Annotated in this window: 88 protein-coding genes and 1 other RNA gene (2 of these 89 cut by a window edge); 71 read left to right on the forward strand and 18 right to left on the reverse strand. The window is 66.4% G+C overall.

All coding sequences use genetic code 11. From position 1 onward, the window contains the following. The 4 genes from ABQY74_RS03685 to hslU form a co-directional block, all read left to right on the forward strand. A protein-coding gene (locus ABQY74_RS03685) for a DUF484 family protein (RefSeq protein WP_181143290.1) crosses the window boundary here: on the forward strand, positions 1-256 show its final stretch. It extends 416 nt beyond the left edge of the window; the window shows 256 of its 672 coding nt (coding positions 417-672); its start codon lies off the left edge, out of view; its stop codon occupies positions 254-256. A 78-nt stretch (positions 257-334) separates the two neighbouring features. After that, complete coding sequence (gene xerC / locus ABQY74_RS03690) at positions 335-1,222, forward strand: tyrosine recombinase XerC (RefSeq protein WP_181143291.1); 888 nt, start codon at positions 335-337, stop codon at positions 1,220-1,222. 446 nt (positions 1,223-1,668) lie between these two features. Then, positions 1,669-2,220: an ATP-dependent protease subunit HslV gene (gene hslV, locus ABQY74_RS03695; protein ID WP_005997221.1), complete on the forward strand. Its 552-nt coding sequence runs from the start codon at positions 1,669-1,671 to the stop codon at positions 2,218-2,220. 109 nt (positions 2,221-2,329) lie between these two features. Beyond that, positions 2,330-3,697, forward strand: a complete 1,368-nt coding sequence (hslU, locus tag ABQY74_RS03700; RefSeq protein ID WP_039523373.1) for an ATP-dependent protease ATPase subunit HslU — start codon at positions 2,330-2,332, stop codon at positions 3,695-3,697. A gap of 569 nt (positions 3,698-4,266) precedes the next feature. Here the strand turns inward: hslU and ABQY74_RS03705 are convergent. Genes ABQY74_RS03705 through ABQY74_RS03720 form a run of 4 tightly spaced genes read right to left on the reverse strand, consistent with a single transcriptional unit; the run spans position 4,267 to position 7,980 of the window. Next, on the reverse strand, positions 4,267-4,722 hold the full coding sequence (locus ABQY74_RS03705; protein WP_024940233.1) for a nucleoside deaminase: 456 nt from the start codon (positions 4,720-4,722) through the stop codon (positions 4,267-4,269). Beyond that, positions 4,719-5,219, reverse strand: a complete 501-nt coding sequence (locus ABQY74_RS03710) for a GNAT family N-acetyltransferase (protein WP_349793447.1) — start codon at positions 5,217-5,219, stop codon at positions 4,719-4,721. The genes ABQY74_RS03705 and ABQY74_RS03710 overlap by 4 nt, the downstream gene beginning before the upstream one ends. Positions 5,220-5,245: 26 nt before the next feature. Next, complete coding sequence (locus ABQY74_RS03715) at positions 5,246-6,334, reverse strand: HlyD family secretion protein (RefSeq protein ID WP_349793449.1); 1,089 nt, start codon at positions 6,332-6,334, stop codon at positions 5,246-5,248. Beyond that, a complete protein-coding gene (locus ABQY74_RS03720) occupies positions 6,331-7,980 on the reverse strand; it encodes an MFS transporter (RefSeq protein WP_104575254.1) in 1,650 nt (549 codons plus the stop codon). Before ABQY74_RS03720 ends, ABQY74_RS03715 begins: the two co-directional genes overlap by 4 nt. A gap of 87 nt (positions 7,981-8,067) precedes the next feature. Here ABQY74_RS03720 and ubiE point away from each other — a divergent pair, with 87 nt between their 5' ends. From ubiE to ABQY74_RS03775, 11 genes are all read left to right on the forward strand, one after another. Next, positions 8,068-8,829 carry a bifunctional demethylmenaquinone methyltransferase/2-methoxy-6-polyprenyl-1,4-benzoquinol methylase UbiE gene (gene ubiE / locus ABQY74_RS03725; protein WP_016903622.1) on the forward strand — a complete coding sequence of 254 codons (762 nt, stop codon included), beginning with the start codon at positions 8,068-8,070 and terminating at the stop codon, positions 8,827-8,829. Positions 8,830-9,045: 216 nt separating this feature from the next. Then, entirely contained in the window at positions 9,046-9,936 is an 891-nt protein-coding gene (locus tag ABQY74_RS03730) for a GGDEF domain-containing protein (protein ID WP_349793451.1), read from the forward strand. Positions 9,937-10,172: 236 nt separating this feature from the next. Beyond that, the gene (locus tag ABQY74_RS03735) at positions 10,173-12,128 is read left to right on the forward strand and encodes a M1 family metallopeptidase (RefSeq protein WP_181098466.1); all 1,956 of its coding nucleotides are present in this window, start codon (positions 10,173-10,175) and stop codon (positions 12,126-12,128) included. Between the two features lie 270 nt (positions 12,129-12,398). Continuing rightward, positions 12,399-13,118 carry a hypothetical protein gene (locus ABQY74_RS03740; RefSeq protein ID WP_102580431.1) on the forward strand — a complete coding sequence of 240 codons (720 nt, stop codon included), beginning with the start codon at positions 12,399-12,401 and terminating at the stop codon, positions 13,116-13,118. Positions 13,119-13,259: 141 nt separating this feature from the next. Beyond that, positions 13,260-13,883 carry an HAD family hydrolase gene (locus ABQY74_RS03745; RefSeq protein ID WP_349793453.1) on the forward strand — a complete coding sequence of 208 codons (624 nt, stop codon included), beginning with the start codon at positions 13,260-13,262 and terminating at the stop codon, positions 13,881-13,883. A 628-nt stretch (positions 13,884-14,511) separates the two neighbouring features. After that, positions 14,512-16,530, forward strand: a complete 2,019-nt coding sequence (locus ABQY74_RS03750; protein ID WP_349793455.1) for a methanol/ethanol family PQQ-dependent dehydrogenase — start codon at positions 14,512-14,514, stop codon at positions 16,528-16,530. After that, the gene (locus ABQY74_RS03755) at positions 16,527-18,287 is read left to right on the forward strand and encodes a quinoprotein dehydrogenase-associated putative ABC transporter substrate-binding protein (protein ID WP_349793457.1); all 1,761 of its coding nucleotides are present in this window, start codon (positions 16,527-16,529) and stop codon (positions 18,285-18,287) included. Before ABQY74_RS03750 ends, ABQY74_RS03755 begins: the two co-directional genes overlap by 4 nt. 25 nt (positions 18,288-18,312) lie before the next feature. Beyond that, entirely contained in the window at positions 18,313-18,969 is a 657-nt protein-coding gene (locus ABQY74_RS03760) for a c-type cytochrome (RefSeq protein WP_047128075.1), read from the forward strand. Further along, the gene (locus ABQY74_RS03765) at positions 18,966-20,027 is read left to right on the forward strand and encodes a beta-propeller fold lactonase family protein (RefSeq protein WP_349793459.1); all 1,062 of its coding nucleotides are present in this window, start codon (positions 18,966-18,968) and stop codon (positions 20,025-20,027) included. The genes ABQY74_RS03760 and ABQY74_RS03765 overlap by 4 nt, the downstream gene beginning before the upstream one ends. Positions 20,028-20,062: 35 nt before the next feature. Next, on the forward strand, positions 20,063-21,169 hold the full coding sequence (locus ABQY74_RS03770; RefSeq protein ID WP_047128077.1) for an S-(hydroxymethyl)glutathione dehydrogenase/class III alcohol dehydrogenase: 1,107 nt from the start codon (positions 20,063-20,065) through the stop codon (positions 21,167-21,169). Positions 21,170-21,180: 11 nt separating this feature from the next. After that, on the forward strand, positions 21,181-23,565 hold the full coding sequence (locus ABQY74_RS03775) for a TonB-dependent receptor domain-containing protein (RefSeq protein ID WP_349793461.1): 2,385 nt from the start codon (positions 21,181-21,183) through the stop codon (positions 23,563-23,565). 683 nt (positions 23,566-24,248) lie between these two features. Here ABQY74_RS03775 and ABQY74_RS03780 read toward each other — a convergent pair. Beyond that, positions 24,249-26,222, reverse strand: a complete 1,974-nt coding sequence (locus ABQY74_RS03780) for a sigma-54-dependent Fis family transcriptional regulator (RefSeq protein WP_047126072.1) — start codon at positions 26,220-26,222, stop codon at positions 24,249-24,251. Between the two features lie 249 nt (positions 26,223-26,471). Beyond that, positions 26,472-27,404, reverse strand: coding sequence for a carbohydrate kinase family protein (locus tag ABQY74_RS03785; protein WP_003482735.1), 933 nt, complete (start codon positions 27,402-27,404; stop codon positions 26,472-26,474). 276 nt (positions 27,405-27,680) lie between these two features. Here ABQY74_RS03785 and ABQY74_RS03790 point away from each other — a divergent pair, with 276 nt between their 5' ends. The 10 genes from ABQY74_RS03790 (at position 27,681) to ABQY74_RS03835 (ending at position 40,038) form a co-directional block, all read left to right on the forward strand. Beyond that, entirely contained in the window at positions 27,681-28,727 is a 1,047-nt protein-coding gene (locus tag ABQY74_RS03790; protein WP_006452025.1) for a rod shape-determining protein, read from the forward strand. 160 nt (positions 28,728-28,887) lie between these two features. Continuing rightward, a non-coding RNA gene (locus tag ABQY74_RS03795) (sX9 sRNA) lies at positions 28,888-28,963 on the forward strand. 80 nt (positions 28,964-29,043) lie between these two features. Then, on the forward strand, positions 29,044-30,321 hold the full coding sequence (mreC, locus tag ABQY74_RS03800) for a rod shape-determining protein MreC (RefSeq protein ID WP_349794128.1): 1,278 nt from the start codon (positions 29,044-29,046) through the stop codon (positions 30,319-30,321). Next, positions 30,318-30,803, forward strand: a complete 486-nt coding sequence (gene mreD, locus ABQY74_RS03805; protein ID WP_039514914.1) for a rod shape-determining protein MreD — start codon at positions 30,318-30,320, stop codon at positions 30,801-30,803. The genes mreC and mreD overlap by 4 nt, the downstream gene beginning before the upstream one ends. A 3-nt stretch (positions 30,804-30,806) precedes the next feature. Then, a complete protein-coding gene (gene mrdA / locus ABQY74_RS03810; protein WP_167763126.1) occupies positions 30,807-32,867 on the forward strand; it encodes a penicillin-binding protein 2 in 2,061 nt (686 codons plus the stop codon). After that, positions 32,864-33,982 carry a rod shape-determining protein RodA gene (gene rodA, locus ABQY74_RS03815; protein WP_349794131.1) on the forward strand — a complete coding sequence of 373 codons (1,119 nt, stop codon included), beginning with the start codon at positions 32,864-32,866 and terminating at the stop codon, positions 33,980-33,982. Before mrdA ends, rodA begins: the two co-directional genes overlap by 4 nt. Positions 33,983-34,303: 321 nt before the next feature. Next, a complete protein-coding gene (locus ABQY74_RS03820; RefSeq protein WP_349794133.1) occupies positions 34,304-35,704 on the forward strand; it encodes a glycosyl hydrolase family 28 protein in 1,401 nt (466 codons plus the stop codon). Between the two features lie 317 nt (positions 35,705-36,021). After that, the gene (gene mltB, locus ABQY74_RS03825) at positions 36,022-37,161 is read left to right on the forward strand and encodes a lytic murein transglycosylase B (RefSeq protein WP_024940725.1); all 1,140 of its coding nucleotides are present in this window, start codon (positions 36,022-36,024) and stop codon (positions 37,159-37,161) included. Beyond that, entirely contained in the window at positions 37,158-38,573 is a 1,416-nt protein-coding gene (locus ABQY74_RS03830; protein WP_349794135.1) for a septal ring lytic transglycosylase RlpA family protein, read from the forward strand. Before mltB ends, ABQY74_RS03830 begins: the two co-directional genes overlap by 4 nt. A 259-nt stretch (positions 38,574-38,832) precedes the next feature. Beyond that, a complete protein-coding gene (locus ABQY74_RS03835) occupies positions 38,833-40,038 on the forward strand; it encodes a D-alanyl-D-alanine carboxypeptidase family protein (protein ID WP_016900824.1) in 1,206 nt (401 codons plus the stop codon). Between the two features lie 145 nt (positions 40,039-40,183). Here the strand turns inward: ABQY74_RS03835 and ABQY74_RS03840 are convergent, their stop codons facing one another. After that, entirely contained in the window at positions 40,184-41,245 is a 1,062-nt protein-coding gene (locus ABQY74_RS03840) for a lipid A deacylase LpxR family protein (RefSeq protein ID WP_115510652.1), read from the reverse strand. Positions 41,246-41,535: 290 nt separating this feature from the next. Here ABQY74_RS03840 and ABQY74_RS03845 point away from each other — a divergent pair, with 290 nt between their 5' ends. From ABQY74_RS03845 to ABQY74_RS03865, 5 genes are all read left to right on the forward strand, one after another. Beyond that, entirely contained in the window at positions 41,536-42,519 is a 984-nt protein-coding gene (locus ABQY74_RS03845) for a CsgG/HfaB family protein (protein ID WP_024939685.1), read from the forward strand. Positions 42,520-42,646: 127 nt separating this feature from the next. Next, positions 42,647-42,925 (forward strand): YbeD family protein, encoded by a 279-nt coding sequence (locus ABQY74_RS03850; protein WP_349794138.1) that lies wholly within the window; start codon positions 42,647-42,649, stop codon positions 42,923-42,925. Continuing rightward, positions 42,913-43,611: a lipoyl(octanoyl) transferase LipB gene (gene lipB, locus ABQY74_RS03855; protein WP_349794140.1), complete on the forward strand. Its 699-nt coding sequence runs from the start codon at positions 42,913-42,915 to the stop codon at positions 43,609-43,611. The genes ABQY74_RS03850 and lipB overlap by 13 nt, the downstream gene beginning before the upstream one ends. 15 nt (positions 43,612-43,626) lie before the next feature. Next, on the forward strand, positions 43,627-44,640 hold the full coding sequence (gene lipA, locus ABQY74_RS03860; protein ID WP_039530906.1) for a lipoyl synthase: 1,014 nt from the start codon (positions 43,627-43,629) through the stop codon (positions 44,638-44,640). Positions 44,641-45,023: 383 nt separating this feature from the next. Beyond that, positions 45,024-47,183: a carboxy terminal-processing peptidase gene (locus ABQY74_RS03865; RefSeq protein WP_180971171.1), complete on the forward strand. Its 2,160-nt coding sequence runs from the start codon at positions 45,024-45,026 to the stop codon at positions 47,181-47,183. Positions 47,184-47,366: 183 nt separating this feature from the next. Here the strand turns inward: ABQY74_RS03865 and ABQY74_RS03870 are convergent, their stop codons facing one another. Beyond that, positions 47,367-48,110, reverse strand: coding sequence for a sulfite exporter TauE/SafE family protein (locus tag ABQY74_RS03870; RefSeq protein WP_104543548.1), 744 nt, complete (start codon positions 48,108-48,110; stop codon positions 47,367-47,369). A gap of 178 nt (positions 48,111-48,288) precedes the next feature. On the opposite strand from ABQY74_RS03870, the gene ABQY74_RS03875 reads away from it, so the two are divergent. Then, a complete protein-coding gene (locus ABQY74_RS03875) occupies positions 48,289-49,173 on the forward strand; it encodes a LysR substrate-binding domain-containing protein (protein WP_349794143.1) in 885 nt (294 codons plus the stop codon). Positions 49,174-49,227: 54 nt separating this feature from the next. Here the strand turns inward: ABQY74_RS03875 and ABQY74_RS03880 are convergent, their stop codons facing one another. Beyond that, positions 49,228-50,094 carry an endonuclease/exonuclease/phosphatase family protein gene (locus ABQY74_RS03880; protein ID WP_102583454.1) on the reverse strand — a complete coding sequence of 289 codons (867 nt, stop codon included), beginning with the start codon at positions 50,092-50,094 and terminating at the stop codon, positions 49,228-49,230. A gap of 163 nt (positions 50,095-50,257) precedes the next feature. Here ABQY74_RS03880 and ABQY74_RS03885 point away from each other — a divergent pair, with 163 nt between their 5' ends. From ABQY74_RS03885 to gnd, 8 genes are all read left to right on the forward strand, one after another. Next, a complete protein-coding gene (locus ABQY74_RS03885; protein ID WP_016900843.1) occupies positions 50,258-51,313 on the forward strand; it encodes a bifunctional nicotinamide-nucleotide adenylyltransferase/Nudix hydroxylase in 1,056 nt (351 codons plus the stop codon). 122 nt (positions 51,314-51,435) lie between these two features. Further along, positions 51,436-52,839 (forward strand): nicotinate phosphoribosyltransferase, encoded by a 1,404-nt coding sequence (locus ABQY74_RS03890; protein ID WP_349794145.1) that lies wholly within the window; start codon positions 51,436-51,438, stop codon positions 52,837-52,839. 22 nt (positions 52,840-52,861) lie between these two features. Further along, positions 52,862-53,962 carry a hypothetical protein gene (locus ABQY74_RS03895; protein WP_349794147.1) on the forward strand — a complete coding sequence of 367 codons (1,101 nt, stop codon included), beginning with the start codon at positions 52,862-52,864 and terminating at the stop codon, positions 53,960-53,962. After that, a complete protein-coding gene (locus ABQY74_RS03900; RefSeq protein ID WP_349794149.1) occupies positions 53,955-55,019 on the forward strand; it encodes a DNA methyltransferase in 1,065 nt (354 codons plus the stop codon). The genes ABQY74_RS03895 and ABQY74_RS03900 overlap by 8 nt, the downstream gene beginning before the upstream one ends. 73 nt (positions 55,020-55,092) lie before the next feature. Continuing rightward, positions 55,093-55,884, forward strand: coding sequence for a DUF2242 domain-containing protein (locus tag ABQY74_RS03905; protein WP_181105647.1), 792 nt, complete (start codon positions 55,093-55,095; stop codon positions 55,882-55,884). Positions 55,885-56,004: 120 nt separating this feature from the next. Then, positions 56,005-56,385, forward strand: a complete 381-nt coding sequence (locus ABQY74_RS03910; protein WP_026063982.1) for a glycine zipper 2TM domain-containing protein — start codon at positions 56,005-56,007, stop codon at positions 56,383-56,385. A 198-nt stretch (positions 56,386-56,583) separates the two neighbouring features. After that, positions 56,584-57,891: a hypothetical protein gene (locus ABQY74_RS03915; protein WP_349794152.1), complete on the forward strand. Its 1,308-nt coding sequence runs from the start codon at positions 56,584-56,586 to the stop codon at positions 57,889-57,891. Between the two features lie 20 nt (positions 57,892-57,911). Continuing rightward, a complete protein-coding gene (gnd, locus tag ABQY74_RS03920) occupies positions 57,912-58,853 on the forward strand; it encodes a phosphogluconate dehydrogenase (NAD(+)-dependent, decarboxylating) (RefSeq protein WP_102583447.1) in 942 nt (313 codons plus the stop codon). Positions 58,854-59,057: 204 nt separating this feature from the next. On the opposite strand, the gene ABQY74_RS03925 is transcribed toward gnd, so the two are convergent. Next, entirely contained in the window at positions 59,058-60,125 is a 1,068-nt protein-coding gene (locus ABQY74_RS03925) for an oxidoreductase (RefSeq protein ID WP_102583446.1), read from the reverse strand. Positions 60,126-60,275: 150 nt separating this feature from the next. Here ABQY74_RS03925 and ABQY74_RS03930 point away from each other — a divergent pair, with 150 nt between their 5' ends. From ABQY74_RS03930 to folK, 5 genes are all read left to right on the forward strand, one after another. Beyond that, positions 60,276-60,650, forward strand: a complete 375-nt coding sequence (locus tag ABQY74_RS03930; protein ID WP_349794155.1) for a BON domain-containing protein — start codon at positions 60,276-60,278, stop codon at positions 60,648-60,650. A gap of 286 nt (positions 60,651-60,936) precedes the next feature. Continuing rightward, a complete protein-coding gene (locus ABQY74_RS03935) occupies positions 60,937-62,748 on the forward strand; it encodes an ATP-binding protein (RefSeq protein WP_039523446.1) in 1,812 nt (603 codons plus the stop codon). Then, positions 62,745-63,185 (forward strand): response regulator, encoded by a 441-nt coding sequence (locus tag ABQY74_RS03940; protein ID WP_016900854.1) that lies wholly within the window; start codon positions 62,745-62,747, stop codon positions 63,183-63,185. Before ABQY74_RS03935 ends, ABQY74_RS03940 begins: the two co-directional genes overlap by 4 nt. Positions 63,186-63,188: 3 nt before the next feature. Then, the gene (locus ABQY74_RS03945; RefSeq protein ID WP_039523449.1) at positions 63,189-64,691 is read left to right on the forward strand and encodes a hybrid sensor histidine kinase/response regulator; all 1,503 of its coding nucleotides are present in this window, start codon (positions 63,189-63,191) and stop codon (positions 64,689-64,691) included. Between the two features lie 92 nt (positions 64,692-64,783). After that, positions 64,784-65,296, forward strand: a complete 513-nt coding sequence (gene folK / locus ABQY74_RS03950) for a 2-amino-4-hydroxy-6-hydroxymethyldihydropteridine diphosphokinase (RefSeq protein WP_016900856.1) — start codon at positions 64,784-64,786, stop codon at positions 65,294-65,296. A gap of 12 nt (positions 65,297-65,308) precedes the next feature. Here folK and ABQY74_RS03955 read toward each other — a convergent pair whose 3' ends face one another. Then, positions 65,309-66,046: a pteridine reductase gene (locus tag ABQY74_RS03955; RefSeq protein WP_039523452.1), complete on the reverse strand. Its 738-nt coding sequence runs from the start codon at positions 66,044-66,046 to the stop codon at positions 65,309-65,311. Here ABQY74_RS03955 and ABQY74_RS03960 point away from each other — a divergent pair. Both ABQY74_RS03960 and ABQY74_RS03965 read left to right on the forward strand, forming a co-directional pair. Next, complete coding sequence (locus tag ABQY74_RS03960; protein ID WP_349794158.1) at positions 66,045-67,298, forward strand: SAM-dependent methyltransferase; 1,254 nt, start codon at positions 66,045-66,047, stop codon at positions 67,296-67,298. The two genes, ABQY74_RS03955 and ABQY74_RS03960, sit on opposite strands and share 2 nt — an antisense overlap. Beyond that, on the forward strand, positions 67,286-67,702 hold the full coding sequence (locus ABQY74_RS03965; protein ID WP_102583443.1) for a VanZ family protein: 417 nt from the start codon (positions 67,286-67,288) through the stop codon (positions 67,700-67,702). The genes ABQY74_RS03960 and ABQY74_RS03965 overlap by 13 nt, the downstream gene beginning before the upstream one ends. Before the next feature lie 322 nt (positions 67,703-68,024). Here the strand turns inward: ABQY74_RS03965 and ABQY74_RS03970 are convergent, their stop codons facing one another. Next, entirely contained in the window at positions 68,025-68,885 is an 861-nt protein-coding gene (locus ABQY74_RS03970; protein WP_047126051.1) for a 2OG-Fe(II) oxygenase, read from the reverse strand. A gap of 189 nt (positions 68,886-69,074) precedes the next feature. Between ABQY74_RS03970 and ABQY74_RS03975 the strand changes: the two genes are divergently transcribed. From ABQY74_RS03975 to nagA, 23 genes are all read left to right on the forward strand, one after another. Then, complete coding sequence (locus ABQY74_RS03975) at positions 69,075-70,553, forward strand: hypothetical protein (RefSeq protein ID WP_024939662.1); 1,479 nt, start codon at positions 69,075-69,077, stop codon at positions 70,551-70,553. A gap of 78 nt (positions 70,554-70,631) precedes the next feature. Beyond that, on the forward strand, positions 70,632-73,286 hold the full coding sequence (locus tag ABQY74_RS03980; protein ID WP_349794161.1) for a TonB-dependent receptor domain-containing protein: 2,655 nt from the start codon (positions 70,632-70,634) through the stop codon (positions 73,284-73,286). A gap of 158 nt (positions 73,287-73,444) precedes the next feature. Beyond that, positions 73,445-74,257, forward strand: coding sequence for a type II secretion system protein N (locus ABQY74_RS03985; RefSeq protein WP_349794163.1), 813 nt, complete (start codon positions 73,445-73,447; stop codon positions 74,255-74,257). After that, on the forward strand, positions 74,254-76,335 hold the full coding sequence (gspD, locus tag ABQY74_RS03990; RefSeq protein WP_349794165.1) for a type II secretion system secretin GspD: 2,082 nt from the start codon (positions 74,254-74,256) through the stop codon (positions 76,333-76,335). The genes ABQY74_RS03985 and gspD overlap by 4 nt, the downstream gene beginning before the upstream one ends. Then, the gene (gspE, locus tag ABQY74_RS03995; protein ID WP_349794239.1) at positions 76,286-77,827 is read left to right on the forward strand and encodes a type II secretion system ATPase GspE; all 1,542 of its coding nucleotides are present in this window, start codon (positions 76,286-76,288) and stop codon (positions 77,825-77,827) included. Before gspD ends, gspE begins: the two co-directional genes overlap by 50 nt. Next, positions 77,814-79,010, forward strand: a complete 1,197-nt coding sequence (gene gspF / locus ABQY74_RS04000) for a type II secretion system inner membrane protein GspF (RefSeq protein ID WP_349794167.1) — start codon at positions 77,814-77,816, stop codon at positions 79,008-79,010. The genes gspE and gspF overlap by 14 nt, the downstream gene beginning before the upstream one ends. Positions 79,011-79,038: 28 nt before the next feature. Continuing rightward, positions 79,039-79,503 carry a type II secretion system major pseudopilin GspG gene (gspG, locus tag ABQY74_RS04005; RefSeq protein WP_065050019.1) on the forward strand — a complete coding sequence of 155 codons (465 nt, stop codon included), beginning with the start codon at positions 79,039-79,041 and terminating at the stop codon, positions 79,501-79,503. A 27-nt stretch (positions 79,504-79,530) separates the two neighbouring features. Beyond that, on the forward strand, positions 79,531-80,013 hold the full coding sequence (locus ABQY74_RS04010) for a GspH/FimT family pseudopilin (RefSeq protein ID WP_102583469.1): 483 nt from the start codon (positions 79,531-79,533) through the stop codon (positions 80,011-80,013). Further along, the gene (gene gspI, locus ABQY74_RS04015) at positions 79,997-80,377 is read left to right on the forward strand and encodes a type II secretion system minor pseudopilin GspI (RefSeq protein WP_349794169.1); all 381 of its coding nucleotides are present in this window, start codon (positions 79,997-79,999) and stop codon (positions 80,375-80,377) included. The genes ABQY74_RS04010 and gspI overlap by 17 nt, the downstream gene beginning before the upstream one ends. Then, positions 80,374-80,997: a type II secretion system minor pseudopilin GspJ gene (gene gspJ, locus ABQY74_RS04020; RefSeq protein WP_349794171.1), complete on the forward strand. Its 624-nt coding sequence runs from the start codon at positions 80,374-80,376 to the stop codon at positions 80,995-80,997. Before gspI ends, gspJ begins: the two co-directional genes overlap by 4 nt. Next, positions 80,994-81,986 carry a type II secretion system minor pseudopilin GspK gene (gene gspK / locus ABQY74_RS04025; protein WP_349794173.1) on the forward strand — a complete coding sequence of 331 codons (993 nt, stop codon included), beginning with the start codon at positions 80,994-80,996 and terminating at the stop codon, positions 81,984-81,986. The genes gspJ and gspK overlap by 4 nt, the downstream gene beginning before the upstream one ends. Next, entirely contained in the window at positions 81,983-83,071 is a 1,089-nt protein-coding gene (gene gspL / locus ABQY74_RS04030; protein ID WP_349794175.1) for a type II secretion system protein GspL, read from the forward strand. The genes gspK and gspL overlap by 4 nt, the downstream gene beginning before the upstream one ends. Next, positions 83,068-83,544 carry a type II secretion system protein GspM gene (gspM, locus tag ABQY74_RS04035; protein ID WP_349794177.1) on the forward strand — a complete coding sequence of 159 codons (477 nt, stop codon included), beginning with the start codon at positions 83,068-83,070 and terminating at the stop codon, positions 83,542-83,544. Before gspL ends, gspM begins: the two co-directional genes overlap by 4 nt. 32 nt (positions 83,545-83,576) lie before the next feature. Further along, positions 83,577-84,260: a type II secretion system protein N gene (gene gspN, locus ABQY74_RS04040; protein ID WP_372470088.1), complete on the forward strand. Its 684-nt coding sequence runs from the start codon at positions 83,577-83,579 to the stop codon at positions 84,258-84,260. Positions 84,261-84,985: 725 nt separating this feature from the next. Further along, positions 84,986-87,694, forward strand: coding sequence for a TonB-dependent receptor (locus ABQY74_RS04045; protein WP_349794179.1), 2,709 nt, complete (start codon positions 84,986-84,988; stop codon positions 87,692-87,694). 165 nt (positions 87,695-87,859) lie between these two features. Then, a complete protein-coding gene (gene galA / locus ABQY74_RS04050) occupies positions 87,860-90,754 on the forward strand; it encodes a beta-galactosidase GalA (RefSeq protein ID WP_349794181.1) in 2,895 nt (964 codons plus the stop codon). Next, entirely contained in the window at positions 90,751-93,186 is a 2,436-nt protein-coding gene (locus ABQY74_RS04055; RefSeq protein ID WP_349794183.1) for an alpha-N-acetylglucosaminidase, read from the forward strand. Before galA ends, ABQY74_RS04055 begins: the two co-directional genes overlap by 4 nt. A 121-nt stretch (positions 93,187-93,307) precedes the next feature. Beyond that, positions 93,308-94,474: a heparan-alpha-glucosaminide N-acetyltransferase domain-containing protein gene (locus ABQY74_RS04060; protein WP_349794185.1), complete on the forward strand. Its 1,167-nt coding sequence runs from the start codon at positions 93,308-93,310 to the stop codon at positions 94,472-94,474. Positions 94,475-94,719: 245 nt separating this feature from the next. Beyond that, positions 94,720-95,442, forward strand: a complete 723-nt coding sequence (locus tag ABQY74_RS04065) for a GntR family transcriptional regulator (protein WP_161961201.1) — start codon at positions 94,720-94,722, stop codon at positions 95,440-95,442. 46 nt (positions 95,443-95,488) lie between these two features. After that, positions 95,489-96,766 (forward strand): sugar MFS transporter, encoded by a 1,278-nt coding sequence (locus tag ABQY74_RS04070; RefSeq protein ID WP_039523493.1) that lies wholly within the window; start codon positions 95,489-95,491, stop codon positions 96,764-96,766. A 40-nt stretch (positions 96,767-96,806) separates the two neighbouring features. Beyond that, on the forward strand, positions 96,807-97,874 hold the full coding sequence (locus ABQY74_RS04075) for a LacI family DNA-binding transcriptional regulator (protein ID WP_024940298.1): 1,068 nt from the start codon (positions 96,807-96,809) through the stop codon (positions 97,872-97,874). A gap of 5 nt (positions 97,875-97,879) precedes the next feature. Beyond that, a complete protein-coding gene (locus ABQY74_RS04080; RefSeq protein WP_016900885.1) occupies positions 97,880-98,908 on the forward strand; it encodes an SIS domain-containing protein in 1,029 nt (342 codons plus the stop codon). 2 nt (positions 98,909-98,910) lie between these two features. Further along, positions 98,911-100,065, forward strand: coding sequence for an N-acetylglucosamine-6-phosphate deacetylase (gene nagA, locus ABQY74_RS04085; protein ID WP_349794187.1), 1,155 nt, complete (start codon positions 98,911-98,913; stop codon positions 100,063-100,065). A gap of 156 nt (positions 100,066-100,221) precedes the next feature. On the opposite strand, the gene ABQY74_RS04090 is transcribed toward nagA, so the two are convergent. Then, the gene (locus ABQY74_RS04090) at positions 100,222-100,521 is read right to left on the reverse strand and encodes a hypothetical protein (RefSeq protein ID WP_184230167.1); all 300 of its coding nucleotides are present in this window, start codon (positions 100,519-100,521) and stop codon (positions 100,222-100,224) included. 316 nt (positions 100,522-100,837) lie between these two features. Here ABQY74_RS04090 and ABQY74_RS04095 point away from each other — a divergent pair, with 316 nt between their 5' ends. After that, the gene (locus tag ABQY74_RS04095; protein WP_349794188.1) at positions 100,838-103,501 is read left to right on the forward strand and encodes a TonB-dependent receptor; all 2,664 of its coding nucleotides are present in this window, start codon (positions 100,838-100,840) and stop codon (positions 103,499-103,501) included. A gap of 180 nt (positions 103,502-103,681) precedes the next feature. On the opposite strand, the gene ABQY74_RS04100 is transcribed toward ABQY74_RS04095, so the two are convergent. Next, positions 103,682-104,914, reverse strand: a complete 1,233-nt coding sequence (locus ABQY74_RS04100) for a multifunctional CCA addition/repair protein (RefSeq protein ID WP_349794189.1) — start codon at positions 104,912-104,914, stop codon at positions 103,682-103,684. Between the two features lie 919 nt (positions 104,915-105,833). Beyond that, the gene (locus ABQY74_RS04105) at positions 105,834-107,807 is read right to left on the reverse strand and encodes a transglycosylase SLT domain-containing protein (RefSeq protein ID WP_104624448.1); all 1,974 of its coding nucleotides are present in this window, start codon (positions 107,805-107,807) and stop codon (positions 105,834-105,836) included. Positions 107,808-108,079: 272 nt separating this feature from the next. On the opposite strand from ABQY74_RS04105, the gene ABQY74_RS04110 reads away from it, so the two are divergent. Continuing rightward, the gene (locus ABQY74_RS04110) at positions 108,080-110,959 is read left to right on the forward strand and encodes a TonB-dependent receptor (protein WP_349794190.1); all 2,880 of its coding nucleotides are present in this window, start codon (positions 108,080-108,082) and stop codon (positions 110,957-110,959) included. Positions 110,960-111,873: 914 nt separating this feature from the next. On the opposite strand, the gene betA is transcribed toward ABQY74_RS04110, so the two are convergent. The 3 genes from betA to betT all read right to left on the reverse strand — a co-directional run. Further along, on the reverse strand, positions 111,874-113,544 hold the full coding sequence (gene betA, locus ABQY74_RS04115; protein ID WP_039528720.1) for a choline dehydrogenase: 1,671 nt from the start codon (positions 113,542-113,544) through the stop codon (positions 111,874-111,876). Positions 113,545-113,716: 172 nt separating this feature from the next. Then, entirely contained in the window at positions 113,717-115,189 is a 1,473-nt protein-coding gene (gene betB / locus ABQY74_RS04120) for a betaine-aldehyde dehydrogenase (protein ID WP_024940791.1), read from the reverse strand. Between the two features lie 40 nt (positions 115,190-115,229). Beyond that, a protein-coding gene (gene betT, locus ABQY74_RS04125; RefSeq protein WP_349794191.1) for a choline BCCT transporter BetT crosses the window boundary here: on the reverse strand, positions 115,230-115,343 show its end. Its footprint extends 1,866 nt past the window's final position; only the last 114 of its 1,980 coding nucleotides appear in the window; its start codon lies beyond the right edge, outside the window — the gene reads right to left on this strand; its stop codon occupies positions 115,230-115,232.

A 115,343-nucleotide genomic window follows, 5' to 3' on the forward strand; every position in this document is an offset into this window, starting at 1 on the left:
GCGCTTGGCACCGTTCCGTGATTGCCTGAGCGACGGCGAGCCGATTTGCGGCCGCCTGCAGACGGAAAAACACGCGCTGCTGTACGCCGACAAGGCTGCCAGCGTGCAATCCACCGCGCTGCTGCCGTTGCCCGGCATCGGCCTGATTGCGGTCGGCAGCAGCGACGCCAACCGCTTCTATCCCGGCATGGGCACCTTGTTCCTGCGCATGATGGGCGAGTCCCTGGGCGTGGCCTTGCAGCGCTTCGACACATGATGCGCCGTGCAGGGTGCGCCGATGCGTGCAGCCTGCGCTGGATGGCCGCACCGATGGTGCGGCAGCGGGGAGTCTGAGGTGGCGTCGGTCGACGATTTCCTGGCGTACCTGCAGGTCGAGCGGCAGGTGTCTGCGCATACGCTGGATGCCTACCAGCGCGATCTTGCCGCATTGCTGAACTGGGCCGGCGAACAGGCCATCGACGATGTGGCGCAGCTCGATAGCGCACAGTTGCGGCAGTTCGTCGCGGCCGAGCACCGGCGCGGGTTGTCGCCCAAGAGCCTGCAGCGTCGTCTGTCGGCATGCCGCAGTTACTACGCCTGGTTGCTCAAGCATGGCCGCATTGCCGCAAGTCCGGCGGCGGCGCTGCGTGCACCCAAGGCGCCACGTAAACTGCCGCAGGTACTGGATGCCGATGAAGCGGTACGTCTGGTCGAGGTGCCAACCGACGCGCCGCTGGGCCTGCGCGATCGCGCCTTGCTGGAGCTGTTCTATTCGTCCGGGCTGCGCCTGAGCGAGCTCTGCGCGCTGCGCTGGCGCGACCTGGATCTGGACAGCGGCTTGGTGATGGTGCTCGGCAAGGGCGGCAAGCAGCGCCTGGTGCCGGTGGGTTCGCATGCGATCAGCGCGCTGCGCGAATGGCTGCGCGACAGCGGCGGGCGTGCCGACACGCATGTATTTCCCGGCCGCGCCGGCGGTGCGATTTCGCAGCGCGCAGTGCAGATCCGCATCAAGCAACTGGCGGTGCGCCAGGGCATGTTCAAGGACGTGCATCCGCATATGCTGCGGCACAGCTTTGCCAGCCACATCCTCGAATCCTCCGGCGACCTGCGCGGCGTGCAGGAATTGCTCGGCCATTCGGACATCGCCACCACGCAGATCTATACGCATCTGGATTTCCAGCATCTGGCCAAGGTCTACGACGCCGCACATCCGCGCGCCAAGCGCAAGAAAGCTGCTGAGTGAGTGGCGCGGCGTGTGTTGCGCTTGGCGGTTAAACACTTCTCTGAAGTACCGCCGCTTGCGAATCGCCGCTCTTGAGCCCCTCTGCCATTGGGAGAGGGGCTAGAGCGCAGGCATCGGCGCCTGTACGCGCATCTATGCGCGGGCCTGTGTGGTTATTCGGGCCGGAGCGTTTCTTGCAATGATCCGCATATGACGGCCGCGTACGGCAGTGACAGGTTTGCGTGGCAGCTTCCCCGCGCCGGCGACGATCACCCAGTTCATCCCGAAGCGCACACCACGCTCCCAATCGTTCTTGTGTGCGGCTGCTCGATGCCTGCGTGCCAGTAGCGCAGACGCATGCTGTCTGCCGTCTGAGCGCGCTGCATCAGCCGCCCGCGCCACATGCGCGCAGCATGCTTGAACCCGGCAGGGGCGTCCCCACCTCATTGGAAACCCTCGGAGGACCCATGGACCCCAGCCAGAACCCCAACATCGTTCACGCCACCACCATCATCTCGGTTCGGCGTGGTGGGCATGTCGCCGTTGCCGGCGATGGCCAGGTCACCCTCGGCCACACCGTCATGAAGGGCAATGCGCGCAAGGTGCGCCGGCTCGGCCGCGAGGGTCAGGTGCTGGCCGGTTTTGCCGGCGCCGCCGCCGATGCGTTCACCCTGTTCGAGCTGTTCGAAGCCAAGCTCGACAAGCATGGGCAACTGACCCGTGCCGCCGTGGAGCTGGCCAAGGATTGGCGCACCGAGCGCCGCCTGGGCAAGCTTGAAGCGCTGCTCGCGGTTGCCGACAAGGAAACCTCGTTGATCATCAGCGGGACCGGCGATGTGATCGAACCGGAAGACGGCATCATCGCCATCGGCTCGGGCGGTTCGTACGCCCTGTCGGCTGCCCGCGCGCTGCTGGCGCACACCGAACTCGATGCCAAGACCATCGCCACCGAAGCGATCAACATCGCCGGCGATATCTGCATTTATACCAATCGCAATGTGGTGGTCGAAGAGCTGTGAATCGGGAGTGGGGAATCGGGAATCGCAACAGCGGTTTCGGTTCCACCCCGACGACATAGGCTTTTGATTTCGCGCTTGCGAGTCCCCTTTCCCCATTCTCGATTCCCCAATGCCAAATTCCGACACTTCAACCATGACTCCGCGCGAAATCGTGCAGGAGCTCGACCGTCATATCGTTGGCCAGCACGATGCCAAGCGTGCGGTTGCCATCGCGCTGCGTAACCGCTGGCGCCGCATGCAGCTGCCTGAAGAGCTGCGCAACGAGGTGATGCCCAAGAACATCCTGATGATCGGCCCGACCGGCGTCGGCAAGACCGAGATCGCGCGGCGCCTGGCCACCTTGGCCAATGCGCCGTTCGTCAAGGTCGAAGCCACGCGCTTTACCGAAGTCGGCTATGTCGGCAAGGATGTGGAACAGATCATTCGCGACCTGGCCGACACCTCGGTCAAGCTGTATCGCGAACAGGCCAAGGTGCGCGTGCGCAACCAGGCCGAAGAACGCGCCGAAGACCGTCTCCTGGATGCGCTGCTGCCACGCCGTGCGGCCGGGATCGGGTTCGATCCGGAAGCAGCGCGCAACGAGCCCTCGGCACAGGACAACGACACCCGCATCAAGTTCCGCCGCATGCTGCGCAATGGCGAGCTGGACGAGCGCGAGATCGAGCTGGAAGTGGCGGTCAACGCCAGCATGGACATCATGACCCCGCCGGGTATGGAGGAAATGGGCCAGCAGCTGCGGCAGATGTTCTCCAACCTGGGCAGCGGCAAGTCGCAGAAGCGCAAGCTCACCATCAAGGCCGCGCGCCCGCTGCTGATCGAAGAAGAAGCCGGCAAGCTGGTCAACGAAGACGACGTACGTGCCGCGGCGATCGAAGCCTGCGAGCAGCACGGCATCGTGTTCATCGATGAAATCGACAAGGTCGCCAAGCGTGGCGAAGCCGGCTCCAATGGCGGCGATGTCAGTCGCGAAGGCGTGCAGCGCGATCTGTTGCCGCTGGTGGAAGGCTCCAACGTGTCGACCAAGTACGGCACGGTCAAGACCGACCATATCCTGTTCATCGCCTCCGGCGCGTTCCATCTGGCCAAGCCCAGCGATCTGATTCCCGAATTGCAGGGCCGTTTCCCGATCCGTGTCGAATTGACCGCGCTGACCAAGGCCGATTTCGTGCGCATCCTCACCGAGCCAAAGGCGGCGTTGATCAAGCAGTACGAAGCCCTGCTGCAGACCGAGGGCGTGCGCCTGACCTTCGGCGCGGATGCGGTGGAGCGCCTGGCCGAGATCGCTGCGCAGGTCAACGAGCGGCAGGAAAATATTGGCGCGCGCCGCCTGCATACGGTGCTGGAGCGCCTGCTCGATGTGTTGAGTTATGAGGCGCCGGATCGCGACGGCCAGAGCGTCACGGTCGATGCGGCCTATGTCGATGCGCAGCTCGGCGAACTGGTGCAGGACCCGGACCTGAGCCGCTACATCCTCTGATTGCAGCGCACCTGCGTGCAGGTGCCAACGGTCATCAGGCCGGTGTGGACGCAACCGGAACCGGCGTGTACGCGTTGGACATGCCGATTCCGACCGCGCTGGCCTGGCGGCGTTGCTAGCCGCGTCCTCCCGGATGCAGTCAAACGCTGGGTCGGTCGAGGGCGCGGTGCCCTCACCGCTCGCGGGACACGCCGTGAATCCGTCCGTGCAGGCTCCGTGGCGGCATCCATGCCGCCAAGGGTCCCGCAAGCGGCTAGGACACCGCGCTAGAGAGTTGGTCGGTGGCCGCGTGAAAAGCTGTTTGCCGAACGTGTGTCGGACTTCGAGCCGGCGCATCAGGGTCAACGGCGTGCATCACGCACTGCCCTTGCTGCTCTTAAGCAAGCACACCGACCATCTCGACTTGGTCCTTGCCCGCCCACCGTCGCGGGACCTTACGCGGCATGGATGCCGCGTAAGAGCCTACATGGACGTACTTGCGGCGTGTCCTGCGATGGTGGGCGGGCAAGGGCCTCGCAGCCAAGCCGCAGATCAACCGCTCTGCAGCCAAACCGCTGCACCCAAACCGCTCAGTCCTCGCCGATATCCTCGTTCCACACGTCCGGGTTGGCCGAGATATAGCCGCCCAGCAGATCGATGCATTCCTGGCTCTGCAGGTCGATGACAGTGACGCCGTGCTCGCGCAGCCAGGCCACGCCGCCCTGGAAGGTGACCGACTCGCCGACCACTACGGTGCCGATATTGAACTGGCGCACCAGCCCGCTGCAGTACCAGCACGGCGCGAGCGTGGTGACCATGATGGTGTCCTTGTAGCGACGCTGCCGGCCGGCCTTGCGGAAGGCATCGGTTTCGCCGTGCACGGAGGGATCGTTTTCCTGCACGCGCCGGTTGTGGCCGCAACCGAGCAGGCGTCCGTCGTTGTGGTACAGCGCCGCGCCGATCGGAATGCCGCCTTCGGCCAGGCCCTGGCGGGCTTCGGCAATGGCGGTGTCGAGCAGTGCGCGGTAGTCGGGGGTGGTGATCATGCAGGCTCCTGGGTGGCGGCGTCGGCGCGACGCAGCATGTCGATGTGGGGAATGCCGTCTTCCAGATACGGTGCGGACGAGGGCGTAAAACCATGTGCGGCGTAGAACGCCTGCAGGTGCGCCTGCGCGCCGAGTTGCACGGCGCTGGCGGGCCACTGCCGGTGCACCAGCCGCAAGCCTTCCTGCAGTAATGCGTGTGCGAAGCCGTGGCCGCGCTGCGTGGCGGCAATCACTACCCGGCCGATGCTCGGCTCGGGGTAACTCACACCGGGCGGTAGCACGCGCAGATAGGCGGCCAACGCACCGTCGTCGGTGCTACCGAGCAGATGCAGCACACCCGGCAGGCTGTCCTTGCCATCCAGCTCCGGATACGCGCACTGCTGCTCCACCACGAACACATCCGAGCGCAGCCGCAGCAGCGTGTACAACTGCGTGGTGCTCAGTTGGTCGAAGCGCAGGCATTGCCAGTGCAGCGAGGATGGGGGCAGGGACGACATCACCGCATGATAGCGGCTGCGTCGCGTCAGTCGACCGCGCTGTCGGTGTCGATCGCCACCACCACCGACATGCCCGGGCGCAGCCGCGGTGCCAGCGCCTGGTCCGGATCGACGCTGATGCGCAGCGGAATGCGCTGGGCGATCTTGACGAAGTTGCCGGTGGCGTTGTCGGCCGGCAACACGCTGAATTCCGAGCCGGCGGCCGGGGAGATTTCCTGCACACGGCCGTGCAGGCGCGCATTGTCCAGCGCATCCACGGTGAAGCTGGCGCGCTGCCCGATGCGGATCTTGGCCATCTGGGTTTCCTTGAAATTGGCCACGATCCATAGCGTGTCCGGCACCAGCGACATCAGCTGCGTGCCATTGGTGACGTAGGCGCCCTGGCGTACGCCGAGCTGACCAAGCTGGCCATCGCGCGGGGCCAGGATGCGGGTGTTGTCCAGATTGATCTGCGCCAGTTGCACGGCCGCCTGCGCATTGGCCACCGCCGCTTCCAGCGCGGCGCGATTGACGGTGACACTGCGTGCGTTCTCTTCGGCGGCCTGCACGGCGGCACGCGCCTGCGCCACGCCGGCATCGGCCTGCGCACGTGCGGCGAAGGCGGTGTCGCGATCCTGTTCGGACACCAGTTTCTGCTCGGCCAACTGCTGCGCGCGCGCATACGCCGAGCGGGTGCGGTCGCGCTGGGCTTGATTGCTGCTCAGTGCGGCGCGTTGTTCGGCGATGGTGGCATCGGCGCTATGCCGCTGCTGGTCCCAGTTGGACAGGTTGGCCTGGGCGGTCTGCAGCTGCGCCCTGGCCTGTTCGAGCTGCTGGGCATAGATGCGGTCATCGATCCTGGCCAGCAACTGACCGTGTTTGACGTGGGCGAAGTCCTGCACCGGCGCCTCGGTGACATAGCCGCTGACCTGCGGCGCGATCACCGTGATCTGGCCATGCACCATCGCGTTTTCGGTGCGCTCGACGGCGCTGACGAACGGCGGCAACCGCCATGCATACAGCACCAGTGCGACGCCGAGCAGGGCCAGCCCGCCGAAGCCGATCACGCCACCGATGCGGCGCCGCCTGCGACGTTGCAGATCGGCAGGAGAGATTGAAGCTGCAGGTGTATTCATGGGCGCGCGGTGGAAGCAGGAGAGGGGGACGAAGCGGGTGGGCGCAGATAACGCCGCCACACCAGCACGGACAGGATCCATAGCCCGGTGGCGATGGCGATGCAGCCGATCAACAGGAACACGTCGTTATAGGCGAGCACATTGGCTTCGCGCGTGGCCACGCTGCCCAGGGCGCGCACGCCCTGGGCCTGGCGCAGGGCCGGGTCGCCGATGCTGCGGCCGTACAGCGCGGCATAGGCCTGCACGCGCGCGGCCACTTGCGGGTCGGTCAATGCCAGATGTTCGACCAGCTGGCTGGAATGGTATTTCTCGCGCACGACTTGCACGGTGCCGAGCAGCGCGCTGCCGAGCAGGCCGCCCATGTTCTGTGCCATGCCGAACAGCACGATGAAGCTGATCAGGTTGCCCGGCTGCGCGATGACCCGGCCCAGCCCGGCCACCATCGCCGGGCCGATGAAAAAGGTGCTGCCAAAGGCGAGCAGGAACTGGCTGACGTACATCTGCTCCGGGCGGGTGAGGCTGGTGGCATCGGCATCCATGAAACAGCCGATGCAGATCGCCGCCACCGCAATGATCAGATGCTCGGCCACCCGCGCCGGATTGATCAGCCACGCGCTGGCGGCCACGCCGACCACTGCGCCCAGCAACATCAGCGCGAACAGGGTCTGCAGCTGCGTGTTGGCCAGCCCCAGGGTCTGGAAGAAGCCGATCGCGCCGGTGCTCTGCTCGGACAGCACCAGCCGGATCAGCAGGATCGCCAGGCCCAGCCGCAGCATGTCGCCGCTGGCCAGCCAGCGCGTATTGATCATCGGGTTGCGGCGGTTGTGTTCGATCCACGCCGCCGTGCACAGCAGCACGATGGAGGCCGCCAGCACCACGCCCAGCCATGGCGTGCTGGTCCACCACAGCAGCCGCCCCAGCGACAGCACCGCCGCCAGCCCGGCCGAACCGGCCGCAAACAGGCTGAAGGTGAGGAAATCCAATGGCTCGAACACCCGATAGCGGTCGCTGGGCGGCAGCTTGAGCGCCAGCACGCAGGCCAGCGCGAACACCGCCAGGCCCAGTTCGAACAGGTACAGGCCCTGCCACTGCGCAAACTCCAGCAGATCGGTGGAGAACACCCGCGCCAATGGCAGCGCCAGCTGGGTCACCCCCAGCCCGGTCACCACCGCCTTGAGCCGGTATTTGGCCGGGAACGCCTGGATCACGTAATACAGCCCCAGCGAGCTGAGTGCGGCGCCCACCAGTCCGTGCGCGGCACGCACGGTGATCGCCGAGCTCAGGCTGTGCACGAACAGATGCGCGAAGGCGATGACCGCATACAGCGCCAGGAAGATCTCGGTGAAGCGCCGTAGCCCGAACTGCTGGCGGAACTTCACCAGCAGCAGGTTGGCCGACATGTTGGTCATCACGTAGGCGGCCGGCAGCCAGGCCATTTCGGTGGCGTAGGCGCCCAGCGTGCCCTGCAGATAGGTCAGGTTGGCGGTGACCAGCGCATTGCTCAGCCCGCCGGTCAGCGCCACCACCACGCCCACCAGCCCGTACTGGATACGGCGCCGGGTGGAGTGCAGGGGGGTGGAGGCCGACCCGGGCAGGGTGGGCTTCTCGTGGGGCTGCCAGTCGCGCTGGACGTACTTGTCGTGCACGCAGGGCTCGCAGGGCCGGTCGCAGGGAAGGCAGCGATTGTGGTCCGGTTGCGGTCATGGCGGCGTCAGCAGTGCGATAATCCGCCCATGAGCGAATCCCCCTATACCTCCGGTACCACCCATTTCGGCTTCCGCGACGTCGCTGCCAAGGACAAGCAGAAGCTGGTCGGCGAAGTGTTCACCTCGGTCGCGCGCAACTACGACCTGATGAACGATCTGATGAGTCTGGGCGTGCACCGCGCATGGAAACGCTACTTCGTGGCGACCGCGCAGGTGAAGCCGGGCGACCGTGTGCTGGACCTGGCCGGCGGTACCGGCGACATCGCCGTGCTGCTCAAGGAGCGCGTCGGCAACGAAGGCGCGGTGGTGCTGGGCGACATCAATGCCGGCATGCTGTCGGTGGGCCGCGACCGGCTGACCAACCGCGGCCTGGTGGCCGGCTTCGATTACGTGCAATGCAACGCCGAGGCGCTGCCGTTCCCGGATCAGAGCTTCGATCTGGTGACCATTTCCTTCGGCCTGCGCAATGTCACCGACAAGGACGCCGCGCTGCGCGAGATGTATCGCGTTTTGAAGGTGGGCGGGCAGGCGCGTGTGCTGGAATTTTCCGAAGTCACCGCCGACTGGTTCAAGCCGATCTACGACTTCCACTCGTTCAAGATCCTGCCCAGGCTGGGCCAGCTGTTCGCGCGCGACGCCGACAGCTACCAGTACCTGGCAGAAAGCATCCGCAAGCACCCGCCGCAGGAATCGCTCAAGGGCATGATGGGCGAGGCCGGATTTGCGCGTTGCCACTACAAGAACCTGACCGGCGGCATCGTGGCGATCCACTCCGGCTACAAGATCTGACCCGGATCCGACGCAGCGTGATCTGAGCGTCCGGTCCGGCGCGCAGCATGCGCCGGACATCACGCGTCGGCATCGCACGAGCAGGCCATGCTCGTGTTCGCTTGCCGCACGATTGCACTGTGCGCAGGTGCGTTTGCCGACAAACTTTTGAGACTCCCGTCGCGTTGGCTCCTCCGACGGTCGGCGACACTAGGCGCTCTTTTGCCGGAGACGTGGATGCGCTTGTACGCAGGATTGTCGCGCGTGTTTCCCCGCTCCTTCAGCGCCAAGCTGCTGGCGGTGACCTTTGTCGGCATCCACCTGCCGTTGCTGTTGTTGATCGCCTGGCTGGCCGCGCAAAGCGAGTTGAGCGGGCGCCCGCTGTGGTCGGTGGTGATCGTGGCGCTGCTGGCCACGCTGGCTGGCACCGCGGCGACCCTGTCGGCCCTGTATCGCCTGCTCGCACCGCTGCGCATCGCCGCCGACGCACTGGATGCGTATTACGCCGATCAACGTCTGCCCAGCCTGCCCGAACATGGCGACGACGAACTGGGGCGGTTGCTGCGTGGCATTAATCGCAGCCTGCGCGGCATCGATGCCGGCATGCGCAATCTCAAGAAGCACGCCTTGTTCGACCCGCTGACCGAGGCCTTGAACCGGCGCGGCTGCGAACAGGCGATGCGCGATTCGGTCACCGCCGCGCAGCGCGAAGGCTGGCCGTTCGTGCTGTTCGTGCTGGACATGGACAACCTCAAGCCGATCAACGACCGCTTCGGCCATCTGGCCGGCGATCGCGTGCTGGTGCGGCTGGTGGAATCGGCCTACGGCTGGCTGGGCGCGCAGGACTGGATCGGGCGCTGGGGCGGCGACGAATTTCTGATCGGCGTGCACGCCAGCGAGGACGACGCCACGCTCAAGCTCAATCAATGGCTGTCGATGCTCGAACGCGAGGATGCCGACGAGGCGCCGCTGCATGTGAGCGCCGGCAGCGCGGTGTGCGAGCGTGGCCTGGATGCCACCGAGCTGTATCGCCGCGCCGATGCGGCGATGTATCGCGCCAAGTTCTCCGGTGGCCGGCGTCTGGTGCGCGACGGGCATGACAGCCCGCGCAGCCATCCGGTGGTCTAGGCGATCCGGCAATCACCTGGCGGCCGGGCCGCAGGCGGGTGCACGCCGCGCACGGGCGGCATGCGTGATCCCATCACTGCGGTTGCTGCTCCAGGTTCGTGCCGATGCGCCAGCGACATCCACGGTGTCCCCAGCCGGCGCGGGTTTAGCGTCCGGCACGTGCTCGCCATCGGCCGCACGGGCAGGCAACGGCCCGGGGCGTTAAAATGCCCAATTCCCTCGCTGCGGTGCCGTCGATGCGCTTCCCGTTCCTGTCGCTGTCCCTGGCCGTGTCCATTGCGCTGGCCGGCTGTTCCAACGAGTCCACGCCGCCGGCCGCCAGCACCGCTGCGCCGGCCACCACTGCCAAGGCCCCCGTGAAAGCAGACGCCCGCAACCACGACGAAAGCTCCTACGCCCAGCCGCAGCTGGTGGTGATCAAGGATCTGGCGCTGGACCTGAAGCTGGATTTCGACGCCAAGCAGATCGGCGGCACCGCCACCTACACGCTGGAATGGAAGGACAAGGCCGCCAAGCAGCTGGTGCTGGACACGCGCGAGCTGAGCATTGCGCAGGTGCAGGCCGACGACGGGAAGGGCACGCTGGCGCCGCTGCAGTTCGCGCTGGCGCCGGCCGACAAGACCTTCGGCAGCAAGCTCACCATCGAGGCGCCGAATCAGCCGGCCAAGGTCGTGATCACCTATCACACTGCACCGACCGCCTCCGGCCTGCAGTGGCTGGAGCCGTCGATGACCGAAGGCAAGCAGTTGCCTTTCATGTTCAGCCAGTCGCAGGCGATCCACGCGCGCAGCTGGGTGCCGTTGCAGGACACCCCGAGCGTGCGCTTCACCTACAGCGCGCATGTGACCTCGCGCCCGGACGTGATGGTGCTGATGAGCGCCGACAACGACCCCAAGGCCGCGCGCGACGGCGACTACAGCTTCAAGATGCCCGAGCCGATTCCGTCCTATCTGCTGGCGATCGCCGCAGGCGACGTGGTGTTCAAGCCGATTTCCGCGCGCTCGGGCGTGTGGGCCGAGCCGGCCATGGCCGACAAGGCCGCCAAGGAATTCGAAGACACCGAAAAGATGATCGGTGCGGCCGAAAAACTGTATGGCCCGTATCGCTGGGGCCGTTACGACATGCTGGTGCTGCCGCCTTCGTTCCCGTTCGGCGGCATGGAGAATCCGCGCCTGACCTTCGCCACGCCCACCGTGATCGTCGGCGACAAGTCGCTGGTCTCGCTGGTCGCGCACGAACTGGCGCATAGCTGGTCGGGCAATCTGGTGACCAATGCCAGCTGGAAGGACATCTGGCTCAACGAAGGCTTCACCACCTACGTGCAGGCCCGCATCACCGAGGCGCTGTATGGCGCGGAGATGGCCGAGATGGAGCGCGAGATCGACCAGGGCGACCTGCTGGCCGAAGTGAAGGGCATGGCGCCGGCCGACCAGGCGCTGGCGCTGCCGCCGCTGGCCGAGCGCGACCCCGACGAAGCCCTGAGCCAGGTGGCCTACGTCAAGGGCGCGTGGTTCCTGCAGTTCCTGGAGCAGCGCTTCGGCCGCGAGGTGTTCGACCCGTTCCTGCGCGGCTGGTTCGACGATCATGCGTTCCAGAGCGCCACCACCGACCAGTTCGTCGATTACCTCAACAAGAACCTGCTGGACAAGCATCCCAACACGGTCAGCGCGGCCGAGGTGGATGCGTGGCTGAAGCAGCCGGGCATCCCGGCCTTCGCCGCCAAGGCACGCTCGCGCAGCTTCTCGATCGTGGACACCGCGCGCATTGCCTGGAGCGGCAGCGGCACGCTGCCGAGCAAGCAGGTCACCGGCGAATGGGGCACGCAGGAATGGGTGCACTTCCTCAGTGGCATGGGCGCCACGCTCAAGCCCGAGCAGCTCAAGCAGCTGGATGAGGCCTACCACTTCACCGGCACCCCGAACGGCGAAATCGCCATGCGCTGGTATCCGCTGGCGATCCGCAGCGGTTACACCGATGCGCGCCCCGCTGCAGGCGAGTTCATCGAACGCGTCGGCCGCCGCAAGCTGGTGCTGCCGATCTATGCCGAGTTGTTGAAGACCCCGGACGGCATCGCCTTCGCCGAGCAGGCCTTCGAAAAGGCCAAGCCCAGCTACCACCCGATCACCACCGCATCGGTGGCCGAGATGATCGCCAAGGCCAAGGCGGCACCGCCGGCGCAGCCGCAGCCGTAATGGCTGGGGAGGGCGCCGAGACGCCCTCCCGCCGCTTCCATTGCTGCATCGTGCAGGCAGCATCGCGCCCTGCAATCGCCGTCGTAGGAGCGCACCCGGGCGCGACGTGGCTTTACCGGGAATGCTCCATCGCGCCCGGGTGCGCTCCTACGGCGTGCCGCAGGTTGATCGCGCCCGGGTGCGCTCCTACGCTGTGTGGCCGTTTGATCGCGGCTGTCGCGGGCAGGCTGGTATCGTTGCCGCTGCCTTTCATGCCTTCCGGAGTCGACGATGAAGTATCTGCTGAGCGCGGCCTTGTGCGTCGCTGCAGTGAGTGGCTGTACCGACCGCGAGGCGCAGCGTCAGGCGCAGGCAAGCGCGCAGGCGCAAGCCAAGCAACAGCAGGCCGACGCACTCGCCAAGCAATACGACGAGGCGGTGAAGGCCGGTAACTGGGACATGGCACGCGCGCATGGCGCCGCACTGCTGGAAGGCTACGCTGGCACCGCGGCGGCCACACGCATCGAACCCGGCTATGCCGACATCAAGGCCAAGGGCGACCAGGCGCGCGAACTGCGCCGCATGCAGGCGTTGTGGCAGTACTCGCAGGTGCCCGCGAAGGGCGGCACGCAGCGCTCGGCGATGATCGATGCCAAGAGCCGCGTGGATGTCGACGGCAGCGGCCCCAAGCCGGTGAGCCTGGTGTTCCGTGATCACCCGCAATGGAAACGCCACAGCTATCTCGTGCTCAAGGCCGGCGACTTCAATTGCTATGGCGGCTGCAAGGTGCAGGTCTCGGCCGATGGTGGCGCAGCACGTCCGATGGCCGCGCACCGCCCCGACACCGATGAAGCGATCGCGATGTTCATCGACGACGACAAGGCGCTGTGGAAGCTGGTGCGCAATGCCAAGCGCATCAGCATCGCGTTCCCGGTGAAAGCCGGCGGCACGCGCACGGCAGAGTTCGACGTGGGTGGCCTGGATACCACCCAGATGCCGGGCTGGAAGTAGGCGCACCGCCCTTGCACGGCACTAGCTGCGCAGCCGGTGCACGGCATCGGCATAGGAGCTGGTGCATTCGGGTGCGTGCGCGATGTGCGTTCCCTGACGGCTTGCGGCGTTGCCTCAACCATCTCTGGAGTCTCCTCACGTATGGACGCCATGGCCATCACACAGATCTCTCCCGCGTTGTCCGGTTACCGCCATTGGGTGTTCGACATGGACGGCACGCTGACTGAAGCGGTGCACGATTTCGCGTTGATCCGACGCGCGTTGGAGATCCCGCCCGAGGCGGACATCCTGCACCACCTGGCATCGCTGCCGGCCGAGCAGGCCGCAGCCAAACACGCCTGGTTGCTTGAGCACGAGCGTGAACTCGCACAGGCCGCACAGCCCGCACCCGGTGCAGTGGCGCTAGTGCGTGCGTTGCAGGCAGCCGGATGCCGGCTCGGCATGCTCACCCGCAACGCGCGCGCATTGGCGCAGGTGACATTGCAGGCGATCGGCCTGCACGATGCATTCGCCTGGGACGACATCGTCGGCCGCGATGAAGCTGCCCCCAAACCCGCACCCGATGGCCTGCAGTATTTTGCGCAACGCTGGGCGGTGGATGGCGCAGCACTGGTCATGGTCGGCGATCACCACAACGACCTGGCCTGCGGTCGTGCAGCCGGTGCCTGCACCGTGCTGGTCAACACACCCGGCGATCCATGGCCCGGCCTTGCCGACTGGCGGTTGCAGGATTGCACGCAGTTGCTGGCGCAGTGGAGCCGCTAGCGCGAGGTTTGGCGAGTAGGCCAGGCGCGCGAAGCACGGAGTGCGATGTGTGGCTGGCCGCGTGTGGCTGGATGACGATGACGATCAGGATACCGTCATCGCATTGGAAGTGACATGCGCTCGAAGGGGCGTGGACGCCGCTGAATCTTGCAATGCGTCATCAGCAAGCCAGACATCACACACCTGGCCTACGCCGTACCCTCATCCGCCCTTCGGGCACCTTCTCCCGATGGGAGGAGGGAAACGCGGCAGCACCCCGTTCGACAACGTAGCTGGCCTTCGGTGAGGTGAGGTGTTGCCTTGCGCGAGCCACAGCAAGCTATGTCGCCTCAAGCCTGCAGGGTGCGCAGCACTGACCGACAGGCAGTTCCACCCTCGCTGCACCATCCATGTCACAGCACGCCCGGCGCAAACTGTGCCAGAACCGTGACAGTGAGCCTTGCGCAAGCGACTGCCATCACATCAAACCCTGCTGCTCCAACATGGTGCGTCGCACCAGTGCGCTGGCATGGCGTTTGCTCTTTCCCTCTCGACGTTTCCGACGTCCGCGGTGCAACTGGCGGGTGCAACGCCTGCGCTGCGGAATGTTTCAACCGACTGGTTGTTCAATCGAGAGGGGTAGACGCATATGCACCAATCTTCCTGTCGCAGCCTGCGCAGCAGTGTGCTGCTCATGCTTGCGCTGAGCGCCGCGTTGGCCGGCTGCAAGAAAGACGCCGCCACGGAAACGACGACAACGCCCGCACCGGCCGCCAAACCCGCCGCGCCGGCCGCCGCCGCCGTGGTCAATACCGACAGCGAGTTCACTACCAATGCCAGCAACCCGGATAACTGGGGTGGCATCGGGCGCGACTTCGCGCTCACCCGGCACAGTCCGCTGGCCGAGATCAATCGCGACAACGTCAAGAACCTGAAAATGTCGTGGGAAATGAAGACCGATGCCACGCGCGGCCACGAGGGCCAGCCGCTGGTGATCGGCAGCGTCATGTACATGGTCAGCGCGTATCCGAACAACGTGTTCGCCATCGACCTGGCAGCGCAGGACGACGGCGGCAAGGTGTTGTGGAAGTACACACCGCAGCAGGACGAACGCTCGGTGGCGGTGGCGTGCTGCGATACGGTCAACCGCGGCGCCTCCTATGCCGATGGCAAGCTGGTATTCGGCAGCCTGAGCGGCGATGTGATCGCACTCGATGCCAAGACCGGCAAGGAAGTGTGGAAGCAGAAACTCGCGCACCCGGACAAGGGCGAAACCATCACCATGGCGCCGATCATCGCCGATGGCAAGGTGGTGGCCGGCATCAGCGGCAACGAGTTCGGCGTGCTTGGGCGTGTCGCTGCCTACAACCTGGCCGATGGCAAGCAGGCGTGGTCCTGCGATGCGGCCGGTACCGACAAATCGATCTGCCTGGGTGCGGATTTCAACAAGGCCAACCCGCAGCACGGCCAGCTCGGCGATCTGGGCGTCAAGACCTTTCCCAATGACGAATGGAAGCGTGGTGGCGGTGCGGCCTGGGGCTGGTACAGCTACGACCCGAAGTTGAAGCTGCTCTACTACGGCACCGGCAATCCCGGCCTGTGGAGCCCGTCGTATCGCTGCGGCAAGACCTCGCAGGAGGAATGCAACAACGGCGAGCATGACAACAAGTGGTCGATGACCCTGTTCGCGCGCAAGATCGATACCGGCGAAGCGGTGTGGGGCTACCAGAAGACGCCGTTCGACCAGTGGGACTACGACGGCATCAACGAGCCGATCCTGGTGGACCTGACCATCGACGGCAAGGAAGTTCCGTCCGTGGTGCAGTTCGATCGTAACGGCTTTGCGTATGTGCTCGATCGCCGCGACGGCACCCTGCTACGCGCACATAAGTTCGTGCCGGCCAACTGGGCCGAACGCATCGACATGAAGACCGGCCGCCCGGTCAAGGTGGCCGCGCATTCGCCGCTGGAGCGCGGCAAGAAAGTGCAGGCATTTCCCTCGGCGATGGGCGGCAAGGATCAGCAGCCGTGCTCGGTGGATCCGGCCAATTCGGCGGTGTTCTTTTGCGGCACCAACAACTGGCATATGGAGCTGGAACCGCAGGAACGCGGCAACACCATGATGGGCCTGCCCTACGTGTTCGCCAACGTGATGATGAAGCCCAACGAGCCGGGTGCACTGGGCATCGTCAAGGCCTTCGACGTGGTGGAAGGCAAGTCCAAGTGGGAGATCAAGGAGAAGTTCCCGGTGTGGAGCGGCACCCTGGTCACCGACGGCGGGCTGGTGTTCTACGGCACGCTGGATGGCTGGTTCCGTGCGGTGGACAAGGACACCGGCAAGAAGCTGTGGGAGATGAAACTGCCCTCCGGCATCATCGGCAACCCGATCGCCTACAAGGCCAATGGGCACCAGTACGTGGCGGTGTTCTCCGGCATCGGTGGCTGGATCGGTCTGCCGGTGGCCGCAGGTCTGGATCCGTCCGATCCGTATGGCGCGCTGGGGGCTGCGGGGCTGGCGTTCGGTGCCGGCTTCGACAAGATCCCGCTCGGCGGCATGGTGCATAGCTTCCGGATCGATGGTGCCGGCAAGACCGTGACCGCCAGTGCCACCGCCACGGCGGCTGCAGGCGGCGGCACCGCCAACACCGCAGCGAAGACCGCACGATGAGTTCCACGCAAGGCGTTGGACGCGCGCACCGGCAGTTCGCTGCCGGTGCGCGTGGCATGCACCGGCAGCTGTGTCGGCTGCTGGTGCTTTGCAGCCTCGGACTCGTCGCCGCGGGCTGCACCCGCGAGCCGTCCTCACCGACGGCTCGCGCTTCTGCTTCCGCTGCAGCGCCCGCTGCGGCGGCCTCCACTGCGGCACCGGCCACGGCCAGTGCTCCACCGCCAACGCCCGATCCACGTGTGCTGCGGGTCTGCGCCGACCCCGGCAACATGCCGCTGTCCAACAAGGCTGGCGAGGGCTTCCAGAACAAGATTGCGCAGGTCGTGGCCGATGCCATGGGCCGGCGCCTGGAATACGAGTGGCGCACCTATTACCAGCGCGGGCTGGCACGCAGCACGATCACTGCCGGCCGCTGCGATGTGTTGATGGACCTCAACAGCGATTTCGAGCAGGGCCTGACCACGCGACCGCTGTACCGCTCGGCCTATGTGCTGGTGACGCGCAAGGGCCTGGATCTGGTGCCGACATCGCTGGACGATCCGGCGCTGAAAAAACTGCGGCTGGGCGTGTTCCAGAGCTCGCCCGCACGCCAGGCCCTGTACGAGCACGGCATCAGCGGCCAGGTGCAATACCTGTTCTACGACTCGGCCACCGCGCCGGAGGAACATCCCGGCAAGCTGGTCGAGAGGGTCGCTGCCAATGAACTGGATGCGGCCGAATCCTGGGGCCCGGTGGCCGGTTACTACGCGCAACGCAGCGGCCTGGGCATGGTGCCGCTCAACACCATCGACGATGCGGTGCTGGAATATTCTATGGCGTGGGCGGTGTCGCGCAAGAACGCGGACCTGCGCGATGCCTTGAACACCGCAATGCAACGGAGTTCAGCGAGGATCGCCGAGATCCTGCGCAGCTATCACGTGCCGCTGGTGCGCTGTGGCGACTGCGTGGTGGCCGGTGATCTGGCCGCGCACGGGCCGTATGCGACGCCGACGCCAGTATCCAAGGCGCCAAGCCCGGCCGCGTCCTCGCAGGAGCTGGCGCAGCTGCAACTGCGCATCGCCGACGGCGCCGACCCGAACCAGGAACTGGCGCATGCACTGGATGCCGGCGACGCGGTGCGTGCGGCATGGCTGTTGCGGCATGGCGCCGATGCCAATCGTCCCAACCTGCTCGGCGAGCCGCCGTTGCATCAGGCGATCCGCAATCAGGAACCGGATCTGGTCGGCCTGTTGCTCGATGCCGGCGCACACCTGGATGCACGCGATGGCAGCGGCTGGACCGCCTTGATGAAGGCGGCCTGGGCCAACGATGCCGACAGCGTGGCCAGGTTGCTCGGCAAGCGCGCGCCGGTGGACACCGTCTCCAGCGATGGCTGGAGCGCGCTGGACCTGGCGGTGTCCTACGCCGATGTCGGCGTGGTGCAGGCCTTGCTCAAGGCGGGCGCGGATGTGCGGCGTGCCAATGCCACTGGCTTCACGCCGGTGATGTTTGCGGTGGCGCGCGACGACCCGGCGATGCTCGATGCGGTACTGGCCGGCGGTGCCGACGTCGGCCACGCCAACCAGGCCGGCGTCACCGCATTGATGCTGGCCGCCGCGGCCGGGCGCGACGCGGCGGCCAAGCGCCTGCTGGCGGCCGGCGCCGACCCTGCCGCACGCAATCGCGATGGCAAGACCGCCGCTGCATTAGCGCAGGCACGCGGCGATAACGCGCTGGCCACGCTGCTTACCGAGGCCAGGCGCCCCTCCCGGCAATGACTGTGTCACCCGCCGCGCGCACGGGGTGCGCGGTGCTCCCTCCGATCAGAAAGGTTCGTTCATGCGCAAGTCCACCGTGGGTTGTTTCGATCGTTCCATGCGCGCACCGCTGTGCGCGGTGATGCTCAGCGTCGTGCTGGCCGCCTGCGGCAAGGACGCACCGCCGCCCGCGCCCGCGCCTGAGGCGGCCACCGCACCGGCTGCCAGCCCGCCGGCGCCGGCCACCGGCACCGCCGCGCCTGCGCCTGCAGCGGCGAGCGCCGCGGTGCCCAATCCGGCCGCTGGGCCTGCGCCGGATCCGGCCACGCCGCCCGCAGCGCCGGCCACCGTGGTGCCGATCCCGAAGGGGCCGGAGGTCAAGGTCACGCCCGAACTGATCGCCGAGGGCAAGAAGATCTATTTCTCTGCCGGCTGCAATGCCTGCCATGGCGGCACCGGTGGCGGCGGCATGTGCCCGCCGTTGACCAACGACATCTGGGTGTATGGCAGCGACGACGACACCTTGCGTACGCTGATCAGCGAGGGCACTGCCGCGATGATCACCCACGGCAAGACGCGGGTCGGGCATGAAAAGGTGGTCGGGCAGATGCCGCCGTTCGCGCCGGTGCTCAAGCCGGGCGACACCGAAAAACTGCTCGCCTTCATCCATTCGATCAACAAGACCGCGGGCAAGGCGCAATGAGGCCAGCGCCAACCGGTTGGCAGTGCATCCTTGCAGCAACTGCGCTGGTCGCGCTGCTGGCCTTGGCCGGTTGCCGGCGCGATGCCGAGCCGCCGGCGTCCAGCGCGGCGCCGGCGACAGCGACGCCTGCAACGCCCGCCGCAGCACCGGTACCCGCAACGCCGCCGGTATTTGCCTATGTGCCCAACCAGCGCAGCGGCACGGTGTCGGTGATCGATACGCACACCGACACGGTGGTGCGTACGCTCAGTGCGCAGGGGCAACTGGGCAAGCGCCTGCAGCAGGTAGTGCCGGGCCCGCAGGGGCATCTGTACCTGATCGATGCCGAGCATCACCGCCTGATCGAACTCGACACCGACAAGGACACGGTGCTGCGCAGCGTGGCGATCGGCGAGAACGCCGAGGGCATTGCGCTGTCGCCGGACGGCAAGCAGTTTGCGGTGTGCGTGGAAGGCCAGAACCAGGTGATGTTGATTGATGCGGCGCAGTTCAGCGTGCAACAGGTGATCGCCACGCGCGGGCAGGCGCCCGAGCACTGCGCCTACACGCCGGACGGGCAGTGGCTGCTCACCAGCAACGAGGGCTCCAACGACATGGACATGATCGAGCTGGCCACCGGTCGCTCGCGTGGCGTGGTCGCCACCAGCGGCCATCCGCGCGGCATGGCGTTCGCGCCTGACGGGCACAGCGTCTACATCGCGCAGGAAACCGCCAACGTGGTCGACGTGATCGACCTGCAGACGCGTCGACGCCGCGCCAGCCTGCCAGCCGGCGTGCGCACGGCCGGCGTGGCGTTGTCGGCCGACGGCACGCGGCTGTATGCGTCCAACGGTGGTGCCGGCACGCTCAGCGTGATCGATACCAACACTGCGCGCAGTCTCGCCGAGATTGCGGTGGGGCTGCGGCCGTGGAATCCGGCACTGACCCCGGCCGGCGACAAGCTGTATGTCGCCAACGGGCGCTCGAACACGGTGAGCGTGATCGACACCGTCGCGTTGCGCGAGATCAAACAGATCCCCGTCGGCGAACTGCCGTGGGGCGTGGTCATCGCGCGCTGAGCGGCGGGCATGCCGCAGCGCGCCAGGGAGGCCGCATGAAGACACGCGCTGCGGTGGCATGGGGTCCGCACCAGCCGTTGACCATCGAAGAGGTGGACCTGCAGCCGCCGCGGCCCGGCGAGGTGCTGGTGCGCCTGGTCGCCACCGGGATCTGCCATGGCGATGCGCATGCATTGGCGCACGGGCAAGCAAGCAGCTTCCCGGTGATCCTGGGGCAGGAAGGGGCCGGCATCGTCGAGGCGGTCGGTATCGGCGTCACCAGTGTGCAGCCCGGCGATCACGTCATCCCGCTGTACATGCCCGAATGCGGCGTGTGCAAGTTCTGTCGCTCCGGCCGCACCAACCTGTGCCAGGCGATCCGCAGCAGCCAGGAGCGCGGGCTGATGCCCGATGGCAGCAGCCGGTTCTCGTTGCACGGCCGGCCGATCCTGCACCACATGGGCACCAGCACGTTCTCCGAATACACCGTGGTGCCGGAGATCGCGGTCGCGCGGATCCAGCCGGAGGCAGCGCTGGATCAGGTCTGCCTGCTCGGTTGCACGGTCACCACCGGCGTCGGTGCGGTGCTCAACAGCACGCATGTGCGGCCCGGCGATTGCGTGGCGGTGTTCGGCCTGGGCGGCATCGGCTTGTCGGTGGTGCAGGGCGCGGTGCTGGCGCAGGCCGGGCGCATCATCGCGGTGGATATCGACCCGGCCAAGTTCGCGCTGGCGCGCGCCTTGGGCGCCACCGATTGCCTGGATCCGCGCGACTACGGCGCACCAATCCAGCAGGTGATCGTGGACCTCACCGATGGCGGCGCCGACCATAGCTTCGAATGCGTGGGTGATGTCGGCGCGATGCGCGCGGCGCTGGAGTGCTGCCACAAGGGCTGGGGCGAGAGCGTCATCCTCGGCGTGGCCGACGACGCGCAGGAAATCAGCACGCGCCCGTTTCAACTGGTGACCGGACGGGTATGGCGCGGCAGCGCGTTCGGCGGAGTGAAAGGGCGCAGCGAATTGCCCGGCTATGTCGCGCGCTATCTGCAAGGCGACATCCGGCTGGCGCCGTTGATCACCCGCACGCTGGCGCTGGACGACATCAATCAGGCGCTGGCGGACTTGCGTGCGGCGCGCGGCATCAAATCGATCGTGCTCTATTGAGGGAGACGCAGATGGCAGCAGGCACACGCAGCACAGCGACGTTGCACCATCACGCACTGGCAGGCGCCTGCGCCAGCGCCTTGCTCGCAAGCAGCGCGCTGGCAGTGGCGGCCGATGCGCCGCAGGTGACCTGGCTGGACCGCATCGAGGTCACCGCCACGCCGATCCCCGGCACCACCATCGATGCGGCGCAACTGCCGTACATGGTGCAATCGGCCACCAACAGCGAGCTGTCGCGCGCGCGCAGCAACAACCTCGGCGATCTGTTGCAGCGGCGCTTCGTCGGCGTGGATGGCAACGATGTGCAGGGCAGTGCGTTCCAGAACGACCTCACCTTCCACGGGTTTCGCGCCTCCGCCTTGCCCGGCGCCTCGCAAGGCGTGTCGGTGTATCTGGACGGCGTGCGTTTCAACGAACCATTCGCCGACATCGTCAGCTGGGACATGCTGCCCGAGTCGGCAATCAATGCAGTGACCCTGATGCCCGGCTCCAATCCCTTGTTCGGGCCGAACACGCTCGGTGGCGCGGTGGTGTTGTCTACCGCATCAGGCCTCACCTCACCAGGAGTGCAGGGCGAGCTGAGCATCGGCAGCGGTGCGCGCAAGCGCCTGGATGCCAGTTACGGGCTCGCCAGCCAGGACGGCTGGCATGGCTTTGTCGCGGTCACCGGCTTCGACGAAAATGGTTGGCGCGATGCCTCCGAGGGCCGCCTGGGAACCGTGTTCGGCAAGGTCGGCAAGCAGGGCGAGCAGACCGACTGGAGCCTGTCGGTGCTGCACGGACGCAGCCGTTTGATCGGCAATGGCCTGCTGCCGGATACGCGCTACACCGACGATGGCCCCGAGCCCGGCCTGTATCGCGCCGACCGCCGCGCGGTGTACACCTCGCCCGATCTCACCCGCAATCGCAATACGCTGTTCACCGCGCAACTGGACCATCGTTTCGATGCGGACACCGCATTGCATGCACTGGCCTACGCGCGCGTGGGCCGCCGCGACACCGTCAATGGCGATATCGGCGAGGACTACGAAGAATTTGTCGAAGAATGTGCCTCCGGTTATGCCGCCGATGGCAGCGCGCTGGATGCCGATTGCGATGTCGCACGCGCCGATGCCGATGCATTGCCCACCGGCGCGCTCAACACCACCCAGATGCGCCAGGAGGCGCAAGGCCTGGCAGTCAACCTGAGCAGGCAGTGGGGTGCGCATGCGCTCAGCACCGGCGTCACCTTTGATCGTGGCCATGTGCGCTATCAGCAATTCGCCCGCGATGGCTGGGTGCAACCGGACCGCTCGGTCGCTGCCGATCCGGATGCCGAGCGCGCGTTCTTTTCCGGCGTGCGCGGCAGCACTAAGACGCTGGGCGTGTTCGTCGCCGACACCTGGGCGCTGGACGCTGCCACCCATCTCAGTGCCGCAGTGCGCTGGAATCGCGTGGTGGTGGACAACATCCTTTCCACCGCCGAGGACGGCGACCGCCCACGCGAGCGCTTCGTCTATGCCAAGGCCAATCCATCGTTAGGGTTGACCCATCGGCTCGGCTCGGGGCTGACGGTGTACGGCTCGGTCGCGCAAAACAGCCGCGCACCGACCGCGATCGAACTGGGCTGCGCCGATCCCACCCAGCCGTGTCGGTTGCCGACCGGCCTGCAGGCCGACCCGCGCCTGGAGCAGATCGTCTCGCGCACGTACGAGCTCGGCGCGCGCTGGGCACCGTCGGCCAACAGCAACGCCAGCCTGTCGGTGTACCGCGCCGACAATCGCGACGACATTTTGTTCCTGCGTGCACCGGACACCCAGCTGGGTTACTTCGACAATGTCGGCCGCACCCGCTACCAGGGCGCGGATCTGGCGCTGCGCCTGCGCAGCGGCGACTGGCAATGGTCGGCCGGCTACAGCTTCCTGGATGCGACCTACCGCAGCGATGGCGAGCTGCTGTCCGGCGAGCGCGTGATCGCCTTGCGTCCAGGCCTGCGCATCGCCGCATTGCCGCGCCACAACCTCAAGCTCGGCGTGGAATGGCAGCGCGATGCGCTGACCCTGGGCGCCGGGGTGCGTGCGGTGGCCGGCCGCGTTGCCAGCGGCAACGAGGATGGCCAGGTCGACAATGCCGAAGACGGCGAGCCCGCACCGGAGCGTATCGACATCGGCACCGCCGGCTATGCGCTGGTAGACCTGCAGGCGCGTTGGCAACTGGGCGCGCGGTTGTCGCTGTTCGCCCGCATCGACAACGTCTTCAACCGCCGCTACGCGACCTACGCGGCTGTGGCCGAAGACGTGTTTCCGGACGGAGCACTCGCGCGCCCGCAGGACGCGCCAGTGGAAACCGGCCCGGCGCGGTTTCTCGCACCAGGTGTGCCGCGGCAGTATCTGATCGGCATACGCTGGGCGTTATGAGGCTGGGGATTCGGGATTGGAGATTAGGGATTCGCAAGGCGCAAGGTGCAATCGCCAGTCGCCCGCAGCGTTATCTGGATGGTGCCGAGCTGCGCTAGTCGAGGGCGCGGTGCCCTCACCGCACCAGAGAGTTGGCTGGTGACGTCATTGAAGAACGAAGACACTGCAGCAGACAGTTGATGGTTACTCGGAAGCTTAGATCAAGAGCCGAGTCGGTCGAGCGCGCGGCGCCCTCACCGCTCGCGGGACACGCCGTAAACCCGTCCCTGGGGGCTCGGTGGCGGCATCCATGCCGCCACACGGTCCCGCAATCGGTGAGGACACCGCACCAGACAGTTGATTGGTTGCCTTGTTTAAAGCCATGCACACCGACCATCTCGACTGGCCCTTGCCCGCCCACCGTCGCGGGACCTTACGCGGCATGGATGCCGCGTAAGAGCCTACATGGACGTACTTGCGGCGTGTCCCGCGATGGTGGGCGGGCAAGGGCCCTGCAGCCAAGCCCCAAATCATCCCCTCCACAATCGCGGCATCAACACGGGGTGCATGCCACCTCAAGCAACAGCGGCACCCGCCTGGTGGTCAAGAAGTGCTATTGATAAATCGCTTTAAATACCAGCGCCAAGACCCCGCCTTGGCTCTGACGAATCCCCAATTCCGAATCCCAAATCCCCGCCCCTCAATCACCCGGTATCCAGGCCATGCTTGCGCAGCTTGCGATACAGCGTATTGCGACTGATGCCCAGGGCATCGGCGGTGCGGCTGACATTCCAGCGGTGGCGTTCAAGTTGTTGCTGCAGCACCAGGCGTTCGGCCTGGTCGAGTGCGACGCGGCCGGGCATGTCGTCGGCGGCCACTGCGCGGCCATCGACCAGGCACGGTGCGCTGCCGGCATCGACGATTTCCTGCGGCAGGTTGGGCAGGCGGATCACCCCGTCGCTGCACAGTACCGCCGCCGTGCGCAGCACATTACGCAACTGGCGCAGATTGCCCGGCCATGCGTAGCTCAGCAGTTTGTGCATCGCTTCTTCGCTGATGCGCACGCTGTGCTCGCTGTTTTCTTCGCGAAGCAGCGTGCGGATCAGCTCGGCCTTGTCGCTGCGCTCGCGCAGCGGTGGCAGGTGCAGCACCACGCCATTGAGCCGGTAATACAAATCCTCGCGAAACTCGCCGGCCGCCACCCGCTGCGCCAGATCGCGATGGCTGGCGCTGATCACGTGCAGCTCCAGCGGTACCGCGCGTTCGCTGCCCAGCGGGGTGACGCATTGTTCTTCCAGCACGCGTAGCAGGCGGCTCTGCAAGGGCAGCGGCATGTCGCCGATTTCATCCAGGAACAGCGTGCCGCCGCTGGCCTGCAACAATTTGCCATGGCGGCCTTCGCGCGCAGCATCGGTGAAGGCACCGCGTGCATACCCGAACAATTCGCTCTCGATCAATGCCTCGGGAATCGCCGCGCAGTTGATCGCCACGAAGGCGCCGCCGGCCCACGGCGAGCCGCGGTGCACCGCCTTGGCAAATTCCTCCTTGCCGGTGCCGGTATCGCCGCGTAGCAGAATCGATACGCGATGCGCAGCCAATTTCAAGGCATTGGCTAGGTTGTGGCGCATGCGCGAATCCGAGCCGACATGCTCACCGGGTTGCAGCTCGGTATCCGGTGCCAGCTGTGCCGGCCCGCCCACCGCCGGCAGCGCAGCGCGCGCGCGCGGCGGGCGCACCAGTGCGTAGAACCGCCGCCCGTGGCAGGCGCAGCGGATCGACCACAAGGTGCCGGCATCGCTGCCGGCGCGATGCTCGAGGGTGTCGAAATCCAGCTGCATCACCTGCGCGATGTTGCGGCCCACCAGCTGGCTGCGATCGATCTTGCCCAGTTGCTCCAGCACCGCCTCGTTGACTGCCAGCACGCGGCCATCGGTATCGATCGCGATCAGTGCCTCGTGCAGCAGGCCGGCGAACTCGGGCCGGCTATGGAAGCGCAGGATGAAGGCATGGCCGAACTGGTTGAGGAAATGCGAGCGCGAGATCTGCGCCGCCGACATGCTCACCAGGGCCACGGTGTGGCGCTGGATCTGCTTGCCGTCCTGCGCATTGGGAGTGGACGCATCCAGCACCGCCAGCAGCCCGCCATGCGGGTCCAGGATCGGCGCGCCGCTGCACGACAGCGGCAGATGGCGGGTCAGGTAATGTTCGCCGCGGTGCACGCTGACTGCGGTGCGCTCGGCCGCGCAGGTGCCCAGGCCGTTGGTGCCCTGGTGACACTCGGCCCAGCTGGCGCCGCAGAACAGACCGGCCTGGCGGAATTCGCGCAGCAGGGTGGGGTCGTGCACGCTGTGCAGCACGGTCGCCTCGGCATCGGCAAAGATCACGGCGTAGCCGCTGCCGGCGATCTGCTCGTAGAGGTTTTCCATCTCCACCTTGGCAATGCGCAGCACATCGCCCAGACGTTGCTGGCGCTCGCGCACGTGCAGCGCATCGTGCACCAGCGGCTCGGGGGCTGCCTCGGGCAACAACGCGTAATCGTCCAGGCAGCGCCGCCACGAGCGCGACAGTGGTGCGGCAAGCGGCGCAATGTCGCGCAGCCGGCGGATCTGCCGGAGCGCATCCGGCTCGATCTCCGGCAAGGCGATGGACGTGGCGGCGACAACGCTTGGCTCGGACATGGGCCAGCGTTCCTCAGTGGGCGCGAAACGTCAGTAGAGGCACAGATCGGGCTGATGCTCAAACTGCATTGCAGCAATTGCGGTGCCGACGCGCCCCCTCTCCTGCGGGAGCGGGTTGCGGTGAGGGGACGGTGCGAAGCCCGAAGCTGTTCAACCTGCACGGAGCTTCGCCCGTCCCCTCATCCGCCCCTGCGGGGCACCTTCTCCCGAGGGGGGAAGGGCACAGCGCTGATCAGCGGTGGTGCCGCGTCAGAGCGCGTAGCCGAACTGCTGCTTGAACTGGTCGTTGAACTCGGCAAAGTCGAACCGCTGGTTCTGCGTGCCGGGGTGCTCCACCTTCAGCGCGCCCATCAGGTTGCCCATCCGCCCGATCGTCAGCCAGTCGTAACCGCCCTGGATGCCGTAGATCAGGCCGGCGCGGAAGGCGTCGCCGCAGCCGGTCGGGTCGACCACGCGGCGTTCGTGTGCCGGCGGGATGTCGTAGGTCTTTTCCGGCGTATGCACCAGCGCGCCCTTGGGGCCCTGCGTGGTGATGTAGGCCTGCACGCGCGAGACGATGTCCTTCTCGTCCCAGCCGGTGCGTTCCTGCAGCAGGTTGGATTCGTAGTCGTTGACCACCACGTACTGGGCCTGCTCGATGAACTGGCGCAGTTCCGGGCCGTTGAACAAGGGCATCGCCTGGCCGGGATCGAAGATGAAGGGAATGCCGGCGGCAGCGAACTCTTCCGCATTCTGGATCATGCCCTCGCGCCCATCCGGGCCGACCAGGCCCAGGGTCACGCCCGGCACATCCTTCACGTGGTTCTCGTAGCTGCGCATCATCGCGCCCGGATGGAACGCGGTGATCTGGTTGTTGTCGTGGTCGGTAGTGATGAAGGCCTGCGGGGTGAACAGGTCGTCGATGATCTTCACCCGCGACAGGTCGATCCCCAGCGTTTCGAAGTGTTCGCGGTACGGGCCGAAGTCCTGGCCCACGGTGCCCATCGGGATCGGCGCGCCGCCGAGCAGATGCAGGTTGTAGGCGATGTTGCCGGCGCAACCGCCGAACTCGCGGCGCATGCGCGGGACCAGGAACGACACATTCAGGATGTGCACCTTGTCCGGCAGGATGTGGTTCTTGAACTGGTCCGGAAACACCATGATGGTGTCGTAGGCGAGGGAACCACAGATCAGTGCGGACATCGAGTCAGGCCTTTGCGTTAGGAAATACCCGCCAGTTGCCGGGCATGGCAGCGGGACGGCGCGCGCGCCGCGGCGCAAAGGGTAACGGCTGCGACCGATCAGGGCCACAACCGCATGCCATGCCCGGCGTGACCGGCACATGAAAACGACGCCGCAACGGCCGATTTTTCCTTGCCCGCACCGGGGGGGATTGCTAGGCTAGTGGACTTCGTTTTCTGCCCAAAATTTCGCCAGTCTGGCGGCGGGCACGCGACTTACCCAGGAACAACTCCCTCGATGTTCAAGAAACTCCGCGGCATGTTCTCCAACGACCTGTCCATCGACCTGGGCACGGCCAATACGCTGATCTACGTACGCGGGCAGGGCATCGTACTGAACGAACCTTCGGTGGTGGCGGTGCGTCAGGACCGCGCAATCGGCGGCACGCGCTCGGTGGCCGCCGTCGGCGCCGAGGCCAAGCAGATGCTCGGCCGCACCCCGGGCCACATCACTACGATCCGCCCGATGAAGGACGGCGTCATCGCCGACTTCACCTACACCGAGGCAATGCTGAAGCACTTCATCAAGAAGGTGCACAAGTCGCGCTTCCTGCGCCCGAGCCCGCGCGTGCTGGTGTGCGTGCCGGCCGGTTCCACCCAGGTCGAGCGCCGCGCCATCAAGGAATCGGCGGAAGAGGCCGGTGCGCGCGATGTGTATCTGATCGAGGAACCCATGGCCGCCGCGATCGGTGCCGGCATGCCGGTGACCGAGGCGCGCGGTTCGATGGTCATCGACATCGGCGGCGGCACCACCGAAGTGGCGGTCATCTCGCTCAACGGCATCGTCTACTCGCAGTCGGTGCGCGTGGGCGGCGACCGCTTCGACGAGTCGATCACCAACTACGTGCGCCGCAACCACGGCATGCTGATCGGCGAAGCCACCGCTGAGCGCATCAAGCTGCAGATCGGCTGCGCCTACCCGCAGGACGAGGTGCAGGAGATGGAAATCTCCGGCCGTAATCTTGCCGAAGGCGTGCCGAAGATGATCAAGATCAACTCCAACGAAGTGCTCGAGGCATTGCACGAGCCGCTGTCGGGCATCATCTCGGCGGTCAAGCTGGCGCTGGAACAGACCCCGCCGGAACTGTGTGCCGACGTGGCCGAGCGCGGCATCGTGCTCACCGGCGGCGGCGCACTGCTGCGCGACCTGGACCGCCTGATCTCCGAAGAAACCGGCCTGCACGTGCAGGTGGCCGACGACCCGCTGACCTGCGTGGCCCGCGGCGGCGGTCGCGCGCTGGAGCTGGTGGACATGCACGGCAACGAGTTCTTCGCGCCGGAGTGATGGGGACGGGAATCGGGAATCGGGATTGGGGAATCGTAAAAACATTCCCTGCCTGCGGCCCTTTGCGGTTACGACGCGGTCCCGCCGATTTGAGTTCCAGAGCAGCCATCAAAACTACTGCGCAGCCGTCAGGCGGGCGTGGCAGGTGCTCGGAATCCTCATGCACCCGCCGTACACTCCGGTTCCTGCGTGCTGCCCGCACCCACCTGACGATTGCTCGCTACGTTTTATTAGCCGCTCCTAGCCTGAGCCGCACCAAGGGCAGCACAGCGCTCTCCGATTCCCCATTCCCGATTCCCTATTCCCGGCCCTGACAGTGCCCTCCTACGCCGGTCCTCCCGTCGCCTCCCGTCCGGGCGAAGTCACCTCCACGCTGCGGCTGCTGGTCTATCTGGTGCTGGCGATCGTGTTGATCGCGCTCGATAGCCGGGGGGGCTGGCTGAGCCAGGTGCGTCTGCAGGCCAACCTGCTGATCCAGCCGATCTGGGCGGTGGCCGGGTTGCCGGGGCGGATCGGCTCGCAGGTGCGCGACAACGCCGCCACCCATGCGCAGCTGGTGGAAGAAACCCGTACCCTGCGCAATCAGTTGCTGGTAGCCAATGCGCGCCTGACCCGGCTGCAGACCGCCGCGCTGGACAACGCGCAGCTGCGCGAGCTGCTCAACGTCGCCGAGCGCCGCGGGCTGGACGTGCAGCTGGCGCCGATCCTGGATATCGACCTGGACCCGACCCGGCAGCGCCTGCTGCTGGACGCCGGCAGCCGCGATGGCGTCCTGCTGGGCCAGGCGGTGATCGACGCTGGCGGGCTGATGGGCCAGGTGATCGAAGTGACCCCGCTGCATTCGACCGTGCTGCTGTTGACCGACCCCGACCACGCGGTGCCGGTCAGCGTGGCGCGCAACGGCGTGCGCCTGATCGTCTACGGCCGCGGCGACCGGCTGGAACTGCGCGATATCCCGCTCAGCGCCGGCGTGCAGGTGGGCGACGAAATCGTCACCTCCGGCCTCGGTGGCCGCTTCCCGGCCGGTTTCCCGGTCGGCAAGGTCTCCGAACTGCATCCAGACGACACCCACGCCTTCCTGGTCGGCGAACTGACCCCGGCCGCCAAGCTCGATCGCGGCCGCGATGTGCTGCTGCTGCGCGCGGGCAAGCCACTACGCGTGGTGCCGGGGGCCGGGATTGGGGAGTCGGGAGTTGGGATTGGTAACGGCAACAGCAACAGCAACAGCAACAGCAACAGCAACGGCGTCGCGGCGGCGGCCGGCGCGCCGGTGACTGCGACACCGCGCACGCCTGCGGGCGGTGTTTCCAGCGCAGCGACTGATACCGCGCGCCCGACGGCCGCCGCGGCATCGGGCACCGGTACCTCGGCGCCTGCACGGTCCGCAGCGACACCTGCCGCGCCCGGCGCGCTGCCGTCCAGTGCGCCAGCGTCCGGCCGCCCGGCCAGCACGTCCGCTCGGCGTCCCGCATCGACCGCATCCAACGGCCCGAATCCCGCTTCACGTCCGGCTCCGCCACAGGGCGCTGCTTCCAGCCAATCCCCAATCTCCACTCCCCAATCCCGTCCGGCTCCAACGGAGACGGACCAATGACCCGCATGCGCAACACCTGGATCCTGCCGGCGAGCATCGTCATTGCGCTGGTGCTGGGCCTGCTGCCGCTGCCGATCGTGGTGCAGCCGCTGCGTCCGTACTGGCTGGCGCTGGTGCTGGCGTACTGGGTGATCGAGGAGCCGGACCGGGTCGGGCTGGGCATCGCCTTCGTGGCCGGCGTGCTGGCCGACCTGCTGTATGGCGGGCTGCTCGGCGAGCAGGCGCTGCGGCTGGTGATCATGACCTTCATCCTGCAGCGCTTCCGCGCGCGGATGCGCTTCTTCCCGGTCTCGCAGCAGGCGTTGGCGATCGGTGGGCTGCTGCTCAACGACCGCATCGTCTCCTCGGCCGTGCATCTGGCGGTGGGCGAGCCGACCCTGCCGTGGAGCTACTGGTGGGCGCCGCTGCTGGGCATGGCGCTGTGGCCGCCGCTGTTCGTGTTGCTGGATGCGGTGCGGCTGGGCAAGCGGAGCAAGAAGTAAGCCATGCACGGGCGTCGTCATCCCAAGAACCCGCATGCGGAGGCCGAGCAGTTCCGCCGACGCGCGGTGCTGGGCTTTGTGATGGTGGTGATCTGCCTGGTTGGCCTGGGCGGCTGGTATTTCAAACTGCAGGTGCTCGACCACGAGGTCTATGCCACGCGCTCGGAAGCCAACCGCATCAAGCCCAAGCCGGTGGTGCCCGGGCGCGGCATGATCTACGACCGCACCGGCCGGCTGCTGGCCGAGAACGTGCCGGCCTTCCGCCTGGACGTGACCCCGGACAAGGTCACCGACATGGACGCCATGCTGGCCGCGCTGGGCAAGGTGATCCCGATCGCGCCGGAGGATCTGGAGCGCTTCAACCGCGAGCGGCGCGCGCGCCGCAGCTTCCTGCCGGTGACGCTCAAGCTGCGCATGAGCGATGAGGAAATGGCGCGCTTTGCGGTGGAGCGCTGGCGCTTCCCCGGGGTGGAGCTGGAGCCGTACCTGACCCGGCGCTATCCGTACGGGCCGCTGTTCGCGCACATCATCGGCTACGTCGGCCGCATCGACGAGAAGGACCTGGCGGTGCTGGGCGAGGGCAATGCCGCGCTCACCCACATGGGCAAGTCAGGGCTGGAGCGGTATTACGAGCAGGACCTGCGCGGTCAGGTCGGTTACGAGCAGGTGGAAACCAACGTGCAGGGGCGGGCGATCCGCACCGTCGGCCGGGTCGCGCCGCAGTCGGGCGCGGACCTGCGCCTGTCGGTGGATGCCGACCTGCAGCGCGCGATGGTGGCCGCGTTTGGCGAGCACGAGGGTGCGGCGATCGCGATGGACCCGCGCACCGGCGAGATCCTGGGCATGGTCAGCCTGCCCAGCTACGACCCCAACCTGTTCGTCAACGGCATCTCGCATACCGACTTCAAGATGCTCAACGACAACCCGTCGCGGCCGCAGTTCAACCGGCTGGTGCTGGGCGGCGTGGCGCCGGGCTCCACGCTCAAGCCGCTGATCGCGCTGGCCGGCCTGGACAGCGGCCTGCGCCGGCCGGAAGACCGGGTGCTGTCCACCGGCATGTTCTACCTGCCCGGGGTCAGCCGCGGCTGGGGCGACTCGCACCGTGGCGGCCATGGCTGGACCGATCTGCGCAAATCCATCGCCCAGTCGGTCAATACCTATTACTACCGGCTGGCGGTGGACATGGGCATTGAGCGCTTCGACCACTACCTGGGCGACTACGGCTTCGGCCAGCCGACCGGGGTGGACCTGCTCGGCGAGATCGGCGGCATCCTGCCGTCGCCGGCCTACAAGTACAAGACTCGCAAGGAGCGCTGGTATCCCGGCGACACCGTCAACATCGCCATCGGCCAGGGCGACTGGAAGGTGACCCCGCTGCAACTGGTGCGCGGGGTGTCGGCGATCGCCAGCGGGCTGCTGCTGCGCCCGCACCTGGTGCTGGAGCAGCGCACTGGCTTCGATCACCCCTGGCAGCCGATGATCCAGCCGCCGGGCAAGCCGATCAGCCCGAGCGCGGCGCATCTGCAGGTGGTGCGCGAGGGCATGATGGACACCATGCGGCCTGGCGGCACCGGCTATGCGATCACGCCGGGCGCGCCGTATCAGATGGCCGGCAAGACCGGCACCGCGCAGGTGGTCAGCCGCAAGGGCGTGGCCGCGGTGGATCCGCGCAGCCTGCCGCTGCACCTGCGCCACCGTGGCCTGTTCGTTGGCTTCGCGCCGGCCGACAACCCGGTCATCGCAGTGGCGGTGGCGGTGGAGGGCGGCGGTTTCGGTACCAGCTCGGCAGCGCCGATCGCACGCAAGATCTTCGACGCCTGGCTGCTCGGCAAGCTGCCCGCCGGCCTGGAGCCGCTGGACAGCGAGCTCGGCATGACCGCGGTGGGCGTCAACCAGTTCGAAGCCGGCGCCACCGATGCGCGCCAGGCCGGCGATGCGGCCGCGGCCACGCTGGAGGAGCTGCCGGTGGTGATCGGCCAGACCGCGGTGGCGTTGGACCCCAACACGCCGGCGCAGCCGGTGGTGCCGGATGTGCCCGATGCGGTCCAGGAGACCGACCATTGAGTGACATCCTGCGCTGGCTGGTGGACATGGTTGCGCGCTTCACGCGCAGCCTGGACTGGGTGCTGTGCCTGGCGCTGAGTGCGCTGATGGTGATCGGCCTGTCGGTGCTCAAGAGCGCGGGCGGCGCTGCCAACGGCGATCACCTGGTGATGGCGCAAGCCGTGCGCTTCATCATCGGCCTGGCCGCGATGTGGGGGATTTCGCGCATGTCGGTGCTGCGCCTGCGCGCCTGGACGCCGTGGGTGTACGGCCTGTCGATGCTGCCGCTGCTGGCGGTGTTCGCGCTGGGCACCGGCAAGTACGGTCGCCAGTGGCTGGACCTGAAACTGTTCTACCTGCAGCCGGCCGAACTGCTCAAGATCAGCCTGCCGATGATGGCGGCCTGGTATCTGCACCGCATGCCATTGCCGCCGCGCATCTCCACCGTGCTGGTGACCGGCGTGATCATCGGCGTGCCAACCGCGCTGATCATGTTGCAGCCGGACTTCGGCACCGGCGTGCTGATCGCCGCCAGCGGCGTGTTCGTGCTGCTGCTGGCCGGCCTGCCGTGGTGGTGGGTGGCGGTGGGCGTGGGCGGCGTCTCGGCGGCCGCGCCGGTGGCCTGGTTCTGGCTGCTGCGGCCGTACCAGAAGGACCGCATCATGATGTTCCTCAACCCGGAAAACGATGCGCTGGGCGCCGGCTGGAACATCATCCAGTCCAAGATCGCGATTGGCTCGGGCGGTTTCGACGGCAAAGGGTGGGGACTGGGCTCGCAGTCGCATCTGAACTTCATTCCCGAACAGACCACCGACTTTGCATTCTCGGTGCTCAGCGAGGAGTTCGGCTGGATCGGCGTGGCGACCGTGCTCAGCCTGTACCTGATCGTGATCGCGCGCTGCCTGTGGATCGCCGCGCAGGCGCGCGACACCTATTCGCGCCTGGTCGCCGGTGCCACCGGCCTGGCCTTCTTCGTCTACGTGCTGGTCAACGGCGGCATGATTTCCGGGCTGCTGCCGGTGGTGGGCGTGCCGATGCCGCTGATGAGTTACGGCGGTACCTCGGCGGTGTCGCTGCTGGCCGGGCTGGGCCTGGTGATGGCGGTCAAGGCGCACCGCCCGGTGCATGGCTACTGAGCCGGCGCGATCTGCAGCCGACGCTGACAGGCACTCACTCGTGTCGAAAGAGCCAATCACACCTGGCCAGGCGCACTACGCCGCTGGCGACAGGCGCATGACACGCAGCTGACGCTGCGCAAGGCGCGCGCGGTTCTGCGCGCTGCGTTGCAATGACGACATCCCGGCGCAGGGCCGCTTCGCGCATGCGGTATCGGGTTCGCTCGTCTTCTGTGAATGGGCGCGTCGCTCCGTAGAGTCCGATGCGCCGCCGTCCTGCGCGCGGCCGGGTCGCGTTGCAGTTACAGGCACGCGCCATTCCTCTTCCAGGTGACTTCTTCCATGAAACTGCTAACCGCCGCGATCGGCGGTGTCTGTCTTACGTTCGCCGCACACGCCGGCGCCATCAACCTTGCCACCGGCGATACGCGCGCGGTCTCCGAGCCGGCGATTCCCGCCACCTGCCAGCCGGTGAGCGCCAGCCACACGCCAAGCGGGCGGCTGTTCGACGCCGCGCTGGAAAGCGCGCCGCCCGATACCAAAGCCATCCAGGCCGCGCTGACTGCCTGCACCGGCAAGAACGGCAGCGTGCTGCTCAAGGCCGGTACCGGCAACGCGTTTCTCAGCGGCCCGCTGACCATTCCCACCGGCGTCACCCTGGTCGTCGATCAGGGCGTGACTGTGTACGGCTCGCGCAATCCGGCCGACTACGGCAGCGGTTGCGGTGTCGCAGGCGCCAAGAGCGGCGGCTGCCTGCCGCTGATCAGCGTCAAGGGCACCAGGTCGGGCGTGATGGGCGTACGCACCGGCGGGCGCCAGGGCACGATCGACGGGCGCGGCGACCTGCCCATGCTCGGCAAGAGCACCACCTGGTGGGAGTTCGGCGAAAACGCCAAGGCTGCCGGCCAGGTGCAGAACAGCCCGGACCTGGTCAAGGTGCAGAACTCAAACACGTTCACCCTCTACAACGTCAATCTGATCAATGCGGCGTACTTCCATTTCTTCGCGCATATCGTCGATGGCCTGACCGTCTGGGGCGTGCGGGTGAAGTCGCCGGCGACCAGCCCCAACACCGATGGCCTGGACCTGGACAGCGTGGTCAACGCCAGCCTGGTCGACAACGATGTAATGGGCGGCGACGACTGTGTGGCGATCAAGACCATTGCGTCCAAGTCCGGCAACATCAGCGTGCGCGACAACCGCTGCTACGGCACCCACGGCATCTCGATCGGGAGCGAGGTGATGTCCGGGGTCAACAACGTGCTGGTCGACGACAACGCCATCACCGCCACCGACGATGCCGGCAACCGCAGTACCGACAACACCGGCTTGCGCATCAAGACCAGCCTTGCCAAGGGCGGCCCGGTCAGCCTGGTCACCTATCGCAATACCTGCCTGTACGGGGTGACCAGCCCGCTGGTGATCAACCCGTTCTATTCGGTGGGCGGTAGCGGCACCAAGCCCAGCTTCGCCGGGATCGTCGTCAACGGCCTGCGTACCACCGGCGATGTCGGCCTCAAGGGCAAGGGCTGGATCCTGAAAGGCTTCGATGCGCAGACGCCGCTGGACCTGACGCTGGCCAATGTCGCCACCGGCAATACCGCGGTCTCCGCCAGCGATGCGCAGATCGGGCTGAGCAACAGCGCGCTCACCCCGACCGGCAGCAACGTCACCACGTCCAGCGTGCAACTCAGCGGCAGCGTGCCCACCTGCTCGACTGCGCCACGCTTCCCGGCCCTCTAATCAACCAGGTGCGGCCACCCGGCCGCGCCTGACGGGCCGGATCGACATCAAAGGACCCAAGCCGGCCGCTAATGCCTTAGAGGAAGAAACCAGAAGCAGGCCCACGGCATGCCGCAAAAACGCAACGCCTCGCCACGGTCCACCAGACAACCCCGGTCGGCACACGAGCACCCCGCACCCCCACAAATCCCGAATCCCCATTCCCCATTCCCCATTCCCCCTCCCAAATCCCCTGCCGCCCAAAGCGGCAAACTAAAGCTCTTTCCTTTCATGGTCTTATTGCCAGAAGTTCATCTGTTCTCTGTTACCCTCGGCCGATGATTCGACGCACTCTGACCTGCCTGCTTACCCTCGGCCTTGTCGCCTGCGCGACTCAGCCCAGCCCTCCGACCCCGCCGCCGGCCGCCAGCGCGCCCCCGGCCAAGCCGCCGAGCGCCCCGGTCGCGCCCGTCAGTGCCGCTGCCGAAGCGCCCGCGCTGCCGCCGGTGGACCTGACCCCGGTGCCGTTCGAGATCGCCCGCGCCAACTTCGTGCGCGACACCGCCGCCAAGTACGGCATCGACGCCGCACAGATCGAAGCAGTGCTGGCGCAGGCGCAATTCAAGGACGCCATCGTCACCGCGATGTCGCGCCCGGCCGAGCGGGTCAAACCGTGGAACGAATACCGCCCGATGTTCATCACCCAGGCGCGGATCGATGGCGGCCGCAAGTTCCTGGCCGAGCATCGCGCCGAACTGAGCAAGGTCGAAGCGGCCACCGGCGTGCCGGCGCAGGTGATCGTGGCCATCATCGGGGTGGAAACCAGTTACGGCAGCAATGCCGGCAAGTACCGCGTGCTGGACGCGCTGTACACGCTGGCGTTCCGCTATCCGCGCAGCGGCGACCCGGCCAAGCTCGAGCGCGAAGTGCGTCGCGAGCTGTTCTTCCGCGATGAACTCGGCCAGCTGTTCGCACTCGGCAAGGAAGAGCAGCTCGATGTCACCACGCTGATCGGCAGCTATGCCGGCGCGATGGGCATGGGCCAGTTCATGCCGTCCAGCTACCGCCAGTTCGCCGTCGACGGTGATGCCGACGGCAAGCGCAACCTGTTCACCGACCACAACGACGTGTTTGCCTCGGTCGCCAACTACTTCGTCAAGAAGGGCGGTTGGGTGCGCGGTGGCCAGGTCGCGGTGCCGGCCACGCTGGCCGCCGGCCACGAGGAATTCAATCCCACCGACTGGTCGCCGGTGTACACGCTGGCCGACCTGTCCGCGCGCGGCTATCACCCGAATGCCCCGGTGGTGGCCGGCAGCACCGCCACTCCGATCACCCTGGACGATGCCAACGGCAAGCAGTACTGGCTGGGCTTCCAGAATTTCTACGCGATCACCCGTTACAACATTTCCAAGATGTACGCGATGGCCGTGTTCCAGCTGTCCGAGGCCATCGCCGGCAAGGAGTTACCCCCGGCATGAACAGCACGACAGGCCCCAAGTGGCTGATCCCGATGGCGCTGATGCTCGGCCTGGCGGCCTGTAGCAGTGCACCGAAGAAAAGCGCCGGCACCGGCGGCAGCGGCGCGATCAAGGGCGTCAAGGTCGACGGCAAGGGGCCGGCGTATGTGGCCACCGGTTGCCCCTCGACCTCGCCCTACGCACCCGCCAAGGAAGACCCGTCCACGCGCGGCGACTACACCGCCGGCGGCCTGTACAAGCCCGGCGTCAAGGACACCACGCCGGACCACGTGCCCAACGTGGCCTGCATCCCCGAACCGCTGGTCACCAACGAGCCGCGCTCGGCGGTGGGCAACCGCTCGCCGTATGAGGTGCTGGGCAAGCGCTACGTGGTGATGGACAACCCCGGCGACTATGTCGAACGCGGGACCGCCTCGTATTACGGCAGCAAATTCCACGGCCGGCTGACCTCCAACAAGGAGGTCTACGACATGTACGCCTTCACCGCTGCCCACAAGACCTTGCCGTTGCCCAGCTTCGCCCTGGTGACCAACACCGACACCGGCGACTCGGTGGTGGTGCGCGTCAACGACCGCGGCCCGTTCCACGATGGCCGCGTGATCGATCTGAGCTACGCCGCTGCGGTCAAGCTGGGCATCACCGGCAAGGGTACCGGCAACGTCGAGGTACGCGGCCTGACCGAAGCCGACAACGGCAATCTGCTGGCCAAGCGCCGCAGCGGTAGCGCGCCGGTCCGCACCGCGGTGGCCGCCGCACGGCCGGCTACCAGCGCCAGCCAGATCGATGGGTTGGTACAGCGCCTGCCCACCCGCACCGTACCGGCCGCCGCCCCGCGCGCAGTGGCCGCCAGCGCCGCCGCTCCGGTGGCCGCCGCAGTGGCAGGCAGTGCAGGGGCCGCTGCGATTCCCGCGGGCGAGCGTTGGCGCTACCGCGTGGCCGATTCGCGCCAGCCCGGCAACGCCGACAACTTCGATGCCTGGATGAAGTCGCAGGGCGTGCGCGTGGCCACCGGCAAGCCGGCTGCCGCCGCGCCGCGGCCTGCCTCGGCTGTCCCGGTGGCGGTCGCGCCAGCCGCCCCGGTCGCGGTGGCGGCGATCAAGCCTGCCGACAGCGCGCCGGCACGTCCGCTCAGGAGCGAACCGGTACCGGCCAAGGCGCCGAGCGTGGCCGAGGCGGCACTGGGCGACATCCTGTTGCAGGTGGCCAGTTTCGCCAGCCGCGAAAACGCCAACCGCGCGCTGTCGCAGCTTGCCTCAGCCGGGATCGCCGGTGCCAGCGTCAGCGACATCGTCAGCGGCGGTCGCACCTTGTGGCGGCTGCGCGTCAATGCGCGCGATCACGCCAATGCCTCGGAAATCGCGCAGCGCATCGCCGGCCTGGGCTTCGGGCGCCCGCAGATCGTCGCCAACTAGCTACGATCGATCCGGCAGCCAGGGCGTCGGTGGGTAGGCCGGCGCCCGCTATCGACAGGTAGCGTTGGGCAGCCGCGATCACGACGCGCCCGATGCAGCTTGCTCGATCGCCCAGTGCGTCAGCCACGTTCGGCGCGTCGTCTGCCGCCATCGCTGAACTGCGCAGGCGCGCGCAGCATCGCGCGCGTCGCCCTGATCGCCGTGGCGCCTTACAATTTCGCATTACCCAGCCTTCGGGCCCGTCAGGAGTCGTTCTTCAATGAAATTCCGCTTCGCCGCCGCTGCGGTGGCCACGTTCGCCTTTGGCCTGGTCTGCGCGCAGACCCCTGCGCCGCAGCCGACGCCTGCCGTTGCCGCTGCGCCGGCCGCCGTCCCGGTTCCGCCCGCACCCGCGCCGGCGGTGTCCAAGTCCTGGATCCTGATGGACTACGCCACCGGGCAGGTGCTGGCCGGTGAAAACATCCACCAGCAGCTGGCCCCGGCCAGCATCACCAAGGTGATGACCTCCTACGTGGTCGCTGCCGAAATCAAGAATGGCAAGGTCAAGCGCGACGACCAGGTCATGATGAGCGAGCGCGCCTGGCGCGAGGGCGGTGCCGGCACCGACGGCAGCTACAGCGGCTTCCCGGTCAACCAGACCGCGCGTCTGGAAGACATGGAAAAGGGCATGGCGATCCAGTCCGGCAACGATGCCGCGATCGCACTGGCCGAGCATGTGGCCGGCAGCGAAGAAGCCTTCGCCTCGCTGATGAACAGCTACGCCGCCAAGATCGGCATGAAGGACTCCTACTTCGTCAATGCGCACGGCCTCAGCGCCGAGGGTCACCATTCCACCGCCTACGATCTGGCGATGCTGGGCCGCGCGATGGTGCGCGATTACCCGGAGACCTATGCCTACAACAAGATCAAGGAATTCCAGGTCGGCAGCATCAAGCAGAACAACCGCAACCTGCTGTTGTGGCGCGACCCGGCGGTGGACGGCATCAAGACCGGCCACACCTCCGAGGCCGGCTACTGCCTGCTGAGCTCGGCCAAGCGCGGCGACCAGCGCCTGGTGGCGGTGGTGATGGGCGATTCGTCCGAGCGCCAGCGCGCCGACGACAGCCTGGCCCTGCTCAACTGGGGCTTCCGCTTCTTCGAAACCCACAGCCTGTACGCGCCCGGCAAGGTCGTGACCAAGCAGAAGGTCTGGAAGGGCCAGCAGGACGAAGTGCAGCTCGGCGTGGCCCAGCCACTGCTGGTCAGCCTGCAGCGCGGCCGCTACAACGACCTCAAGCCCAGCATGGAAGTGGCCAAGAACCTGCAGGCCCCGATCAAGCAGGGCCAGCAGATCGGCACCGTCAAGGTCAGCCTGGACGGCAAGATCATCGCCCAGGCCCCGCTGGTCGCCATCAACGCAGTCGAAGAGGGCGGCTTCTTCAAGCGCCTCTGGGATGCGTTCTGGATGTGGTGGGAATCAGAGTGATCCAAAGAAAAAGCCGGCGAAAGCCGGCTTTTTCTTTGCGGGGATTGGGAATTGGAGATTCGGAATTGGCAAAGGCGAGAGCGGCAGCGAAGCACCAGCAGCCCGCTCTTGCGAATCCCCAATCCCGACTCCCCAATCCCAGCCCTCAAAGCATCCGACTGATCGTGAAACTGCCATACACCGGCGTTTCGCGCTGGGTGTCGAATTCGCGGGTGCGGTGATAGCGGGCGATGGCGAACTTCCAGCGGCCGTACATCACCGCCAGGCCGTAGCCGACATCGCCCACGAACGGGCGCTTGTCCACGCTGTGGCTGTTGCGGAAGGTGTTGCCGTCCAGGGTGATGTCGCGCAGCACCCAGCGCGCATCGGTGGTCAGAAACAGATGGCCCGACCAGCCGCTGGCGCGTCCGAGCCGGCTGGGGGCGGTGTTCTCGCCGGCCGGGCGGGTCGGGGTGCTGCCGAAGTCGTCCGGCAGCTTCCAGCCAAAGCGCACCTCGCCACCGGCATTCAGATGCGTGGCCATGTTGCCGACCGCGCCACCCCAATGCGAGATGAAGTCCCAGCCGAAGCCGTCCGCATTGACTGCCGCATCGCCCGGCCAGCGGCGCATGCGCTCGTGCACCAGGTTGATCAGCGGCTCGTTGTGCAGCTGGTTGTCCCAGCCCTGGAATTTTTCGTCGCCCAGCACATCGTGGATCGCATCCTGCGCTTCCTGCGCAAATGCCCACGGGCCGACCACGCCGATCTGCAGCTGGGTGGTGCGCAGATGCGCATCGTTGCGCGCGTTGTAGCCGAAGCTCGCAAGCAGGATGCCCGCATACGGGCGATCATCTGGGATCACATCGCGGCGGGTGGGATCGGTGGGAGTGAAAATCGCCTGGCCGATCGAGAACACCATGTTCTGCTGGTCGAACTCACCCGGATGCAGACGCTCCAGATAGCCGTTGACCCAGCGCGCGGTGCGCGGCAGGCAGGGGTCGTCGGTGTAGTCGACCAGGTTGGGCGACACCAGCGTCAGCACCGCGCCGTTGGAATAGCCCTGGTCCTGATCCTCACCGCCGAACAGGTCGTTGTCGACCCGGAAGTTCACCGCCGGCGGCGTCCGGCTCATTCTGCTGGAGTCGCACTGGTCGGCAGCCAGGGCCGGCATCGACAGCCCGGAAAGAGAGAGCAGCAGGGCAGCGGACAACGCGCGCGGTCGAAGCATGGAGGGCCTGGAAAGGTAGGAAAGGACGATGTTCAGCAAAGGTGCCTGCGGCCGCTGCTGCGCCGCGTGAATGTGCTCCGGGATCATGCCCGAGCCGCCCGGATGCAGCGGCAGGGCCTGGAACACCAGTCCGTTCCATTTGCGGTACGGCGGCCATGAAAAGCCCGCGCGAATCGCATATGATCCGCCTCCGGGGGAACCAGCCCCAAGGAACGGCGGCCTTTCTCAGGCCGTTTCATCACCAACGGATCGCGTTTGCCGACGGCAGCGCAGGTGTCAGGGGAACAAATATGAGCAAGACGATTTCTGTGAGCGCAGCGCTGTTGTCCAGCGTGTTGGGTGTTGCACTGGTCAGTGTCAGCGCGCCGGCCTCGGCCGGGCTGAAGGATGCCTTCAAGGGGTCTGCACAGGATCAGCGCAAGGAGGCCGTCGCGCAGATCCCGGTGTGCGCCAAACCGCTGGGCAGCCTGTCGGTGCTCGAGCCGGAGGATGCAGTCAACTGGTGGTCGGGTCAGCAGTTGCCGGCGCCGTCCAAGCTGATCAAGGTCTTCGTCAACCGTTCGCGCTGCTTCACTCTGGTAGACCGTGGCGCGGGCATGGCGGCATCGCAGCGCGAGCGCGACATGGCGGCAAACGGCGACCTGCGCGCCCGCTCCAACGTCGGCAAGGGCCAGATCCGCGCAGCCGACTACGTGATGACGCCGGACCTCATTTCGCAGAACCACAATGCCGGCGGCAGCGCCATTGCCGGCATGCTGGGCGGCCTGATGGGCGGCAATGCCGGCAACCTGGTCGGTGGCCTGAACCTCAACAAGAAGACCGCCGACGTGGTGTTGACCATCACCGATGTGCGTTCCTCCGAACAGGTCGCCATGGCCGAAGGCAACGCCAAGAAGACCGACCTGGGCTGGGGCGCGCGTGGCAACGTCTTCAGTGGCGGCGACTACGGCGCGGCTGGTGCCGGCGGTTATGCCAATACCGAGATCGGACAGGTGATCACCCTGGCCTATCTGCAGGCTTATACCGACGTCGTCACCCAGCTCGGCGGTCTGTCCGGCAACGCGGCTGCATCCAATGTGCAGCAGGCTGTGACCGTAACCCGCGCGGGGCGTCTGTTGGGCAATGCCAAGGGCACTGGCGCGGCCGTGCGTACGCTGGAGCCGGGCATGATGCTGTACCCGACCGGCACCAAGGAAGGCGTCATGTGGGAAGTCGAAGACGAAATGGGCAACCGCGGCTGGGTGTCGTCGGCCATGCTGGAACTGTCCAAGTAAGCAGTTGGCCAGACCCACGCTGGGCGTGACGCGTACGGCGTGAAACAACGGGGCCCTTGCGGCCCCGTTGTTCTGTCCCGCGCACGGCGGGCTTGGGTTTGTCTGCCATCGTCCCGATAATGGGCGGATGGAAATCAGCACCGACAACCCCGATCACGGCTTCCAGTTTCCCGGTACCTTCGAGCTCAGCGCCATGGGCGCGGCCGAACGCGGGCTGGAAAGCGAACTTCCGCGCCTGCTCGCCGCCGCCGGTGTGGAACTGCTGGAGGAAAGCATCAGCTGGAAGCATTCGTCCAGTGGCAAATATGTCTCGGTCAAGATCGGCTTCCGCGCCGAGAGCCGCGAGCAGTTCGACGCTGCGCACCAGGCGCTGCGCGACCACCCGGAAGTGAAGTGGACGCTGTAGCGGCCCAGGCTGCGGAAAGCCCTGTTCCCGTCCTGCCGGCGCAGTTGCGCGACCTCGGCCGACAGGCCTACGCGCCAGTGTGGCGTGCGATGCAGCGTTTCACCGATGCGCGTGATGAGGCCACGGCCGACGAAGTGTGGGTGGTCGAGCATGCGCCGGTGTTTACGCTGGGCCAGGCCGGCAAGCCCGAGCATGTGCTGGCACCGGGCGAGATTCCGGTGCTGCAGGTCGATCGCGGCGGCCAGGTCACCTATCACGGCCCCGGCCAGCTGGTGGTCTATCCGCTGCTGGACCTGCGCCGGCTCAAGATCGGCGTGCGCGATTACGTGTGCAAGATCGAGCAGGCGCTGATCGACACGCTGGACGAGTGGAATATCGTCGCCGAGCGCCGCGAGGGCGCGCCGGGCGTGTACGTGGGCGGGGCCAAGATCGCCGCGCTCGGGATCCGGGTGCGGCGTGGCTGCACCTTCCACGGCCTGTCGTTCAATGTGGCGATGGACCTGGAGCCGTTCCACCGCATCAACCCCTGTGGCTACCAGGGCCTGCAGGTGACCTCGGTGCTAGACTTGGGCGGCCCCTCCGGGATGGACGCCGTCAAGGCGGTGCTGCTCGATCAGCTGGCGCGCCAGTTCGGTCTCGTCCTGCAGCCTGTCTCCGCGTTGCCCGACCTTTCGCTTCCGGCCTGAGCGCCCGTTATTGCCATGACCCAGCCTATCGCCCGTTCCATCCCCTTGCAGGTCGTCTCCGGCGACACCGCCGCACCTGCGCCGCTGCAGACCGGCGTCAAGCAGATCGGTGGCGACAAGATCAACCGCTCGCCGGTGCAGTTCGTCGATGCGCCGGTGTTGCGCAAGCCGTCGTGGATCCGGGTGCGGATTCCGTCCGGCAATGCAGTGCAGAACCTCAAGGCCAAGCTGCGCGAAAACCGCCTGGTCACGGTCTGCGAGGAAGCCAGCTGCCCGAACATCCACGAGTGCTTCAGCCACGGCACCGCGACCTTCATGATCCTGGGTGAGGTCTGCACGCGGCGCTGCTCGTTCTGTGATGTGGCGCATGGCCGGCCCAAGCCGCCGGATGCAAACGAACCGGCCAGCCTGGCCACTACCGTGGCCGACATGGGCCTGAAGTATGTGGTGGTGACCAGCGTGGACCGCGACGATCTGCGCGACGGCGGTGCCCAGCATTTCGTCGACTGCATTTCGGCCATCCGGGTCAGCTCACCCAAGACCCGTATCGAGATCCTGACCCCGGATTTCCGCGGCAAGGGCCGCATGGACCGCGCACTGGAGATCCTGGCGCTCAGCCCGCCGGACGTGTTTAACCACAACATCGAAACCGTGCCGGACCTATACCCGAACGTGCGTCCGGGTGCTGACTACCAGTGGTCGCTGACCCTGCTGCAGCGCTTCAAGGCGCAGCATCCGTCCATCGCCACCAAGTCCGGCATCATGCTCGGCCTGGGCGAGACGATGGAGCAGGTGCAGGCCACCTTGCGCGACCTGCGCGCGCACGAGGTGGACATGATCACCATCGGCCAGTATCTGCAGCCGACGCCGCACCATCATCCGGTGATGCGCTACTGGACGCCGGAGGAATACAAGGCGCTGGAGGATTACGGCAATGCGCTGGGCTTCAGCCACGTCGCCTCCGGGCCGATGGTGCGCTCCTCGTATCACGCCGATCGCCAGGCCGCCGGCGCGGGCGTCGCTGCTTAAGCCAGTCGGCAGCGCCTGCGCCCATGCTCAGGCGGGCGCGGCCGCCGGTGCTGGCGTCATCTGATGCCGCAGCCGGCCGTATGCCGAATGCATGTCGTCGGGAACTGCTCGCGACCGCCCTCGAGTAGCTCCGTTGATTTCGAGCTAAAACGACCCACACGACCCCGCACACCGCGGGGTCGTGTCGTCTCCGGCCGCTGCTCCTAGTGGCAGGGTACGCCCGCGTTCACAATCCGCTACAGGCCCGGCGCTAGGCTGATTCAGCCAGTGGATGACAACGCCAGCAACTTTCGGCACTGTCATGCTGTCTGATCCGTTCACCGCCTTTCTTTCGTCGGCCCTGTGCCGAGAGCCATTCGATGACCTACAACGTTTCTACGTCCATGAAGGCCGGCCTGCTGGCGCTGGTGTTGACTACTCCGATGGCCTTGCTCGCACGCGCCGACACGGCGTTGCCGGCGGCAGCCACGCCCGACCAGGCCACCGCGACCAAGCTTGTCTACGGTCTGCTCTCCGACAGCCGCTATGCCTACCGTCCGCGCACGCTGGACGAGGCGATGTCCAAGGACGTCTTCAAGCGCTATCTGGAAACCCTGGACGGCAGCAAACAGTTCTTTACCCAGGCCGACATCGATAGCTTTGCGCCGTTGCAGACGGGCGTTGGCGATGCGCTGCGTGGCGGCAATCTGGAGCCGGCGTTCCAGGTGTTTTCGGTCTACAAGAAGCGCGTCGATCAGCGCGTCAAGTACGCGCGCGACCTGCTCAAGCAGGACTTCGATTTTTCCGGCACCGACAAGTTCGAGTACGACCGCAAGGACGTGCCGTGGGCGGCAGACGACAAGCAGCTGGACGTGCTGTGGCGGCAGTCGGTGATGAACGATTGGCTGCGCCTGAAGCTGGCCGGCAAGAAGCCTGACGACATTCGTAAGACACTGGATAAGCGTTATGTCTCGCTGGCCGATTCGGTCAAGCAGTTGAAGGGCGAGGACGTGTTCCAGTTCTTCGTCAACGCCTACACCAATGCGGTCGATCCGCACACCGATTACTTCACCCCTCGCACCGCAGAAACCTTCAATCAGCAGATGTCGTTGTCGCTGGAAGGCATCGGTGCGCAGCTGCAGAAGCAGGACGACATGGTGGTGATCCGTGAGGTCATCCCGGGCGGTCCGGCGGCGGTGGATGGCACGCTCAAGCCGGGCGATCGTATCGTCGGCGTGGGCCAGGCCAAGAATGGCGCGATCGAAGATGTGATCGGCTGGCGCATCGACGATGTGGTCGCCAAGATCCGCGGTAGCAAGGACACCCAGGTGCGCCTGGAGTACATCCCGGCCGAGTCGGGCATCGACGGCAAGCACCGCACCGTGACGCTGACCCGGCAGAAGGTGCGTCTGGCCGAGCAGGCCGCCAAGGGCGAGACCATCACGCTGCCGGCCAAGGGCAGCGAGCCGGAGCGGCGTATCGGCATCATCAAGCTGCCGGGCTTCTATCAGGATTTCGAAGGCCGTCGTCGCAACGCGACCGACTATGCATCGGCAACGCGTGACGTCGCCAAACTGCTGGCCGGCTTCAAGACCGACAAGGTTGACGGCGTGGTGCTGGACCTGCGCAACAACGGCGGCGGTTCGCTGGACGAGGCGATCGAGCTCACCGGCCTGTTCATCGAGCAGGGCCCGGTGGTGCAGGTGCGCGAATCCGGCGGCCGGGTCACCGTCAATGGCGACAGCAATCCCAAGGTGGCCTGGGATGGTCCGCTGGGCGTGCTGATCAACCGCGGCTCGGCATCCGCCTCGGAGATCTTTGCCGGTGCCATCCAGGACTACGGTCGCGGCCTGGTGATCGGTGAAACCAGCTTCGGCAAGGGCACGGTGCAGAACATCGTCGACCTGGACCGCTGGCCGGCCGCAGAAGGTCAGCGCTACGGCCAGGTCAAATTGACGATCGCGCAGTTCTTCCGCGTCAGTGGTTCCAGTACCCAGCACAAGGGCGTGGTGCCGGACATCGCATTCCCGGCCAGCGTGGATGCCACCGAGTTCGGCGAGAGCACCTACGACAACGCGCTGCCGTGGACGCGCATCGCCGCCGCACCGCACACCCAGTACGGCAACTTCGCGCCGCTGCTGCCCAAATTGCAGGGCCTGCATACCGCACGCATCGCCACCGACAAGGAATTCCAGTGGTGGGAAGAGGACGTCAAGCAGTTCCGCGATGAGAAGGCCAAGAAGTACATCTCGTTGAATGAAGCCGAGCGCGTTGCCGAGCGTCAGAAGCAGGATCAGCAGCGCAAGGACCGCCAGCAGGTGCGCAAGCAACTGGGCCTGCCGCTGGACCCGCTCGCCGAAGACAGCGACGACGGCCTGACCGGCAACGAGCGCGATATCGTCAAGGACACCGCACGCGAGAAGGCCGCAGAAAAGCGCCCGGATCCGTTGCTGCACGAATCGGCCGCCATCCTCGCCGATGCGCTGGGCCTGCTGTCGCAGGACCAGCCGCTGTCGGCGCAGGTGCTGCCGCAGTCGACCGCGCCGGGGCGTTGGGCCGACTGATCGTCTGCCGAACAGCTGGCGACAAGATCAGCTTGCAATGCAAAACGCCACCGCATCGCGGTGGCGTTTTTATTGGCCGACCCTTTCATGTTCGGCACGACGTCGCGCGCGGGTTTGACTGACGAGCGATTGCCAGCTGCCGTGCCTGTGAGCCGTGCGACGCTCCATTGCGCCTGACGCGGCTTACGCCAAGGCCTGCCAGATGCCTTGCAGGCCGAGCACCAGCAAGGTGGTGAAAAAGAAGCGCCGAAACGTCTCGGCGGAAATCCGGTTGCGCACCCAGGCGCCCAGCCACATGCCGATGGCGGTGGGTAGCAGTGCCCACAACGACGGAGCGATCGCCGCGCGGGGTAGTGCGCCGTGCCAGGCCAGTGCACTGGCCAGCGCCAGCGTCGCCACGCCGAAACACCAGCCCAGAGAGCGAATCAACAGCTCGCGCGGTAGTTGCAGGGCGGTGAGGTAGGGCAGTGATGGCAGCACGAACACGCCGGTGGCGCCACTCAGCAGACCGGTGGCCAGCCCGGCCAGTGGCCCTGCCCACGGTTCGTGACGCGCCTGCATCGTCCAGTGTCGACGGGCCAGCCCAAGCAAGGCGTACAGCGCCAGCAGCGCGCCCAACCCGGCGCGGACCAGGCTGGGGTCGGCGCCTGTCAGCACCCCAGCACTTAGCCAGGTGCCCAGCGTCACGGCGGCCAGCAATGGCCACAGACGTCGCAACAGGGTCGCGGTGTCCGGTCCCCAGGCTTGCTGCACATTCGTCACAAGCGAAGGCAGAGCCAGTAAGGTCGCTGCCTCGGCAGGCGTCAGCCACAGACCCAGCAGCCCCATCGCAACGGTCGGCAAGCCCATCCCGGCCACGCCCTTGACCCAGCCTGCCAGCAAAAACACGCCTGCGATCAGATACCAGTGGGTGTGCAATGTCTCCATGCAGCCAAGGATCCGGGCTTGTTCCGTGGCAGACAATGCGTGATTGTTTGATGCAGGCTTCGGCGGAGCCGAAGGCTGAGGCAAAGGATGCCGAGCATGGAGAGATACCTGGCCTGGCTAGCCTGTCCTGTCGGCGGCGAGCGCATGTCGATGGCATGCACGTGCTTGTGGAGCGCTCATGCATCTGGAATTTGTCGATTTACGGTTGTTCATCGCGGTGGTCGAGACCGGCAGCATTACTGCCGGTGCGCAACGCGCGGCGTTGTCGCTGGCTGCTGCCAGTGCGCGGATTCGTGCGCTGGAGCTGCAGGTGGGCGCCGTACTGCTGGAACGCGGGCGCCGCGGCGTCAGTCTGACTCCGGCCGGCGGCGTGTTGCTGCGGCACGCACGGCAATTGCAGCGGCAGGCCGAGGCGCTGCAGCTGGAGCTGGGCGGCTACGGTGGCGGTGGCCAGGTGACGCTGCGGCTGGCGGCCAATACCGCGGCGCTGTCGGCATGGTTGCCCGAACGGTTGGCGGATTTTCTCATCGCACATCCGCAGCTGGATCTGGCATTGACCGAGCAGGGCAGCGACGAAGCTGCCGATGCGGTGCGCGAGGAACGCGCCGACATCGCCGTGGTCGCAGGCCATGCCGATCTCAGTGGGCTGCAGGTGCTGCCGTTCCGTGAGGATCGGCTGGTGCTGGTGATGGCTGCAGCGCATCCACTGGCCGGCGCCGCGACGCTGCAATTGAGCGAGCTCGCGGGAATGGACATGCTGGGGCTGGCCGGCGACAGCGCCTTGCAACGGCATCTGCGCGTGCAGATGAACCGCGCCGGCGTGCAGGTGCGCATGCGTGCAAAGGTACAAGGCATCGACGTGTTGTGCCGCATGCTCGCACAAGGCATGGGCGTGGCGATTCTTCCGCACGCCGCAGTGCAACGCTCATGCGTGCGCGATCAGCTGGCCACGGTGCCCCTGGATGCAGCCTGGGCACCGCGGCAACTTTCGATCGTGCTGCGTTGCGAGCCTGCGCCGTCGACCATGCTGCAAGCGCTAGTGGATTGGCTGCAACACGACTGAGCTGCGTCGCGTCAGAGCGGCCGGCATCGTGACAGCGTCACGTCGCCGGCGCGATCAACGCGGCCAGGCGAATTCAGCCAGCACCGGATAATGATCGGACGGGACTACACCGCCGGGACGCTGATCCAACGTGGAAAAGCGTGTCGGTGTCAGGCCGCGGAACAGGATCCAGTCGATGCGACGGGTCGGTTGCGTGGTGAAGTCCTGGAAGGTTTTTTCCGGGCCTTGCGGTTCGGGGGCGCGGGCGCGCGCATCGCCAAGCGAGGCGGTGAGGACGCGGTAGGTGCCCTGGTCAGGATCGCTGTTGAAGTCGCCGGTCAGCACCACCGGAATGTTTGCCGGCAGCGCCGCGATGCGCGACAGGATCAGGCGCGCGCTGTGCTCGCGTGCGGCCTCGTCCTGGTCGCGGTGGGCGAAGTGCGTGTTGAGCAGATAGAAGCGGCGCTTGTCGCTGCGGCGCTCGAACAGAGCCCAGGTCACCATGCGCGGCAGGTCGGTGTTCCAACTGCTGCTGCCGGGAACCTGTGGCGTTTCCGACAGCCAGAAGTCGCCCGATTCCACCACCGACAATGCGCGGCTGTCGTAGAACACGCCCATGTGCTCGTCGCTGTCGTCGCCGCGGCGGCCCTTGCCGAACCAGCGGTAATCAGGCAGCTGCGCAGCCAGATACTGCGCCTGTTCCTGCACCAATTCCTGCGTGCCGAACACGTCCGGGTGCGCTTGTTCGATCAAGGCCACCATCGCCGTGCGGCGCACGCTCCAGCGCTTGTCGCCATCGGTATCCACCGGCACGCGCACATTGAACGACATCACCCGCAAGGGCGCGGGCGCAGGTGCAGCCAACGCAGGCAAGGCGATGCACAGCAGCGCGAGTGCCGCAAACAGGGAACGTGAGATGGCGCGAACGGACAGGCGTGACATGCAGGCGGATTCCTCAAGGACCAATCGGCGAGTCTAATCGGCATGCATGACCGAAATGTCATCGACATACCGCGCCTGCTTGACGTCGTCGCACATCGGCGTAGCATTTGCACCAAGCCATCGGATAGACCGCTGGCTGCCTACCCAACCGTGAGGGATTCTCATGGCACCGCAGTACGATTATCTCGTGTTTATCGGGCGTTTCGAGCCCTTTCATAACGGCCACGCCGCCGTCGCCCGCCACGCGCTGGGCAAGGCGAACAAGCTCATCGTGTTGATCGGCTCCGCCGACACGCCCCGCACCATTCGTAATCCGTGGACCGTCGCCGAACGTGCGGTGATGATCGAGTCCGCGTTGCCGGGCGAGAGCCAGCGGCTGATCCTGCGCCCGCTGCGCGACCATCTGTACAACGAAAGCCTGTGGATTGCCGAGGTGCAGCGCCAGGTCGCCGAGGCCGTGCAGGCCGATGGCGGCACGCTCGATGCACGCATCGGCCTGATCGGCATGGACAAGGATGCCAGCAGCTACTACCTGCGCGAGTTTCCGCAGTGGCCGCTGGAAGATGTGCAACATACCGCCACGCTGTCCGCCACCGAGTTGCGCCGCTATCTGTTCGAGGCCGGCGAGATTGGTTTCCACGGTGGATTGCTGATGCTGCGCGGCAATGTGCCGGCGCCGGTGTACGACATGCTGGAAGCGTTCCGGCGCAACTCGCCGAGCTACGCGCAGCTGGTGGCCGAATATCGTTTCATCGAGCAATATCGCGCCGCCTGGAAGGATGCGCCGTATCCGCCGACCTTCGTCACCACCGATGCGGTGGTGGTGCACTCAGGCCACGTGCTGCTGGTGCGTCGTCGCGCCGAGCCGGGTAAGGGCTTGTGGGCATTGCCTGGCGGTTTCGTCGGCCAGGACGAAGGGCTGCTGGACGGCTGCCTGCGCGAGCTGCGCGAGGAAACACGGCTGAAGGTGCCGGTGCCGGTGCTCAAGGGCTCGTTGCGCGGGCGCCAGGTGTTCGACCACCCCGAGCGCAGCCTGCGTGGGCGCACCATCACCCATGCATTCCATTTCGAATTTCCGGCCGGTGAGTTGCCCGCGGTGCGCGGTGGCGACGATGCAGACAAGGCGCGCTGGATTCCGCTCGCCGAAGTCATGGCGATGGGCCCGCGCCTGTACGAAGATCATCTGCATATCCTCGAATTCTTCCTGGGTCGCGGCTGAGGCCGACAAGGATTGCGTGCCGTCATCCAAAGGCGTCCGCGCGCAATCCAGGATCGGCTTGAACCGTAGCCTCCCGCCGGCGGACAGACCGCTGGTTCACTCGACGCGAAGGAGCTTCCGTCATGCATTACCTCGATAACCTGCTGCTCAACACCGACAGCTACAAGGCCAGCCATTGGCTGCAGTATCCACCCGGCACCGATGCGGCGTTTTTCTATGTCGAATCACGCGGTGGCGTCTACGACCAGACCGTGTTCTTCGGCCTGCAGTCGATCCTGAAAGAGGCCATCAACCGGCCGGTGACGCATGCCGACATCGACGATGCGAAGGCCTTGCTGGCCGCGCATGGCGAGCCGTTCAACGAAGCCGGCTGGCGCGACATCGTCGATCGTCTCGGCGGGCAACTGCCGGTCCGCATCCGTGCCGTGCCCGAAGGCACGGTCGTGCCCACGCACAATGTGTTGATGACGATCGAATCCACCGATCCCAAGGCGTTCTGGGTGCCGTCGTACCTGGAAACGCTGCTGTTGCGCGTGTGGTACCCGGTGACGGTGGCAACGGTGAGCTGGCAGGTGAAGCAGGTGGTACGCGATTACCTGCAGCGCACCAGCGACGATCCGGAAGGGCAGTTGCCGTTCAAGCTGCATGACTTCGGCGCGCGTGGGGTGTCCAGCCTTGGCTCGGCTGCGCTGGGCGGTGCCGCGCATCTGGTGAACTTCCTCGGCACCGATACCTTGTCGGCGTTGCTGCTGGCGCGTGCGCATTACCACACGCCGGTAGCCGGCTATTCGATTCCCGCTGCCGAGCACAGCACCATCACCAGCTGGGGCCGCGAGCGCGAGGCCGATGCGTACCGCAACATGCTGGCGCAGTTCGCGCGCCCCGGTTCGCTGGTGGCGGTGGTATCGGACAGCTACGACATCTACCGCGCGATCCGCGAGCATTGGGGCACCACCCTGCGCGAGGAGGTGATCGCCTCCGGTGCGACGGTGGTGATCCGTCCGGATTCGGGCGACCCGGTGGATGTGGTCGAGCAATGCCTGCTGCTGCTGGACGAGGCGTTCGGCCATCAGGTCAACGGCAAGGGCTACAAGGTGCTCAACCATGTGCGGGTGATCCAGGGCGATGGCATCAATCCGCAGTCGCTGCGCGCGATTCTCGAACGCATCACCGCAGCCGGCTATGCCGCCGACAACGTCGCCTTCGGCATGGGCGGTGCGTTGTTGCAGAAGGTGGATCGCGACACCCAGAAGTTCGCGTTGAAGTGCTCGGCCGTGCGCGTGGACGGGCAATGGATCGATGTCTACAAGGACCCGATCACCGACAAGGGCAAGCAGAGCAAGCGCGGTCGATTGACGCTGCTGCGTGACCGTGCCGATGGCAGCTATCGCAGTGCGTTGCTGGATGAAGTCGACGCGCATGCCGACAGCGAAGATGCACTGGTGACGGTGTGGGAGAACGGCGTCATGCAGCAGGAGTGGACGCTGGAACAGGTGCGCGCACGTGCCGACGCCGCGCGCCGCTGACGTTCGCCGCGTGGCTAGCCGCATGGATGCCTCCCTCGACGACGACTCGTTGCTGTCTGCATCGCCGCTGTTGGCCGGGTTGCGCGCCGCCGCGCCCAGCCTGCGGCGGCGCGTGCCGCAGCAGGGCGAAAGCAGCCGATGGCATGCACTGCGCATCGGCGAGCGCGCGTATCGGGCAGCGTTGCCGATCACCTTGACCCCGTATGCCTCGGTACGGCCATGTTCGGCGCGCTGCGGCTTCTGTTCGGAAAACCTGCGTCAACACCGTGGTGGCCCGGCGGCAGCGATGTTGCGGCCAGGGCCGAACTACTTTGCGCAATTGCGCGCTGCGTTGCAGCTGCTGCACGGGGTGCCGTTGTCGTATTCCTTGTCCGGCCTGGAGATGACCGACGACCCGGACTGGCTGCAGGCCTTGCTGCAGACCCTGGCGACGACGCCCGACGGCCCGTGCGTAGAGCAGCGTGTGCTGTACAGCAATGGCGCCGGCCTGGCGCGCGCGCAGGGGGCGCAGTTGCTCGATGCCCTGGTCGACTTCGGCCTGTCGTGGATCGAGCTGTCGCGTCACCACCCGCTGCAGGCCGGCAACGACGCGATCATGCGCTTTCGACCCGACGAGCCCATTGCCGATGCGGCCATTTTCGCGCGGGCGGCGCAACGCATCGCAGCGCGCCTGCCGGTGCGGCTGGTCTGCATCGTGCAACGGGGCGGCGTGGACTGTGCCGATGGCGTGGTGCAGTACATCGCGTGGGCGCGTCGCTGTGGGGCCACGCAGGTGATCTTTCGCGAGTTGTCGCGTCTGGATGATGCGTACCGCAGCAATGGCACCTGGCGCTACATCGCGCAGCATCGCATCGGCATGGAAAGCCTGTTGGCGGACTGCATGCAGCAGCCGTGGTGGTCGCATTGGCAAGCCGACGGCATGACCGAGGGTTATTACTTCTGGAATCTGCGCATGCGCAGCGAAGACGGCCTGGAAGTGGTGTTCGAAAGCGCCGACTACGCGGCCATGCACGCACGCCACGCCACCGGCGACCTCTACAAGTTGGTGTTCTTCGCCAACGGCCGCCTGTGTGCGGGCTGGGACCCGGATGCCGATGTGCTGTGGGAGGCGGCCGATGGATGAGCTCGACCAGCGCAGCTGGTGGACGCCGGCGCCGGATGAGCCGTCCTGGGCATTGCCCGAGGATCTGCGTGCAGCCGATCCGCTTGGCGGGCGCGACTGCGGCTGGGTGAATCAAATGCGTCCGTTCGTGCGGCACTTCAGCGTGCCGGGCGCGCAGGTGTTCGACCCGTTCTGTGGATTCGGCAGCACGCTGCTGGCGGCGGCGCTGGAAGGGCGTCGCGCGCATGGCATGGAGATCGATGCCGCACGTGCGCAACTGGCACGCACGCGCCTGCAGCGGCACGGCGTGCAGGCGCCGGTCGTGGTCGGCACGCTGGTCGACACCGCGCCTGCGGCGGAGATCGATCTGTGCCTGACCAACGTGCCGTATTTCGGTTGCCACTGGCGCGGTGCGGCGTTGCCGGGGCAGTTGTATGCCAGTGCCGATTACGCAGGCTACCTGTCCGGGATGCGGGCGGTATTGCATGCCCTGCGCAAGCGGATGCGAGCGGATGGCTTCGGCGTGGCGATGGTGGAAAACGTCGTCGTCGGCGGGCGGGTGATTCCGCAGGCGTGGGATCTGGGGCGGATCCTTGCCAGCCTGTTCACCCTGCGCGAGGAGCGGGTGCTGTGCTACCGGCGGCCGGGCGCAGCGCTGGCGCCTGCAGGCACGCACAGCAATCGCAGCCATGAGTACGCGCTGATCTTCCAGCACTGCCGTGCGCGGCTGGACCTGCAGCAGGCAGCGCTGCTGCTGCAGGCGCTACGCGCAGACGGCCTGCCGGTGCAGGTGCACGGCAGCTACGCACGCTGGCTGCAGGCGCCGGAGTCGGTGCCGGAGGGGCCGGCGGATCTGGACCTGATCCTGCAGGCCGAGCAGCCGCTCTGGGACCGCCTCACCGCCTGGCTGCAGGCGCAGGGTTTTGCCTTGAGCCTGTGGGGCGAGCCATGCCGGGCGCCGGTCGCGCTGGCGGCGGTGCGTGCGCACCACTATCTGCGCGCCGAGCGCATCGGCGCAGACGGCAGCCGCCTGCAACTGGACCTGCAGCTGACAGCGGATGAACCGCCGTTGCCCTGATCGGCCACGCGACGCCGCGCGCACACCGGTTGCGGCTATGCTCTGTGCCGGTTTTGGATGCCGGAATGTCTCCATGTCTTGTTCTTCCCTGATTGCGCGCGGTGCCCTGCTTGGCGCGCTGGCAACCCTGGCTGGTTGCGGTGGCAGCAAGGGCGACACCATGCTGATGCGTGAGTCGTTCAATTCCGACGACACCTACTCGCGCAGTGTGGCCTCCACCTCGCCACAGGCCTGCGAGGCCGCGCGCCGGGTGTTGTTGAGCCAGGGCTATGCGGTGACGCGTGCCGATGCCGCTGCGGTGGAAGGCAGCAAGAACTTCCAGCTCAAGGAAGCCGACCAGAGCGAACAACTCAATCTGCGCATTTCCTGCGCCACGCAGGACGGCGGCAAGGCGCAGGTGTTCGTCAGCGCATTGCAGGACCGTTACGCGCTGAAGAAGAGTTCGACCTCGGCCAGCGTCGGTGTCGGTGTGCTTGGTTCGTTGTCGTTGCCGGTCGGCAGCAGCGGCGATTCGCTGGTGCGCGTGTCCAGCACCACGGTGCAGGACGCGGCCTTCTACAAACGCTTCTTCGACCGTCTGAATTCGTATCTGCCCAAGGTCACCGAAGCGGTGCCTGCACCTGCAACTGCTGCTCCGCCATCGCCGCCTCCGGCGCATGCGATGTCACAAGCACCGGCTCCGGTGCCTGCGGCCGCTCAGGCCAGCGAGGCGGCCACTGCTCCCGCCACGCCAGCAATAGCTGCGCCGCAACCTGCTGCAACACCTATCGAACAGCCACCAGTGGCGCCATTGCCGGTAGAGGCGCAGGACCCGCCGCCGACACCAGCCCAGGTGCCGCAAACCGAGCCAGCAACCCAGCCGTGATGGAGCGATTCAGGCTCTGCTCCAAAGCCTGAATAGCCGGTTGTACGCTTCACGTTGCGTTCTCGACCAAGTGGCGAAAGTGGAACCATGACTCGCCAAGGGGCGAGATGGAGACAGACGATGAAGATGCGCAATTCCCTTGTGGGTATGTCCCTGATCGCGTTGATGGCGACGAGCACCCTGGCGCAGGCGCAAACGCGTTCGCATCAGCAGCGCTATACCGAAGCAGATGAAGGCCGCAAGTTCGGCGATGGCACGCGCGTGCGCTGCCGCAATGTCGAAGTGCAGAAGAACTCGACCGATCCCAATCGCATCGGTGGCACAGTTGCCGGCGCGGCCATCGGCGGCCTGCTCGGCAACCAGGTTGGCGGCGGCAATGGCAAGAAGCTGGCAACCGTGGCCGGCGCAGTGGCCGGCGGTGCGGCGGGCCGCACCATCCAGGGCAACCGCCAGCAAGCCAACGGTAACCGTCAGGTCGAGCGCGTCTGCGAACGCCGCTGAATCTGATGCAGTGAATCCTGCGAGCCCCGGTCCTGCCGGGGCTTTCTACGTCTGAGGATGCAGCACCTTGCTGCCGATCTACATCACCTTGTACCGATGAGTGCGTTCCAGAAGCCCCGCCTGCGGCTGTGGACGGGATTGAGGCAGCGTGCATCTGCATCTGCATCTGCGCGGCCCAAACCGCGCTCCCGCGTTGCCGTGCGTCTATGCGCGGCCGCATTGCTCGGTGTGCAGCTGTTGCAGGCTGCCACGGCCGCGCCGAGCGAGACCGCGCGCAAGGCGTCTGTGGACTGCGTCGATGCCTTGCTGCGGCGACTGGGCTGGGATATTCGCAGCGCCGCGGTAAGTGCGCCGGTGATCCAGCGCGGCGAGCCGTGTACGCGCGGCTCGCTTGCGCAGGCACGCGCGGCCGGCGATCTGCAGCTGACGCTGCCGGCCAGCTGGAACGGGCAGCAACGCGGCGCCGCGCTCAAGGCCTTGCTGGACGATAGCGCCACCCAATGCGCGTACGCGTTCGAGCTCGGTGCGGCGACGCGGCGTGCCACCACGCAGCTGCAGGACAACCCGGGCTACCGGTTTTCGGCGCTGCAGCTGGGCTGGATCGGATTCGGCTGGCGTGGCGCGGCCTCGCAGGGCTGGAGCGGCTTTCGCAGTTTCGGGCGCGGCTATCAACCGCGCGGCAGCAATGCACAGGCGCTGGATGCGTTCTATCGCGGCCAGGTGCGCTCCGAATGCGGGGTGGGGCGGCAGGTGGCCCAGCTGGCTACCCAGCGCGAATTGTATGGCGATGCCGGATTCGATCAGGTGTTCACCTCGGGCGAGTTGTCGATCGGTACGTTTCTGACCCTGCACGACACCGACAGCATCCTGCTGGGCGCGCATGCCGGCGAGTTCTTCGCCGACGGCAAGGCGGCCAGGACCGCGCAGCTGGGGCGGCAGGCATTTGTCGGCGCGCCGGGGTTTATCGCGCATGTGTTCGACAAGTCGTTTCTGGACGACATCCACAACCAGGCCGAAAACTTCGTGGTGGTGGACGTCAGCGATGCGGCGGCGCGGGCGCTGGCGCAGCACGGCGGCTTTGTGCACTACGACGCGCGCAACCGGCAGATCTGGGAGCTGGCCAGGGAGCTGCGCGGGCCGGGCAAACGTCGCTTCGAGCGGCTGCTGTACGAGCGCGATGCCGCGCTGCGCGCCACGCTCGATCCGCAGCAGCAGGCACGCCTGCAAACGTTGCAAGGCCTGTTGGATGACCCGTTCTACCAGGGCTTTCTGGTGTACGTGCATCCCAAGGGCATCAAGCCGATCGGGTACCACGTGGCGCGCCTGCTCGATCGCAATCCGCGCACGCCGTATGCCATCGACCTGACCCTGCACAATCTGCGCAGCACCTTGTACTGGCGTTGGATCGACTGGCAGCTGCAACAGTGCGGCGCCGGCACCGCGGCGGAACAATCCATTGAGAATTCCGCCACGCCAGCGTACGCCGGGCGTGGCACCCTGCACTGATCAGATCATGAGGAGCGATTATGGAACTGGGTATGGTGGGTTTGGGCCGCATGGGCGCCAACATGGCCGAGCGCCTGGTGCACGGCGGACACCGCGTGCATGGCTACGATCCGGGCGAAGGTGCGCGTAGCAGTGCGCAGGCCAAGGGCATTGTCACTGCCGATGCGCTGGCCGCGCTGGTGTCCGCGCTGCCGAGCCCGCGCGTGGTGTGGTTGATGGTGCCGGCGGGCAAGATCGTCGACGACACCCTGGGGCAGCTGCTGCCGCTGTTGCAGGCCGGCGACATCGTCATCGACGGCGGCAATTCGTACTACAAGGATTCGCAACGCCGCGCCGCGCTGCTGCATGCCAGTGGGATCGCCTTTGTCGATTGCGGCACCAGCGGCGGCGTCTGGGGCCTGCAGGAAGGCTACAGCCTGATGGTCGGCGGCGACGAAGCGGCGGTGACCACGCTGCATCCGGTCCTGGCCACGTTGGCGCCGGCAGCGGACAAGGGCTGGGGCCGCGTCGGCCCGAGCGGCGCCGGCCACTTCACCAAGATGGTCCACAACGGCATCGAGTACGGAATGATGCAGGCTTATGCCGAGGGCTTCGCGCTGATGCAGCACAAGACCGACTTTGCGCTGGATCTGCACCAGGTCGCCGAGATCTGGCGCGATGGCAGCGTGGTGCGTTCGTGGCTGCTGGACCTCACCGCCGATGCGCTGGCGCACAATCCGACCATGGCTGGTATCGCTCCATTCGTGGCCGATTCGGGCGAAGGGCGCTGGACGGTGGCAGAGGCGATCGACCTGGAAGTGTCGGCGCCGATTATCACCTTGTCACTGATGGAGCGGCTGCGCTCGCGCGACAAGGATTCGTTCACCGACAAGCTGCTGGCTGCAATGCGCAACCAGTTCGGTGGTCATGCGGTCAAGACCACCACGGAAGCTGCGCCGACGATCGGCAGCAAGGACGTCTGAGCGATCTCCGACGCCTGCGCGCCTGCATGGCGGGCGCGCAGGGCAGTCTGTTCCATTGCGTCTATGTCGGGCGACTGCCGGCGTGCGCGCTGACTGAGTGCAGTGCGCATTGACGCGGTGCCCGCACGTGGCAGCGCAGGACGCGAGCGCGCCATGCCGATGCCCAATATCGGCTGGGCGCCTGCACCGGCGCCCTGCCGTGCATCAATCGCGCGAAGCCGCGCTTGCGCCTTCCAGCCATTGCACCTGGCCCGAGGCGGCGCTGCGTTGCGCCAGTTCCAGCAGTTCCATCACTTGCACCGCGTCGGCACCGCTGACCGGTGCCGGGCCGGCGCCTGCCAGGGCATCGCGAAATGCGGCGTAGCACTGGCGGTAGTCGCCCGGCGCGGTATCGGGTTGGTGGGTGTGCACGCGGCCTTCGTCGTCGACGCGGGTCAGCGTGCCCGGAAGCGGGTCCACGCCCCAACCTGCGGTACCGGGGCGGCGTCCGGCGCGCAGCTGGTCTTCCTGGGTATCCAGCCCGTGCTTGAGGTAGCTGCCACGGGTGCCGTGCACGGCAAAGCGCAGGCCGCTGTCGGCCACCAGCGAGCCGGCATGCAGGATCACGCGCAGCCGCGGGTAACGCAGGGTGACATGGAAATAGTCGTCGCTGCGCGCCTGGCTGCGCTGGCGCTGCAGGTCCGCGCCGATCGCCTGCGGCGTGCCGAACAACTGCAGCGCCTGATCGAGCAGATGTGGCCCCAGGTCGTACCAGAGACCGGCGCCGGGGATGTCACTTTCGCGCCAGCGGTCGCGCACCTGCGGCCGGAAGCGGTCGAAGTGCGAATGGAATTCCACCACCTCGCCCAACTGGCCTTCGTCGATCAGCCGGCGCACGGTGAGGAAGTCCGCATCCCAGCGCCGGTTCTGGAACACGCTGACGATGCGCCCGGCTGCCGCCGCAGCAGCCACCACTTCGCGCGCCTGTGCAGCGTCCAGTGCAAAGGGTTTGTCCACCAGCACATGCTTGCCGGCGGCCAGGGCCTGCAACGCGAACGGCGCGTGGGTCTGGTTGGGGGTGGCCAGCACCACCGCATCCAGTGCCGGATCGGCCAGTGCCGTTTCCAGATCGGCCAGCACGGCGACATCGGGAAAGTCGGCTTGTACCTGCTGCGGCTTGGACGACACCACGCTGTGCAGGGCCAGGCCCGGGGTGCCGGCGATCAGCGGGGCATGGAAGGTGCGGCCGACATAGCCATAGCCGACGACGGCCAGATTGAACGGTTTAGGCATTGAAAACGGTTCATCGCAACGACGGAGGAGGCCTGCATGGTATTGCACCCACCCGTGTGCGACGGGTTCACAACCCCTGCATCCGGCAGTCACGTGTGCACGACGAGCGCCACTGCAGACTGCCGCCACATTCACAGGAGGGTACATCCGATGAAGAACATCACACATGCACGCAAGTTGCTGGCCCTGGCGCTGTCGCTCGGTCTGACGCTGGGTGCCTCGCAGGCATTCGCTGCGCCGCAGGAGCACGCTGCGCACAAGGATCACGCTGCCGACAACATCAACGAATCCAAGAAGCCGGTGACCGACACCTGGATCACCACCAAGGTGAAGGCCGATCTGCTGGCGACCGACAAGGTGTCGGGCACCGACGTCAAGGTCGAGACCAAGAACGGCATCGTCACCCTGACCGGCACGGTTGCCACCAAGGCCGAGCACGACAAGGCCGTGGCAGTTGCCAAGGGCATCGAAGGCGTCAAGAGCGTCAAGTCCACCGGCCTGAAGGTCGTTGCTGCAAAGATGTAATTGCAGCGGTAGCGAATGCCGGGGCAGCCGAGGCGAGGCGGCTGAACCGAGCACAAGGCGCACTCCATGGAGTGCGCCTTTTTTGTTGCCTGCGCGCACGACGGGCACGCCGACGGGCGGCCGGGCGCTCGCGCCATTTTCACGTTTACTGCACTTATGATATGCCCATTCAGCTATGTCGCCGTGGGAGTGATCAGGCTGAATCGTTAATCTCATCTTGGGCCTGATCGGAGACAATGCCGACTTGCCTTCGGGGCCCTGGCAGCGAGCGGATACCGACCTAGCAATGCAGACAACGGTCCAAGAAGACAGATGGGATCGCTGGCGCCTGCCGTTACTGGCAGTTGCCGTGTTCCTGATTGTGGTGGTGCCGTCGTTGCTGCTGCAGCAGATGGCGCACAACGCCAACCAGGCCGCGGTGTGGGTATCGCATAGCCAGGAAGTGCAGGAGACCGCCCAGCGCCTGGAAGCGGCGATGCGCGACACCGAATCGGCAGCCTTGATGCGCTCGCACGGCGTGCAGCGCCCGGCCCTGCTGGAGCGCATGCGGCGCGGCCGGCGCGAGTCGCTGGCCGCGGTGCAGCGGCTGATCGTGCTGACCAAGGACAACCCTGCGCAGCAGGTGCGGATGGGGCGCATCCAGAGCACGATCGAGCGGCGCCTGTTGCTGGCCGAGCGGATCGCGGTGACCACCGCACCGGAGCAGATCCGTCTGCTGATCAACGACATGACCCTGAACAACCCGATCCGCGTGCTGATCGACGAGTTGCAGGATGCCGAGGGCAAGCTGCTGGAGTTGCGCAATGCGCGTGCCGATACCGAACGCACGCATTACGCGGTGTTGAGCTGGGGCACGTTGGTGGTGCAGTTGCTGCTGCTGGGCACGGTGACCTGGTTGCTGCAGCGGCAGATCCGTCGCCGCCTGGCGGTCGAGCAGGAATACCTGCGCGCCAACGGCCGCGCGTCGTCGGTGCTGCAGACCGTGCGCGAGCCGATCGTGCTGCTGGATTCCAGCCAGCGCATCCTGCTGCACAACCCGGCGTTTGCCGAGTTGTACGGGCTGGACGAGCGCGGCAACGAATCGATGCCGCTGGAGGACGTGGGCGGGGGCGTGTGGCGCGATGCGCAGATCCATCAGCGGCTGGCCGATGTGCTGTTGCGCGGCCGCGAGTTGTGGGACTACGAACACGAGCAGCGCGCCGCCGACGGCGTGCTGCGCACCATGTTGATCAACGCGCGGCGCATGCCGCTGCCGGACACCAGCGACGAAGACGTGGTGCTGATGACGGTTAGCGACATCAGCCTGCAGAAGGCCTCGCAGCTGCGCATCCAGGAGCTCAACCGGCAGATGGAGGGCAAGGTGGAGCAGGTGTCGGAGGTCAATCGCGAGCTGGAAGCCTTCAGCTATTCGGTCTCGCACGACCTGCGCGCGCCGCTGCGCCATGTGGCCGGATTCTCCGACAAGCTGGCGCGCCACCTGGGCGATGCGGCGGACGAAAAATCGCGTCACTACATGGAAGTGATCAGCAGTTCAGCGCGGCGCATGGCGTCGCTGATCGACGATCTGCTGGTGTACTCGCGCCTGGGCCGCAGCGCGCTGCGGTTGCAGGCGGTGGACATGCAGTCGCTGGTGTCGGAAACCCGCGCGATCCTGGATTCCAACGTGCAGAGCGAGAACACCGGCCACCGTGTGGACTGGCATATCGCGCCGTTGCCGGTGCTGGTGGCCGACGAGAACATGATGCGCCAGCTGTGGATGAACCTGCTCGGCAATGCGGTGAAATACAGCACCAAGCGCGAGGTGGCCAGGATCGAGGTCACCTATACGCCGATGGCCGACGGCGGCCACCAGTTCAGCGTGCGCGACAACGGCGCCGGCTTCGACATGGAATACAGCGCCAAGTTGTTCGGCGTGTTCCAGCGCCTGCACAAGGCCAGCGAATATCCCGGTACCGGTATCGGCCTGGCCAGCGTGCGGCGCGTGCTGACGCGCCACGGCGGCCGGGTCTGGGCCGAAGGCGCGGTCGACGAAGGCGCCACGTTCTATTTTGTGCTTCCACCTGCGCTTGAAGCGCCCAACCAAGAGTTCAATGTATGACCGCCATCCGTACCATTCTTCTGGCAGAAGACAGCCCGGCCGATGCGGAAATGGCCGTCGACGCGCTGCGCGAAGCCCGCCTGGCCAATCCCATCGTGCACGTCGAGGACGGCGTGGAGACCATGGACTACCTGTTGCGTCGGGGCATCTTCGCCGATCGCGAGGAAGGCCTGCCGGCGGTGTTGCTGCTGGACATCAAGATGCCGCGCCTGGACGGGCTGGAAGTGCTCAAGCAGATCCGTAGCGAGGAGTCGCTCAAGCGTCTGCCGGTGGTGATCCTGTCGTCCTCGCGCGAAGAGAGCGACCTGGCCCGCAGCTGGGACCTGGGCGTGAATGCCTATGTGGTCAAGCCGGTGGACGTGGATCAGTTCTTCAACGCAGTCAAGACGCTCGGCACCTTCTGGGCGGTCATCAATCAGGCACCGGAGCTGGACTGACCCATGCTGCAAGAGGGGGGCAAACTGGAGCAGCTGAAGATCCTTCTGGTGGAAGATTCACCGGAAGACGCCGAGCTGCTGTCCGATCAGCTGCTCGATGCCGGGCTGGATGCGGCGTTCGAGCGTGTGGACAGCGAGCCGTCGCTGCGTGCCGCGCTGGATGAATTCCAGCCGGACATCGTGCTGTCGGATCTGAGCATGCCCGGTTTTTCCGGTCATCAGGCGCTGCGCCTGGTGCGCCAGAACGGCGCCACGCCCTTCATTTTCGTCTCCGGCACCATGGGCGAGGAGACCGCGGTCAAGGCGCTGCAGGACGGCGCCAACGACTACATCATCAAGCACAACCCGACCCGCCTGCCGAGCGCGGTGATCCGTGCGATCCGCGAGGCGCGCGCCGACCTGGAACGCCAGCGCGTGGAGAGCGAGCTGATGCGCGCGCAGCGGCTGGAAAGCCTTGCGATGCTGGCGGCCGGGTTGAGCCACGACCTGCGCAACATCCTGCAGCCGTTGCTGATCGTGCCCGACCTGCTGGCCGGACGCACCGATGATCCGCAGCTGCGCCAGCTGGCCAACGTGGTGGCCGAGTGCGGCCGGCGCGGGCATGAGATGGCCGAGTCGATGCTCTCGTTCGTGCGTGGCTCCAACAAGCCGCGCGAGCAGGTGTCGATCGCCAGCCTGTTCCAGGCCGTGCAGATGTTGCTCAAGAGCAGCCTGCCCGACGGCGTGCGCCTGCAGATGGACACGATCCCGCTGGATCTGACCATCGAGGCCAACTACACCGAGTTGCAGCAGTGCCTGCTCAACCTGGGCCTGAACGCGATCCAGGCGATGCCGGGCGGCGGGATGCTGACCCTGTCGGCCGATCGCCACGACGGCACGCGTGTGCGCATGAGCGTGGCCGACACCGGCGTGGGCATGAGCGAGGACACCCGCGCACGCCTGTTCAGTCCGTTCTTCACCACCAAGGCCGATGGCACCGGCCTGGGGCTGATCTCCTGCAAGCGCATCGTCGAAAGCTACGGCGGCAGCATCGTGGTCGACAGCCGCCTGGGCGAGGGCACGCGGTTCGACATGATCGTGCCGATGCGTGCGGCCGCGGTGACGATTGCCGACACCGAGCCGCCGCTGGCCTTGGGGCATGGGCAGCGCATCCTGCTGGTGGATGGCGAGGCCACGCGCCTGTCGCTGCTGGGCAATGCCTTGTCCAGCCAGGGCTATCAACCGCAGCTGGCCACCGATGGCGCGGCGGCGCTGCAGCTGGTGCAGCAGCACGCGATGCCGGACCTGGTGATCATCGACAGCGACATCATCCAGCTCTCGGCGGTGAGCGTGTTGTTGAGCATGCAGGAGCTGGGCTATCACGGCCCGGCGATCGTGCTCGAGGATGTCGGCGCGCCGCTGCAACGTTCGCACTTCCCGCCGGATATCCCGGTGCATGTGCTGCGCAAACCGCTGGAAATGCGCCGGGTGTTCCGCGCGGTGGCGCATGCGCTGGAAGTGGCCTGAGGCCAAGGTCTGGCGCGCTGCGGGCGGGCAGGCTCAGATGCGGCACGATTGCAACAGTTGACGCCCACGCTGGCCGCATGCGCGAATAACGCATGACCACCGTGCTTCTCAGCCTCGGCAGCAACGTCCAGCCGACCCACTACCTGCGCCTGGCCGTCGACGCCTTGCGCGCACGCTTCGGCCAGCTTGCCGTCTCGCCGGCGTATCGCACGCCGGCGGTGGGCTTCGACGGGCCGGACTTCGTCAACAACGCCGTGGCGCTGGACACGGACATGGACCTGGCTGCGCTGGACCACTGGCTGCATGCGCTGGAAGATGCGCACGGCCGCGATCGCAGCGGCCCGCGTTTCAGCGACCGCACCCTGGATGTGGATGTGGTGTTCTTCGGCGATTGCATCATCGAAGGCCCCGGGCATCTGCGCATCCCGCGGCCTGAGCTCAAGCATGCCTTCGTGTTGAAGCCGCTGGCCGATATCGCTCCCGACTTTGTCGATCCGCTGAGTGGGCAGACCCTGGCCGCGCTGTGGCAGGCGCATCCGCAGCACGGCATCGCGTTCACGACGGTGGCGCTGGACGCGGCCCCGGCGCTGGATGTGGCGCGCTAGCGCCGTTGCAGCTCAACTGAGCTGGCGGCCGCCGTCCACATGCAGGGTGTGGCCGGTGACGAAGCCGGCGTCGTCCAGCAGCCAGCGCACTGCCTCGGCGATTTCCTCGGGCGTGCCGATGCGGGCCAGCGGCGTGCGTGCGAGCAGCGCCTGCCTGGCCGCTGCGGATTTGCCTTCCTCCGGCCACAGGATCGCGCCGGGCGCGACCGCGTTGACGCGCACCTCCGGTGCCAGTTCCAGGGCGAGCGAGCGGGTCAGCATTTCCAGCGCACTCTTGGACGCGCCGTACAGCGGGTGATTGCGCATCGGCTGCTGCGCGTGCAGGTCGGTGATGTTGACGATGGCACCGCGATGATGGCGCAGCTGCGCGGCGGCAGCCTGGGCGATGAAGAACGGCGCGCGTGCATTGACTGCGAACAACTCGTCCCATTGCGCGGCTGTCGCTGCGCCGAGCGCGGTGGGGTAGAACGCGGAGGCATTGTTGACCACGCCATCCAGGCGGCCGAACGCGGCGATGCAGTCGGCGACCAGCTGTGCCGGCGCCTCCGGCAAGCGCAGATCGGCGTGCAAGGCCTGCGCGCTGCCGGCGCGCAGGGCGCACAGCTCCGCTACGCGCGCGCCGAGCGCCTCGCCGGAGCGGTGCGCATGCAGGGCAACGCGGTAGCCGGCCGCATGCAGCGTGGTGGCGATCTGCGCGCCAATCCGGCGACCTGCACCGGTGATCAACACCACCTTGGAACTGTCTGTCATGGCGTACTCGCTCGGCGTTGCAAAGGGCTCGGCTATCCTGTGCATTGTCCCCGCAACCGGTGCCCGCATGCACGCCGACCTTCCTACTCCCGATCCGGACGCCCTGGCGCATAGCGAACGGCTGGCCGCGCATCTGCGCGCCGAGATCGCCGCCGCCGGTGGTGCGATTCCGTTCTCGCGTTTCATGGAGCTGGCGTTGTACGCGCCGGGTCTGGGCTATTACAGCGCCGGCTCCAGCAAGTTCGGCGAGGCTGGTGATTTCGTCACCGCACCGGAGCTGGGGCCGTTGTTCGCGGCCACCGTGTCCGGTGCGCTGGCACCGGTGCTGCAGCAGCTCGGGCCGCAGGCGCGCGTGCTGGAAGTGGGCGGCGGCAGCGGTGCATTTGCCGAAGTCACGCTCAAGCGCCTGCTCGAGCTGGATGCGCTGCCGGAGCGTTACGCGATCCTGGAGCCCAGCGCCGACCTGCGCGAGCGTCAGCGCGAGCGGCTGGGACGCAGCCTGATCCCGCCGGTCTTCGATCTGGTCGAGTGGCTGGACGGGCCGTTCCCGGACGATTGGGACGGGGTTCTGTTCGCCAACGAAGTGATCGACGCATTGCCCACGCCGCGCTTCACGCTGCGCGATGGCGAGGTGTATGAGGAAACCGTGGTGCTGGATGCGCAGCAGCAATTCGCGCGCGGCGAGCAGCCGGCCGATGCATTGCTGGGCGCGGCGGTGCGGCATCTGGAGCGTTATCTGGAGCAGCCCTTCGCCGATGGTTATCGCTCCGAGTTACTGCCGCAGTTGCCTTACTGGATCCAGGCGGTGGCCGGCGGTCTGAAGCGCGGCGCGATGTTGTTCGTCGATTACGGTTACCCGCGTGGCGAGTTCTATCGTGCGCAGCGCGAAGACGGCACCCTGCGCGCGTTCTATCGCCATCGCATGCATGAGGATTTGTATCGCTGGCCGGGCCTGCAGGATCTGACTGCGTCGGTGGACTTCACTGCGTTGGCCGAAGCCGGCACCGGAGCCGGTTTCGAACTGGCCGGCTACTGCACGCAAGCGAGCTTTCTGCTCGGCAACGGCCTGGATGCGTTGCTGGCGCAGGCCGACACGCGCACCGACGAGGTAGGGCGCATGCGGCTGCGTGAGCAGATCAAGCGGCTGACCTTGCCCAGCGAAATGGGCGAGCGCTTCCAGGTGATGGGTTTTGCGCGCGACGTCGATTTTGCGCCGGCATTTCTGGCGGGCGATCTCACATGGCGGTTGTGAGTCCGGCGCTGCGTCCATTCCAGCGGCCGCGGTTGTGGGTCGGCCTGTGGATCACCGCAATCCTGGTGGTGATTGCGGTATGCATGGGGCCGCCGCCAGAGTTTCCGGAATTGCCGTCCAACAGCGACAAGGCCGAGCATTTTTTGACGTTCGCGCTGTTGTGCTGGGGGGCGGTGCAGCTGTTCGCCACCCGCCGCGCGCTGTTGTCTGCGGCGTTCGGATTGGTGCTGCTGGGGATCGGCATCGAGATCGCGCAAGGCGCACTGACCACCAACCGCAGCGCGGATCCGTACGATGCGCTGGCCGACACGTTGGGCATCCTCGCCGGCCTGTGCCTGGCGTGGACGCCACTGCGGTTGGTGATGTTGGGGATGGACAAGCGCATGTTTGGGTCGCGCGGGTAGATTTGTTGTAGAGCGGCTGGTCTGCGACTTTTTTGCAGGGCCCTTGCCCGCCCACCATCGCAGGACACGCCGCAAGTACGTCCCTGTAGGCTCTTACGCGGCATCCATGCCGCGTAAGGTCCCGCGACGGTGAGCGGGCAAGGACCCGTCGAGATGGTCGGTGCGCGTGGCTCTCAATAAAAACAGTCAGCAAACTCTCTGGTGCGGTGTTCTCGACGCTGTGAGTTTGCTGCAAGGACCGGTGGCGATGGTCGGTGTGCAACGTTGAGAGCCGTGCGCGATGCTCGTCCACCTGCGACTGCGTAGCTTTCAATCTTCGCTCTCAGCCGGGCATGCGCACCGCGCGTTCGCGTAGCCATTTGGTCGCCACCCACTTTTCGCCGGCCAGAACCGGTGCGCCGGCATGCAGGCTGCGTGTCATTGGATGCGGGCGGTCGTAGCTGAAGAACACCGCATTGCCCTTCACCGCAGCGACGTCCAGGTGCGCATCGGGAAAGCGCGTGGCGCCGCCGCGTTCGGGCGTGTTGAGATACATCACCAGCGATGCGACGCGTTGGCCGCCGGCCTGCAGCAACACCGGCGTGCCGGCGGCCGCGGGGTCGAAGTAATCGTAGTGCGGTTGATACTCGGCGCCGGTGGCATAGCGCAGGACCTGCAGTCCCTCGCCGTGGTCCACGGGCCAGTCGAGCAGGCGGGCAATGCGTGCTTCGATGCGTTGGCACAGCGCATCCTGGCCCAGCTGCAGGCACATGCTGTGGCTGGTGCGTGCGGCATGCACGATCTGCGCGCCGTTGTCGTTGTCCACCGTGCGCGAACGCGCCAGGCGTGGCTGCGCCAGTGCGATCAATGCCTCGCACTCGGCATCGGACAAAAAATCGCCCAGCACCACCACGCGCGGCAGCAACAGGCTGACCAGCACGCGCACCTGGCGATCGCCCAGATCCAGCAACGAGGCATCGTTGTCCTGCAGCACTGCGGGCACGCGCACCGGCACCGGCAGGCCGTGTGTCTGCGCGTGTTGCTGGATGTGGTCGCGCAGCAGGGCCTCGACTGCGTCGATGGCGTCCTGTTCGTTCCACCCCTGATCCAGGAGCGGCTGTAGCGCTTGTTCGGGCGGCTGGCCGGCCATTGCCTGCGCAATGATCCAGTCGCCCAGGGCTGCGGGGATGGGGGTCGACGTCATCCCCCTACAGTGCATGTCAATGTGTGGCAGACATGTGTCAATTGTGTCGTCGTAAGACAAATGACACAGACAGCCCCTATAAAAGTGACGGGGATCTTGAACGTGCTCGCCACTGCAGTGAGCGGAACGCAACCAATTCTTGACGACTCCTCTTCATACCGGACCTTTTTTGACCTGGAGATCAGCCGCATGTCCGTTCGCAATAGCAGCAAGACACTTCTCATGACCTTTGGTACCGCGCTGGCCTTGTCGGCCTGCGGTGGTGGTGCCGATCGTGTCGCCTCGCCCGGCGAGGGCGCATTTCCGCCGGCACCAACGCCGGCTCCCGCACCGACCCCGGCGCCCACGCCTGCACCGACGCCCGCTCCGGCACCGACCGGCCCGGCCGCCGATTGCCCGACCGGTTTCTCCAACGTCGGCACCATCGCCAACAACACGTTGCGCGCCTGCCAGCTGCCGGACACCATCAACGGCAACCTGGTGGTGCCGGCACGTGCGGGCACGGCGTATTCGATCAGCGGACGCGTCAACGTGGGCACCGACCGCGGCGGCAACGCCATCGCACCGGCCGCCGGCAGCACGCAGGGCATCCTGACCATCGAGCCGGGCGTGACCCTGTTCGGCTCGGCGGGTAGCGACTACATCGTGGTCAACCGCGGTTCGCAGATCTTTGCCGAAGGCAGCGCCACCGCCCCGATCGTGTTCACTGCGCGCCAGGCGCTTGAGGGTCAGGTCAGCGCCAACACCATCGGCTTGTGGGGTGGCATCGTGGTGCTGGGCCGTGCGGCCATCAACAACTGCCCGGGCACCACGGTCTCCGGTACGCCGGAATGCCAGGCACAGGTGGAAGGTACCAACGCGTTCTACGGCGGCAACAGCGCCACCGACAACAGCGGCTCCATGCGCTACCTGCGGGTGATGTATTCGGGCTTCGAAATTTCGCCCAACAACGAGCTGCAGGGCATCACCCTGGCCGGCGTGGGTAGCGGCACGCGCCTGGATCATGTGCAGATCCACAATAGCTCCGACGACGGTATCGAATGGTTCGGTGGCACCGTCAACGGCAGCCACATCGTGATCACCGGCGCCGACGATGATTCGCTGGATACCGATGCCGGCTGGAACGGCGCCCTGCAGTTCGGCATCGTGGTGCAGCGCGCCGGTGGCGGCGACCGCATGAACGAGTGGAGCAGCCTGCGCCGTCAGCCGTATTCGCGTCCGAAGGTGGCCAACTTCACCTACGTGGGCAATGCGCGCGCCGGTGCGGCGATCATGCTCAACCAGGGCACCCAGGCCGCGTTCTACAACTCGGTCGTCACGCGTCCGGCCGGTGGCAGCGGTGATGGCCTGGTGTGCTTCAACCTGGCCGATGCCGACACGCTCGGGACCTTCAACTCGGTGTTCTTCGCCTGCCCGACGGCCTTCGGCAGCGACGCGCGTGCGGCCACCCAGTTCGCGGCCGGCACCAACAACGTCGCCAACGGCGTGTCCACGTTGCAGAACACCTTCGTCAATGGCGCCAACGAAAGCGCCGTGCCGGCCTTCCAGGGCTTGAACGGGGTGAGCAGCTTCTTCCAGCAGGTGAACTACATCGGTGGCGTGCGCGATGCCAACGACACCTGGTGGCAGGGCTGGACCTGTGGCCTGACCGCCGATCGTCCCTGCTGAGGCACAGCATCACCAGGCGGCCATCAGGTCGCCTGGTGATGCGTCCAGCTTCATCTTTCAGTTGCCAGGGCTCCCACGATGCGAACCTCCGCTGTCGCCCGTCTCTCGCGGACGGGCCTGTCTCTTTCCATTTCCACCTTGCTGTTTTCCGGCGCTGCGCTGGCGCAGTCGACCACCACCGATGCCGGCGCCAGCAGCGGCAGTAGCAGCACCGCCACCAGTGCGCCCAGGCAACTCGACCAGGTCGTGGTGCGCGGCGAGTACATTCCCGAACCGATGCTGCAGACCTCGGAGGTGGCATCGTTCGTCACCCGTGAGGACATGGAGCGCACCGGCGACAGCAGCGCGGCGGTGGCGCTGACGCGTGTCACCGGGCTGAGCCTGTCGCGCGGCAAGTACGTGTATGTGCGCGGCCTGGGCGAGCGTTATTCCTCGGCCTTGTTCAACGGCTCGCCGTTGCCCAGCCCCGAGCCGATGCAGCGTGTGGTGCCGCTGGATCTGTTCCCCAGCGACGTGCTGGCCAGCGTGACCGTGCAGAAAACCTATTCGGCCGATTATCCGGGCGAATTCGGCGGCGGCGTGATCGATCTGCAATCGATGGCGGTGCCGGACAAACCGTTCCTGTCGCTGACCGTGGGTGGCGGCGTCAACAGCGTCAGCACCGGCGAAAAAGGCCTGACCTATTACGGCTCCGGCGATGACGAATGGGGCTACGACGATGGCACACGCAAGCAGCCTGCCGCGTTGCGCGATGCGATCCAGAGCGGCCGGCGCGTGGATCTGGGCAGTTTCTCGCGCGAGGACATCCGCCGTATCGGCCGCAGCTTGAACGACGCCAACCTGTATGTGCTGCAGGAAAAGGACAGCATCGCCCCGGACGTCAATGTCGGCGGCAGTGCCGGTTACAGCATGGACGTGGGCGAGGCCAAGCTGGGCATCATCGCGGTGGCCAGTTACGACAACGAGTGGCGCACGCGCACCGGCAAGCAGCAGGACGGCATCTTTGTCGGCGATACGGTCGAGTTCAATTCCAACTACGACTTCGCCACCACCCGCAACAACGTGCGCACCAACGGCATGCTGGGCCTGGGCTGGGAATACGGCCGCCACACCATCGGCTGGACCACCCTGTATGTGCACGATGCCTTGAAGGTGGCGCGCAGCCGCGCTGGCCGCGATGAGCTGGCCGGTTTCGATGTGCGCGACGACAACACCGAGTGGTACGAGCGCCAGCTGATCAACAACCAGCTGCGCGGCACGCACGCGTTCGGCGAGTACGACGATCTCAAGATCGAGTGGCGCGCAGCGGTGGCCAATGCCAGCCGCGATGTGCCGTACGAAACCGGCATTCGCTACGAGTTGCTCGATGGCTACTGGGCGCACGATGCCTCGCGCGTGCAGAACTACACCCGCTTCAGCAAGGTCGACGACAAGGTGGCCAGCGGCGGGGTGGATGTGACCTGGCGTTTGCCGATCGAGCATGACTTCACCGTCAAGGGCGGTCTGGCCTATCTGGACAACGATCGCAGCGCGTGGAGCCGCGAGTTCCGCTTCCTGGCGCTGGACGGCCCGCTGCCGTTCTACAACCAGTTCCAGCGTGTGGATTACCTGATCTCCGATTACAACCTCAGCAACGATCTGCTGCGTCTGCGCGAGACCACCGGCAGCTTCGGTGCGGCCGCGTACGATGCGACCCTGAAGGTCAAGGCGGCGTATCTGCAGGCCGAGGGTGAGATCGTGCCGACCCTGCGCGCCACCGTCGGTGTGCGCTACGAAGACGCCACCCAGGCGGTGCATCCGTACGACATCTTCACTGGCGTGCGCCAGGACAGCGTGGCACCGCTGGAGAACAGCTACGCGCTGCCATCGGCCACGGTGACCTGGAATTTTGCCGAGAACCAGCAGCTGCGCTTTGGTGCGTCCAAGACCATCGCGCGCCCGCAGTTCCGCGAGATGGCGCCGCAGCAGTATCTGGACCCGGATATCGACCGCCAGTTCTTCGGCAACCCGTTCCTAGTCGATAGCGAGCTGGTCAACCTGGATGCGCGGTACGAGTGGTTCTTCGAGCCGGGCGAGTATTTCACCGTCGGTGCGTTCTACAAGAGCATCGACAAGCCGATCGAAGCCATCGTCAACGATGCACCCGGCGGCGGCATCGTGCAGAGCTTCATCAATGCACCCGAGGCCACCTTGTACGGCATCGAGCTGGAGGCCAAGAAGTATCTGGACCTGCCGATCGCGGCCGACTGGTGGGGCGACAAGCGGGTGTTCGTGTCCGGCAACTACACGCGCACCAAGTCGGAGGTGAGTGCCAGCGATGGCGACACCGTGCAGCCGTTCGGCTTCACCGCACCGGTGCAGGCGACCTTGTTCATCCGCGATGGCTCGGCCTTGCAGGGGCAGTCCGATGACATCGCCAACCTGCAGATCGGTGTGGAAAGCGAGAGCACCCACAGCCAGGCCACCTTGATCGCCAACTATGTCGGCGAGCGGGTGTCCGCGCGTGGTCGGCCGGGGCAACCGGATTACATCGACAAGCCCGGCACCTCGCTGGATCTGGTGATCAAGAAGGGCCTGGTATGGTCGGGTAATACGCTGTCGTTGAACTTTGCCGCACGCAACCTGCTCAAGACCAAGTACCAGGAATATCAGAGCCTGGGCAGCAATCGGGTGGACCTGTACGAGTACCAGCCCGGCGTGACGTATGACCTGAGTGTGACAGCGCGCTTCTGATCCGACGCCCGCTGCCGGTATCGCAAACGCCCGCCCTGCCTCGCATGGCGGGCGTTTGCATCTGGGTCTGTGTCGCCGTGTGTCGGCCTGTGTCATCACTTTCTTCGAACTGACACATTGCTGCCGCATTCTGTCATCCGACCGCAATCCTGAGACGGATGTCCGCTTTGCAGCGCGCTTTGCCCTCCTTGAAACCCCTGATGTCGGCGCGCGGCCGCAGCGCACTGGCCTGCGTGCTGCTGGCCTTGCTCGCGCTGCAGTGCGCGCGCGTGGTGTGGGTGGTGATCACCCCGATCGGGCCGTTGGGCACCGCCGAGGCAGCGACGGCAGCTGGTGCGGATGTGCCCGCATTGCGCCGCGATGTGTTCTATCGCAGCGTGCCCGAGAGCAGCAGCGACGGCGTCGTATTGCATGGCGTACGTGCAGGTGGCACGCAGGCAGCCGCGTTCTTGAGCAGTGGCGATGGCAAGCAAGGTGCGTATCGCATCGGCGATATCGTTGTGCCTGGCGTGACGGTGCAGGCGATCGCGAGCGATCACGTGCTGCTGCGTACCCGTAGCGGCGTGCGACGTCTGGCCTTGGTGGAATCCACCGCGTCTGCGGCGGCCACATCGCCGGCAACGGCCGCGCCCGCAGCGGTGGGCGCTGCACCTGCGGTGACGTCGAATGTCGGCACTGCGGCTGGCACGGCCACGGCGGCGGCCGTCGACCCGCAACAACTGCTCACCACCGCCGGCCTGCGTGCAAGCGAAGACGGCAGTGGCTTCACCGTGATGCCGCGCGGCGATGGTGCGCTGCTGCGCCAGGCCGGCCTGGCGCCGGGCGATGTGCTCACCCAACTCAATGGCCGCACGCTCGATGCCGAACACCTGCGCGAGCTGCAGGACGAACTGCGCGATGGCCAGGCGGCCACGCTGACCTACCGCCGCGACGGCCAGACCCACACCATGACCTTGAAGCGCCCGCAATGACTGCTGCCCGCCCCAGATGGCTGTTTTCGGCCACGTTGTTGCTCGCCCTGCCGGCGGTGCCGATGCTGTCGCTGCATGCCGCCGATGCGCCGGCCGTGCGCCTGCAGGATGTGGACCTGCGCGCCTTTATCCAGGATGTGTCGCGTGCCACCGGCATCACCTTCATCGTGGACACGCGCGTGCAGGGCACGGTCAATGTGGCGCGTGCGCAGGCGATGTCGGAACAGGATCTGCTCGGCATGCTGCTGGCGGTCTTGCGTGCCAATGGCTTGATCGCGGTGTCCAGCGGGCCGTCGACCTACCGCATCATTCCCGACGATACCGCTGCACAGCAGCCGGCCAGCGCCGCCAACGGCAACCTGGGATTCGCCACGCAGGTGTTCACCCTGCAACGCGTGGATGCGCGCAGCGCCGCGGAGATCCTCAAACCCTTGATCGGGCGCGGCGGCGTGATCATGGCGATGCCGCAGGGCAACAGCCTGTTGATTGCCGACTACGCCGATAACCTGCGCCGGGTGCGCGGCCTGGTCGCGCAGATCGACACCGACCGCGCGGCGATCGACACGGTGAGCTTGCGCAATAGCTCTGCGCAGGAACTGGCGCGCACGCTGACCTCGCTGTTCGGGCAGGCGGGCGAGCGCAGCAACGTGCTGTCGGTGCTGCCGGTGGAAAGCAGCAATTCGCTGATCGTGCGCGGCGACCCTGCATTGGTGCAGCGGGTGGTGCGCACCGCGGTGGATCTGGACGGGCGCGCCGAACGCCGCGGCGATGTCAGCGTGGTGCGGCTGCAGCACGCCAGCGCCGAGCAATTGCTGCCGGTATTGCAGCAGCTGGTCGGGCAGACCCCGGGCAACGAGGCACAGCCCGGGCAGGACACGCGCTCCAACGCGGTGGATGTGGCCGCCGGCGCTACGGGCGCTGCACAGACGCGGGTGATCACACCGGCCGCCGGCAAGCGCCCGGTGATCGTGCGCTACCCCGGCTCCAACGCCTTGATCATCAATGCCGACCCGGAAACCCAGCGTGCCTTGATGGATGTGATCCGTCAGCTGGACGTGCATCGCGAGCAGGTGCTGGTCGAAGCGATCGTGGTGGAGATCTCCGACACCGCCGCCAAGCGTCTGGGTGTGCAGCTGCTGTTGGCAGGGCGCAATGGCACGGTGCCGTTGATCGCCACGCAGTACAGCGGCGCCTCGCCGGGCATCGTGCCATTGGCCGCAGCGGCGGCCGGCACGCGCAGCAACAACGGCGACGACGATTCGGTGCTGGAACAGGCGCGCAATGTGGCCGCGCAATCGCTGCTGGGCCTGAGCGGCGGCCTGATCGGGCTGGCCGGCCAGAGCAATGATGCGGTGTTCGGCATGATCATCGATGCGGTCAAGAGCGACACCGGCTCCAACCTGTTGTCGACCCCGTCGATCATGACCCTGGACAACGAGCAGGCGCGCATCCTGGTCGGGCAGGAAGTGCCGATCACCACCGGCGAAGTGCTGGGCGCGGCCAACGACAACCCGTTCCGCACCATCCAGCGCCAGGACGTGGGCGTGGAGCTGGAAGTGCGCCCGCAGATCAATACCGCCGGCGGCATCACCCTGGCGATCAAGCAGGAAGTCTCGGCGATTGCCGGGCCGGTCAGCGCGCAGTCGTCGGAGCTGGTGTTCAACAAGCGCCAGATCGAAACCCGCGTGGTGGTGGAAAACGGCGCCATCGTCGCGCTCGGCGGCCTGCTCGACCAGAACGACCGGCAGACCGTGGAGAAGGTGCCGCTGCTGGGCGATGTGCCCGGGCTGGGCGCGCTGTTCCGGCACAAGTCGCGCAATCGCGACAAGACCAATCTGATGGTGTTCATCCGCCCGACCATCATCCGCGACGCGGCCGATGCGCAGCGCATGACCGCGCCGCGCTACACCTATCTGCGCGATCGCCAGTTGGCCGATGGCGACCCGGAAGCCGCGCTCGATGCGTTGGTGCGCGACTACCTGCGCGCGCAGCCGCCGCAGCTGCCGGCCGCGCCGTCGTCGGCCGTGCCTGCGCCGGCAACAACGCCTGCGTCCGGCGCGCGTCCCGCGCAGCGCTGATGCGATGAATACCGCGCGCGCCAGCATTTCCTACGCGTTCGCCAAGCGCCATGGCGTGGTGCTGCTCGGCAGCGACAGCGCCGCGCAGATCGGCCTGCGCGAAGGTGGCGATGTGCAGGCGCTGATCGAGCTGCGGCGTGCGCTGGGCATGCCGTTGCAGGTGCGCACGCTGGCGCCGTCGGTGTTCGACCGGCATGTGTCGGAGATCTACGCCGATGCGGGCATGGAGCAGGGCGTGCAGGTCGAGGCGCTGGACCTGCACGGCAGCCTGGATTCGTTGATCGACGATATCCCCACCGCCGATCTGCTCGACAGCCAGGACGATGCGCCGATCATCCGCCTGATCAACGGCATCATCGCCGAGGCCGCCCGCCTGGGCGCCTCGGACGTACATCTGGAATCCTACGAATCGCGACTGCGCGTGCGCCTGCGCGTGGATGGGGTGATGCGCGAGGCGGCCACCTTGCCCGGACGCATCGCGCCGTTGCTGGTGTCGCGGGTCAAGGTGATGGCGCGGCTGGATATCGCCGAAAAACGCATCCCGCAGGATGGCCGCGTGTCGCTGGTTATGGGCGCCAAGGCGCTGGACGTGCGCGTGTCCACGCTGCCGACGCGCAGCAGCGAGCGGGTGGTGCTGCGCATCCTGGACAAGGAGCAGGGCACCTTGTCGCTGGCCCAGCTCGGCATGCCGCCGGCGGTGATGCACACCGTGCAGCGCGCCCTGCAGGTGCCCAACGGCATCGTGCTGGTGACCGGGCCGACCGGCTCGGGCAAGACCACCACGCTGTATGCGGCGCTGAGCCTGCTCAACGATGGCTCGCGCAACATCCTCACGGTGGAGGACCCGGTGGAATACGCCATCGACGGCGTCGGCCAGACCCAGGTCAACGCACGTGTCGGCATGACCTTCGCGGCCGGCTTGCGCGCCATCCTGCGCCAGGATCCGGACGTGGTGATGATCGGCGAGATCCGCGACGCCGAGACCGCGCAAATCGCCGTGCAGGCCAGCCTCACCGGCCACCTGGTGCTGTCCACCGTGCACACCAACGATGCGGTGGGCGCAGTCACGCGGCTGCGCGACATGGGCATCGAACCGTTCCTGCTCGCGTCGAGCCTGCGGCTGATTCTGGCGCAGCGCCTGGTCCGTCGCCTGTGCAGGCAGTGCCGCGCACCGCGCCCGCTGGATGCCAGCACGCGGCAGATGTTGCAGGCGCCCGACGATGCAACCATCTACGCCGCCGTGGGCTGCGCGGCCTGCCACCACAGCGGTTATGCCGGGCGCGTGGGCATCTACGAAGCCATCGCGGTGGACGATGCGATGCGCCGCCTGATCGGCGACAACGCCGACGAGGATGCCCTGGCTGCAGCGGCCTTCGCACGTTCAGCGCGACTGGGCGATGCCGCGCGCGCGGCGGTGCTGCAAGGCCTCACTACGCTGGAAGAAGCGCTGCGGGTGACCCGCCAGCAGGACGATGCGCATGCCACGGTTTGACTACACCGTGCTCGACCTGCATGGGCACAGCCGCCAGGGCGTGATCACTGCAGACAACGCACAGAATGCGCGTGCGCAACTGGAGCAGCGGCAGTGGGTGCCGGTACGCGTGGAGGCGGCGGTGGCGGCCAGCAGCGTGCGTCCGGCGCGTTTCAGTGGCAAGGATCTGGTGCTGTTCACCCGTCAACTCGCCACGCTGGTGGAAACCGCGCCGCTGGAAGAAGCGCTGCGCACCATCGGCACGCAATCCGAGCGGCGCGGCGTGCGCCGGGTCACCGGCCAGACGCACGGGCTGGTGGTCGAGGGCTTCCGCCTGTCCGATGCGATGGCGCGCCAGGGCACTGCGTTTCCGCCGCTGTACCGCGCGATGGTGGCCGCGGGCGAGAGTGCCGGGGCGCTGCCGCAGGTGCTGGAGCGCCTGGCCGACCTGCTGGAGCGGCAGGCGCAGGTGCGCAGCAAGCTGCAGTCTGCGCTGGTGTATCCGGCGGCGTTGGCCCTGACCGCCGGTGCGGTGGTCATCATGCTGATGACCTTCGTGGTGCCCAAGGTGGTGGACCAGTTCGATTCGATGGGCCGCGCATTGCCATGGCTGACGCGCGCGGTGATCGGCGTGTCGAATTTCCTGCTGCATGCAGGCATTCCGTTGCTGGTGGCCCTGATCATTGCGGTGATCGCAGCGCTGCGCCTGCTCAGGCGCCCGGAGTTACGCCTGGCGGCCGACCGTGCGGTGCTACGCGCGCCCTTGCTCGGCCGGTTGATCCGCGACCTGCACGCCGCACGCATGGCGCGCACGCTGGCGATCATGGTCAACAGCGGGCTGCCGCTGATGGAAGGCCTGATGATCGCCGCGCGCACCGTCGACAACCGCGCCTTGCGGCTGGCCACCGACAACATGGTCACGGCAATCCGCGAGGGCGGCAGCCTGGCCGCGGCGATGAAGCGCGCCGGCGTGTTTCCACCGACGCTGCTGTACATGGCCTCCAGCGGCGAAAACAGCGGGCGCCTGGCGCCGATGCTGGAGCGCGCCGCCGATTATCTGGAGCGCGAGTTCGCGTCCTTCACCACCGCGGCGATGAGCCTGCTGGAGCCGGCCATCATCGTGCTGCTCGGCGGCGTGGTGGCGGTGATCGTGCTGTCGATCCTGCTGCCCATCCTGCAATTCAACACCCTCGCGCTTGGTTGAGCGCGGACGCTTATCCCTGGAGATCCTCATGCAGTCCATCCATTCTCGCGCACGTCCTGGCTCGCTCACTGCGCGCGCGCGCCTGCGCGGCTTCACCCTGGTCGAGTTGATGGTTGTCATCGTCATCATCGGCCTGCTGGCCACGGTGGTGATGATCAATGTGATGCCCAGCCAGGACCGCGCCATGGTCGAGAAGGCGCGTGCCGACGTGGCGGTGCTGGAGCAGGCGCTGGAGACCTATCGCCTGGACAACCTCAGCTACCCGAGCACCGAACAGGGCCTGCAGGCCCTGCTCAATGCGCCGAGCGGATTGACCCGGCCCGAGCGCTATCGCCAGGGCGGCTATATCCGCCGCCTGCCGGAAGATCCGTGGGGTCACGCATATCAATACCGCCGCCCGGGCCGCAGTGGTGGCTTCGACGTCTACTCCTTTGGTGCCGATGGTGCCGAAGGCGGCGACGCCGACAATGCCGATATCGGCAACTGGCGCTGAGTTGCAACAGTGTTCGCGCAAACGGCCATCGCAAGACAAGCATCGGCATGTGCGTCGCGGGCGCAGGCGCGCGGCTTCACCCTGCTCGAACTGCTCGCCGTCCTGGTGATCACCGCACTGGCCAGTACGCTGGTGGTGCTGACCTTGCCCGATACGCGACGCGACCTGCACGACCAGGCCGATGCATTGGCCAGTGCCCTGCTGCATGCACGCGACGAAGCCATCCTGAGCCTGCGCATGGTCGAGGTGACCGTGGATGCAGGTGGCTACAGGTTCCGCCGCCAGGCGCAGCAACGCTGGGTGCCGCTGGATGAAAAACCGTTCGCCGCGATGCGCTGGCCTGCCGGCGTGCAGACGCAGTTGCCGGTGGGCGGGACGCAGTTGAGCGTGCGCTTCGATCCCACCGGTGCGGCCACGCCGCAACGCATCGCGCTGGCCGACGGCCAGCAGCAGCTGCAGGTGGTGGTGGACGCCGCCGGCGTGGTGCGGGTCGATGCGCCCCTGCGGTAAGCCCGATGCCTGCGCCGGATTTTCGCTGCTCGAACTGATGGTCGCGCTGGCGATCTTCGGCATGGCCGTGGTTGGCCTGCTGAACCTGTCCGGCGAAAGCACGCGTACCGCGGTGGTGCTGGAAGAGCGCGCCCTGGCTGCGGTGGTTGCCGAGAATCAGGCGATCGACGCGATGCTGGCGCCCACCGCCGCAGCAGTGGCGCCGGCGAACGGGCAGGAAATGCTGGGCGGACGCAGCTGGGACTGGCAGCGTACGTCGATGCCGGCCGGCAGTACCGGCATCGTGCGCATCCAGGTGCAGGTGCGTGCCGCAGCGCAGGCGCAGGAAATCGCCAGCGTAAGTGTCCTGCGGAGCACCGAATGATCCGCACACCTCGCAGCGCAGCGGGCAGCCGTGGCAGCCCGGGCTTTACCTTGATCGAGCTGCTGGTCGCCCTGGCGGTGTTCGCGCTGGTGGCGGTCGCCGCGGTGGTGGTGATGCGCCAGAGCATCGACCAGCGCGATGCGGTGCGTGCACGTTTGCAGCAGGTCCGCGAGTTCCAGCTTGCACATGGCCTGCTGCGCAGCGACCTGCAGCAGGCCGCAGTGCGGCGCACGCGCAACAGCGAGGGCGGCGCTGCACGCACCGCGTTCGTCGCCAGCCCGCCCGGTGTGCCGGGGCCGCTGTTCGGTTTTGTGCGACGCGGCTGGAGCAATCCGGATCAGGCGCCGCGCGCGTCGCTGCAATACGTGGAATACCGCGTGGTCGATGGGCGCCTGGAGCGCAGTGCACGCCCCGCACTCGACGGTGCAGTTGCCGGTACGCCGCAGGTGGTATTGCGTGGGGTGCGATCGGCGGTGGTCGGGTTCCATTATCGCGCGCAGTGGAGCGATGGCTGGAGCGGCGGGCTCGACGCGTTGCCGGATGCGATCTCGCTGGAGCTGGACCTGGAGCAATGGGGCCGCGTGCGCCAGTTGTTCCTGCTGCCAGAGGGGCGCGGATGAAGGCCTTGAACGCACAGGCCGGGCAACGCGGCGTCGCACTGCTGACGGTGCTGTTGCTGGTGGCGGTGATGACGTTGCTGATGGTCGCAGTGCTGGACGATCTGCGCTTTGGCCTGCGCCGCAGCGGCAATGGCGAGGCGATGACGCAGGCGCAGTGGTATGCGCTGGGCACCGAAACCATCGCCCGGCAACGCCTGCAGGCACTGGCCAGGCGCGATCCGATGCGTACCACGCTGGAGGGTGGCTGGAACGATCAACCGGTGACCTTCCCGCTGGACGACGGCGCAGTGAGCGTGCGGCTGCGCGACCGCGGCGGCTGCTTCAATCTCAACAGCGTGGTCGCCGGTGCGCCCGAGCAATGGCAGCGCAGCGACGACGGCGCAGCGCAGTACCGCGCCTTGCTGGAAGTGCTGGGCATCGCACCGCAACAGGCGCAGGCGCTGACCGATGCGCTGGTGGACTGGATCGACAGCGATAGCCAGCCCGGTGCGCAGGGCGCGGAAGACGATCGCTACCTGCAATCGGCAGTGCCGTTGCGCAGCGGGGCGACCCTGCTGGCGGGCGTCAGCGAGCTGCGTGCCATTGCCGGCTACACGCCGCAGGTGATCGCGCAGTTGCGGCCGCATGTGTGCGCATTGCCGGAGGCGCGGCTGTCGCCGGTCAACATCAATACGTTGCGTCTGCAGGATGCGCCGGTGCTGGTGGCGCTGACCGAAGGCGCCCTGGAATTGCCGGCCGCGCGCCGCGTCATCGCCGCGCGGCCGGCCGGCGGATGGCGCGACGCCAGGACCTTCCTGAGCCAGCCTGCGCTGATCCAGGCCGAGCTTTCCAATGCAGTGCTGGAACAGATCGAATTACGCACCCGTTATTTTTCCCTCTACAGCCAGGTCGACCATGCCGGCGCGCAGGTCGTGCTGGACGCCTTGCTGCAGCAGGATCCTGCCGGTCGCGTGCGGCTGGTGGCGCGCCAATGGAGTTCCGACGAATGAGTACTACCTTGCTGTTGCTGCCCGCCGATGCCACCGCGCAGGCGATCGCCGTGCGTGTGGACGCGCATGGCCAGGTGCTGTCGCAGCGTGTGGCCAGCGCGCCGTACGAACCGTCCGCGCGCAGCGTGCTGGTGGTGCCGGGCGTGGATGTGCATCTGCGCTGGCTGAGCCTGCCCGGCCGCAGCATCGCGCAGTCGGTCGCGGCTGCGCGCCTGCAACTGGCCGAACATCTGGCTGTGGAGACGCCGGCCCTGCATGTGGTGATCGCCGATCGCAACGAGGCCGATGGCACGCGCTTGGTCGCTGCGGTGGATGGCGCAACGATGCAGCAGTGGTTGGCGCGCGCAGCGCAGCTGAGCGTTGTCCCCGATGCGGTGGTGCCCGATTGCCTGTTGCTGGAGCCCGGCGCGGACGCTGCGGCGGCAGTGGTGGACTGGGACGGTCGCTGGCTGATCCGTGGCGCAGGCCTGGCCTGCAGCCTGGAGCCGGAGGCCGCGCGCATGCTGCTGGGCGCGCGCGCGCCGGCACAGCCGCCAGCGCAGGACACCGCGCACGCCATTGCCTGCCTTGTGCAAGGCGCCACGCGCGCACCGATCAACCTGCTGCAACACGCGTTCGCTGCGCGGCCGGCCGCTGCGCGCACGGTCAGTGCGCGCCGTCTTGCGGCGCTGGCTGCGTTGGTGCTGCTGTCGCCGCTGGTGCTGTTGCTGGCACAGACACTGCGCTACGAAATCGGCGCGCGCCTGCTGCAATCGCGCGCCGCCGCGCAGTTGGGCGTGCGCGATGCGGCGGCGGTGCCGGCCGCGCTGCAGGCACGCCGGCACACGGGGGTGGCGGCCGATCGCCTGGCCATGCAGCTCGGCGACTTGTTCGCAGCGATCGATGCCATGCCGGCGGCGGAACTGGATCGGCTCGACTATCACGCCACACAGCCGCTGCGCGGCACCCTGCTGCACGCCGATGGCACCAGCCTGCAACAGTTGTCCACGCGGCTGGCCGGGGAGGGGTGGCAACTGCAGCCCGGCAGCAGCCAGGGCGAGGACGATCGCCTGCGGACGCCGTTCGCACTGGAGCCATTGCGATGACTGCACCTGTGCAACGCGGCACGCAGTGGTGGCAGACGCGTGCGCCGCGCGAGCGGCTGATGCTGGGCGTGATGTGCGCCGCCGTGGCCGCGTTCGTCGCCTGGTATGCGCTCTACACCCCGTTGCGGCACTGGCGTGCCCAGGCGCAGGCGCGCTATGCCGCTGCGGCGCAGCTGGTGCTGGATGCATCTGCGCAGGCATCGGCGAGCAGGCGTACCGCTGCACCTGGTACGGCGGCACTGAACGAGCTCATCGCAAGCAGCGCACGCGATGGCGGCGTCGGCATCACCGCCCAACAGCGCAACGCAGCGGGCGGGGTGGACGTGCAGATCGATGCGGTCAGCGCCGCCAGCTTGTTCGGCTGGCTGGAGCGGCTGCGCCAGGCGCACGGCCTGGCGCCGACGCAGCTGAGCATCGTGCGCGACCAGGGCCAACTGCGGGTACGCTGCGGGTTTGCGGAGCCTGCACCGTGACGTGCCTGCGTTGGATCCTGGTCTTCCTGTTGATGGTGGGCGTTGCGCTGCTGGCATGGCTGCCCCTGCGCCTGGTGTTGCCACGCGAGGGCTTGCCGTTCTCGGCGCTGGACGTGGAGGGGCCGGTATGGGCCGGCACCTTGCGGCAGGTGCAATGGCAAGGCATCGCCTTTGGCGATGTCATGGTGCGGCCGCGCATTTGGCCGCTATTGCGTGGGCAGCGCCTGGTGCACCTGCAGGCCCCGCAGCTGCAACTGCTACTGGTGGATGGCGCGCAACACGGTATCGGCGATGCGCAGGGCCAGCTGCTGTTGCGCCAGCCGGCGGGCATGGCCTTGATCGATCTGGCGGTGGAGCTGCAGCAGGTGGATCTGCTGTTCGATGCCACCGGTTGCGTGCAGGCAGGTGGCCGGGTCGGCCTGCAACTGCTGGCGAGCGGGGCGGGCGAGCTGCCCGGTCTGCCGCCGTTGCGCTTGTCCGGGCAGCCGCGGTGCGTGGACGACAGCGCCGTGCTGAGCCTGCTGCCCGATGCACCGCTGCCTGCCGGCGTGCAGGCCGATGCACAGCTGCAAGTGTGGCGCGATGGGCGTTGGCAATTGCAGTCACGCATCGATCCGGGGCAGGACGCAGTGTTGGGCGTGGGCCTGCAGTTGCTGGGCTTTGCCGCCACCCCGGAGCGCAGCTTGTTGCGCATCGATCAGGGGCAATTGCGCTAGGACTGCTGTTACGCGCGGCGCGGCGAGAAATCTGTCGCCTGCACCATTAGCGTGCATGCCTGGAGGCTGGTGTCTTCATCTTGGCCGCTGCGAAGGCACAGTTCATTGATCCGTTGACAACGTTGTCGTCGTTGCGCCGCTAGCAGTCATTGCAGCAGTCGACGGGCCGCGTTGATACGGCAGAGATGCGGCCCAGAGCACGCGGGAGCGTGCGGTGATCGGCTGTGATGCAGCTCGCAATGCGTGCGCTGCGGTATGCACATTCCGGACCCGCCGGAATTGGTCTGGTTGCAAGGGATTGGTCAGTGACTGGTCCTGTGACAACGATGCCCGCTGCGCACCCGAATGATCCTTTGTGCACCGTCGAAGGTCTTGAAAAGCAGGGCTTAGGCGCGTTCGCAGCCGGCCTTCAAACACTTTCGGCAGTGACTGTTGACAGGATCTTTTAAAGACCATAAGAATCAAATCCACTGAATTGGTATTTGCCAGTCAGGGCCGTTGATCAGCAATGGCATGCGATGTCCGTCCTGGGAGGGAGGCGGCATCGGCACCCACGGGGGGCCGTACGGGGTGCTAGCAGACAACAGATCGCAGGCGGTTCCGCACGTCCGGAACTGGTGGCCTGTGCGCGTGTGGGTGGGTTGCCCAGCGTCGTGATCTGTCTTTGCTGATCGATCGGAATGCCAGCCGCGTCGTCGTCCAGCCATTCCACCTCAGGATCTCCCATGTCACCTGTCCCGCGTGCCTCGTTGCGTTGTTGTTCGCCCTCCTCGCTGTCCGTCGCCATCGCGCTGTCGCTGCTTGCCTGCGGTGCCAGTGCGCAGACGCAACAATCACCGCCGCCGGCATCGGCGCAGATCTCCCAGCTCGATACCGTCAAGGTCACCAGCTCCTACCAGAAGAGCCTGATCACCGCGATGGACAACAAGCGCGACGACGTGCGCATGACCGATGGCATCTCCGCACAGGACATCGGCAAGTTTCCTGCCGAGAACATCGCCGAGGCGATCCAGCGCATCCCCGGCGTGCAGATCTCCACCATCAACGGGCGCGGCTCCACCATCAGCGTGCGTGGTCTGGGCCCGCAGTATTCGGCCACCACCATCAACGGCCAGGTGATCAAGAGCGCCGACTTCACCGACGGGTTCCGCTACGACATCATCCAGCCGGAAGTGGCCGCCGGGATCGAGGTGATCAAGTCGCCGTCCGCGGACATGGATGCCGGTGGCCTGTCCGGCGCGGTCAACATCAACACCACCAAACCGCTGGACTACCAGCAGACCAAGCTGCTGTTCTCGGCCAAGACCCAATATGCGGAGTTCGCCGGTGGCTCGCCCACGCCCAAGGGCGTGCTGACCTATATCGACCAGTTCAAGTTCGGCGGCGGCGATCTGGGCGTGTTCCTCAGTGCCGGCTACCAGAAGCTCAAGGACCGCGCCGATTATCTGTGGATCGACCGCTGGTACACGCAGGACACCGACGCCGGCACCTTGTACATCCCGCGTCGCCCGCGCTATCGCTCGATCGAGCGCGAGACCACGCGCAAGATGTTCAATGGCGGCCTGCAGTGGAAGCCCAACGACCGGCTGGAGATGAACCTCACTGCGCTGTATTCGCAGGACAAGACCGCCAACGACATGAACCAGCTGGTGTACTCGTTCGAGCGCAGCCCGCTGACGGTGCTGCAGACCAACGGCCTGACCGCCACGCAGGTGTCGGCATCGGACTACTGGCTGGAGAACAACCGCCAGATCGAACAACACGATCTGTCCACCCAGTTGCTCACCTACGACTTCAAATGGAAGGGCGATGCCTGGACGCTCAGTGGCGCGGCCAATTACACGCAGGGCAAGACCGACGAGAACGAACGTGCCGCGATCCTGGGCCGGATCCCCTCGGCGACGCTGCTGGATACCTCCAATCCCGACGCGATCTCGCTGACCACCGATGCCGACGCCACCGATGCCAGCGCCTGGGACAAGCGCAATCTTGTGCGTAGCGAGTATCCCAACGGCTCCATCCAGTCGCTCAGCAACAAGGAGTGGTCGCTGCAGCTGGATGCCGAACGGTATCTGGAGCTGGGTGCGTTGAATGCGGTGCGCTTCGGTGCCAAGTACCGCCGCGAAACCTTCGAGCGCGACGTGCGTCGGCGCGACTTTCTGTATCTGCTCAGGACCGGTGCGGTGTCGGGTTTCGACATGTTCCCGGAGCTGTCGGCCGCCAACAGCACGGTCAGCAACTTCCTCGACGGGCAGCTGGCCTCGCAGGACAGCTGGGTCACCCCGGACATCGCGGCCTACGCGCGCTCGCTGGCGGCGGCCGGCATCAGCGTGCCGGTGCTGTTCGCACCGCAGAGCAGCTACAGCATCGAGAACGACATTTCCTCGGCCTATGCGATGGCGCGCATCGATACCGACATCGGCAGCATGCGTCTGCGCGGCAACCTCGGCCTGCGCTACGAAAACACCAAGCGCACCACCGACATCTACCTGACCCAGGCGCAGGCCGCCAGCGACGATGCCAATGTGGTGATCGGCACCGCGCGTGCGCCGTACGAGTATTCCAACTGGTTGCCCAGCCTGAATCTGGTGCTGGACATGCGCGACGACCTGCTGCTGCGCTTTGCCGCCGCCAAGGTACTGGTGCGGCCGATCCTGGACAGCAATACCGCCATCGCCTCGACCATCTCCACCGGCACCAATACCGGCGGCACCACCACCTATGTCGTCACCCAGGGCCAGACCGATCTGAAGGCACTGACCGCCGACCAGGCCGACCTGAGCCTGGAGTGGTACTACGGCAACGGCGGCGCGCTGACCGTGGCCGGCTTCTGGAAGAACATCAAGAACGGCACCTTCAACAGCATCGTTTGCCCGGCCGCCTTCAACGGCACTGCGCTGTCCAGCAACGCGGCCGGCGACTGCGTGGACAGTGGCGGCGATATCTACGAGATCACCGCCACCACCAACGACCCGAGCAAGGTCAAGATCCGCGGTTACGAACTGGGCTGGACGCAATCGCTGGATGCCTGGCTGCCGATCGACGGCTTCGGGGTAACCACCAACTTCACCCGGGTGATTCCGCAGCGCGATACCGATTTCCAGATCCGCAACCTGTCCGAGCAGACCTGGAACGCCACCGCGTACTGGGAGAGCGCGCATTATTCGGCGCGCGTTTCGCTCAACCATCGCAGCGAGTACGAACAGGACAGCAGCGACAGCTTCTTCGCGCGCGAAGGCCACACCATGAAGGCGCGCACCCAGCTGGATGCAGTGCTCGGCTACCAGGTCAACGACAGGCTGAGCTTCCAGCTCGGTGGCCTGAATCTCACCAACCGCACCGAGGAGGCCTATAAGGACATCGCCAGCCGTTGGCAGATGACCGGGGTCACCGGCCGCAGCTACTACCTGTCGATGCAGTGGGACATGCTGTGATGCTGGGTGAGCGAGTGCATTGCCAGTGCGCACAGCTTTGTTCTGCAGCACGCATTGAGGGCAACGCTGTAGAGGCTCTGCCGGCACGTCGGATAGTGGCTGCCGACGTGACTGCGTGGCGTCTGCCACGTGGTGCGCACGCGATGGCGTTGATCAGGCGCTGCCATGCGCAGGCGTGAGTTCCTGGCCGGCAGCGTCTGCGCCTCGTCGTTGCTCGGTGTGCCCGCGTTGGTACCCGGCACCGCGAGCGCTGCAACTGCACGTGCTGGCAATACCGGCAAGCCGCGTCCCGCACCGTCGCCATCGGCCAAAAATGACGGCGGCCAATGGCTGGATCTGGACGAGGGCTGGCGCTTCCATGCCGGCGATCTGCCGCCGCCGCGCCTGCTGGCACAGGACGAGACCTACGACAACGCCAAGGCCGGCCGTGCCTGGGGTGCAGCGGCGCCGGACTACGACGACACCGGCTGGCGACAGCTGCAACTGCCGCACGACTTCGTGGTGGAGCAGACGGTGCGTGCCGACGCCAACATCGCGCAGGGCTATCGCCCGCGCGGCATTGCCTGGTACCGGCGCACGCTGCGGCTGGACGAGTCCGTGCGCGGCCAGGCGGTGGAGCTGCGTCTGGACGGCATCGCCAGCCATGCCAGCGTGTGGGTCAACGGCATGCTGATGGCGCGCAGCTGGAGCGGCTACAACGGGCTGGTCATCGATCTCACGCCGGTCGCGCGCTACGGCAATGCCTTGAACAGCATTGCCATCCGCGTGGATGCCGAGGCGATGGATGGCTGGTGGTACGAAGGCGGCGGCATCTACCGGCACACCTGGCTGGTGCTGCGTCCGCTCTTGCATATCGCCGGCGATGGCCTGGCGTCGGTGCCGCACGAAGGCCCGGGCGATCTCTGGCAGCTGCCGGTGCAGCTGGAGCTGGTCAACAGCGGCGAACAGGCTGCCGAGGCGTGGGTGGATGTAGCGCTGCGCGACCCAAACGGTGCTGTCGTGGCGAGTGGCGAGACGCAACTGCGCGTGGCTGCATTCGGCACCGCGCAGGCGGCCATCAGCATGTCGGTGCCGCATCCGCAGCGCTGGAGCGTGGACACGCCGGTGCTGTATCGCGTGCAGGCCAGCGTGCGTGGCGCGGACGGCCGCAGCGACCGTGCCGAGTGCGAGATCGGCTTTCGCAGCCTGCGCTTCGATGCCGACCACGGCTTCTTCCTCAATGGCCGCCCGCTCAAGATCAAGGGCGTATGCCTGCATCAGGACCATGCCGGCGTCGGGGTGGCGCTGCCCGATGCCTTGCACGCGTTTCGCCTGCAGCGCCTGAAATCGATGGGCTGCAATGCCATCCGCCTGCATCACGCGGTGGCACCGGAACTACTGCAGGCCTGCGACCGGCTCGGCATGCTGGTGATGGCCGAGAACAGGCTGTTCAATCCCGCACCCGAGTATGTGGCGCTGCTGCAGAACATGGTGCGGCGCCAGCGCAACCATCCCAGCGTGTTCCTGTGGTCGCTGCTCAACGAGGAGCCGCTGCAGGGCACCGCCACCGGTTACGCGATCATGGCGCGCGCTGCCAGCGCCGTGCGCGCGCTCGACGACAGCCGCCCGATCACCGCCGGCATGAACGACGGCATGTTCGCCACCCGTGGCGCGGCCGATGTGGTGGACGTGCTCGGCTTCAACTATCGCCAGTACAACTACGACCGTGTGCATGCGGCGCGGCCGCGCACGCCGATGCTGTCCAGCGAGGACACCAGCGCGTTCCAGACCCGCGGCGCGTGGTTCACCGATCTGGACGCACACGTGGTGGCCGAAGACGACAGCCTGGCCGCGGACTGGGGCAACACCCACCGCCGCGCCTGGCAGCTGATTGCCGAACGGCCCTTCGTCGCCGGCAGTTTCGTGTGGACCGGCTTCGATTATCGCGGCGAACCCACACCGTTCGAGTGGCCGTCGGTGGGCGCGTTCTTCGGCATCATGGATCAATGCGGATTTGCCAAGGGGGCCTACTGGTTGCGCCGCGCATTGTGGATCGACGACGTGCCGGTGCTGCACCTGTTGCCGCACTGGAACTGGCCCGGTCGCGAGGGCCGGCCGCTCAAGGTGATGGCGTTCTGCAATGCCGCGCAGGTGGAGCTGTGGCTCAATGGCCGCTCACTGGGCAAACAGGCGGTGGATCGCGCGCAGATGAATCAGTGGCAGGTGGACTATGCGCCGGGCGTGCTGGAAGCGGTGGCCTGGCGCGACGGCCGCGAGGTGGCGCGTACGCGGGTGGAAACCACCGGCACGCCTGTCGCGCTGCGGCTCACGCCCGACCGCCCCCAGTTACGCGGCGATGGCCGCGATGCGCAGCCGGTGACCCTGGAAGCGGTGGATGCGCAAGGTCGCCACGTGCCCGATTGCAATGCAATGCTGACGCTGCAGGTCAGCGGCGGCCGCTTGCTGGGGGTTGGCAATGGCGACCCGAATGCACACGCCGCCGATCAGGGCATGCAAGTGGCCCTGTTCAACGGGCTGGCGCAGGCGATCGTGCAGGCCGGGCGTGGCGCCGGCGTGTTGCGGCTGCAGGCGCGTAGCGCAGGCGTGCGCGATGCGGTGATCGAGATCACGTGCGTGGCGGTGCCGTTGCCAGCCGCGGTGCCGATCGTGGCGCCGGTGATGGTGGTCGAGAGCTGGCGCCACACCGCCGCCTTCGCGCAGCCGCCGGCACCGGATCTCTCGCGCCGCCCCAACGACAACAACAGCTGGAGCAACACGTTGCCCGGCACCCTGGAAACCGCGCCCGAACGCGCCGGCTACGTGTTGTACCGCACCCGGTTCACGCCGTGGCAGGGCGTGCAGGCTCACGGCGGCATGCTCGACCTGGGCCGCCTCAGCGGGCCGGCGCAGGTGTTTCTGGATGGCCGTGCAGTGACGCAAGCGGCGGCCGGCACACCGATCAAGTTGGCGCTTGCACCCGCGACCGGCGCGCGCACGCTGGCGGTGATCCTGCAGGTCGCTGCGGATCAACCGTTTGGATTCCACGACGTCGTCACCGTGCAGTATCGGAACTCGCCATGATTACCTCATCGTTCTTCCCGTCCTCGCCCGCGCGGCTGTTCGCCGGCGCAGTGCTGAGCGCGTTGCTCGCCATTCCCCTCACCGTGCTGGCCACACCGCCCGCACAGGCGGTGCTGCAACGCCTGATCGGCGCACGCGCCGCCCAGTTCGAGATGCGCGTGGCACCGCGCGGCGACGGCGCGGACTGGTATCGCATCGATGCCGGCGGCGACACGGTGCGCATTGCCGGCTCCTCGCAGGTGGCCTTGGCGCGTGGCGCCTACGCCTATCTTGGCCAGGCCGGTGCGGCCTCGATGAGCTGGGAAGGCGACCGCGTGGCGCTGCCGGCGCAATGGCCGGCCTACAGCAGCGGCCAGGTGCGCACGCCGTTTGCCCATCGCGCCTATCTCAATACCTGCACCTACGGCTACACCACGCCGTTCTGGGACTGGCCGCGCTGGCAGCGCGAGATCGACTGGATGGCGTTGCACGGCATCGACATGCCGCTGGCGATGGAAGGGCAGGAGGCGATCTGGCAGGCGCTGTGGCGCGAGTTCGACGTGGGCGATGACGCGCTGGCGGAGTATTTCTCCGGCCCCGCATTCACCCCGTGGCAGCGCATGGGCAATATCGAAGGTTATCGCGCACCGTTGCCGCAGCAATGGATCGACAGCAAGCGCGTGCTGCAGACGCAGATCCTCACCCGCATGCGCGAGCTGGGCATGCAACCGGTGCTGCCGGCGTTTGCCGGCTACGTGCCCAAGGCATTCGCGCAGGCGCATCCCAATGCGCGCATCTACCGCATGCGCGCCTGGGAAGGCTTCCACGAAACTTACTGGCTGGATCCGCGCGATCCGTTGTTCGCCAAGGTCGCGCGCCGGTTCCTGGAGCTGTACACGCAGGCCTACGGTGCAGGCGAGTTCTATCTGGCCGACGCCTTCAACGAGATGCTGCCACCGGTGGCCGACGACGGCAGCGACGTGGCCGCCGCCAAGTACGGCGACAGCATCGCCAACTCTGATGCCGCACGTGCCAAGGCGGTGCCGGCGGCGCAACGCGATGCACGCCTGGCCGAGTACGGGCAGGCCTTGTATCGCTCCATCGCGCAGGTCAATCCGCAGGCCACCTGGGTGATGCAGGGCTGGCTGTTCGGTGCCGACCGCGCGTTCTGGCAACCGCAGGCGATCGCTGCGTTTCTCGGCAAGGTACCCGATGCGCGCTTGATGGTGCTGGACATCGGCAACGACCGCTACCCCGGCACCTGGAAGGCGGCGCAGGCGTTCGACAACAAACAGTGGATCTATGGCTACGTGCACAACTACGGCGCCAGCAATCCGTTGTACGGCGATTTCGCGTTCTATCGACACGATCTGCAGGCCTTGCTGGCCGATCCGGACAAACGCAATCTGCGCGGCTTTGGCGTGTTCCCGGAAGGGCTGCACAGCAACTCGGTGGTTTACGACTATCTCTACGCGCTGGCCTGGGAGGGCCCGCAACAATCCTGGTCGCAATGGCTCAGCCAATACACCCGCGCGCGCTACGGCCGCAGCGATGCGGCCTTGCTGCAGGCCTGGTCGGATCTGGAAGCGGGTATCTACCAGACCCGCTACTGGTCGCCGCGCTGGTGGAACAAGCGCGCCGGCGCGTATCTGCTGTTCAAGCGGCCGACCGCCGACATCGTCGGCTTTGACGACCGCCCCGGCGATCCGCAACGCCTGCGCCGCGCCATCGACGCATTGCTGCAGCAGGCCCACCACTATGCGGATGCGCCGCTGTACCGCTACGACCTGATCGAAGACGCGCGGCATTACCTGAGCCTGCACGCCGACCGTCAATTGCAGGCGGTGGTGCAGGCCTACGACGCCGGCGACCTCGCGCGCGGCGATGCGCTGTTGGCGCGCACCACGCAACTGGTGCAGGGGCTGGATGCATTGGTCGGCGGCCAGCACGAAACCCTGGCCGACTGGACCGGCCAGGCCGCCGCGGCCGCCGGCAACGATGCCGCACTGCGGCGTGCCTATGTCGGCAATGCGCGTGCGCAGGTCAGCATCTGGGGCGGCGACGGCAATCTGGCCGATTACGCATCCAAGGCATGGCAGGGCATGTACGCGGATTTCTATCTGCAGCGCTGGACGCGCTTTCTTGGCGCATACCGCGCCGCACGCAAGGCGGGCACACCGTTCGACGCAGCGGCAGTCAACGCGCAGCTTGCCGCGTGGGAGCGCCAATGGGCCGCGCAGGACGCGCTGCCGAAGCGACAGCCACCCCGCGACCCCCTGACACTGCTACGCAGCTTGCTGGCGCAGGTGGATGCGCCTGATGGCTTGCAAAGCGCCATGCAACGCAATGTGCAAGGCAGTACGCACAGTGCAACGCAAGCCATTGCCCAAGGCGACGTGCAAGGGATGGCGCACGGTGCCATTCGCGGCACCACGCAAGGTACTGCCCAATGAGCAGATCCATATTGCACATCGCGGCCCGACATCAGCGCCTCCGCACCGAGGCAACGACGCTCGCCACTGGCAGCACGTCCGCACGCCGCCGCCACCTGCAGTCGCTGGGTAAGGAACTGCGATGAGCGCACAGACACTCCACGCTGCAACTGGCGCTGCAACCGCAGCACCCAGGCGCGAACGCTTCCTGTCGCTGGACGTGTTCCGCGGCCTGACCATCTTCCTGATGATCCTGGTCAACACCGCCGGGCCCGGCGCGCAGCCATATGCGCAGCTGACCCACGCGGCCTGGTTCGGCTTCACGCTTGCCGATCTGGTGTTTCCCTCGTTCCTGTTCGCAGTCGGCAGCGCGATGAGTTTTGCGCTGGCCACCGGCACGCCGCACCGGCAGTTCCTCGCCCGCGTGGGCAAGCGCGCCGCGCTGATCGTGATGTGCGGCGTGCTGATGTACTGGTTTCCGTTCTTCCACCCGCAGCCCGATGGTGGATGGGCGTTCACTGCAGTCGATCAACTCCGCCTGACCGGCGTGCTGCAGCGGATCGGCCTGTGCTATCTGCTCGCAGCGCTGCTGGTGCGCTATCTGCCGCCACGCGCTATCGCGCCGGTTTGCGTCGCGCTGCTGCTGGGCTACTGGGCATTGCTGTACGTCTTTGGCCAGCCCGGTGCGGAGCTGAGCAAGACCGGCAACGCCGGCACCCGGCTGGACCTGTGGCTGTACGGGCGCGCACACCTGTATCGCAAGGATGGCGGCTTCGACCCCGAGGGCCTGCTTGGCACGCTGTCGGCCACGGTCAACGTGCTGGCCGGCTATCTGGGCGGGCGCTTCCTGCAGCGGCACGGCAAGACCGGTGCCGCCACGCGCAGCCTGTTGCTGGCGGGCGCGGGGCTGGTGCTGCTGGCATTGCTCTGGCACCCGGCCTGGCCGCTGTCGAAGAAGCTCTGGAGCGGGTCGTTCGTCGCCTGCACGGTAGGCCTGGATCTGCTGGCGCTGGGCGTCCTTGTCTACCTGCTGGAGTTGCGCGGCTGGAGCGGCGGCAGCGGCTTCTTCACCGTGCTGGGGCGCAACCCGCTGGCGATCTACCTGTTCTCCGAACTGTTCGTGGTGGTGCTGCGGCTGCTCCCGGCCGGCAGCTCCGGGCTGGACCTGTACGCCTGGGCCGGCATCCGCGTGTTCCAGACCATTGCGCCGGGCCCGCTCGGCTCGCTGCTGTGCGCGCTGAGCTACACGCTGCTGTGTTGGTGCGTAGGCTGGTGGATGGATCGGCGGCGCTGGTATCTGCGGCTGTGATTGCCCGACCCGGCAACGGGTGACGCAGCCCGGCACCGGCCCGCTGATCGGCATGCATACCCGCCCATGACTGGCGCGGTGGATGCCTGGGTCAGCCAGGGCCCGTCACCGCTCCCAATAATCCACAGCCGCTAATGCGCGCTGGGCAAATTGGTACTATATTGGACCTAACGAATCCAAGTCGGTCCGGAGGACAGGCAATGGCCAAACCGAAAACCGAAGCCAGGACGGACACCGACCCCCGGATGGACGCGCTGACGCTGGATGCCTCCGCGCCGACGCCGCTGTATCTGCAACTGGCGAGCAAGCTGGACGAGCAGATCCGCGGCGCGCATTGGAAGGCCGGCGAGGCGCTGCCGGCCGAGCGCCAGTTGTGCGAGCGGCTACAGATCTCGCGGGTGACCCTGCGCCAGGCCGTGGACGTGCTGGTCGAACAGGGTTTGGTCTCGCGCCGGCAGGGCGCCGGCACCTTCGTCACCACGCAGATCCAGCACCAGCTCAGCGGCCTGACCAGTTTCAGCGAGACGCTGCGCATCAAGGGCTACGAGCCCGGCACGCGCTGGCTGGAGCGGCGGCTGCGTCCGGCGCATGGCGAAGAGATCCTGCGGCTGGGCCTGTCGCCGGATGCGGCGGTGGCCTCGCTGACCCGCCTGCGCAGCGCCGACGACCGGGTCATGGCCTACGAGCATGCGGTGTTGCCGCAGCGCATCGTCGCCGACCCGCAGCAGATCGGCGATTCGCTCTACAGCTACCTGGATGCGCAGGGCACCCCGGTGGTGCGCGCGCTGCAGTACTTCCGCGCGATCAATTTGCCCGCGCGGCTGGCCGAACACCTGCGCATGAAGACCGGCGAGGCGATCCTGCATGTGGTGCGCGTGGGCTATGCGCGCGACGGCAGCGCGATCGAATTGACCGACACCTATTGCCACAACGATTTCTACGATTTCGTCGCCGAACTGCGTCGCTGATCCAGCGCGGCGCCCCCCAACCGACAACTCAAGAGCCAGCCGATCCATGACTACCGCCAGGCCCGCAAATCCCGTTGTCTCGATCGCCATCGTCGGCGTGCTGTTCTTCATCATCGGCTTCTTCACCTGGATCAACGGGCCGCTGATCACCTTCGTGCGGCTGGCGTTCGACCTCAACGAGGTCAATGCTTTCCTGGTGCTGATGGTGTTCTACCTGTCGTACTTCTTCCTGGCGCTGCCGGCGTCGTGGATCCTCAAGCGCACCGGCATGAAGAAGGGGCTGGCGCTGAGCCTGGTGGTGATGGCGGTGGGCGCGGCCGGCTTCGGCCAGTTCGCCACCCAGCGCTGGTATCCGGGCGCCTTGGGCGGCCTGTTCGTGATCGGCAGCGGCCTGGCGCTGCTGCAGACGGCGATCAACCCGTACATCAGCATCCTCGGGCCGATCGAGAGCGCGGCGCGGCGGATCGCGCTGATGGGCATCTGCAACAAGATCGCCGGCATTCTGGCGCCGATCCTGATCGGCTCGCTGGTGCTGCACGGCATCGGCGATCTGTCCGCGCAGGTGGCCAGCGCCGATGCGGCGACCAAGCAGCAGTTGCTCACGGCCTTCGCCGCCAAGATCCACGCACCGTATCTGGTGATGTCCGGGGTGCTGCTGTTGCTGGCGATCGGTGTGCTGTTCTCGCCGCTGCCGGAGCTGCGGGCCTCCGAGGCCAATGCCACGCCCGGCAGCGCGGTTGGCGTGCAGAAGTCCAGCATCTTCCAGTTCCCGCACCTGTGGCTGGGCGTGTTGTGCCTGTTCGTCTACGTGGGCGTGGAAGTGATGGCCGGCGACGCGATCGGTACCTACGGCCACGGCTTCAATCTGCCGCTGGACAGCACCAAGATCTTCACCTCCTACACGCTGGGCGCGATGCTGGTTGGCTACATCGTCGGCCTGGCGTTGATTCCGGGTGTGATCTCGCAGGCGCGCTACCTGAGCGTGTCGGCGCTGCTGGGCGTGCTGTTTTCGCTGGGCGCGCTGCTGACCCACGGCTATGTGTCGGTGGGCTTCGTGGCCGCGCTCGGTTTTGCAAACGCGATGATGTGGCCGGCGATCTTTCCGCTGGCCATTCGCGGGCTCGGCCGCTTCACCGAAATCGGGTCGGCCTTGCTGGTCATGGGCATTGCCGGCGGCGCGATCATTCCGCAGCTGTTCGCCATTCTCAAACAGCACTACGACTTCCAGGTCGTGTTCGCTGCGCTGATGGTGCCGTGCTATCTCTACATCCTGTTCTATTCGCTGCGCGGTTACCGTGTGGGCCTGCCGGCCCAGGCCAAGTGAACCAGGCAGCATGATGCGTTCCGACGAACAAGGCACACCCATGCGCAGGCCCACCATCAAAGATGTCGCCGAGCGCGCCAAGGTCTCGTTGAAGACCGTGTCGCGCGTGATCAACAACGAACCGTCGGTGATGCAGGCCACGCGCGCGCGCGTGCTGCGCGCCATCGCCGATCTCGACTACGAACCCGATCCGTCCGCGCGCAACCTGCGCAGCGGCACGCCGTTCGTGATCGGCCTGGTCTACGACAATCCCAACCCGTATCACATCATCGGCATCCAGAACGGCGTGCTGGCCGCCTGCCGCGAAACCGGCTTCGGCCTGCAGATCCATCCCTGCGATTCCACCTCGCCATTGCTGGCCGAAGAACTGGCCGAATGGGTGCAGCGCTCGCGGCTGGCCGGCGTGGTGCTGACCGCACCGATGTCCGAGCGCCCCGAGCTGATGGCCGGCCTGGCTGCGCGCGGCATCAAGAGCGTGCGCATCATCGCCGCCACCGACGATCCGGGCGACGGCCCCTGCGTCTATATCGACGACCGCGCTGCCGCCTACGAGATCACCGAGCATCTGGTCCAGTTGGGCCATCAACGCATCGGGTTCCTGTGGGGTGGCCCGCAGCACCGCTCCAGCGGCGAGCGCTACGCCGGTTACGAGGCCGCGTTGAAGGACTACGGCATCACCCTGGACAAGCACCTGGTGATTCCCGGCGATTACACCTTCGACGACGGCTTCCGTGGCGCGCGCCGGCTGCTGTCGTTGCGCGAGCCGCCGACCGCGATCTTCGGCAGCAACGATGAAATCGCCGCGGGCGTGCTGGCTGCAGCCAAGTCCACCGGCATGAACGTGCCGTATCAATTGTCGATCGCCGGCTTCGAGGACAGCCCGTTCTCGCGCCAGTCCTGGCCGGCCCTGACCACCGCCAAGCAGGCCACCGACGACATCGCGCGGCATGCCGCACGCCTGTTGATCAGCCAGCTGCGCAGCGATGCCTACGACGACCAGCCCGCCCAATTGCAGAACCGCGGCTTCGTGCCGCAGCTGGTGGTGCGCGGTTCCACTGCACCGGCGCAGACGCCGTCCGCCAAATCCCTTCCTCCCGAATCCGCCTGAGCACGATGAGCCTTCCCACCGAAACCGAGACCTTGATGTTCCGCGAGGCGGCGCAGACCGCCGATGTGGTCGCCGCACAGTTCGCCCGTAATGCCGACACCGTCGCCGCCCTCGCGCAGTCGCTGCGCGATACGCCGCCGCCGTTCGTGGTGACCTGCGCACGCGGCAGTTCCGATCACGCTGCGACCTACGCCAAGTATCTGTTCGAAACACAACTGGGCATTGTGACCGCCTCTGCATCGCCGTCGGTGGGCTCGGTCTACGCATCGCCGCTGCAGTTGCGCGGCGCGCTGTACATCGTGATTTCGCAATCGGGCAAGAGCCCGGACCTGCTGCGCAATGCCGAAGCCGCCAAGGCGGCCGGCGCGCGCGTGGTCGCGCTGGTCAACGTCGAGGATTCGCCGCTGGCGCAGCTGGCCGAGGTGGTGATCCCGCTGGGCGCAGGCCCGGAAAAAAGCGTTGCCGCCACCAAGAGTTATCTCGCCTCGCTGGCTGCGCTGCTGCACCTGGGCGCAGTGTGGAAGAACGATCCGGCCCTACTCGCGGCGGTGGAGGCACTGCCGCAGCAGTTGCGCGCCGCCTGGCAGGCCGACTGGTCCGCACTCACTGCCGGCCTGGTGCCGGCACACAACCTGTTCGTGCTCGGTCGCGGCCTGGGCCTGGGCGCGGCGCAGGAAGCGGCGCTGAAGTTCAAGGAGACCTGCGGCCTGCATGCCGAGGCGTACAGCTCGGCCGAGGTCAAACACGGCCCGATGGCGCTGGTAGGACCGGGCTTCCCGGTACTGGTGTTCGCCCAGCCCGACGAAACCGGCGCCGGCACGCGTGCGCTCGCCGCAGAATTCCGCGCGCGTGGCGCGCAGGTATGGCTGGCCGCTCCCGATGGCGACCTGCCGCTCGTGGATGCGGCACATCCGGCCAGCGCGCCGCTGCTGACCGTGCAGAGCTTCTACCGCGCGATCAACGCGCTGGCCCTGCAGCGTGGCAACAATCCCGATCTGCCGCCGCATTTGAACAAGGTCACGGAAACCGTTTGAACATGGATGCTTCCCCGATTCGAGCGTTGTGCAATGCACGCGTGCTCACCGACGATGGCTTGCAGGATGGGCTGGTGGTCCTGCTGGCCGGCACGCAGATCCAGGCGGTGGTGGCGGCCGACGATGCGCGCGTTGCGCAGGCGCATACGCGCGTGGATCTGGGCGGCGCCACCTTGCTGCCCGGCTTCATCGATATCCAGGTCAATGGCGGTGGTGGCGTGTTGTTCAACAACGCGCGCGACCCGCAGGCGCTGGCCACGATTGCGGCCGCGCATCGCCGTTACGGCACCACCGGCATGCTGCCGACGCTGATCAGCGACACCGCCGAGGTGATGGCCGAGGCGATCGAAGCAACGCGCCAGGCCATCGCGCAAGGCGTGCCCGGCGTGCTCGGTATCCATTTGGAAGGCCCGTACCTGAGCCCGGCCCGCAAGGGCACGCACGACGCGCACAAGTTTCGCCTGCCCGACGCGCACGAGATTGCCGTCGATACCTCGCTGGACAACGGCGTCACCCTGATCACGCTCGCCCCCGAGCGGGTGCCGCTGGACGACATCCGCGCCTTCGTCGCCGGCGGCGCGATCGTGTTTGCCGGCCACACCGCGGCCAGCTACGAGCAGGCGCGCGACGGCATTGCCGCCGGCGTCAGCGGTTTCACCCATCTGTACAACGCGATGTCGCAACTGGCCGGGCGCGAGCCCAGCGCGGTCGGCGCCGCGTTGGAAGACCCCGATGTGTGGTGCGGCATCATCGTCGATGGCGTGCACGTGCACCCGGCCAGCCTGCGCGTGGCGCTGGCCGCCAAACCGCGCGGCAAGCTGTTGCTGGTCACCGACGCCATGCCGATGGTCGGTGCCGACAGCCCCAGTTTCGACCTGTACGGCGAAACCATCACCGCCGTGGACGGCGTGGTACGCAATGCCGACGGCGCACTGGCCGGCTCGGCGCTGGACATGGCCACGGCTGTGCGCAACAGCGTGCAGTGGCTGGGCGTGGATCTGGCCGAAGCCGCGCGCATGGCGTCCACCTATCCGGCGCAATGCATCGGCCTGGGCCAGCACCTGGGCCGCATTGCACCCGGCTATCAGGCCGATCTGGTGCTGGTGGATGCCGACGTGCAGGTACTCGCCACCTGGGTCGCCGGGCAGCGCGAGTAAGTCCGCACGCCGCCGCACGAACCTGTTCGTGCGGCGCGATGCGTTTGAAACCTTGTTTGCGGTCGTGGCTGCGGTGGACCGCCATTGTCGGTACGCTGGAGCATGAGCGTGCGTGCGCGAGTGCAGGGCGTGCTTTTGCCAAGCTCCGGAAAGGCATCAGTGTCGAACGATGGAGCGGCCAAGCAGAACTCGGGCGCTTCCGGCGTCACGCAACACGTAGTGCAACCGACGCGCTTTCCGTTGCAGTAGACGCTCGACGATGACTGCAGCCGCATGCACTTGCAGCACGTCAGCAATGCAATCGCGGTAGTTTGGCAAGGCGCTGCGTACACCATCCACCACATCAAAGCCTGCAACACGCCCTGCATCGCAACATCCGGCTGCGCAGCCTTGTGGCATCAGGCCGCTACGCGCAGTGGTCTGCTCATCGAAACAGATGAATGCGATCGCGATCACGCTGTCATTCCAATATCTGCATTGTCGGTGCGGTTTTAGGCATGAAACTGGGCTTTTGTGGCAGCGAGTTGACAGGCCCGGCTGCGAAAGGCACCTTCGCTGATAACGTTGTCAGCGAGCAGGAGCCACTTCTGAAATCTTGAAAGCGTTGTCGTCCGGCCGCTGGTCGGACTGGCGCTGACCCGCATGCCGCTACGGCGGTGCGGGACGCTGCTCGCATCCGGCACAGGGGACGGAGTGCGGGCATGTCACGCGCATCGCGCGTTGTCGTGCAACCACATGGTTGCCACCTGACATCCGTCAAGAGGTCTACGCAATGCCGTCTTCCCGTGTGTTCGAGTTGTCCCGTCACCTGTTCTGTCATGCACACCCGCTGCGGCGCACGCCGTTGAGTACTGCAGTCCGCAGTCTGTTGATCGGTGGCGCCGCCCTGGCAGGTATTGCCGCGTTGCCTGCGGGTGCGCAGGAGCAGGCTGCAGCCCCGCAGGAACAGGCGCCCGCGCAAACCAATCCCTCGGTGTCCACGCTGGACGAGGTCAAGGTCGTTGGCTATCAGGCCAGCCTCGGCAAGGCACTCAACGTCAAGCGCAATGCCGATGCGATCGTCGATGCGATCAGCGCCGAGGACATCGGCAAATTTCCCGACACCAACGTTGCCGAGTCGCTGTCGCGCCTGTCCGGCATCACCGTGGATCGCCAGTTCGGCGAAGGCGAGAAGGTCAGCATCCTCGGCACCGATCCGGCACTCAATCGCGTGCTGCTCAACGGCCAGACCATTGCCTCCACCAGTTGGGGCGGCGATCCCAACGACCCGGACAGCCGCTCGTTCAACTACAGCACGCTGGCGCCGGAAGTGGTCGGCCTGATGGAGGTCTACAAGACACCGGAGGCACGCATCGACGAGGGCTCGATCGGCGGCACCGTGATCGTGCACACGCGCAAGCCGCTGGATCTTGAGCGCAATACGCTGACCGGCACGGTGAGCTACGGCTATAACGATCGCTCCGAGGAGGGCAAGCCGAATGCCTCGGCGCTGTACAGCTGGAAGAACCAGGATGAAACGCTCGGTGTGCTTACCTCGGTGATGCATTCGCAGCGCGTGTTGCGCCGCGATGGCGTGGAGATCTTCGGCTACGACAATGTGCAAGGCGCAGGGTTCCCGGCGTCTGTGGTCGGCAACAACACCGGCGTGTTTCCGACCTCGATCAACACCGCGTTGTTCCAGCAGACGCGCAAGCGCGATGGCGTCAGCGCGGCGCTGCAGTGGAAGCCGGATGCCGATTTCGAGCTCAACCTGACCGGTTTGTACGTCAAGGAGAGTTTCGACAACTACAACCAGAGCCGCTATGGCTACTGGGGTTCCACCCCCGGCGATGCGCAGGCGCTGGGCTTCGAGAATGGCGTGGCGACCTCGGGTACGTTCGGCGACCAGTCCAACACCTACCTGGACGGCTACCTGCGCAACAGCGAGGTCAGCACCGGCAGCATCCATCTACGCGCCGACTGGCATGGCGATGGCTGGAATGCGTCCAGCCAGGTGGGCTACACCAGTTCGCAGGGCGGCGCCGAGCGCATCTACGGCATCCAGTTCCGCAACCTCGCCGGTTACAGCTACAACATCGACGGGCGCCGCACCGCGATGGACTACAGCACCGACCCCACCAACGCGGCGGCGATGCAGCTCAACAATGCCTCGGCCAGCCACAGCCCGCAATACGACAAGGAACGCTACCTGCAGCTGGACTTCGACCATGCGGTGGAGTGGGGGCCGTTCACCCAGATCCTGACCGGCATCAAGCTCACCAATCACGCCACCGGGCAGTCCTCCTACAGCCGCACCTGGACCCCGAACGACGGCAGCACGCTGGCCGCGTTCTCGCCGGGCACCACGCCGTCGGGCTATCTGGACGGCTTGTCGACCAGCGCCGACATGCAGCGCTGGTCGACCATCAACAGCGGCTCCATCAGCCAGTACATCGGTGGCCTGGAAGGCGATGACGGCTTGCCGATCAGCTACGCCGGCAACTACAGCATCGAAGAACAGAACCGCGCCTGGTTCCTGCAGGGCAATTTTTCCGGCGAGCGCTATCGCGGCAACGTTGGCGTGCGTTACGTGCACACCCGCGATTCCACCGATGGTTTCAGCTATGCGCCCGGTGGGGGCTATACGCCGGTCAACTTCCTCAACAGCTACGGCAAGTGGTTGCCGTCCTTCAACATCGCCTACGACCTGCGCGACGATCTGATGCTGCGCTTTGCTGCCTCCAAGGTGATCGCACGGCCGCGCTACACCAACATGACCCCGTACGTGGCCACCGACGACACCACGCTCACTGCGTCCACGGGCAATCCTGGATTGAGTCCGTACGAGTCCACCAACCTGGGCGCATCGCTGGAGTGGTACTTCTCCGACAGCAGCCTGCTCAGCGGCGAGTTCTTCTCGCGCGATATCTCCAACTACATCCTGACCACCGTGGAAGACCGGGTGTTCTTCAACAACGCCACCGGCGGCTCGAGCACCTATCAGACCTCCGTGCCGACCAACGCTGGCGATGCCAAGGTGCGCGGCGTTGCGCTCAACCTGCAGCACAACTTCGGCAACGGGTTCGGCGTGGTGGCCAACTACACCTATTCCGATTCCAAGACCGACGGCGATTACAGCCTGCCGTACAACTCGCGCAACGCCTACAACATCAGCCCGTACTACGAGCAGGGCAAATGGAGCGCGCGGGTGAATCTGGGCTGGCGCTCGGAATACTTCACCCAGATCGGCCGCCTCAACGGCCAGCAGATGACCGATGCATTCACCCAGGTCGATGCCTCGTTCGGCTACCAGGCCACCGAGCGCCTGCGCGTGGCGCTGGAAGCCACCAATCTGCTGGATGAAACCTACTTCAGCTATATCGGCAACAAGAACCAGCCGTACTACATCTACAAGAACGGCCGCTCCTTCATGCTGAGCCTGAATTTCAAGCTGTGACGTCGGCCGGGCGGCTGCTCTTGGGCAGCCGCCTCGTTGCAATGGCGGCGGCTCGCGGTTGCCATGAATCGCTGACATTAGCCGGCGGATCTTTCGCCAGCCGGTATCGCTGCAGCAACGCTTTGCTTGGCACGGCTACATCCCTGTCGCGTTTCGACAACGGTATGCGCGATGCATCGGCTATGTGCCGGCCTTTCTTGCGGCCGCAATCGCCGCAATCCGCGCCTTCGCCAATGCCTCGCCGATCTGCGGGCCTTGCAGGTCTTGTGCAGCCAGGTCGCGCGCATTGATGGCCAGCGCAGCGGCATGCAGGCGTTTGAGTTGTTCGCCCTGTGGATACGCCGCGTCTTCGCTGCCCAGCCGGCCACGCTTGTCGGCTTCGCAGACCAGCGCGAGTTGCGCGATGCGCTCGGGGCGGCGGAACGCGTCGCAGCGCACCAGCAGCTCGTGCACGGTGCGGTCGCGCAGTTCGGCCAGGCGATGCACGTTCAAGTGTTCGCGGCAGGCGGTGATGGCGAGCTGGCGATAATCCTGTGGCACCTTGAGTCGCTCGCACAATGTCTGCAGTGGGGCGACGCCGCGCTGTTCGTGCATGATGTGGCGCGGCCATTCTTCCGCTGGTGTGAGTGCCTTGCCCAGGTCGTGGGTCAATGCGGCAAAGCCCACCAGCGCGTCGCCGGGCGCCAGTCGCGCGGCCATGTCGCTGACCATTTCCTGGTGAATGCCGGTATCCACCTCGGGATGAAACTCGGCACGTTGCGGCACGCCATACAGTGCATCGATCTCGGGCAGGATGACGCGCAGCGCATCGGTATCGTGCAGCGTGCGCAGGAATGCCGACGGCTGCGCACTCTCCAGCACGCGGCGCAATTCCTGCCACACACGTTCGGGCACCAGGCTGTCCAGCTCGCCGCTGGCGGCCATCTCGCGCATCAGTGCTGCGGTCTCGGGCGCGACAGTGAAACCAAGCGGTGCCAGGCGTGCCATGAAGCGGGCAGCGCGCAATACGCGCACGGGATCTTCGACAAAGGCCGGCCCCACGTGCCGCAGCACGCGCGCCTGCAGATCGCGCGCGCCGCCATACGGATCGAACAACTCGCCAGTGTCCTCATCGCGTGCGATTGCGTTGATGGTGAAGTCGCGGCGCAGCAGATCCTCTTCCAGCGTCACCGAAGGATCGGCATCCACCACGAAGCCGCGATAGCCGCGCCCGGACTTGCGCTCGGTACGCGCCAACGCATATTCCTCACTGCTGCGCGGATGCAGGAACACCGGGAAATCCTTCCCCACCGGTTTGAAGCCCAGGCGTTCCATCTGCGCCTGATCGGCACCGACCACCACCCAGTCGCGGTCGCCAGCGGGCTGGCCAAGCAGGGCATCGCGGACTGCGCCGCCAACAAGATAGATCTTCATCGCGACATGATGCCCGATGCGGTGCGTGCGTCGTAGAGCGACTGATCCACGGCTTGGCTGCAGGGCCTTTGCCGCCCACCATCGCGGACATGTCGCAAGGCAGTACGGCTTTGCGGATAGATCAGCTGTAGAGCGGGGTGATGTGTGGTTTTGCTGCAGGGCCCTTGCCCGCCCACCCTCGCAGGACACGCCGCAAGTACGTCCATGTAGGCTCTTACGCGGCATCCATGCCGCGTAAGGTCCCGCGACGGTGGGCGGGCAAGGACCAGTCGAGATGGTCGGTGTGCACAGCTAAGCGCAATGCTTGATGCGCGTTGTTTGATGCCGATGCGCCGGTTCAATGCGCGATGCACGTCGAGCGGCAACCAGTCGGGATGTCTGGTACGTATGGGCAAGAGCAGTGCGTGATATGCATTTTGGATAGTGATGTACTTGCCCGGCCCAACGGCCAACGTCCAATGCACGTCGTGCAACAAGCTGCTTTCACGTGACTACCGACCAACTTTCTGGTGCGGTGCCCTTGCCGGTTGCGGGACCGTGTGGCGGCATGGATGCCGCCACCGAGCCTCCACGGACGGATTCACGGCGTGTCTCGCAAGCGGTGAGGGCACCGCGCCCTCGACGACCCGAGCCTTCGATGCACCGAAACAGCGCAACGTCGAGAAAGCCTGGTTAGCCCCAGAGCCTCAGAGCCTCTGAGCCTCGGAGCCTCGGAGCCCTCGGAGCCCTCGGAGCTTCAGAGCTTCAGAGCTTCAGAGCTTGAGAGTCTGAAGCCTCAAAGCCCGAAGCTTAGGAGCGTACCGAAAGGCGAGTACCAGAGCGGCATCGCCTAGCTTGCGCCCCAGGCCAAGACAAACCCTGCAACCGCGCAAGCACGATCACCTCATCCAGCCGCCATGCTCGGCAGCTAACTTGGAGCTCAGTCCTGCGCCGCGTTATTGGTCGCCTGGCCTGGCGTGCACACCGGTTTCAGGCGCTTGTCCACCAGCTTGCCCATCAGGCGATCGCTCAGCGGCAGCATGTCGCCGTTGAGCCGCCAGTCGTAGATCACGCTGAAAGCCAGCACGCGCGCGACGTACTCACGGGTTTCCTTGTAGCTGATGGTCTCGATCCAGAAATCCGGCTCGAAGTTGGGCCGTTGCGATTGCCAGCGCCCGGTCGGCCCCGGGCCGGCGTTGTAGGCGGCGATGGTGAGGTAGGGCAGGCCGTAGGTATTGAGCAACTGGCGCAGGTAGGCGGTGCCGATGGCGATGTTGGTGTCCGGCTCGTACAGGCTGGTGGCGCCCGCATAACCGGGCAGGGCGATGCCCTTGGCCACGGCCGCGCCCGTGCCCGGCAATACCTGCATCAGGCCCATCGCGTTCGCAGGCGAGCGGGCGCGCGGATTGAAGATGCTTTCGGCACGGATCTCCGCTGCCACCCAGGCCGGGTCGATCGCGTTCTTGGCCGCTTCGCGGCGAATGCTGTCGTCGTGATGCAGCGGAAAGCGCAATGCATACAGGCGCTGTTCGTCCGGCTGCTTGCCGAGCGCGAACACTGCGCGATCGAACCAGCCATTCTCGCTGGCCACCTGCACCGCCAGCCGGCGCTGGGTGTCGTCGAAGCGGCTCGCCGCATCGTTCCACTCGGCCACGGCCCAACCGGGGCGGTCGATCTGGAACAAGGCAATGGCGCGGAGCAACGCCGGATCGCGCGCGACGGCGGCCTTGGCCTGCGGGGTGTCCTTGGGCTCCCACGGGCACAGCCGGTATGGCTGCTGCAGACGATCGGCGGCCAGGAAGCCGTGGAAGGTCGGCGATTGCGCGGCTGCGCGATACAGCGGCTGCGCGGCCGCGGCCGCGCCGGTCTTCTCGGCCAGGCGCGCCTCGAAATATTGCCAGCGCGAATCGCTGCGTTGGGTGGCGGGCATCTTGCGGATCGCCGCCAATGCCGCTGGCCAGTCGCCACGCGACATCGCCTCGCGCGCGCGCCATTCGTGCAGGCGCTCGTCGTACGAGGCATCGGGCACTGCATTGAGGCGACGCGCCGAATCCGGCAGGTACGACGCCACCGTCCACAGCGCGATCTGGTACAGCACCTGGCCGCGCTGCGCCTCGCTGAAGCCGAGCGCGCTGGCCAGCTGCGGCAGCTGCTGCTCGGCCGCATCCGGGTCGCTCTTGGCCAGCTTGGCCAGGCCATCGACCGCGATGCGTCGGCTGCGCTCGGTCCTGGGCCAGCTCGATGCACGCGGATGCACCTTGTCCAGAAACGCGGCGTAGTCGTTGGCCAGGGCCAGATCGGCTGCCGGCAGACCGCGTGCGGCCGTGCGCATTACCGCAGGCAGTTGTGCATCGGCGGCCGCCTCCACGCGCTCCCAGCGCAGCGCCGGAGTGAGCTCGCCGCGCGACTCCAGCCCGGCGACCACCGGATCGCAGGCATCGGGCAGGCCCTTGCCGGTGCGCCATAACGTCAACGCATCGCGGCTCCACTGCGCATCCAGCTTGCCGGTTGCCTGTCGCGCGGTCAGCTGCGCACAGCGCAGGCCGACGTTGTCGGTGGGTTTCCAGTTGGTCAGCAACGTGGTCCAGTCCTGACGACGCGCCACTGCCGGCAACCAGGTGCTGCGGAAGCTGTCGGCCACCGGCTGGCCTGCATAACGCTGCAAAAAGCCCTGCGCCTGCGTGTTGGAGACGTTGTCGATGTTGCGTTTGAGCGTGGCAAATTCCAGCCAGCCATAGAGCGGGTGACGGCTCAGGGCACCGAGCTGACCGGCATCGGACTGGCCGCGCTCTGCGGCGGCGATGGCATCGCGCATGGCGGTCAGTTGCGGGTCGAGGCTTTGGGCATGCAGCGTGGTGCTGCCAAGGCACAGCAGGCCGACGAAAACAGTGGCAAGACGGGGGGCATAAGTCATTGCGCGATGATACCGAAGCGCGCCTGCGCGCCTGAGTGAATACGCACAAGATCGATGCCCGCCAGCGCTGTCGGCAGCGACATGCGCCGCTAGGCGCAGATGCGTCCCGTTGGCGCGCGGTCTTGGTCTGCGGCCCGGCGCGCAATGCAAAGCGTCTCTCACTGCCTGCATGGTTGGCTTGCGGGGCGTTAAGGTTTCGTTTAAAAGTTGGGACGGACCGCAGGGCACGGGGGCGTGCGGACACTTAGCAAGTCCTTCCGGAGAGAGAAAGGATGAAGCGTCTGATTGGCTCCCCGCGGTCATGCCTGGCCGTGCAGTTGTCGTTGTGTCTGGTTCCCACACTCGCCTGGGCGCAACAGCCCGAGGCCACCCCGAGTACGCGCACGCTCGACAGCGTGCAGGTCACCGGCACCCGCATCAAGACCGCAGAATTGCAGGGCCAGGTGCCGATCCAGACGCTCAACCGCGCCGACATCGAACGCACCGGCCTGACCTCGATCGGCGAGGTGCTGCAGGAACTCACCGCATCGGGTTCGGCGCTCAACGCCAAGTTCAACTCGTCGGGCAACTTCGGCTTCCCGCCCGATGGCGGCGGCGTGGGCGCCGGCTCGGCGCAGGTGGATTTGCGCCATCTCGGCTCCAAGCGCGTGCTGGTCCTGGTCGATGGCATCCGCTGGGTCAACGAGTCCTCGGCCTCCGGCGTGGGCTCGTCGACCGATCTCAACACCATTCCGTTGGCGATCGTGGAGCGCATCGAGGTGCTCGAAGACGGCGCCTCGTCGCTGTACGGCTCGGATGCGATCGCCGGCGTGGTCAACATCATCACCCGGCGCAGCTTCGACGGTGCGCAGGTCACGCTCAACTACGGGCAGTACGGCAAGGGCGACGGCGCCAACCAGGGCATGGACCTGGCCTGGGGCACCAGTGGCGAGGATTTCAGCCTGTTTCTGGGCGCCAGCTACGTCAAGCAGGATCCAATCTACGCACGCGACCGCGCGCAGGCCCGCTTCCCGATCCCGGGCACCGGGCTGACCTTTGCCAGCTCGGCAACGCCCGATGGTCGCTTCCAGTTCGTCGACCCCAATACCGGCGTGCGCCAGAACCTCACGCCCAATGCTGGCGTCGGCACGCCGCAATACGACGGCAGCGCCGGCTGTACACGCAGCGACGATTACCACTGCTTCGGCACCGCAGACCGCTACAACTTTGCAGAACAGAACCTGTTGCTGACACCGTCCGAGCGCAAGGGCGTGTTCGCGCAATTTCGCTATTACTTCAACGACGACGTGCAGTGGTACGTGAAGGCGCTGGGCAACCGGCGCGAGTCGACCAACCAGGCCGCGCCCGAGCCGATCTTTCTCGGCCCCGATGCCGGCACCGGCAATCCGCTGGCCGACAACATCGTGATTTCGGCGCTCAATCCGTTCAATCCGTTCGGCTTCGAGCTGAACTCGGCTACCAACCTGATCCAGATCGGCCGCCGCCCGGTGGAAGGCGGGGCGCGCCGTTTCGAGCAGCAGGTCGACACGCAATACTTCGGCACCGGTCTGGTGGGCACCTTCGAAGGTGCGGCGCGCACCTGGTTCTGGGACATCAACGGCATGTACAGCAAGAACAAGGCCGAACAGACCAACTACGGCAGCTACAACCTCTACAACATCAACCTCGGCCTGGGTGATCCGGCCGCGTGCGCGGCGGTGGCCGGCTGCGTGCCACTGGATATCTTCAGCGGTGCCGGCAGCATCACGCCGGAGATGTTGCGCTGGATCCAGCCGGTGGTGCGCGACCGCAGCCAGAACGAGTTGAGCCTGTTCACCGCCAATCTGAGCAGCGAGCTGTTCCAGTTGCCCGGTGGTGCGGTGTCGTTCGCCACCGGCTACGAATACCGCAAATACGAAGGGTCCTACCAACCCGATCCGCTCACCGTGGCGGGGCGCTACAACGGTGTGCCGTCGTTGCCGACGTCAGGCAGCTACGACGTCAACGAGGCCTATCTCGAACTCAATATCCCGATCTTCGCCAATTCGTCGTTGGGCGACAAACTCGACCTGAATATCGCCGGTCGTTATTCTGATTACTCCACTTTCGGTGGTGAGTTCACGCCAAAGTACGGCTTGCGTTGGCAGGTCACCGATGAGCTGGTGCTGCGCACCAGTTATGCAGAGGGCTTCCGTGCGCCGACCATCGGCGAGCTGTTCGGTTCGGCCGCGCGCGCCGATCTGCAGTTGTCCGATCCGTGTTCGATCGGGCTGGGCGGCACCGCGCCGCGCGGCAGCGCCGCGAACTGCGCATCGCTCGGTGTGCCGGCCGGCTATCAACAGGCCAACCAGCAGATCTCGGTCACCACCGGCGGCAACGAGCAACTGGATCCGGAGCGTTCGCGCAGCTTCAGTGCCGGCTTTGTGTTCAGTCCTGGCTTTGCCAGCAATGCCAGCTGGTCCGACCGCCTCGATCTGGAAATGACCTTCTATCGCCATCATGTCGACGGCGCGATCCAGGCGATCAATGCGCAAACCCAGCTGGATCTGTGCGTGGATACCCTGGACGCGCTGTATTGCAATGGCATCGGGCGCGCCTCGACCGGCGGCATCAATGCATTCAACAATCGGTTGACCAATCTGGGTTCGATCAAGACCGACGGTTGGGATGTGGACCTGTTCTGGACCTTGCCGGAGACGGCGCTTGGCCGTTTCAAATTGTCTTGGCAGAACACCTTCGTGGGCCGCTACGAGGCACTCGGTGCGGCAGGGCAGCGCCAGCCGCAGGGGCCGGGCATCGAAGTGGTGGACAGCGCGATCCCCGAATGGACCAGCAACGCGGTATTGGACTGGTCGCTGGGAAACTGGACCGCATCGTGGACGGCGCGCCACATCTCCAAACTCACCGAACAATGCGGCGATGCGGTGGAATTTGCGGTGTGTTCCGATCCAGCCGTAGGTACCAATCGCCTGGATGCGATCACCTACCACGATGCACAGCTGGGTTATCGCGTCGATTGGCTCAAGGGGCTGCAGCTCACGGCCGGCTTGAACAACGTCTTCGACAAGGATCCGCCGCTCTGCCTGTCGTGCTCACTCAATGGCTATGACGCCTCCACCTACGACATCCCCGGTGGGCGTTTCTGGTATGCGCGGGTGGATTTGAAGTTTTAGTCCGTCAGGTCGGGTCGGTCGTAGACGGAGAGCGGCTGATCTGTGGCTTTGCTGCAAGGCCCTTGCCCGCCCACCATCGCGGGACACGCCGCAAGTATGTCCCTGTAGGCTCTTACGCGGCATCCATGCCGCATAAGGTCCCGCGACGGTGAACGGGCAATGACCATCGAAGATGGTCGGTGTGCATGGCTGCAAGCAGTGCATGACGTGCGTTGCTCGGTAATGGCGCATCCGATCAGCTTCCCGATTCAACCCGAGTAACAAGCAGCTTTTCACACGACCACCGATCCACTCTCTAGTGCGGTGTCCTCGCCGATTGCGGGACCGTGTGGCGGCATGGATGCCGCCACCGAGCCTACAAGGACGTACTTGCGGCGTGTCCCGCGAGCGGCGAGGGCGCCGCGCACCCGACTAGCTAGCGTTTGACTGCATCTCAGGACGCTACTACTCGAAATCTCGGTTGTCTTGAATTGACTGGAGAGTGCGGATAGATCAATTGCAGAGCGGTTGAACTGTAACTTCGCTGCAGGGCCCTTGCCCGCCCACCATCGCGGGACACGCCGCAAGTACGTCCGTGTAGGCTCTTAGGCGGCATCCGTACCGCGTAAGGTCCCGCGACGGTGGGCGGGCAAGGACCATCGAAGATTGTCGGTGTGTATGGTTGCAAGCAATGCATGGCGTGCGCTGTTCGGTAATGGCGCATCCGATCAGCTTCCCGATTCAACCCGAGTAACAAGCAGCTTTTCACACGACCACCGATCCACTCTCTAGTGCGGTGTCCTCACCGATTGCGGGACCGTGTGGCGGCATGGATGCCGCCGCCGAGCTTACAAGGACGTACTCGCGGCGTGTCCTGCGAGCGCTGAGGGCACCGCGTATTCGACCCAGGGTGGCGCACCGCGTTTTTTCTAGCATCACCCGCGCACAGGCGCATCGCCGGCCACGTAATAGTCGGCGGTGCTGCGCGGCAGTGGCGTGCGGCCACGCATGCGGTCGGCGATCTTCTCGGCGATCATGATGGTGGTGGCGTTGAGGTTGCCGGTGATGATGCGCGGCATGATCGAGGCATCGATCACCCGTAGGCCCTCCATGCCGTGTACGCGGCCCTGTCCGTCGACCACCGCCATGTCATCGGTGCCCATCGCGCAGGAGCAGGACGGGTGATACGCCGTCTCTGCGCGTGCGCGCACGAACGCGTCCAGCTCGGCATCGGTCTTGCAGTCCGCGCTCGGGCTGATTTCACGGCCACGATAGGCATCCAGTGCGGGCTGGGCAATGATCTCGCGGGTGATGCGGATCGCATCGCGAAATTCCTGCCAGTCCTGATCGGTGGACTGGTAGTTGAACAGGATCGACGGATGCTGGCGCGGGTCGCGCGACTTGGCATGCACGCGCCCGCGGCTGGGGGTGCGCATCGAGCCCACATGCGCCTGGAAGCCATGTTCCTTCACCGCATTGCTGCCGTTGTAATTGATCGCCACCGGCAGGAAGTGATACTGGATATTGGGCCAGTCGAATTCTTCGCGCGTGCGGATGAAGCCGCCGGCCTCGAACTGGTTGCTGGCCCCGGTGCCGGTGCCGGCGAACAACCACTGCGCACCGATGGCTGGTTGATTCCACCATTGCAATGCCGGATACAACGATACCGGCTTGGTGCAGGCGTACTGGATATAGACCTCCAGGTGGTCCTGCAGGTTCTGGCCGACGCCGGGCAGGTCGTGCACCAGCTGCACGTCGAGTGCGCGCAGCAGATCCGGCGCGCCAATGCCAGAGCGTTGCAGCAGCTGCGGCGAGGCAATTGCGCCAGCACACACCAGCACTTCGCGGCGCGCATGCGCGTCGATGCCCTCGCTGCTGTTGCCGACCAGGTAATGCACGCCGATCGCGCGCTTGCCGGCAAACAGGATGCGGTCGGTGGTGGCGTGGGTGACGATGTGCAGGCCATCGCGCGGACGTGCCATGTCCAGATAGCCACGCGCGGTGCTTGCGCGGCGGCCCTGCGGCGTCACCGTGCGGTCCATTGGCCCGAAGCCTTCCTGCTGGTAGCCATTGAGATCGTCGGTGCGCGGATAACCGGCCTGCACGCCGGCGTCGACCATGGCATGGAACAGCACGTTGTTGTCGTTCTTCGGCGTGGCCACGCTGACCGGGCCTTCGCCGCCGTGATAATCGTTGGCGCCGATGTCGCGCGTCTCGGCCTTGCGGAAGTACGGCAACACGTCGCGGTAGCTCCAGTCTTCCAGGCCCGGCCGCTTGGCCCAATGGTCGAAATCCAGTGCATTGCCGCGGATGTAGCACATGCCGTTGATCAGGGACGAGCCGCCCAATCCCTTGCCGCGCCCGCATTCCATGCGCCGGTTGTCCATATGCGGCTCCGGCTCGGTCTCGTAGGCCCAGTTGTAGCGACGGCCCTGTAACGGGAACGCCAGCGCCGCCGGCATCTGGGTGCGGAAATCCAGCCGATAATCCGGCCCGCCGGCTTCCAGCAGCAACACGCTGACGCCCGGATCTTCGGTCAGGCGCGCGGCCAGCACGTTACCTGCCGAGCCGGCGCCGATGATGATGTAGTCGTATTCGCGTTGCATGGGGTTCTCCTTGTTGCGGTGCCGGTGTGAAGCGGCTTTCAAGACGATTGCGCGGTGGGCGGCTGTCGTTATTCGACATGACAGCGACCGAAACGGCAGCACGATCTACAGGCTGCAGCTCGCGCAGCTTGCCGGTACCGCCGGCGACGGCCTGCCAAGTGGCGTCGGTCGGTTAGAACACCGACGCGTAGCGTTCCAGTTCGACCTGGATGGATTTGGTGCGGGTATAAGCCTGCAGCGTGGCCAGGCCGTTTTCGCGACCCACGCCGGATTGCTTGTAGCCGCCCACCGGCATCGCTGCCGGCGACTCGCCCCAGGTGTTGATCCAGCAGATGCCTGCCTGCAGGCGATGGATCAGGCGATGCGCGCGCGCCAGATCCGGCGTCACAACACCTGCGGCCAGGCCGTACGTGGTGGCATTGGCGCGCGCGATCGCTTCGTCTTCGTCGTCGTAGGTGAGCAGGCTCAGCACCGGTCCGAAGATCTCCTCGCGCACGATGGTCATCACATCGGTGCAGTCGCTGAAGATGGTCGGTGCGACATAGCAGCCCTGTGCCAGCGCGCCATCGCGCAGACGTTCGCCGCCGCACAGCAGGCGCGCGCCCTCGGCCTTGCCCTGTTCGATGTAGTCCAGCACGCGCTGCATGTGCGCGGCGCTGACCAGCGGGCCGAAGGTGGTGCGCGCGTCCAGCGGGTCGCCGATGTGGATGCGTTGCACGCGTGCCAGCAGCCGCGCCTCGAAGGCGTTGCGCAGCGCGCGCGGCACGAACACGCGCGTGCCGTTGGTGCAGACCTGCCCGGAGCTGTAGAAGTTGGCCATCATCGCGATGTCGGCAGCCAGATCCAGGTCGGCGTCGGCGCAGACGATCAGGGGCGACTTGCCGCCCAGTTCCATGGTCACGTCCTTCAGCGACGAACTTGAGGCACTGGCCATCACCTTGCGCCCGGTCGCGGTGCCGCCGGTGAAGCTGATCTTTTCGATCTGCGGGTGTTCGGTGAGCGCGGTGCCCACGCTGGCGCCATCGCCGGGTAGCACGTTGAACACGCCATCGGGCAGGCCGGCCTCGGTGAAGAGTTCGGCCAGCTTGAGTGCGGTCAGCGGTGTCACTTCGCTGGGCTTGAAGATCATTGCGTTGCCGGCTGCCAACGCGGGGGCTGCCTTCCACAGCGCGATCTGGATCGGGTAATTCCATGCGCCGATCGCGCCGACCACGCCGAGCGGCTCGTGCCGCGTGTAGAAGAAGCTGCCTTCGCGCAGCGGTACCTGTGCGCCCTGCAGCGCCTGCGCCACGCCAGCGTAGTACTCCAGCACGTCCGCGCCGGTGACGATGTCCACGCTGCGGGTTTCGCTCAGCGGCTTGCCGGTGTTGAGCGTTTCCAGCTCGGCCAGCGCATCGTTGCGCTCGCGCAGCAGCGCCACTGCACGCAGCAGGATGCGCGAGCGTTCCACCGCGGTCAGTGCCGCCCATTGCTGCTGGCCGGCCGTGGCGCTGTCGACCGCGGCATCCAGGTCGTCGGCACCGGCGTTGTGCACATTGGCCAGCACCTCGCCGGTGGCGGGGTTGACCACCTCGAAGGTGTGGCCGCCGCGGGCGGGAACATAGCGGCCGCCGATATACAGCAACTGGTCGGGAAAACGTGGCATGACAAACCTCCTGTGGGGCGCACGCGGCAGCGGCGGCACCTCAGCGAGTGAGATGCAGGAACTGCAGGTGGCGCTCGTATTGATCGATGATGTCGTTGATGATCTGCTCGCGGCTGTAGCCGACCAGGTCGTAATCCTGGCTGCCTTCGTACAG

Source organism: Xanthomonas sp. WHRI 7064 (genome assembly GCF_040202355.2).
Lineage (GTDB): Bacteria > Pseudomonadota > Gammaproteobacteria > Xanthomonadales > Xanthomonadaceae > Xanthomonas > Xanthomonas arboricola.

Excerpts from the sequence above, each read along its gene's own strand:
- gnd (WP_102583447.1), top strand. The coding sequence starts at position 57,912 with ATGGAACTGGGTATGGTGGGTTTGGGCCGCATGGGCGCCAACATGGCC.
- ABQY74_RS03705 (WP_024940233.1), bottom strand. The coding sequence starts at position 4,722 with ATGATCACCACCCCCGACTACCGCGCACTGCTCGACACCGCCATTGCC.
- gspF (WP_349794167.1), top strand. The coding sequence starts at position 77,814 with ATGCCACGGTTTGACTACACCGTGCTCGACCTGCATGGGCACAGCCGC.
- ABQY74_RS03945 (WP_039523449.1), top strand. The coding sequence starts at position 63,189 with ATGCTGCAAGAGGGGGGCAAACTGGAGCAGCTGAAGATCCTTCTGGTG.
- ABQY74_RS03750 (WP_349793455.1), top strand. The coding sequence starts at position 14,512 with ATGCACCAATCTTCCTGTCGCAGCCTGCGCAGCAGTGTGCTGCTCATG.
- ABQY74_RS03780 (WP_047126072.1), bottom strand. The coding sequence starts at position 26,222 with ATGTCCGAGCCAAGCGTTGTCGCCGCCACGTCCATCGCCTTGCCGGAG.
- nagA (WP_349794187.1), top strand. The coding sequence starts at position 98,911 with ATGGATGCTTCCCCGATTCGAGCGTTGTGCAATGCACGCGTGCTCACC.
- gspL (WP_349794175.1), top strand. The coding sequence starts at position 81,983 with ATGAGTACTACCTTGCTGTTGCTGCCCGCCGATGCCACCGCGCAGGCG.
- gspM (WP_349794177.1), top strand. The coding sequence starts at position 83,068 with ATGACTGCACCTGTGCAACGCGGCACGCAGTGGTGGCAGACGCGTGCG.
- ABQY74_RS03955 (WP_039523452.1), bottom strand. The coding sequence starts at position 66,046 with ATGACAGACAGTTCCAAGGTGGTGTTGATCACCGGTGCAGGTCGCCGG.
- ABQY74_RS04060 (WP_349794185.1), top strand. The coding sequence starts at position 93,308 with ATGAGCGCACAGACACTCCACGCTGCAACTGGCGCTGCAACCGCAGCA.
- ABQY74_RS03845 (WP_024939685.1), top strand. The coding sequence starts at position 41,536 with ATGAGCAAGACGATTTCTGTGAGCGCAGCGCTGTTGTCCAGCGTGTTG.
- ABQY74_RS03930 (WP_349794155.1), top strand. The coding sequence starts at position 60,276 with ATGAAGAACATCACACATGCACGCAAGTTGCTGGCCCTGGCGCTGTCG.
- ABQY74_RS04045 (WP_349794179.1), top strand. The coding sequence starts at position 84,986 with ATGTCACCTGTCCCGCGTGCCTCGTTGCGTTGTTGTTCGCCCTCCTCG.
- ABQY74_RS03960 (WP_349794158.1), top strand. The coding sequence starts at position 66,045 with ATGGCGTACTCGCTCGGCGTTGCAAAGGGCTCGGCTATCCTGTGCATT.
- ABQY74_RS03785 (WP_003482735.1), bottom strand. The coding sequence starts at position 27,404 with ATGTCCGCACTGATCTGTGGTTCCCTCGCCTACGACACCATCATGGTG.
- ABQY74_RS03765 (WP_349793459.1), top strand. The coding sequence starts at position 18,966 with ATGAGGCCAGCGCCAACCGGTTGGCAGTGCATCCTTGCAGCAACTGCG.
- folK (WP_016900856.1), top strand. The coding sequence starts at position 64,784 with ATGACCACCGTGCTTCTCAGCCTCGGCAGCAACGTCCAGCCGACCCAC.
- ABQY74_RS03925 (WP_102583446.1), bottom strand. The coding sequence starts at position 60,125 with ATGCCTAAACCGTTCAATCTGGCCGTCGTCGGCTATGGCTATGTCGGC.
- ABQY74_RS03770 (WP_047128077.1), top strand. The coding sequence starts at position 20,063 with ATGAAGACACGCGCTGCGGTGGCATGGGGTCCGCACCAGCCGTTGACC.
- ABQY74_RS03865 (WP_180971171.1), top strand. The coding sequence starts at position 45,024 with ATGAAGGCCGGCCTGCTGGCGCTGGTGTTGACTACTCCGATGGCCTTG.
- ABQY74_RS03890 (WP_349794145.1), top strand. The coding sequence starts at position 51,436 with ATGCATTACCTCGATAACCTGCTGCTCAACACCGACAGCTACAAGGCC.
- ABQY74_RS03730 (WP_349793451.1), top strand. The coding sequence starts at position 9,046 with ATGCGCTTGTACGCAGGATTGTCGCGCGTGTTTCCCCGCTCCTTCAGC.
- ABQY74_RS03935 (WP_039523446.1), top strand. The coding sequence starts at position 60,937 with ATGCAGACAACGGTCCAAGAAGACAGATGGGATCGCTGGCGCCTGCCG.
- ABQY74_RS04105 (WP_104624448.1), bottom strand. The coding sequence starts at position 107,807 with ATGACTTATGCCCCCCGTCTTGCCACTGTTTTCGTCGGCCTGCTGTGC.
- ABQY74_RS03840 (WP_115510652.1), bottom strand. The coding sequence starts at position 41,245 with ATGCTTCGACCGCGCGCGTTGTCCGCTGCCCTGCTGCTCTCTCTTTCC.
- ABQY74_RS03835 (WP_016900824.1), top strand. The coding sequence starts at position 38,833 with ATGAAATTCCGCTTCGCCGCCGCTGCGGTGGCCACGTTCGCCTTTGGC.
- ABQY74_RS03790 (WP_006452025.1), top strand. The coding sequence starts at position 27,681 with ATGTTCAAGAAACTCCGCGGCATGTTCTCCAACGACCTGTCCATCGAC.
- ABQY74_RS03985 (WP_349794163.1), top strand. The coding sequence starts at position 73,445 with ATGTCCGCTTTGCAGCGCGCTTTGCCCTCCTTGAAACCCCTGATGTCG.
- galA (WP_349794181.1), top strand. The coding sequence starts at position 87,860 with ATGCGCAGGCGTGAGTTCCTGGCCGGCAGCGTCTGCGCCTCGTCGTTG.
- ABQY74_RS03885 (WP_016900843.1), top strand. The coding sequence starts at position 50,258 with ATGGCACCGCAGTACGATTATCTCGTGTTTATCGGGCGTTTCGAGCCC.
- ABQY74_RS03880 (WP_102583454.1), bottom strand. The coding sequence starts at position 50,094 with ATGTCACGCCTGTCCGTTCGCGCCATCTCACGTTCCCTGTTTGCGGCA.
- ABQY74_RS03895 (WP_349794147.1), top strand. The coding sequence starts at position 52,862 with ATGGATGCCTCCCTCGACGACGACTCGTTGCTGTCTGCATCGCCGCTG.
- ABQY74_RS03735 (WP_181098466.1), top strand. The coding sequence starts at position 10,173 with ATGCGCTTCCCGTTCCTGTCGCTGTCCCTGGCCGTGTCCATTGCGCTG.
- gspD (WP_349794165.1), top strand. The coding sequence starts at position 74,254 with ATGACTGCTGCCCGCCCCAGATGGCTGTTTTCGGCCACGTTGTTGCTC.
- betB (WP_024940791.1), bottom strand. The coding sequence starts at position 115,189 with ATGCCACGTTTTCCCGACCAGTTGCTGTATATCGGCGGCCGCTATGTT.
- ABQY74_RS03900 (WP_349794149.1), top strand. The coding sequence starts at position 53,955 with ATGGATGAGCTCGACCAGCGCAGCTGGTGGACGCCGGCGCCGGATGAG.
- ABQY74_RS03875 (WP_349794143.1), top strand. The coding sequence starts at position 48,289 with ATGCATCTGGAATTTGTCGATTTACGGTTGTTCATCGCGGTGGTCGAG.
- ABQY74_RS03740 (WP_102580431.1), top strand. The coding sequence starts at position 12,399 with ATGAAGTATCTGCTGAGCGCGGCCTTGTGCGTCGCTGCAGTGAGTGGC.
- ABQY74_RS03715 (WP_349793449.1), bottom strand. The coding sequence starts at position 6,334 with ATGAATACACCTGCAGCTTCAATCTCTCCTGCCGATCTGCAACGTCGC.
- ABQY74_RS03820 (WP_349794133.1), top strand. The coding sequence starts at position 34,304 with ATGAAACTGCTAACCGCCGCGATCGGCGGTGTCTGTCTTACGTTCGCC.
- ABQY74_RS03745 (WP_349793453.1), top strand. The coding sequence starts at position 13,260 with ATGGACGCCATGGCCATCACACAGATCTCTCCCGCGTTGTCCGGTTAC.
- lipA (WP_039530906.1), top strand. The coding sequence starts at position 43,627 with ATGACCCAGCCTATCGCCCGTTCCATCCCCTTGCAGGTCGTCTCCGGC.
- mrdA (WP_167763126.1), top strand. The coding sequence starts at position 30,807 with ATGCACGGGCGTCGTCATCCCAAGAACCCGCATGCGGAGGCCGAGCAG.
- ABQY74_RS03850 (WP_349794138.1), top strand. The coding sequence starts at position 42,647 with ATGGAAATCAGCACCGACAACCCCGATCACGGCTTCCAGTTTCCCGGT.
- gspK (WP_349794173.1), top strand. The coding sequence starts at position 80,994 with ATGAAGGCCTTGAACGCACAGGCCGGGCAACGCGGCGTCGCACTGCTG.
- ABQY74_RS03940 (WP_016900854.1), top strand. The coding sequence starts at position 62,745 with ATGACCGCCATCCGTACCATTCTTCTGGCAGAAGACAGCCCGGCCGAT.
- ABQY74_RS03905 (WP_181105647.1), top strand. The coding sequence starts at position 55,093 with ATGTCTTGTTCTTCCCTGATTGCGCGCGGTGCCCTGCTTGGCGCGCTG.
- ABQY74_RS03980 (WP_349794161.1), top strand. The coding sequence starts at position 70,632 with ATGCGAACCTCCGCTGTCGCCCGTCTCTCGCGGACGGGCCTGTCTCTT.
- ABQY74_RS03830 (WP_349794135.1), top strand. The coding sequence starts at position 37,158 with ATGAACAGCACGACAGGCCCCAAGTGGCTGATCCCGATGGCGCTGATG.
- ABQY74_RS04070 (WP_039523493.1), top strand. The coding sequence starts at position 95,489 with ATGACTACCGCCAGGCCCGCAAATCCCGTTGTCTCGATCGCCATCGTC.
- ABQY74_RS03755 (WP_349793457.1), top strand. The coding sequence starts at position 16,527 with ATGAGTTCCACGCAAGGCGTTGGACGCGCGCACCGGCAGTTCGCTGCC.
- ABQY74_RS03970 (WP_047126051.1), bottom strand. The coding sequence starts at position 68,885 with ATGACGTCGACCCCCATCCCCGCAGCCCTGGGCGACTGGATCATTGCG.
- gspI (WP_349794169.1), top strand. The coding sequence starts at position 79,997 with ATGCGCCCCTGCGGTAAGCCCGATGCCTGCGCCGGATTTTCGCTGCTC.
- betA (WP_039528720.1), bottom strand. The coding sequence starts at position 113,544 with ATGCAACGCGAATACGACTACATCATCATCGGCGCCGGCTCGGCAGGT.
- ABQY74_RS04065 (WP_161961201.1), top strand. The coding sequence starts at position 94,720 with ATGGACGCGCTGACGCTGGATGCCTCCGCGCCGACGCCGCTGTATCTG.
- mltB (WP_024940725.1), top strand. The coding sequence starts at position 36,022 with ATGATTCGACGCACTCTGACCTGCCTGCTTACCCTCGGCCTTGTCGCC.
- ABQY74_RS03910 (WP_026063982.1), top strand. The coding sequence starts at position 56,005 with ATGAAGATGCGCAATTCCCTTGTGGGTATGTCCCTGATCGCGTTGATG.
- ABQY74_RS04095 (WP_349794188.1), top strand. The coding sequence starts at position 100,838 with ATGCCGTCTTCCCGTGTGTTCGAGTTGTCCCGTCACCTGTTCTGTCAT.
- gspN (WP_372470088.1), top strand. The coding sequence starts at position 83,577 with ATGGTGGGCGTTGCGCTGCTGGCATGGCTGCCCCTGCGCCTGGTGTTG.
- hslV (WP_005997221.1), top strand. The coding sequence starts at position 1,669 with ATGGACCCCAGCCAGAACCCCAACATCGTTCACGCCACCACCATCATC.
- mreD (WP_039514914.1), top strand. The coding sequence starts at position 30,318 with ATGACCCGCATGCGCAACACCTGGATCCTGCCGGCGAGCATCGTCATT.
- ABQY74_RS03870 (WP_104543548.1), bottom strand. The coding sequence starts at position 48,110 with ATGGAGACATTGCACACCCACTGGTATCTGATCGCAGGCGTGTTTTTG.
- ABQY74_RS04075 (WP_024940298.1), top strand. The coding sequence starts at position 96,807 with ATGCGCAGGCCCACCATCAAAGATGTCGCCGAGCGCGCCAAGGTCTCG.
- ubiE (WP_016903622.1), top strand. The coding sequence starts at position 8,068 with ATGAGCGAATCCCCCTATACCTCCGGTACCACCCATTTCGGCTTCCGC.
- ABQY74_RS03965 (WP_102583443.1), top strand. The coding sequence starts at position 67,286 with ATGGCGGTTGTGAGTCCGGCGCTGCGTCCATTCCAGCGGCCGCGGTTG.
- ABQY74_RS04100 (WP_349794189.1), bottom strand. The coding sequence starts at position 104,914 with ATGAAGATCTATCTTGTTGGCGGCGCAGTCCGCGATGCCCTGCTTGGC.
- ABQY74_RS03975 (WP_024939662.1), top strand. The coding sequence starts at position 69,075 with ATGTCCGTTCGCAATAGCAGCAAGACACTTCTCATGACCTTTGGTACC.
- gspG (WP_065050019.1), top strand. The coding sequence starts at position 79,039 with ATGCAGTCCATCCATTCTCGCGCACGTCCTGGCTCGCTCACTGCGCGC.
- gspJ (WP_349794171.1), top strand. The coding sequence starts at position 80,374 with ATGATCCGCACACCTCGCAGCGCAGCGGGCAGCCGTGGCAGCCCGGGC.
- ABQY74_RS03710 (WP_349793447.1), bottom strand. The coding sequence starts at position 5,219 with ATGTCGTCCCTGCCCCCATCCTCGCTGCACTGGCAATGCCTGCGCTTC.
- ABQY74_RS04080 (WP_016900885.1), top strand. The coding sequence starts at position 97,880 with ATGAGCCTTCCCACCGAAACCGAGACCTTGATGTTCCGCGAGGCGGCG.
- ABQY74_RS04110 (WP_349794190.1), top strand. The coding sequence starts at position 108,080 with ATGAAGCGTCTGATTGGCTCCCCGCGGTCATGCCTGGCCGTGCAGTTG.
- ABQY74_RS04055 (WP_349794183.1), top strand. The coding sequence starts at position 90,751 with ATGATTACCTCATCGTTCTTCCCGTCCTCGCCCGCGCGGCTGTTCGCC.
- ABQY74_RS03775 (WP_349793461.1), top strand. The coding sequence starts at position 21,181 with ATGGCAGCAGGCACACGCAGCACAGCGACGTTGCACCATCACGCACTG.
- hslU (WP_039523373.1), top strand. The coding sequence starts at position 2,330 with ATGCCAAATTCCGACACTTCAACCATGACTCCGCGCGAAATCGTGCAG.